The following is a 112,770-nucleotide window of genomic DNA, read 5'->3' on the forward strand; positions in this document are numbered from 1 at the left end:
TACAACTTCCGACGGCTCCTCGCCTGGCTCTGGCTTTTTATCGCCTTCATCAAAGCCGCTCTCCTGGCGCCCATCACCCCGACCGAGTCTGCCCAGGCGGCTTGATCAGCCTTCTTCACGGACGACAAATTCCCGCGTAAGCACCCAGCTCGAGTTGGCACAAGGCGCTAGCGTATTGATTTATTGAGGGAAATGGCGCACCCGACAGGATTCGAACCTGTGACCTTCGCCTTCGGAGGGCGACACTCTATCCAGCTGAGCTACGGGTGCATACCGTTCGCGAGATGCTTACGCCATGCTTACGCGATATTTTGGTCGGTCTGAAGAGCGAACCCGACATTCGCCCAAACCGTTGTTTAGTCACTTCCTTTTTCCAGCGCCACCAGCCATCGCCAAACTTGACATCCGCCTTCGGAGGGCAGCGCTCTATCCAGCTGAGCTACGGGTGCAAGACCGCTCGAATGGCTCGACGCCCCGACCGGTCCCAAACACAGAGGCCCTTGCTAGCCGATTGCCGCATGACAGGCAAGACTCGTTGTCGACGGCCTCGACACGGGATACGCTTTCTTGATCCCGTCCAACCGCTCCAAAGCGGTGCGTGGCGGGATGGGCTGCGGCGTTTCTGGCAGCCGGCCGGCCCTCTGGTTTGGACGTCGATCGGGAGTCCTTGGCGGCTGAGGGGCGCTGCCGCCTCCGTCCGGACGGTCGGATCAGCCTGCGATCGCCTGACCGTCGGCGCTGAAGATGTGGACGGCTTCGGGATCGAAGGCGAGGCCGACCCGCTCCTCGGGCCGAAGGGCCGCGTGTCCGACGATACGCACGGTGATCAGCCCCAGATCGCCGGCCTGGACATAGGCGTAGGTGTCGGAGCCAAGCCGCTCGATGACGTCGATGACTCCATCGATGGAGCCGGCGCCGGCTTCGACGAGCCGGATGTGCTCGGGGCGGACGCCGAAGTGGATGGCCTCCGGCGTGGCGCGAGCTAGGGGAAAGGACCCGCCGCCCGAAAACGACACGGCGCCCGCCGTCCCTCGGCACGGCACGACGTTCATCTTGGGCGAGCCGATGAACTGCGCGACGAACAGGTTCGCCGGCTTCTGATAGAGTTCGATCGGCGAGCCCACCTGCTCGATCCGGCCCTTTTGCAGGACGACGATCCGGTCGGCCAGGGTCATCGCCTCCACCTGGTCATGGGTGACGTAGATCATCGTCGCCTTCAGGCGCTGGTGCAGCTTGGCGATCTCCAGGCGCATCTCGACGCGAAGCGCGGCGTCGAGATTGCTGAGCGGCTCGTCGAACAGGAAGGCGCGCGGCTCGCGCACGATCGAGCGGCCGATGGCGACGCGCTGGCGTTGGCCGCCCGACAGCTCCTTGGGGCGCCGGTCCAAGAGCTCCTCGAGCTTCAGGACTGCGGCCGCACTCTGAACACGCTCGGCGATCTCAGTCTTGGGCGTCCGCGCCACCTGCAGGCCGAAGCCCATGTTCTCGCGCACCGTCTTGTGCGGATAAAGAGCGTAGGACTGGAACACCATGGACAGGCCGCGCTCGGCGGGCGGCTTGCCGGTGACGTCGTCGCCATCGATCAGGATGTGGCCGTCGGTGGCTTCCTCGAGCCCGGAAATCAAGCGCAGAAGCGTGGACTTTCCGCAGCCGGAGGGGCCGACGAAGATGACGAACTCGCCTTCCTCGACGGAAAGATCGACGCCCTTGATGATTTCCACGGCGCCGAACGATTTGCGCACGTCCTTGAGGTCGATGCGTCCCATATGCGTCCTCCCTTATTCCGCCGATGCGCTGGGCGAGGCAAAGGCGAGCCACATGGCGGCGGTCCAGGAAAAGTCCTTGCCGCCACAGAGTTCGCCCGTGGTTGCGCTGAAGTATTCGGCGAAGCCCGATTGTGCGATCAGGCGCGCGGTGTCGGCGCGCACGTCCTCGGCCAACTCGCCGTACCCGGCATCGGCCAGCCCGCGCGCGACCATGAAGTTGACGATGGCCCACACCGGCCCGCGCCAGTAGCGGACGGGGTCGAAGCGTTCGACGTTTGGATCGTAGCTCGGCACCAGATAGGCGACCTTGTCGCGCCAGTCCCGCAGGGTCGCGACCAAAGCGGCCGCGCGGCCGGGCGCGATGCCGCCGCCATAAAGCGGCAGGAACGTTCCGGCCGACAGCGTGTCGGCCTTGTCGCCATGGCGAAGGTCGAGCGAGACATAGCCGCCCAGCTCATCGTGCCACAGTGTCTCCAATCCGGCCGCCAGGCGCTCGGCGCGCTCCGTCGCCGCATCGGCGATCACGGCTTCGCCGAGCGCGGTGGCGAGGGTCGCGAGATCGCGCTCCGCCCGCAGCAGTATTGCGTTCATTCCGACATCGGCGACCCAGAACGGGTTGCCGCTGGCGATGGCCTCGGCGTTCCATCCATGGTCGCGGCCGAACTGTACGAGCGCCATGTATTTGTCGTACTCGGCCTTGAGCGGGCGCTGGGCGGCGTCGACGTGCTGGGTGTCGCGGCGCTGATAGGTGCCGACCTTCGACGTGTCGACATAAGACAGCGGCCGGTCCCAGTCCGGCAGGTTGTCGCGTCCGCTTTCCCAGGGATGGATGATGGCAACCAGGCCGCGGCCGTCCGGATCGCGTGCCTCGGCGAACCAGCGGTGCCAGCGGTCCAGCTTCACGAGAAGCCGGCGGACGCGCTCGACCTCGCCACCCATTTGGTGGAGCCGGATGAGTACGCTCGCGGCCACGGGTGGCTGAGTGATGCCCGACGTCGGTGGGCTGACCGCCGTGCCCCATTCGCCATGGCCGGGAAAATAGCCGGTGTCGTCCTGCCAGAAGACGATATGCGGCACCATTCCGTCGGCCCATTGCGCCGCGAGCAGCGTTTCGATCTCTCTCAGCGCGCGGTCCATGTCGAAGGTGGCGAAGCCGAGCGCCACCAGCGCGGAATCCCAGTTCCACTGGAAGGGATAGAGCCCCTTGGTCGGCACGGTGTAGTCGCCCTGATCGTTCTGGCGAAGGATCGCCCTCGCTTTGTCGTCGAGAGCGCCCACGTCCGCAGCATCGACGGTGTCGGAGGGATCGGTCATCAGCTCATCCTTTGACGCTGCCCGCGGTGAGCCCCTGCACCAGGAAGCGCTCGAACCACAGGAAAATCACGAGAATCGGCACCGTCGCGACCACCGCGCCGGCCATCAGGATCTGCCGCGGCACCTCCGAGGAGTTCAGCGAGACGACGCCGCGCGGCAAGGTGAAGATGTTGGGATCATCCAGGAACATGAAGGCGAAGAGGAACTCGTTCCAGGCGATCATGAAGACATAGAGCGCGACCGAGGCGAGCGCTGGCAGCGACAGCGGCAGGGTGATCTTCAGGATCACGCCGAGCCGCGACAGCCCGTCCATCAGTCCGGCTTCCTCCAGCTCGGGTGGCAGACCCTGGAAGTAGCCCTGGAGCATGTAGAGGGCGACCGGCACGGTCGTGGCCGGATAGACGATCAGCAGGCCGAGCAGGCTGTTGCGCAGTCCGAACTGGGAGAACACGGCATAGAGCGGGATCACCAGCACGATGGCCGGGACCATGTAGATCAGCAGGATCGACCGCGTCATCGTCGCCCGGCCGCGAAAGCGCAGCCGCGCCACCGCATAGGCTCCGGGGATCGAGAAGAGCAGGGTGATGACGACGGTGATGACCGAGACGATGGTCGAGACCAGCAGGAAGCGACCGAAATTGAACTGCGTGAAGAGCAGCGTGTAGCTCTCGAAGAGGCTGGTCCCCTGTGAGAGGTCGATCGACAGGTCCAGCGGGTTGAGGAGCAGGGCCTGCTGGTTCTTCAGGCTGGTCATCACCATGACGTAGAAGGGCAGGGCGACGATCACCGTGAAGAAGACGAAGCCGAAACCTTTCAGCACCCGCGACAGCATCACCTCGATGCGGTAGCGGCTGAGCCGCCCGGCGCCCAGACCCCTGAGCGTGATGCGGTTGGCCAATGAAACGGCACCGCAGACGAGAACGATGGCGACCACCTGAACCGGCAAGACCTGGCCGAGATCGATCGAGAAGGGCGCGGCGAAGGAGACGAGCAACAGCCCGGCCACGGCCGCGAAGAAGGCGCCGATCAAGGAGGCGCCGGTGCGGGTGCCCGGCTCGTAAAGAACGAGAACGACGGCGCTTGCCGCGCCCGCCACCGCGCCGGCCAGCACGACGGGCGTCGCCGCCAGACCGGTGACGAGGCTCAGGAGAATGCCGGCGATGACGATCGCCATCGTTCCCCAGAGAGCGCCGGACGCGGCGGCCAATATGAGCCCGATACCAAGTGTCATGGCTCAGCCCTCCTCCTGATGGACGAAGCGGAAATAGGCCATGGCAAAGGCCAGCAGGAATAGGAAGACGACCACGGCCACCGCCGCGCCCGCGCCGAGATTGGCGAGCGCGAAGCCCTGTTCATAGACCGACACCGTCAGCGTGCGGGTGCCCGCCGCCCCGCCGGTGAGCAGGAAGATGTCGTCGAACTTGTTGAAGGTCCAGATGAAGCGCAGCAGGAAGAGGGTCGAGAGAATCCCCAGAAGCTGCGGCAGGGAGATGTGCCAGAACACCTGGAAGGGCGAGGCCCCGTCGACCTCCGCCGCCTCGTACATCTCCGTCGAGATCGACTGCATCCGTGCCAGGATGAACAGGAAGGACAGCGGAAAATAACGCCAGGCTTCGAAGGCGATCACCGAGGACAGCGCCAGCGGAAAGTTCACAGTCAATCCGAAGAGGTTCAATTCCACGGCGCGCTGGCCGAAGAAGTTGATGCCGTGGTCGGTCAGCGCCATGCGCTGCAAAATGGCATTGAAGGTGCCCGAGAAGGGGTCGAGCAGCACCACCCAGGTGAAGGCGACGGCGATCACCGGCGCCACATAGGGAAACAGAAATAGCCCGCGCAGCCAGGAGCGCCCGAAGAATTCGGTGTTGAGGAGCTGGGCCGCGAACAGGCCGAGGACCAAGGCTCCGAGCGTGCCGATGATCGTGTAGGTCAGGGTGACCCAGAGGACGCCCCAGAATTCGGCGGAATCGAAGATGCGCGCGAAGTTCTCCAGCGTGAAGTGGAAATTGGTCAGCACGTTGGGGGCGGTGCCCGCCATCACCGGTTCGCTGTCGCGCGGCGAGACGGGGCTGGCGGCGAACGCTTCGTCGGGAACCACCTGGAGTTCGACCGTCTCGCGGAAGCCCGGCTCATAGTCGCCGAGTTCGCAGGCAATGTCGCGCCCATCCACCGCGCAGCGCTCGTCCGCCGACTGGACGGATAGGCCCTTTGGCAGGGTGTCGGTGAGGCTGACGTCGGCGATCGGGTCGTCGCGCGAGGTGTTGCGCAGCCGGTATTCGATGGTGAAGGGCCCGCCGGCGACGTCCATGTCGCCGCGCGGCCGTTCGGAGACCACGGGGGATGCGGGCCGTAGATCGTCCAGCCGGACCGGCTTCACCGAAATCCAGAAATTGGCGATGAGCGGCAGGAGCACGATGGCGAAGACGATGAAGAAGGTCGGCAGCAGCATCGCCATCGCCAGGCGCGCCTCTCCGCGCGCCATCGGTCCGAGGCGCCGCCTCTTCGCCAGCACCGCTTCGGGATCCGGCTGCGCGGGCACCATGTCGGTCGCAGTCATTGGGGTCTCTCCCTTGTTCCGGCGGGGAGGCCGGGGAGACGGGCTCCCCGGCCTCAGGCGTGGGAGGACGCCTACATGTCCGCGATCGCCGCGTTCATCGCCTCGACGGTGGCTTCGGCGTCGCGCTCGCCGTCGAGATATTCGCGCACCAGGCGGTTGATGGCGTTGGAGTTGACGATGCGCGAGGCCAGCGCCAGCTGATTTTCGGTGGCGCCCCAACGCCCGGCCGTTTCGAGGCCCGAGGTGATCTTGTCGACGACCTCCTGGGGATAGAGTTCGCCCAACGGCGCCTTGCGGTCGACGCCGACAGGGAGCGTCGCCCACAGCTTGGTGTACTTATCGGGCTCTTCCTCGGTGCCGCGGCGCACCGGGAACTTGCCTTCCGGGGCGATCGACAGGGTCTTCTCGTAGCCGTCGCTGAGCGAGAATTTCACGAACTCCGAGGCCGGATCGGTATCGGCGTCCATGGTGATGCCGAGATAGCGGATATCGGCCCAGGCCGCCCCATCGGGATTGGCCGGACCGGCCAGCGTCGTGACGACGCCGGTCTTGCCGGCAAGTTCCGTCGAAGTTGGATCGTCGTTGATCGTCGGCGGGTTGGAGTCGCGCAGGCCGGCCAGTTCATCGAGAATGAACGGCGACCAGATGATCATCGCCGCGTGGCCGGCGAAGTAGAGCTCGCGCGACTGCTGCCAGTAGAGATCGCCGGGAGGCGAGGCCTCGGCGAGCGCCTTGTAGAACTCCAGGGCCTCTACCGTCGGCTCCATCTCGAAGCCGGTCGAGCCATCCTGCTTCACCGGGCTGACGCCGTTCGCCAGGAAGATGTGCTCCAGCATCTGGCTCATATAGGTTTCGTCGACCTTGGTGGCGGCGACGAAACCGTACATCTCGGGCGGGTTGTGCAGGGCTTCGATGGCCTTGCCGACCGCCTCGTAGGTCGTCGGCGGCTCCAGCCCAGCCTCCTCGAACAGATCCGAGCGGTAGAGCACCATCTGGGTCCAGCCGTCGACCGGCACTGAGGCCGTCTCGCCCTCGAAGTCTGCGAAGGCCAGCGCGCCGGGCGCGAAGGTGTCGCGGCCGAGGTCCTCGACGATCTGGTTCGCCGCCTCCACGTCGAGAATGCCGGCTTCCGCCCAGGGCAGGGCGTGCTGCTGCGGGTGATAGATGATGTCCGGCAGGTCGCCGGCGGCGAAAGCGGCGGTAGCGCGGGTGCCCAGTTCGCTTTCTGTGACCGGGATCACCTCCACCGCGGTTCCGGTCTTCTTCTCGAACTCGGCGGCCAGTTCCTCCTGCTTGGCCAAGCGGTCGGGCTGCTCCTCGGTGGTCCACATCCGAAGCTGCGCATTGGCGAGTGCCGAGGACATCAGCAATGCGGCGAGCGAGGTCGCAAACAAGGTCTGGGTTCGTGTCATCATATTTTCCTCCCTATGATGATGTCAGGTCGGTTCTTCGGCCGGCGGGCGGGACGTCGAGGCCCGAGGCGTGAGCTTGGCTTCCCAGAGCACTCGCGGCTCCTCGAGAGTGCCGTCTTCGATGAGCGCCTTGATCATGTGCGCGACATGACGACCGGCGTCGGCGCTCGACTGGCTCATCGTGGTCAGCGGCGGTTCGGCGGCAAGGCCGATGGGCAGGCCGTCGTAACCCATCACCGAGATGTCTCGGCCGACTTTCAAGCCGGCGCGGGCAATCGCCCGCATGGCGCCCAGCGCCACCTCGTCCGTAACGCCCAGGATCGCCGTCGGAGGGTTGGGCAGCGCCAGCAGTCCGGTCGTCGCGCTGTCGGACGAGGCCGCGTCGACGACGCCGTCCACGATGTAGCCGTCCGGGATATCCAGCCCGAGTGCCGCCATGGCGGCTCGATAGCCCCGTCGGCGCAGATGGGCGTAAGTGTAGGAGAGATCGCCGGCCAGATGGGCGATGCGTCGGTGCCCCAGGCCATGAAGGTGATTGACGGCATCGACGAAGGCCTTCTCGTTGTCGACGTCGAGAAAGACGCAGTCGTCGCACGCGTCGGTGCGGCCATAGAGGACGAAGGGCACGCCCTCCTGCTTGAGATAGGCGACGCGCGAATCGCTTCGGCGCGTGCGGGTGAGCACGAAGCCGCCGACCTTGCCCGATCGGATCAGGCGCTCCACCACGTCGCGTCCTTCATGCCCCTCCGGGACGGCCGCGACGATGACGTCCCAATCGTAGAGGGCGAGTTCGCTGGCGATGCCGTCGAGAAACTCGGCGAGAAAGGGCGCGGAGACATGGCCGGCGCGCCCTGGAAGGACGAAACCGACGGTTTCGACCACGCCGCGCGCCAAACGCCGTGCCGTCGAGGACGGTCGATAGCCGAGCTCCCGCGCCACCCTGGCGACACGTTCTCGCGTGGTTCTGGAGATGTCGGGATAGTTGTTGAGGGCACGCGAAACGGTGCCTTCCGAAAGGCCGAGATGCGCCGCGAGACGGGCGATCGAGACGGTCTTCTTCGTGGGTCTCGGCTGCAACAGCTTGGCCGCCACGTCATCCTCCCTTCCGAAGCGCCGATATCCTCACCCTTGCCCTCTGACTTGTCTAAATGTCGCCAATTGGGCACCGAAAGCGCTTTCGGTAGGAAGAAGCTAGCGCTGCTCGGCAGAGCTGTCAAATCCGCTGTCGTCCGTTCTCCGGGAAAGAGATGAGGCCGGAGGAGCTCGCTCGGCTGGCCGAGCCGCCGTCGAGCACGCCGGCCGCGAGGTCTCAAGAGGGCGATCGGGTCCGGCAAAGTCGGGTGCTGAAGACGCCGATCGGCCTTCTGCTGGCTTCCGCGATCCATGGCGAAGTCAGTTCGGCCGTCGCGGCCGGTCGCATCTGGCGCGGGTATCGTCGCGCTTCCTGCCGCCCCTGAATCGAGAACGAGGCGGGCGCATGGCACGCCCGCCTCGTTTTCCGGGGAGACCGTCGTCCACGCCTCGGAAGAAACGTGGAGAGCTCGGATTCGCTGCAGGAACGAGAAGACCCGATGGCCGTCGGCGGGTCTCCTCCGCTCCTTTCCGGTCGCCTTCTCAGTAGCCGCGGTCCTTCAGCAGCGCGTCGACGTTGTCGGCGGTCACGATTGTCCACGGGATGTCGTAGCGCTTGGTCTGGCCGTCGCTCCATTCCAGGTCGCCTTTGTACTGCTCCCAGATGTCGGACATCGGCTGATAATCGTCGCCGAGCACCGCCTTGAGCGCGACGTCGATCGAGCCCTGGGCCTGGCCCCGGGCGTCCTGCAGGATCGAGGTCATCTCGCCGGCCTTGACCGCCCGCAGCGCATCGGTGACGCCGTCGATGCCGGCGATGGCGAAGTCGCTGACCTCATAGCCGGCGGCCTTGATCGCCTCGATCGCGCCGAGCGCCATCTCGTCGTTCTGACCGATGACGCCGTCGATCTGGTCGGGATACTTGCTGAGCCAGTTCTGCATCAGGTCGAGAGCTTCGGCGCGCGACCAGTTTGCGGTCTTGCGCTCCAGCACCTTGACGGCGCCTTCCGGGCATTCGGAGATGGCGCGTTCGTTGCCCTGGCCGCGCTCGATCTCGCCGGAGCCGCCGATCGGGCCTTCGATGATGACGACGTTGCCCTTGCAACCGAGCTGGCCGAGTACCGCCTTGGCTTCCAGATAGCCGCCCTCGACGTCGTCGGAGACGACCTCCGACAGCATGTCCTGGGTGTTCAGGCGGGCGTTGGTGACGACGATCGGAATACCGGCGTCGTTGGCGTTGGTCACCACGTCGATATTGGCCTCGAAGTCCATCGGGTTGATGATGATGGCGTCGTAGCCGGTGTTGATCGCCATCTGACCCTGGTCGTTCTGGACCGAGGCGTCATAGCGGCCGTCGAAGAGCGTGATGTCGGCGAGCCCGTCCTTCACGGCCGGATGCTCCTTGGCATAGCGCTCCATCAGCTGCACGAATTCTGCCTTGTTGCCGTACATCAGGAACGCGATCCGCACCTTTTGCGGATTGTCCTGGGCGAATGCCGCTCCCGACATCAACAGCGACGACAGCATCAGCGACGCAGCAAGCTTTTTCATGGTCATTCTCCTCCTGGTTTTGCATGCGTTAAGGGTCAGGCCGTCAGCCTCCTCGACGGGTCGAGGATGACGGCGAAGACGATCAGGCTTCCCTTGATGATGAGCTGGTAGAAGCTCTCGACCCCGAGGATATCGAGGCCGTTGTTCATCACGCCGATGATGAGGGCGCCGAAGAAGGTGCCGGTCAGCCGGCCGATGCCGCCCGACAGGCTGGCGCCTCCGATGACGACGGCCGCGATGGCGTCCAGTTCGTAGGACGTGCCGGCGGCGGTCTGCGCCGAGCCGGTCTTGGCCGTCAGGATCACCCCCGCCAGCCCGGCGAGAAGGCCGGACAGGACGTAGACCCAGATCAGGATGGCCTTGGTGTTGATGCCGGAGGTCCGCGCGCTCTTCTCGTTGCCGCCGACGGCGTAGACATAGCGCCCGAACACGGTCTTGTTGAGCAGGATCCACGCGACCAGGAAGACCAGGCCGAGGATCACGGCGGGCATCGGCAGCGCGTCGAACAGCTTGCCGGTGCCGAACCAGCGGAAGTCCGGCGACAGCGCTGAGATCGGGTTGCCGTCGGTGACCGCCATGGTGAAGCCGCGCGCCGCCATCAGCATGCCCAGCGTGGCGATGAAGGCCTGGATCTTGAAGCGGCTGACGATCCATCCGTTGAGCGCGCCGCAGGCCGATCCGACGACGAGGGCGACGATCAGCGGGACGATCATCCCGTATGTGCCCGCCCAGGCCGTCACCCCCGTCGAGCGGGTGGCGAACGAGGCCGCCATCATGCCGGAGAAGGCCAGCACCGAGCCGACCGACAGGTCGATGCCGCCGGAGATGACGACGAACGTCATGCCCACCGCCAGAATGCCGTTCACCGAGATCTGGTGCAGGATCAGCATCAGATTGTTGAAGGTGAGGAAGGCATTCTGCGGCCAGGCGCCCTGCACCACCTTCAACTGGCACAGCACGCCGACGAAGATGCACAGGCCGATGAAGGCGAAGACGATGCCATATTCGCGCATCGCAAGGGGATTGGTGGTGCTCCGGGTGCTGGGTTGCATTGCTCCTCCTCCGCGAACGACTGGTGCTCGGTCCATCAAAGTGCCGCCATCATCAGGGACTTCTGATCGGCCATCTCCCGTGGGAACTCCGCAATGGTGTGCCCTTGCCGGATCACCACGACGCGATCGCTCATGCCGATGATCTCGTCGAGTTCGGAGGAGACCATCAGCACCGCGCCGCCGGATCGGGCGAAGTTGGAGATGAACCGGTAGATTTCTTTCTTGGCGCCGACGTCGACGCCGCGCGTCGGCTCGTCCAGCAGCAGGATCTTCGGCCCGCCGGCAGTACAGCGTCCGAAGACGACCTTTTGCTGATTGCCGCCCGACAGGTTGCGCACGAGCTGCGACGGGCTCGGCGTCTTGATGCGCATGTTGGAGATCGCGTTCTGGATCAGGCTGCGTTCGGCGCGGCGATTGACGAAGCCGAACGACTGCAGATGCGGCAATTGCGACAACGAGAGATTGTCGCCGACCGAGGCGCTGAGCACTAGGCCGCTGCGCTTGCGATCTTCGGTGACGTAGGAAATGCCGGCGGCCAGCGCCTGCTTGACCCGGCCGGGCGGCAACAGGCTGCCGCGAACCAGCACCTCGCCGTCATCCGGCTCTTCAAGGCCGTAGATCGTATCCAGCATCTCGCTGCGGCCGGACCCGACCAGGCCATAGATACCCAGGATCTCGCCGGCATGAAGCGTCAGGCCGACATCCGCGAACCACGGCGCGCGGTTGAGGTTCCGCAGTTCGAGGACGGGTTCGGCGGTCGGCGCATTTTCCTTGACGAATTCGCCTTCGATGGCGCCGCCGATCATCATCTCGATGAGCTTCTCGCGATTGATGTCGGCCACCTGGCCCGTCGCGACCCGCGCGCCGTCCTGAAAGACCGTGTAGTCGTCGGCGATCTGGAAGATTTCGGCGAGGCGATGCGTCACGTAGACGACGGCCTTGCCCGCCGCCGCCAGGTCACGCAGCACCTCGAACAAACGCTCGGCGTCCTTTTCGCCGATCGCCGATGTCGGCTCGTCGAAGATGACGATCTGGGCGTCGTGCCGCGACAGGGCCTTGGCGATCTCGATGAGCTGCTGGGAGGCGACCGTCAGCGTGTCGAGGCGCGCTCTCGGATCGATGGCGAAGCCGAGCGAGGACAACAGTTCGCCCGCCTGTCGGTAGAGTGTCTTGAAGTCGACGAAGGCGCCTTTGCGCGGCTCTTCGCCGAGAAAGATGTTTTCGGCCACCGTCAGATGCGGAATGCCGCTCAATTCCTGCTGCACGATGGCGATGCCGGCGGACAGCGCCTGATGTGGCGAATGGAAATGCACGACGCGGCCATCGAGGCGGATCTCGCCGGCATCGGGTTCGTAGAAGCCCATCAGGATGGACAGGATCGTCGACTTTCCGGCGCCGTTGCCGCCGCACAAGGCATGAATGCGCCCGCGTTCCAGTTCGAGATTGCCGTCGACGAGCGCGTGCACGCCGCCGAAGCTCTTGCGGATGTGCGACATCGACAGGATTGGATCTGGCACGGCGTTCTCCTCCCAAGTCGGCGGAACGGGTGGGCAGAATGCAAAAGACCAAGGTCAGGCGCGTCGGATGCGACGGCCAGGTTCGTCTGCTCGGATCTTCATCGGGAACCGGACGTCTCCCGCCGGCTCCCTCGGCCTTGGTATGGGATCGAGTCGGCCTAGAGCGCGATCTGGATCTTCACGTCCTGCGGGCGGTGCTCGGCAGCCCGCTCGAAGGCTTCGATCGACCTTTCGAAGGGGTAGGTCTCGCTGATCAGCGCCTTGACGTCGATCTTGCCGCTGCCCAGGAGATTGAGCGTGCGATCCCAGACATTGGCGTAGCGGAACGTACCGGTGAGCGAGATTTCCTTGACCTCGAGCGCAACCACGTCGAAGGCGGGCATCTCGGCCGGCATGCCGACCAGCACCACCCGGCCACCCGGTGCCACCAGCTTGAACATGGTCTCGAAGGGCTTGGTGCTGCCGCTGGCCTCGAAGAAGACGTCGGCGCCGCGCCCGTTGGTGCGCTCCGCCACCACCTCAGCCAGATTGTCCGTGTTGAGATCGACGACGGTAATCTCCGGCCTGCCGGAGAGCAGCGCCAGCTTCGCGGTGGCGAAGTCGCTGACAATGATCTCCGCGCAGCCGGCGGCGAGCGCCGAAAAGACAACCATCATGCCGATCGTGCCGGCCCCGGTGACGATGGCGATGTCGCCGGGCTGGATCTGCGCCTTCTTGGAGGCGTAGACGCCGATCGCCAGCGGCTCGACGAGGGCGCCCTCGGCGAAGCTGACGCTGTCTGGCAGACGGTAGGTGAGCGCGGCCGGATGAACGATCTGCGGCGTCAGGCAGCCGTGGATCGGCGGCGTCGCCCAGAAGCGGACCGAGGGATCGAGATTGTACATGCCCTTCAGCGTCTCGACCGAAGCGAAGTCGGGAATGCCCGGCTCCATGCAGACGCGATCGCCGACACTGAGATGCTTGACCGCGGAGCCGACCTGCCGGACCGTGCCCGATGCCTCGTGCCCGAGGATCATCGGTTCCTTGACGACGAAGTCGCCGATATTGCCGAACTCGTAATAGTGGACGTCGCTGCCGCAGATGCCGACTGTATTGACGTCGATGAGGACCTCGTTCGGCCCCGGCTCGGACGGCCAAGGTACTTCGATATCCCGAATTGAAAGGCTGCGTGGCCGCTCGAGAACGACACCGGTTACTCTCATGGCGCCGACCTCCCCTTGTTTGCGCTGAAAGTTGCTTCGGAAAATGTGAATTCCGACTTCTTGTTAATTGTCTCGCGTCGGCCAAAAGGCGGCTATGCGTTTTTTGCGCAATATGATTGCAGCTTTTGACGATCGAACAGGGCCCGGGAACGCCAAAGGCCGCAACCCCGAGTGCCGTCAGAAATCCAGCAGGCACGACGCGTCAGAATAGAATTTTAAGTCGTAAAAACAGTTGTTTAGACTCTGCCGGCAGCGTGAAGGCCCTGTTGGCGGGCCGATGCCGCGTATCCTTCACGTTGCAGAGGGGAGGGGCGGCCGATGCCGTATCGTCGGATGCGTCGAAGCAAAAATCTCTTGCGGCACAAGCCGTTGAGTATCGCCGGCGACGCGGCTTTTGATGTTGGACGCCGCTTCGCTCTCCATCCGCCGGACCTTATCGCGGGCTCGTCGCCCCGTGAGAAATCGCACATTCCCCGTCGGCAGGTCATGCCGCAGGTGCGCGCAGATGCTAATCGTTTTTTTCGTGTTGGGTGGGCGCGATTAAACCGATTGAGGTGCCGCTGCGCCAGTGCGTCGCTCGCTCGCCAGCCTGGCGCCCCCGACCGTGATCGCCTCGGGCTTGAGGCCGGGGCGCGTCTCGTGGCCGAGACCGAGGCTGCGCCGTTGACGGAATTCCGACGGGGTGGCGCCGATGAAGCGCAGGAAGTTGCGGTTGAAGGTCGACAGGACGTCGTAACCCACGTCGTAACAGATCGTGGTCACCGGGTCCTTGGTTTCGGCCAGGAGCTGGCAGGCCTTATAGACCCGAAGCCGATTGATGTACTCCACGCACGGACAGTTGGCGTATTTCTCGAACGCGCGCGACAACGCCGAGGCGCTCATGCCGTGGGCCGCGGCAATCGAGGCGCAGCTCAAATCCGCGCGACTGAAGTTCTCCGCGATATAGGCGAGGATGGTGTTGAGCCGGCCGGCCATCCTGTTCGGGCCCGGCGGTGCGAAGGACAGGCAGTAGCGGCCCGTGTCGGCCTCCAGTTCGGCAAGCAGCCGGAAGAAGAGCGCCAACCGTTCGAAGCCGTGCGCCCGCAGCAGAGCCTCGAAGATCGCTCCCGCGCGCCGCGACGTTTCGGCGGAAAACAGAAGCCCGGAATGCGCCTCGTTGAGCAGCGTCTGGAACCCGCCGCAATCCTCGAAGGAATGCATGCAGGTGTCGGCGAACCGCTCGCTGAAGTGCACGACCATGTCCCGGTCGAGAATCTGCTCGTGCGCGGTGTCCCAGTCCTCGCCCACGGCGGTGCTGACCCACATGTGCGGCAGGTGCGGCCCGGTCATCACCAGATTGCCCGGCTCGAAATCGCCGGCGTAGGTCCCGACGTAATACGAGCCGGAGCTCTTCCGGATGAAATGGATCTCGTATTCGGGGTGATAGTGCCAGCCCGAATAGGGAAATGGGTAGTCGTGCGAGAAGGCCTCGAAGGAACCGTCCATCGGGGCGAGAATCTCGTGCAGAGCTTTCTGGAAGACGGCCTTCGACGAACCGTCCTGGTGTTGGCGCGATGTGGATTCACCGCCTGAGCCCGCTCCTGTCGAGTCGAAAAATGCTCGTGTGTCCTCTAGCGACATCCGTCCTCCCGATGCCGAGTCCCTGCAAAATCCTGGATGTGTTGATCCTGCGGCCAGAGCCGCGACTTGGCAAGTGAGTCAAGTCCCTCGGTCCGGCAAATTATCGTCGACCTCATGTTGGCCATGGTCGGAGACCTGTAATGGACCGGGCTATTCTTCGCATGGACTACACGATCAGAAACCTCTCGGAATTCAAGAGGATAGATACCCGGCTGCCGAAGTGAATAGCGCTGCGAAGCGAAGTTGCGATGGCCGATGGCGGGCGGTCGGGTCGTTCGGACGACGGGCCAAAGCGCCGGCAAAGCGCAAGAAACGCACAGCACTTGCCAAGGGCTGCGTAGCGCGCGCAGCGGCGGTCGTACACTGTCGTTGCTGGACCGATCCGTAGAGAACGCGCGGTCCGGGAAGGGGAGGCGGAGCATCATGTTCATCGGCATCGATTGCGGCACACAGAGCACCAAGGCTCTGGTCGTCGACGACAAGGGCGAAATCCGCGGCCGCGGCAGCGCCGCGCATCGCTTGATCCAACGCGACACCGGGGCTCGCGAACAGGAGCCGGCATGGTGGGTCGATGCGATGATCTCGGCCGTGCGCGAGGCCGTCGCGCAGGCCGGTATCGACGGAGCCGAGGTCAAGGCGATCGGCGTTTCGGGACAGCAGCACGGCCTGGTGGTGCTCGATGAGGCGGGCCGATCCATCCGCCCGGCCAAGCTCTGGAACGACACGTCCACGGCGAGCCAGAACGCCGAGCTGATCGAGACGCTGGGCGGCCGCCAGGCCTGGATCGAGGCCTACGGTATCGTGCCGCGCACCGGCTATACGCTCTCCAAGCTGCTCTGGCTCCGGCAGAACGAGCCTGAGAATTTCAAGGCGATCCGCCACATCCTGCTGCCGCACGACTATCTCAACTACTGGCTGACCGGCCGCTGCGTCGCCGAGTACGGCGATGCCTCGGGGACCGCGTTCTTCGACATCCGGCGCCGCCGCTGGGCCTTGGAGCCTCTGGCGGCGATCGACGGCGGCTCCGGCTTTCTGGCCCAGGCCTTGCCGGAACTCATCTCGTCCGCCTCCATCGTCGGACCGCTGACGCGGGAAGCCGCAGAGGCGCTGGGCCTGTCGACGGGCTGTCTGGTTTCCGCGGGTGGCGGCGACAACATGATGGCGGCGATCGGCACCGGCAACGTGCGCGAAGGCATCGTCACCATGAGCCTCGGCACTTCGGCGACGCTCTATTCCTACAGCGACACACCGGTGATCGACCCCTCCGACTGGGCGGCGCCGTTCTGCTCCAGCAGCGGTGGCTGGCTGCCGCTGATCTGCACGATGAACTGCACCAACGTGACCGGCGGTGCGGCGATTCTGTTCGGACAGGGCTACGCGTATGTCGGCAAGGCGCTTGCCGCCAGCCAGCCGGGCGCCGGCGGCCTCACGCTGCTTCCGTTCTTCAACGGCGAACGGACACCCGACCTGCCAAACGCCCGCGGCAGCCTGCTCGGCCTCACGGACACCAACATGACGGCGGAGAACTTCGTCCGCGCCGCGGTGGAGGGCACGAGCTTCGGCGTCCTCGGCGGCATGCGGCGCATTCTCGGCGACACCGATCCGCAGCGGATCTTCCTGGTCGGCGGCGGCGCCAAGAGCCCGGAATGGCGGCAGCTGATCGCCGATGCCACCGGTGCGGAAATCGTGGTTCCTGTCACCGAGGAGGCCGGTTGCCTCGGTGGCGCGGTACAGGCGATCTGGGCCTATGGCAGGGAGCGCGGCACGCCGGAGGAAATTTCGGCCATCACCGAGCGCTGCATTGCGGTGGACGAAACCAAGACGGCGCGGGCCCGCGACGAGGCACGCTCACGCTACGATGCGGCCTTCGCGCTCTACCGCCAGCGTCTTCTCGATATGCATGGCGTCGAGGCCTGAAGGGCCGGGCCAACGGAGGTCTCGGCCACGCGTCCTTCGCCTGAGCGCGCGGCCTCCCAGCCGCCCGATCCTCAATCGCCGCCATCTGCGTCGATCACCGCCATGGCTGCTACGACCGCTCTGCCGATGTCGGCGGGACGGCCGAGAGCGGCGAGGGCGCCACCCAGCGCCGCCAGCACGGCCGCCGCATGGAGCGGCTGCGCGGCCGGTCCCATATGGCCAATGCGAAACACCTTGCCGGCGAGCGGTCCGCGCCCGGTGGAGAGCACCACACCGTAGCGGTCGCGCAGTTCGGCGAGCAGCCGGGTTTCCTCGATGCCCTCCGGCACGCGGATCGTCGTCGCCGTCGGCGCGGCGAAGCGCTCGTCCGCCGGCCAGAGCTCCAGCCCCAAAGCCACGATGCCGGCCCGGCATGCCCTGGCCGTCAGCGCGTGGCGATGCCAGACCTGCTCTGGCCCCTCGGCAAGATAGAGGTCGATCGCCGCCTCCAGTCCGTTGATCTCGGCGATCGACGGGCTGAACGGAAACGGTTCGCCGGCCCGCCAGGCGTGTTCCCAGTCGAGCAGGCTGAGGATGGAGGCGCGCGGCGCCGCCGGATTCGCCTTCATCTTCTCCCAGGCGCGGCGGCTGAGGCCGAGGATGGTCAGGCCGGGCGGACAGCCGAGGCATTTGTTTGGCCCGGTCACGAAGACATCGGCCTGCGCCGTCCGCGCGTCGATCGGCATGCCCGCGAAGGACGACACCGCATCGATCAAAAACAGCGCGCCATGCGCTGCCACCACGTCCCCGATCGCTTCGATGGGATTGATCGTGCCGGACGGCGTGTCGTGATGGCAGGCCGAAACGATCGTGACGTCCGGCCGAGCGTCCAGCGCCGCCTTTACCGCCGTAGGGTCGAGCACCCGATCGTAGGCCACGGCCAGCTCGACCACCTCGGCGCCCGAGCGCGCCGCCCATGCCTCGAACCCCTTGCCATAGACGCCGGAAACGAGGTTGAGGACGACGTCGTCGGGGCCGATCAGCGAGGCCGCCGCTGCCTCGAGGCCGATCACCGGCTCGCCCTGCAGGATGACCGGCACGGTTTCGCTGGCCACGATGCCGTGCAGCTTTTCCGAAATGCGCTGATAGGTCTCCTGGAACGCAGGGTCGTAGTCGTAAAGCACCGGCGACGACAGCGCCTGGAGCACGGCCGGATAGGCATCCACCGGCCCGGTGGTCAGCGTCAGCACCGGCGACGCGCCTGTCCTGTAACGCATGGGGCTCTCCTTTGGCGGCCGCGATCCTCTATCGATCGTGTTATCCTAAGCCGACCGTGCAAAAGCAATTGCGGCGGCCAATCCTGTTGCCGTAAGTTTCCCTGTCGCGCGACGCCCCGCGCTCGTCTGGGGCCATCCGGAGCACGCCATGTCCCGTTTTCTGATCAGCCGACGCTCTGTTCTGGCCGGCGCCTCCGGCCTCCTGGCATCGACGGCCCTGCCGCGCATCTTGAAAGCGCAGGAGGTGCCGACCGGCGGCCGCCTGATCGTGGCCGCCGATTCCGAGCCGAAGAACCTCAATCCGGCCATCGTCGCCTCCAACGGCGTGTTCTTCATCGCCAGCAAGGTGGTCGAGCCGCTGGCGGAGGCCTCCTTCTCCGGCGAGAACGGACTCGAGCCGCGTCTCGCCCTGAGCTGGGAGGGCTCTGCGGACGGCAGGTCGGTCACCTTCAAGCTGCGCGACGGCGTCACCTGGCACGACGGCGAACCCTTCACCTCGGCCGACGTCGCCTTTTCCGCAATGGAGGTTTGGAAGCCGCTGCAGAATCTCGGGCGCCTGGTGTTCGCGAACCTGGAAGCCGTCGACACGCCCGACGACCTCACCGCCATCTTCCGCTTCTCCGAGCCGACGCCGCTGCAGCTCGTGCGCAACGCGCTGCCGGTCGTCACCAGCGTGCTGCCCAGGCATCTCTATGAAGGGACCGACATCGAGGCCAACCCGACCAACACCGAGCTGGTCGGCACCGGCCCCTTCAAGTTCGCCGAGTACAAGCCCGGCGAATATTATCGGCTGGAGCGCAACCCGGACTATTGGGGCGAGGGGCAGCCGAAGCTCGACGAGATCGTCTATCGCGTGCTGCCCGACCGTGCCGCGGCCGCCAACGCGCTGGAAGCCGAGGAGATCCAACTCGCCGCCTTCTCCGCCGTGCCGCTGGCCGATCTCGCCCGCATCTCTCAGGTCGACGGAATCGAGGTGATCTCCAAGGGCTACGAGGCGCTGACCTATCAGCTGATCGTCGAGATCAACCATCGCCGCCAGGAACTCGCCGACGTGAAGGTGCGCCGGGCGATCGCGCACGCCATCGACAAGGATTTCGTGGTGAAGACGGTCTTCCTCGGCTACGCCGAGACCGCGACCGGACCGGTGCCGAAGAACGCGCCGGAATTCTACGATCCCGACGTTCCGACCTATGACTTTGATCCGGACAAGGCCAATGCGCTGCTCGACGAAGCCGGCTATCCGCGCGGCGACGGCGGGGTTCGCTTCAATCTCAAGTTGCGCCCGGCTCCCTATTTCAACGAGACGCGCCAGTTCGGCGACTATCTGCGCCAAGCGCTGGCCGAGGTCGGCATCGACGCTGAAATCGTCAATGCCGATGCGCCGGCTCACATTCAGGCCGTCTACACCGACCACGATTTCGATCTGGCGGTGGCGCCGACCGTCTTCCGTGGCGATCCGGCGATCTCGACCACCATCCTGGTGCAGAGCGGCACGCCGGCCGGCGTGCCCTTCTCCAACCAGGGCGGCTACGAGAATGCCGAGCTCGATACGATTATCGAGGAGGCCAATACGACCATCGATACCGAGAAGCGGACGAAACTGTTCAACCGGTTCCAGACCCTCGTGGCCGAGGATTTGCCGCTGATCAATGTCGCCGATTGGGGCTTTATCACGGTCGCCCGCTCCGAGGTCCTGAACGTTGCCGACAATCCGCGCTGGGCGGTGTCGAACTGGGCGGATACGGGGCTGGCGCAGTAAGCCGGCTTCAGGGATGACCTCCGAGGTGACACGAGTCCTGCGCCTCGTACGAAAACGGCTGATCGGCAGCATTCCGGTGCTGCTGATTGTCATCGTCGGCACCTTCTTTCTGATGGAACTGGCGCCGGGCGACGCGGTGGATGCCTATCTGGTCACGCTCGGCAGCGGCGATCCGCAGATGGCCGAGGCGCTGCGCCAGAGCTACGGGCTGGATCAGTCGGCCCTGGCTCGGCTCTGGCTCTATCTGACTTCTCTCTCGCGCCTCGATCTCGGCTGGTCGGTCGCTTTCAGCCGCCCGGTCGGCAGCATTATTCTGGAGCGGCTGCCGAACACGCTCTGGCTGATGGGCAGCGCCATCGCGCTCTCCTTCAGCCTCGGCTCGCTGCTCGGGCTCGTTGCCGGCGCTCGCCCCGGCAGCATGCGGGATCGCACCTTGTCGATCGGTTCGCTGGCGCTCTACGCCGTCCCTAATTTCTGGCTGGGACTGGTGCTTTCCGTCGTCTTTTCCGTGCAGCTCCGTTGGCTGCCGGTGAGCGGTATCGAGACGATCGCCTCCGGCAAGCACGGCCTTGACCGGGCGCTCGATGTCGCCCGCCATCTCGTGCTGCCGGTCAGCGCGCTGGGGCTGATCTATCTGGCGCTCTACCTGCGCATGATGCGGGCCGGCATGGCCGAGGTCTGGCGCCAGGATTTCGTGCTCTCCGCCCGCGCCAAGGGCTTGTCGCGGCGCCGCATCGTCGTGCGTCACGTGGCGCGCAACGCGCTCCTGCCGCTGATCACCATGCTCGGCCTTCAGGCCGCGACCATGCTGGGCGGCAGCGTCGTCATCGAGAGCGTCTTCGCCATCCCCGGGCTCGGCCGTCTGGCGCAGGAGGCGGTAGCGGGGCGCGACGCGCCGCTCCTGATGGGCATTGTCGTCGTCAGCGCCCTAGTGGTGATCCTGGTCAACCTGGCAGTCGATATCGCCTATGCGGTGCTCGATCCGCGCGTCGGTTCGACGGAGGCAGCATGACAGCGGCGCGCCGGTTTTTCGCATCGCCGGAAGGGGCGGCGGGCTTCACGCTGCTGGTGCTGCTCGCGGCCTGTGCACTGCTTGCGCCTGTGATCTTTCCGCGCGATCCCTTGGCTATCGTCGGTTTGCCTCTGACGCCGCCCTTTGCCGATCCGGGCCTGCCGTTCGGAACGGACCGGCTGGGCCGCGACGTCCTGGCCGAGCTGATGCATGGGGCGCGAGCTTCGCTGATCGTGGGATTGGCGGCGGCCATCGTCGCCGTCGCGCTGGGCGCTCTCGTCGGCACCCTGGCGGGGTTTGCCGGAGGCCTTCTCGACGAGGCGTTGATGCGCATCGTCGACGCCTTCCAGATCGTACCGGCCTTTCTGCTGGCACTCGCCTTCGTCAGCGTCTTCGGCCCGTCGCTGACAGTGATCGTCATGGCCATCGCGCTGGGTGCCTGGACCGGCCCCGCGCGGCTCGCCCGCGCCGAAGTCCTGTCGATCCGCGAGCGCGACTATGTCGCGGCGGCGCGCGTCATCGGCATGCATCCCGCCGAGATCGCCTTTCGAGAAGTGCTGCCCAACGCGCTGCCGCCGGTGCTGGCGCTTGCCTCGGTGATCGTGGCGCAAGCCGTCCTGGTGGAGGCCGCGCTCTCGTTTCTCGGTTTCGGCGATCCCAATGTGGTCACCTGGGGTTCGATGATCGCGGAAGGACGCAATCTCCTGCGCTCGGCGCCGTCCCTTTCCATCGTGCCGGGCCTGGCTTTGGTGGCCGCGGTGCTGGGCGCCTACCTGTTCGGCGAAGGCGTCGTCGAGGCGTTGGCGCGGCGGCGCTCGCGCGCATGAACGGGATTCTGGTTCAGGCGCTCGATTTCGGCGTTCGCTACCGCTCCCGCGAGGGCGAAACCCGTGCGCTCGACGGTCTCACTCTCGACATCCGGCGGGGCGAGCGGCTGGCGATCATCGGCGAAAGCGGCTCCGGCAAGAGCACCTTCGCGCTGGCGCTGGCCGGGTTGCTGCCGACAACGGCCGAGTGCACGGGGCGGATCGACTGGCCGGGTCTGACGGTGAAGTCGCCTCGTCCCGGTCGCGACATCGGCTTCGTATTCCAGGATCCCGGATCGGTGTTGAACCCGGTTCTGACCATCGGCGAGCAGATCGCCGAGGTGCCGCGCCGCCATCTGGGCCTGTCATGGCGCGATGCCTACGCGCGTGCCAAAGAGCTGTTGGATCGGGTCCGCCTGCCGCACCCGGCGGCCCTGCTTCGGGCCCATCCGCATCAACTCTCCGGCGGCCAGCGCCAGCGCGTCGCCATCGCCACCGCGATCGCCGCCCGTCCGACACTGCTGATCGCCGACGAGGCGACCAGCGCGCTCGACGTCGTCGTTCAGGCCGAGATCGTAACCCTTCTCGACGATCTCGTGCGCGAAACGGGCATGACGCTGCTCTTCGTCACCCACGACATCGCGCTCGCCTCGGGATTGGCCGATCGCATCGCCGTGTTCCGCAACGCCGCCCTGGTCGAGGTGGGACCGGCGGCAGAGCTCGTCACGCATCCGCGGCAAGCCTATACGGCGGAGCTTCTGGCGAGCCATCTGACGCTCGACAGCCCACCCTTGCTGAAGGCACCGGCATGAGCGAGCCGCTGCTCGTCGCCACCGATCTGACGAAGACTTTCACGGGCCGCGGCCGGCGCGTGGCGGCGCTCGACGGTGTCAGCCTGTCGGTCGCGCCCGGCGAGACCCTCGGCCTCGTCGGCGCCTCGGGTAGCGGCAAGTCGACCCTGTCGCGCGTGATCATGCGGCTGGTCGAGCCGGAGGCGGGCACGCTGCGGCTGCGTGGCGCCGATCTGCTGGCGCTGAAGGGCGGTGCGCTGCGGGCGGTGCGCAAGGACATCCAGATGGTGTTTCAGGATCCTTCGGCCGCCTTCAATCCCCGGGCGACCGTGGCCGGCGTGCTGGACGACCCACTGCGCATTCACAAGCTTGCCGGACGGCGCGATCGGCCGGCCGCGATCGCGCGTCTTCTCGACCGCGTCGGCCTGCCGTCCTCCTTGGCGTCGCGTGGGATCCACGAGATCTCCGGCGGTCAGCGCCAGCGGGTGGCGATCGCCCGTGCCATTGCCACCGATCCCTCGATGATCGTGCTCGACGAGGCCGTTTCCGCGCTCGACGTCTCGGTGCGCGAGCAGATCCTGCGTCTGTTGGTCGATCTTCAGGCCGAGCGGGGGCTGAGCTACCTCTTCGTGTCGCACGATCTGGCGGTGGTGCGCGCCGTCTCCCATCGCATCGCCGTCATGCATGCCGGTAGGATCGTCGAAAGCGGTCCTGCGGCGGAGATCGTCGCCGCGCCGCGCTCGGAGGCGGGACGGGCGCTGGTGGCGGCCGTACCGCGACTGCGCACGGCCGGGCCGCTTCCAAAAGGCGTGTAGCCGTCCCGACTATGTTTGGTCACCGACCCGGATCGTCACCGTGTCAGGATAAAAGGCGAGATGCCCGGCGATCTGCCCGACCCCAGCCAGAGGAGTCTCGTAGGACCAGGCCGCGTTTTCGGCGACATGGCCTCCCGCGCCGACGGACCAATAGCGCGCCTCGCCTTTCCAGGGACAGGTGGTGCGTCGATCGGTTGGCGTGAACAGCTCCATCCGCACATCGCCGCGCGGGATATAGAGCACGGGATCATGTCCCCGCTCCTCGAGGATCAACGCCGCTGTCGTCGCCGCAATCATCGTGCCGTGGAAGTCGACTTCCACGCGTTGCGGTTGGGGATGGATGGTGATGCGGTCGCTTTCGCCGTGAAGTGAGCTCATTCTGGCTCTCCTATCCGGTCCGGTTGAACAGAACACTGGATGTGGTGACGAGCGACCACGGAGGGAATGGCTAAACCCCGCTTGCTTCGTTAAGAGGGCTGCCCATGACCAAGGTCTTCTCCGTTCTGCTCATCCTGTTGATGGCCGTCCAGCTGATCCGCCCTCTCGGCTTGCCGGGGCTTCGCAAACGGGGCGACTTCTGGAAGCTCGCGCTCCTGGCGCTGGTTCTGTTCGGCATCGTCGCACTGATCCGTCCGGAATAGGATACCCCGGCCCATCCCGCCCGACGCCTTTGAAAAGCCGCATGGTTGCGTGACAAACCGCCCACAAGACCATAAGTGGCTCGGCGGCTGCCGTGTTTGGCGCGCGGCCCGGAAGACGGCTGGAAGAGATAGATGGATCGGATCAGGATACGGGGCGGGGGTGCGTTGCGAGGTGTGCTGCCGATATCGGGAGCGAAGAACGCGGCGTTGCCTTTGATGATCGCATCGCTTCTGACGGACGACACGCTGACGCTGGAGAACGTGCCGCATCTGGCGGACGTGGAGCAGCTGATCCGCATCCTGGGCAATCACGGCGTCGACTATTCGGTGAGCGGCAAGCGCGCCGGGCAGGAGCCGAACGCCGGGCGCACCATCCATTTCTGCGCGCGCACCATCGTGGATACGACGGCGCCCTATGAGCTCGTGTCGAAGATGCGCGCCTCGTTCTGGGTGATCGGGCCGCTCTTGGCGCGCATGGGCCGGGCCAAGGTGTCGCTGCCGGGCGGCTGCGCCATCGGCACGCGGCCGGTGGACCTGTTCATCGAGGGGCTGAAGGCGCTGGGCGCGGCGATCGAGATCGAGGGCGGCTACGTGCTGGCCGAGGCCAAGGGCGGGCTCGTCGGCACCCGCTACGTGTTCCCGAAGGTGTCGGTGGGCGCCACCCACGTGCTGATGATGGCGGCGACGCTGGCCAAGGGCGAGACGGTTCTGGAGAACGCCGCGCGCGAGCCCGAAGTGGTGGACCTGGCGAACTGCCTGATCGCCATGGGGGCGAAGATCTCGGGCGCGGGCACGTCGACGATCGTGATCGAGGGCGTGGCGGGCCTGTCGGGGGCGCGCCATCCGGTTCTGCCGGACCGCATCGAGACGGGCACCTACGCGATGGCGGTGGCGATGGCGGGCGGCGACGTGGAGCTTCTGGGCACGCGGGCCGAGCTTTTGACCTCGGCGCTGACGGCGCTGGGCGAGGCGGGCGCCGAGGTGTCGGAGACGCCGAACGGGCTGCGGGTGGTCAGGAACGGCGGCGGCATCCATGCGGTGGACGTGGAGACGCGGCCGTTTCCGGGGTTTCCGACGGACCTGCAGGCGCAGTTCATGGCGCTGATGACGCGCTCGGGCGGGGTGTCGGAGATCACCGAGACGATCTTCGAGAACCGCTTCATGCACGTGCAGGAGCTGGCGCGGCTGGGCGCGCGCATTTCGCTGTCGGGGCAGACGGCGCGGGTGGAGGGCGTCGATCGGCTGAAGGGGGCGGAGGTGATGGCGACCGACCTGCGCGCCTCGGTGTCGCTGGTGATCGCCGGTCTGGTGGCCGACGGCGAGACCACGGTGCACCGGGTCTACCACCTCGACCGCGGCTTCGAGCGCCTGGAGGAAAAACTCTCCGCCTGCGGTGCCGACATCCAGCGCATCTCGGGATGAAATGGATGGAACGGGGGCGATGGCGCTCTGCGGCAACCATACGGTGCCGCAGCGTCTTGCTTTTTGCGTCGAGAAGGCCGATTTAAGGCTGACTTCCAGTTCAACGGACCGCGCTGTCACGCGGCCAGAAATTCTATGAGCTGGCGGACCGGATGTCCGTCGCCCCCAAGTGTTTGAGGTTTAAAGAGCGCATGCCGAAAGAAGAAGTTCTCGAATTTCCCGGAACGGTCACCGAGCTTCTGCCCAATGCAACGTTCCGCATCAAGCTCGAGAACGACCACGAGATCATCGCCCACACCGCCGGGCGGATGCGCAAGAACCGCATTCGTGTGCTGACCGGCGACAAGGTGCTGGTCGAGATGACCCCCTATGACCTGACCAAGGGTCGTATCACCTACCGCTTCAAGTAACGACCGGATCGTAAGGACATGGCCGCACAGCGCTCCCTTGTCCTGGCGTCGGGCTCGCCGCGACGCCTTGCCCTGCTGCAGCAGGCCGGGATCGAGCCCGAGCGCCTGTTGCCGGTGGATCTGGACGAGGCGCCCGAGCGGAGCGAGCATCCCCGCTCGCTCGCCAAGCGCCTTTCCAAGGAAAAGGCCGAGACGGCCTTTCAAACGTTACGCGAGCGCGACGAGGCCGAGGACCGCATCGTCCTGGCCGCAGACACGGTGGTTTCCGTGGGACGGCGGATCCTGCCCAAGGCCGAGATCGAGGAGGACGCGGTCGCCAATCTGCGCATCCTCTCCGGGCGCACCCACCACGTCTACACCGGCCTGTGCGTCATCGGGCCGTCCGGCCGCCAGCGTCAGCGTCTGGTCGAGACGCGGGTTCGCTTCAAGCGCCTGTCTCGCGAGGACATTCAGCACTATGTCGCGTCCGGCGAGTGGGAGGGCAAGGCCGGTGGCTACGCCATCCAGGGCCTGGCCGGCCGGTTCGTCGTGCGTCTCGTCGGCTCCTACACCAGTGTCGTCGGCCTGCCGCTCTACGAGACGATCTCGCTGATCGCCGGCGAGGGCTACGATGTGCACAATGCCCGAATTGCAGCGGAGACCGCTGGGGAGGCGGCATGACGGCAAGCAGCGCCAAGGTGGCGCCGCTGCGTCCCAAGCGGAAGTGCCCGGAATGCGGTCGTCCGTCCGCGCGCGCCACCTATCCGTTCTGTTCGCCGCGCTGCAAGGCCGTCGACCTCAATCGCTGGCTGTCCGGTCAGTACGTCATTCCCGGCGCGGAAGAGGACGGCTCAGAGGACGATCAGGATTCGCCCGCGTCCTAGTCGGCCGGATTTGGTCTGGAAATGCGAAGCCGGGTCGAAAGATCGGCGGTCCGGCGAAGCGCTACTCCCTCGGTCTGATCCCGTTGAGCACGATCGTTAGCACCGCCTGCGCCGTCTGCTCGTAGAAGCCCGGCTTGCCCACCTGGTCGCCCAGGATGGCGCGCACCTGTACGTCGAAATCGGCGTAGTGCTGGGTCACCGCCCAGATGGTGAAGATCAGGTGGAACGGGTCCACCGGGGCGAGCCGCCCCTGCGAGACCCAGCCGCGGATGACGCCGGCCTTCTCGTGTACCAGCCGTTTCAACGTCGTGTGCAGAAAACCCCTGATGGCGGGTGCGCCGTTGAGAATCTCGTTGGCGAAGAGCCGTGAGGCCTCCGGCCGCTTCGCCGAAAGCTCCAGCTTCAGCGTGATATAACGTCGCAGTTCCTGGATTGGATCGCCGTTCCTGTCGATCGCCTCCAGGGGGGCTAGCCACTCGTCGAGCGTCCGTTCCAGAACCGCGGCGTAGATCTCCTGCTTGCGGCGGAAATAGTAGAGCAGATTGGGCTTCGACATGCCCGCCTTGGCCGCGATCTGGTCCAAAGTGGAGCCCCGAAAGCCATAGGCCGAAAAGACCGCCAGCGCCGCCTCGAGAATGATCTCGCGGTTGATCGTCTGGATGCGGGTCGGCGTCCTGTCTTCGAGGGTGGCCGAGGGGGCTCGCGCGTCCATCATCTTGCCGTCCTTTCGAAGGCGCCGGATTGCCCGTTGCCCGAAATTTTTGCGGTCCAGCATGCTGCACAGAATGCAAGCGAATCCGCTTGACCGGCTTAGGATCTGCTTTTAGCGTCCGATTTGACCATTTAGTCAAGAAACGAGGTCACGGCTAGCCGGTTCGGCTCCCGTGTGGAGGACATCATGAACGAAACGCGGCCGATCGTTCCCAATAATCTCGAAGCCCACTGGATGCCGTTCACCGCCAACCGCCAGTTCAAGAAGGCTCCACGCCTTCTCGTCGGCGCCAAGGATATGCATTACCTGACGGCCGACGGCCGCCAGGTGCTGGACGGAACGGCCGGGCTCTGGTGCGTCAATGCCGGCCACTGCCGGCCGAAGATCGTGGAGGCGATCCAGCGTCAGGCGGCCGAGCTCGACTATGCGCCGGGCTTCCAGATGGGCCACCCGAAGTCGTTCGAGCTGGCTTCGCGGCTGACGACCATCAGTCCGACCGGGCTGGACCATGTGTTCTTCACCAATTCCGGCTCGGAGTCGGGCGACACGGCCCTGAAGATCGCGCTCGGCTATCACCGGATGCGGGGCGAGGCCTCCCGCACCCGGCTGATCGGCCGGGAACGGGGCTACCACGGCGTCAATTTCGGCGGCATGTCGGTCGGCGGCATCTCCGGCAATCGCAAGATGTTCGGCACGATGCTGCCCGCCGTCGACCACATCCGGCACACCCACGATCTGTCCCGCAACAGCTATACGCGTGGGCCCATGGAGAACGGCGTCGAATTCGCCGACGACCTCGCGCGTCTCGTCGCGCTGCACGATGCCTCCACCATCGCCGCCGTGATCGTCGAGCCGGTGGCCTGCTCCGGCGGCGTCCTGCCGCCGCCCAAGGGCTATCTGAAGCGGCTGCGCGAGATCTGCGACCAGCACGGCATCCTCCTGATCTTCGACGAGGTGATCACCGGCTTCGGGCGCATGGGTGCGGCCTTTGCGGCCGACTATTTCGACGTGGTGCCGGACATCATGACGACGGCCAAGGGACTGACCAACGGCGTCATCCCGATGGGGGCGGTGTTCGTCAAGAACGAGATCTACGACGCCTTCATGACCGGAGGCGAGGCGGCCATCGAGTTCGCGCACGGCTACACCTATTCCGGCAATCCCATGGCCTCGGCCGCCGGCTTGGCGACGCTCGAGACCTATCAGGAGGAAGGGCTGTTCGAGCGGGCCCATGCGCTGGAGCCGGTCTTTGCCGACGCCATTCATGCGCTCAAGGGCGAGCCGCATGTGATCGACATCCGCACCATCGGCATGATCGCGGCGATCGAGCTGGAGCCCATTGCGGGCGAGCCGACGAAGCGCGCTTTCTCCGCCTTCCTCAAGGCGCTGGAGGCGGGCGTGCTGATCCGCACCACCGGCGACATCATCGCGCTGTCGCCACCGCTGATCATCTCGGAAGATCAGATCGGCCAGATCGCCGACACGCTGCGTCAGGTCCTGAAGAGCACCGACTGACCGCGCGTCTACCGCGCTGTCCAAAATACCGAGGGGAGAAGTTTTGATGAGCCTTGCCTCCAATCTCCAGATCAACGGCGACCGGCTGTGGGATTCGATCATGGAGATGGCCAAGATCGGCCCCGGCATTGCCGGCGGCAACAATCGCCAGACGCTGACGGACGTCGACGCCGAAGGGCGTGCGCTGTTCAAGCGATGGGGCGAGGAGGCCGGCATGACCCTCGGCATCGACGAGATGGGGACGATGTTCTTCACCCGCCCCGGCACCGATCCAGACGCGCTGCCGGTCACTATGGGCAGCCATCTCGATACCCAGCCGACCGGTGGTAAATACGACGGCGTGCTCGGCGTGCTCGGCGCGCTGGAGGCGGTGCGCAGCCTCAACGACCTTGGCATCAAGACCAGGCATCCGATCGTCATCGTCAACTGGACCAACGAGGAGGGCGCCCGTTTTGCGCCTGCCATGCTTGCCTCCGGCGTATTCGCCGGTGTCCATACTCTCGATTACGCCTATGGCCGCAAGGATCTGGAGGGCAAGACCTTCGGCGAGGAGCTGCAGCGCATCGGCTGGAAGGGCGACGAGACGGTCGGCGCGCGCAAGATGCACGCTTATTACGAGCTCCACATCGAGCAGGGGCCGATCCTTGAGGCCGAGGCCAAGGAGATCGGCGTCGTCACCCACTGCCAGGGCCTCTGGTGGCTGGAGTTCACGCTGACCGGCAAGGAGGCGCACACCGGCTCGACGCCGATGGCGATGCGCGTCAATGCCGGGCTCGCCATGGCGCGCATCTTCGAGATGGTCCAGGCGGTGGCCATGGACGCCCAGCCCAACGCCGTGGGCGGCGTCGGCCAGGTGACCTTTTCGCCCAATTCGCGCAACGTGCTGCCGGGCACGGTTGTCTTCACCGTCGACATCCGCACCGTCGACCAGGCCAAGCTCGACGGCATGCGCGCCCGCATCGAGAAGGAGGCGCCGGCGATCTGCGAAGAACTCGGCGTCGGCTGCTCGATCGAGGCCGTCGGTCACTTCGACCCCGTCACCTTCACGCCGGAGCTCGTTTCGACCGTGCGCGGTGCGGCCAAGAAGCTTGGCTATTCGCACATGGACATCGTCTCGGGCGCCGGCCATGACGCCTGCTGGGCCGCCAAGGTCGCCCCGACGACCATGATCATGTGTCCCTGCGTCGACGGCCTGTCGCATAACGAGGCGGAGGACATCTCCAAGGAATGGGCGACGGCCGGGGCCAACGTTCTGTTCCACGCTGCGGTCGAGACGGCCGAAGTGGTCGAATAGGGTCGCCTATGGGACACGCTCTGCCGGAAACATCCTCTCGATGACCGAGCATCTCGGCCGCCTCGTCGATCACATCCACATTCGCGTGGCGGATGTGGATGTGAGCCGCTGCTTTTACGAGGCGGCCCTGGCGGCGCTGGGGCACGGCATCGAGAGCGACGGCACCGACTTCTGGTGCGACGAATTCTACGTCTCGAAGGCCGACGACGCGGTCTCGCGTATCCATCTCGCCTGTCAGGCCGAGAGCCCGCAGGCGGTGGAGGCCTTTCACGCCGCCGGGTTGGCGGCCGGCGGACGCGACAACGGCGCGCCGGGACCTCGGTCCTATCACCCGAACTATTTCGGAGCGTTTCTGCTCGATCCCGACGGCAACAACATCGAGGCCGTCTCCCACGGTCCGACCCGGCGCTCGGCGCCCTCGGTCACCGTCGAACGCATGTGAAGAAGGAGGATGATGCATGACCATCGTCATCAAGGGCGGCACGATCGTGACCGCCGACCTCACCTACAAGGCCGACGTCCTGATCGACGGGGAAAAGATCGCCGCCATCGGACCTGATCTTTCGGGCGACGAGATCGTCGACGCGTCGGGCGCCTATGTCATGCCGGGCGGCATCGATCCTCACACGCACCTGGAAATGCCCTTCATGGGCACGTTTTCCTCCGACGATTTCGACAGCGGCACGGCGGCCGCCTTGTCCGGCGGCACGACGATGGTGGTCGACCACTGCACGCCGGCGCCCAACCAGAGCCTGGTGGAGGCTTTGCAGCAATGGTTCCAGCGGGCCGGCAAGGCGCGCGGCGACTATTCCTTCCACATGGCGATCACCTGGTGGGACAAACAGGTGTTCGACGAGATGCCGAAGGTCGCCGAGCGCGGTATCAACACCTTCAAGCACTTCATGGCCTACAAGGGCTCGCTGATGGTGAACGACGACGAGATGTCGGCGTCCTTCAGCCGTTGTGCCGAAATCGGCGCGATGCCCTTCGTTCACGCCGAGAACGGCGACGTGGTCGCGTTCATGCAGCAGAGGCTGCTCGCCGAGGGCAATACCGGGCCGGAAGCGCATTCCTATTCGCGCCCGGCCGAAGTCGAGGGCGAGGCGACCAACCGCGCCATCATGATCGCCGACCAGATGGGCGTGCCGCTCTACGTCGTCCACGTCTCGTCCGAGCAGGCGCACGAGGCGATCCGCCGGGCGCGGCAGAAGGGCATTCGGGTCTTCGGCGAGCCGCTGATCCAGCATTTGGTTCTGGACGAAAGCGAATATCAGAATCCCGATTGGGACTATTCCGCCCGCCGCGTGATGAGCCCGCCCTTCCGCAACAAGCTGCACCAGGATTCGCTCTGGGCCGGCCTCGCGGCGGGCTCGCTGCAGGTGGTGGCGACCGACCACTGCGCCTTCACCACCGACCAGAAGCGGATGGGAATGGGCGACTTCACCAAGATCCCGAACGGCACCGGCGGCCTGGAAGACCGGATGCCGATCTTGTGGACGCGGGGCGTCGGAACCGGGCGGCTCACCATGAACGAGTTCGTGGCGGTGACCTCCACCAACATCGCCAAGATTCTCAACATCTATCCCCGCAAGGGCGCGATCCTGGTCGGGGCCGATGCCGACCTCGTCGTCTGGGATCCGGCGGCGACCAAGACCATCTCCGCCAAGACCCAGAAGTCGGCGATCGACTACAACGTCTTCGAGGGGATCGAGGTGACAGGATTGCCCGTGGTGACGTTGTCGCGCGGCAAGGTCGCCTACAGGGAAGGCGACGTGCGGGCCGAATGCGGCGATGGCCGCTTCGTCGAGCGTCCGCCGCACGGCCCGGTCAACAAGGCGCTGTCCACTTGGAAGGAGCTGACCGCGCCGCGCAAGGTCGAGCGCTCCGGCATCCCGATGAGCGGCGTCTGAGGCCGGTGAAGCCAGGAGCGGCGCGATGCTGATGTCCGATGCCACGCGCGAGCGGCGAAGCCAGGCCCGGTCGGGGATACCGGTCATCGCCGCTGGCGGCCTGTCGTTGGTGTTCCAGACCGCCGATGGCCCGGTGCACGCCCTGCAGGACATCGACCTCACCGTCGAGCGCGGCGAATTCGTCTCCTTCATCGGTCCATCGGGTTGTGGAAAGACGACACTTTTGAGGGTCATCGCCGACCTGGAGCGCCCGACATCGGGTACGATCCGGGTCAACGACATGAGTCCGCAGGCGGCGCGCGAGGCACGCTCCTACGGCTATGTCTTTCAGGCGGCAGCCCTTTATCCCTGGCGGACCATTGAGGGCAATGTAGGGCTGCCGCTTGAGATCATGGACTACGCCAGGCCCGAGCGGACGAAGCGGATCGAGGCCAATCTCGATCTGGTCGGCCTGTCGGGCTTCGGCAAGAAGTTTCCCTGGCAGCTGTCCGGTGGCATGCAGCAGCGCGCCTCGATCGCCCGGGCGCTGTCCTTCGATCCCGATCTCCTGCTGATGGACGAGCCGTTCGGCGCACTCGACGAGATCGTCCGCGATCATTTGAACGAAGAGCTGCTCAAGCTCTGGGCGAAGACCAAGAAAACCGTGATCTTCGTCACCCACTCGATTCCCGAAGCGGTCTTCCTGTCGACCAAGATCGTGGTGATGAGCCCGCGTCCCGGCCGCATCCAGGAGATCATCGACTGCGACCTCGGCACCGAGCGGCCGCTTGAGATCCGCGAAACCCCGGAATTTCTCGCCATCGCCCACCGCGTCCGCGAGGGACTTCGGGCCGGACACAGCTATGAGTGAGGCGGGCTCCACCCTCGATAGGAGCCGTTCCGCTGCGCCCTCCCTCTGGGCTGCCGGGCATCCCCCTCACCGGGAGAGAGATCCCCGGTTTCATCCGCGCGGCTATCCGGTTCCGGTCGTACCGACGGCTCCGATTGAGGCGATATCTGTCGAACAAAGTTCGATCTCCCCCCGTTGCGGGGGAGATGGGCGGCAGCCCAGAGGGGGGGCGGCGGGCTCAGCCTTCGGCGATCATCGTCAGGATGTGCGAGCAAACCCCGTCGATGTCGCGCAGCACGTCGTCGTTCCAGAAGCGGACGACACGCCAGCCGTGGGCTGCCAAACGTTCGGTGCGCCGACGATCGCGGTCCATTTCCGCCTCCCGTCCGTGCTGCGAGCCGTCGATCTCGATGATCAGCCGGTGCTCCGGGCACGTAAAGTCGACGATGAATCGGGCGATGGGCATCTGACGGCGAAAGCCGAGACCCATCAGGCGATGAGCACGAAGCGCGTTCCAGAGTTGCAACTCGGCGTCCGTCATCTTGCGCCGCATCGCGCGGGCGTTTGCGCGCAACCGCTTTGGGACAGATCGGCTCATACGGCCCCCCCTCTGCCCTGCCGGGTATCTCCCCCACGAGGGGGGAGATTGGCAGCTGCGTCGAATGGTGGATCATTGTCCACTGGGGCGCAAGCAGGGTCCGTTGTCGAACAAAGTTCGATCTCCCCTCTCGATAGGGGAGATTGGCAGCCCAGGGGAGGGGCTGACCCGGCGGTCGCAAATGGAGGCGCCAGATGACCGCCACCCCCATCGCCGAGCCCGGCGGGGCGATCGGCTATTCGCCGCTGCGTCGTGTCGCCGCCAAGCTGGTCGAAGGCCGCACGGTGCCGATCCTGGCCGTCGTCGCCGTTATCATCGTCGTCTGGTATCTCGGCGCGATCGGGATGAACTGGCAGACCGAGACCGACAAGCTGGCGCGCGCCGGCGACTACACCACGGGGCAGGCGATCGCCGCTACGTGGAGTTCCAGCCGGCCTGTGCTCCCGGTCCCGCACCAGATCGTCGCGGAACTGTGGAGATCGATCGCGCTGGTGCGCCCCACCTCGCCGCGCTCGCTGCTGTTCCACGCCTGGGTGACGCTGTCCTCGACGCTGACCGGCTTCGTCATTGGAACCGCGCTCGGCGTGCTCATCGCCATCGGCATCATCCATTCGAGGACGCTCGACAAGAGCCTGATGCCCTGGATCATCACCTCGCAGACGATCCCCATCCTGGCGATCGCGCCGATGATCATCGTCGTGCTGAACGCCGTCGGCATCACCGGTCTCCTGCCCAAGGCGATCATCTCCACCTACCTGTCGTTCTTTCCGGTGACCGTCGGCATGGTGAAGGGGCTGCGCTCGCCCGACCGCATGCATCTCGACCTGATGCGGACCTACAGCGCCAGCCGCGGCCAGATCCTCGCCAAGCTTCGGGCTCCGGCCTCGCTGCCCTTTCTCTTCACCTCGATGAAGGTGGCGGTGGCCGCCGCGCTCGTCGGCGCCATCGTTGGCGAACTTCCGACCGGCGCGGTCGCCGGCCTCGGCGCGCGCCTGCTGGCCGGCTCCTATTACGGACAGACGGTCCAGATCTGGTCGGCGCTGGTCATGGCAGCCTTCGCCGCCGCCGTGCTCGTCGGTTTGATCGCGCTCGCCGAACGGTTCGTCCTCAAGCGGCAGGGTTTGGCATGATGGCCGCGTTCGACGCCCGTTCGCCGTCCGTCGTGGCCGGTGCCGCCCTGGTGGCCTTCATTTGCGCGATCGCGGCTCTCTCCCTCCTCGCCGCGCCGCCGTCCGGCCCCGTCTTCTGGATTCTCGTTCTGGTCGTCCTGATCGGGGTCGCATGGACGACCATGGGGCTCGCGTCCTTCGAGCCGGCGAATCCTTTGCTGTGCCGCGCCCTTCAGCTTCTCGTGCCGCTCGTGTTCGGGGTCGCGCTGGTGCTCGCCTGGGAGTTCGTCGTTCGCGGCCTCCAGGTCCCCCAGGTTTTGTTGCCGGCCCCTTCGGCCATCGCCGCCGATATCGGCCGGTCCATCCCAATGCTCTGGGCCGACTTCGTACAGACCTTCGTCAAGGCGGTCGTCACCGGCTACGTCATCGGCTGCGGTCTCGGCTTCCTCGTCGCGGTGCTGATCGACCGCTCGCCCTTCCTGCAGCGCGGCCTTCTGCCGATCGGCAATCTGGTCTCGGCTCTGCCGATCGTCGCCGTCGCGCCGATCATGGTGATGTGGTTCGGCTTCGACTGGCAGTCCAAGGCCGCCGTCGTGGTGATCGTCACCTTCTTCCCGATGCTGGTGAACACGGTGGCAGGCCTCGCCGCGGCCGGCCGGATGGAGCGCGACCTGATGCACACCTACGCCGCCTCCTATGGCCAGGCGCTGGTCAAGCTGCGCCTGCCAGCGGCGCTGCCGTTCATCTTCAACGCGTTGAAGATCAATTCCACGCTGGCGCTGATCTCGGCGATCGTTGCCGAGTTCTTCGGCACGCCCATCGTCGGTATGGGTTTTCGCATCTCCGCCGAGATCGGCCGGCTGAACACGTCCATGGTGTGGGCCGAAATCACCGTGGCGGCGCTCGCCGGTTCTCTCACCTACGGCCTGCTGTCGATCGCCGAGCGGCTCTCGACGTTCTGGCACCCGTCCTACCGAGACAACTGAAGATATCCCTTCACCCCCAAAGGAGAGTACAAGGCATGAAGATTCTCGCCGCCGCCGCATTGGCCTTGGCCGCCACCACCGCATCGGCGTCTGCCGCCGATTCCGTGACCCTCCAGCTCAAATGGGTCACCGACGCCCAGTTCGCGGGCTACTATGTCGCCCTCGACAAGGGGTTCTACGAAGAGGAGGGACTCGACGTCGAAATCAAGCCCGGCGGCCCGGACACCGCGCCGGAACAGGTGATCGCCGGCGGCGGCGCCGACGTCATCGTCGACTGGATGCCGGCCGCGCTTGCTGCGCGTGAGAGGGGGTTGCCATTGGTCAATATCGCCCAACCCTTCAAGAAGTCGGGTCTGCAACTTACCTGCCGTAAGGACACCGGCATCGAGACGCCCGAGGACCTAAAGGGCAAGACCCTCGGCGTTTGGTTTTCAGGCAACGAGTATCCGTTCTACGCCTATATGGCGAAGCTTGGCCTCAACGCCCAAGAAGGCGGCGACGTCACCGTTCTGAAGCAGGCCTTCAACGTCGATCCGCTCTTGCAGAAGCAGGCCGATTGCATCTCCACCATGAGCTACAACGAGTATTGGCAGCTCATAGAGGCAGGCATGTCGCCGGACGATCTGGTCGTCTTCAACTATACCGATCAGAATGCGGCGATGCTCGAGGACGGTCTCTATGTGCTTCAGGACGACCTCAAGGATCTGGCCTTCGTTGATAAGATGGCGCGCTTCGTCAAGGCCTCGATGAAGGGTTGGGACTACGCCCAGGAGAATCCGGACGAGGCGGTTTCGATCGTCACGGATCACGATATGACCGGCGCCATCACCGAGGAGCACAATGTGCACATGATGGAGGGAGTTAACAAGCTAACGGAAGGCTCTGATGGGACGCTCGACGTTGCGGCGGCAGAGAACACTGTTGATGTTCTCTTGTCGGGCGATTCTGATCCGGTGATCACGAAGAAACCGGTGGGAGCCTGGACGGACGCCGTTACCAACAAGATGAAAGATCTCAACTGAAGATGAGATGTCGGGGAATTTGACCCCCGTTGGCCGGCGGAGCGCTCCGCCGGCCTCTTTTTCGCCGCTTCAATAGCCCCAGACGGAATGGGCGATCTCCACGCAGCGGTCGAGCTTTCGCCACTGGTCGTCCTCGGTCAGGTCGTTGGCATGAGCGGTGGAGGAGAAGCCGCATTGGTGCGACAGCGCGCACTGCTCCAGATCGACAAAACGGCCCGCCTCGTCAATGCGCTTCTTGACCTCGTCGGTCGGTTCGACCGTCGCCGTCTTCGACGACATCAGGCCGAGCACCACGGTCTTGGTCTTCGGCATGTGGCGGAGCGGCGCGAAATCGCCCGAGCGCTCGTCGTCATATTCCAGGAAGAAGCCGTCGACGCCCATCTCATTGAACAGGATCGCCGCCACGGGTTCGTATCCGCCATCGGCCACCCAGGCGCTCTTGAAGTTGCCCCGGCACAGATGCACCGACACCACCATGTCCTGCGGCCGGTCTCGGATCGTCTCGTTGACGAGCCGGCAATAGAGCTCGGTCAGCGCGTCCGGATCGTCGCCCCGTTTTGCGGTCTCGGCGCGGATGGTCGGATCGCAGAGATAGGCGAGGTTGGTGTCGTCGAACTGCAGATAGCGGCAGCCGCGATCCGCCAGATCCTGGACCTCGGCCCGATAGGCGGCGGTGAGGTCGTCATAAAACTCTTCGAGGTCGGGATAGGCCGTCTCGGAGATGACCTCGCGCCCGCCGCGAAAGTGCAGCATCGAGGGAGCGGGAATGCAGACCTTCGGCGTTTCCGATACGACCGATTTGAGGAAATCGAAGTCGTCGCCCTGGATCGAATGGTCGCGCCCGATCCTGTCTCGGACATGCATGGTCGGCGGCGCGAAGCCGACCTCCTCGCCGGACGCCTTGCGGAAGTGCGATTTGAACTCGCCAAAGGTCACCTCGACACCGTCGAACTGCTCCAGAAAATCCACGTGGAAATAGGTGCGGCGGAACTCGCCGTCCGTGATGCCTTTGAGCCCGACGGATTCCTGCCGCTTGACGAGGGCGCGGATGCATTCGTCCTCGAGTGCGCGCAGCTCCTCCTTGTCGACCTCGCCGCTCGCGAAGCGGCTCCTCAGGTCGGCGAGGCGTTGGGGCCGCAGGAAGCTGCCGACATGATCGGCTTTGAAAGGGGGCTTGGTCATCGGATTCTCCCGAGCGGAATTCGGGTCTCGCTGTAGCATAAGTTTTCAGGCCTGCATGAGTTCTCGCCACAGGCCAGTCGGCTTTCACTTCGAGATCATGGAGCGCTTGGCTATTGGCAGGCCCGCCATCGCGGCCTAGACGGATCGCCATGTCATCCATCTCGCTCAATCCCGTTCGCCGTGCCGATGCCGAGGCCTTGATCGCGGCCAACATCGCCAGTCGATCGTGTCATCATCCCTGGGTCGAACCCTTCTGCGATCAGGTCGGGTTCGAGGCGTGGTTCGACGAGATCGCCACCGGTGCGAAGGTCGGCCTGGTAGCTCGCGAACAGAACAGCGGCGCCATCGTCGGCGTGACGAACCTCAGCCAGATCTTTCGAAAGGCCTTCCAGAACGCCTATCTGAGCTATTACGGCATGGCGGGCTTCACCGGGCGAGGCCTGATGACGGAAGCGGTTCGGCTGACGGTGCGCTATGCCTTCGACGAGATCGGACTGCATCGGCTCGAAGCGAACATCCAGCCGGACAATGCGGCCTCGATTGCCCTCGTGCGACGCCTCGGCTTCCGCAAGGAAGGCTTCTCTCCCCGCTATCTGAAGATCGCCGGCGAATGGCGCGACCACGAACGCTGGGCAGTGCTGGCGGACGAATGGCCGGGCTGAACGATCGCCCGGCCCATGCGATCACTCGGCCGGCCGGGGTGAAGCCAGCGGATCGTCGAGAAGCGGGCTCGGCGCATCCTGGCCGCGCCGCCGCTTCCACCAGGCCGCGAGGCTCTCGCCCAGCATCAGCATTGCCGGCGTGAGGATCAGCGTCAGCGTCGTGGCAAAGGTCAGGCCGCCGGCAATCGCCGCCGAGAGCTCCGTCCACCACTGGGTCGAGGGCGCGCCGAACTCGATCTTACGCGCGATGAAGTCGACATTGGCGCCCATCACCATCGGAACGAGGCCGAGCACGGTCGTCACGGAGGTGAGAAACACCGGCCTGAGCCGCTGGGCCCCCGTCCGCAGCACCGCTTCCATCGGCGATTGGCCGCGCTTGCGCAGGTCGTTGTAGGTGTCGATCAGGACGATGTTGTTGTTCACGACGATGCCGGCAAGCGCGATCAGGCCGATGCCGCCCATCACCACGCCGAACGGCCGCCCGGTAATCAGCAGGCCGTAGAACACGCCGGCGCTCGAGAAGATGATCGCCGTCATCACCAGGACGGACTGGTAGATCGAGTTGAACTGCGTCACCAGGATGATGAACATCAGGAAGATGGCCGTGAGGAAGGCACCAATGAGGAAGCTGGCGGCCTCCGCCTGATCCTCGGCTTCGCCGCCGAACTCGTAGTCGACTCCCGTCGGCAACCCGGCCGCCTCGATCCGGCTGCGCAGCTTGACCACCTCGTCGTTGGCGAGCAGCCCCGGCGCGACGTCGGATTCGATGCTCATCACCCGTCGCTGGTCGATGCGGATGATCGAATCCACTTTCGGCGAGGGCGCGAAGGTGACGAAGTTGCGGATCGGCATCAGACCGTCGTTGGTCGGAATCCGCAGTTGCTCCAGCCGCTCCAGCGTCCGGTCGTCGGCCGGAAAGCGGACACGGATCGCCACCTCGTCCTCGGCGTCTTCCGGGCGGTAATCGGAAACCTCGATGCCGTTGGTGAGCAGACGCACTGCCTGGCCGAGCAGGGTGACGTCGGCACCGAAGCGCGCTGCCTCCTTGCGGTCGACCTTCACCTGCCATTCGACGCCGGGCAGCGGACGGGAGTCGGTGATGTCCTCGAAGCCGCCGATGTCGTCCATCATGGCGCGGACCTGTGCGACGGCGTCGGCCAAGGTGTCGAGATCGGGCCCCTTGAGCTTCAGGTCGATCGGCTTGCCGCTGCCCGGGCCCTGTTCCTGTGCCTGGACCTGAACCTCGATCCCCGGAATATCGGCGACGCGCTGGCGGATGTCGTCGAAGATGACGTCGGCGCGACGTCTCTGGTCCCATTCGTTGAGTTCCAGCTGGATGACGCCGATGACGTCGTCGCCGAACTGGCGCGCCTGTCCTGGCCCCAGTGTGCGCGCATAGACGCTCTGGACCTCGTCGAGGTCGAGAAGGCGGTTCTCGACACGGCGGACGAGCCCGTCCTTTTCGTAGATCGACAAATTGTCCCGCGCCCGGATTTGAACCTGGGCAAAGTCCGGTTCGATATCGGGGAAGAACTCGACGCCGCGGCCGTATTGGGCGTAGCCGTAGAAGGCCCCGACCAGCAGGCAGCAGGCGATGACGAGTGTCGCCAGCGGGGCGGCGGCCGCCGTGTGCAACACCTTCAGATAGAGGCCCGTCCAGCCGTGGATCCGCGAGAGATCGCCGTCTTCGGCCGCTTCCATCTGCTGGAATTGGTCCTCGGTCAGGGGCTGGGCCTTGCCGATCCGGCCGCCGAGCACCGGCACGAAGATCAGCGCCATGAACAGGGATGCGGTGAGCGTGATCAGGACGGTGATCGGCAGGTATTTCATGAATTCGCCGACGATGCCCTGCCAGAACAGCAGCGGCAGGAACACGGCGAGCGTGGTGGCCGTGGACGAAATGATCGGCCAGGCCATGCGCTGCGCGGCGTAGGCGTAGGCGTCCTTCGGCTTGTGGCCTTCGAGCAGCCGGCGATCGGCCAGCTCGGTCGTCACTATGGCGCCGTCGACCAGCATGCCCGCCACCAGGATCAACGAAAACAGGACGATGATGTTCATCGTGTAGCCGGACAGCCAGAGGATCGCGATGCCGGCGAGGAAGGAGCCGGGGATCGACAGTCCGACCAGGATGGATGAGCGCAGGCCCAATGCGGCCACGATGACGATCATCACCAGCACGATCGCCGAGATCACGTTGTTCTGGAGGTCGCCCAGCAGCGTTACCACCTGCTCCGATTCGTCCTGCGTGTACTGGACGTGCACCGCTTCGGGCCAGTCGGAGCGCCTCTCCGCCACCACGCGGCGCACGTCGTCGACGGTCTCGATGATGTTGGCGCCGGTGCGCTTCTTGATCTCCAGCGCCAGCGCCGGCTGACCGTCGATCCGCGCGAAACCTTCGGGGTCCTCGAAGGTGCGGCGGGCGATCGCCACGTCTCTGAAGGTGAGCACGGTCTGGCCGCTGACCTTGACCGGCAGGTTGAGCACGTCGTTGACGTCCTCGATCAGGCCCGGCACCTTGAGCACGATGCGCCCGGCCCCCGTGTCCAGGGCGCCGGCGGCGATCAGCTGGTTGTTGCGGCTGATCTGGCTCACCAGCGTGTCGAACGAGATGTTGTAGGTCTCCAGCACCGTCGGGTTGATGAGGACTTCCATCAATTCGTCGCGGTCGCCGCCGATATCGACCTCCAGCACGCCCGGCAGCGCCTCGATGTCGTCGCGCAGGTTCTTGGCGAGCGACACCAGGGTGCGTTCGGGGATCGGGCCGCTGAGCACCACGGTGAGGATCGGAAACAGCGAGATGTTGATCTCGGTCACCACCGGATCGTCGGCTTCCGCGGGAAGGTCGGTCTTGGCGCGATCGACGGCGTCCTTGACGTCGGTCAGCGCATCGTCGGAATCGAAGCCGGCGTCGAAGGTCAGCTGGACGGAGGCGAAGCCCTCGGCGGCATGCGCCTCCATCTCGTCGAGGCCGGACAGCGACGAAAGCTCGGTTTCCAGCGGCCGGATCAGGAGTCGCTCGGCATCTTCCGGCGAAATCCCCTCCAACGCCACGGAGACATACATGATGGGGATCGGGATATCGGGCGACGACTCCTTCGGAATCGCGCGATAGGCCACGGTTCCCGCCACCAGGATGAGAGCCAGGATCAAGAGGACGGTTCGTGAGCGGCTGAACGCGGCCTCGATCAGGGTGTGCATGTCAGCGCTCCGCCATCGTGGCTTTCAGCAGGGCAGCGATCAGATCGGGCGTAATCTCTCCGGTCGCGGGTTGTCCTTGCGACCGCTGGAAATTGCGGATCGCGGTGCGTGTCGATTCACCGATCACGCCATCTGCCGGCCCGGGATCGAAGCCCAGCGATTGCAGGCGTTCCTGAAGCAGACGAATGCCCGTCTCCGGCGGAACTTGGCCCGCGAGTTCGGTAAACAGCTCTTCGACATTCTGGGCCGGCCGGCCGTCGGACGTCGGGGCTTCGGCGGAGTCGCCTTGCGAGAAATTCTGCGTCTGCTTCGACGAGTGCGGGGTTTGCGGCGCAAGCTTGTCCGGATCGCCGATGCCGGCCATGGCACCGGCGGGTTCGGCCAGGCGTTCCTTCTCCTCCTCGCTTGCCGCGACCGCGCGCACCGTCTCTCCGGCCGAGACGAAGCCTTGGCCGACCGAGATGATATTCAACTGATCCGGCAGGCCGGACACCCAAATTCCTCGGGTTTCGGCACGAACGAGGTCGACGGGATAGAACTCCACCGTATCGTCGGCGTTGACCGCCTTGATGCCGAGCGTGCCCTCGGTGTCGAGCGCCAAGAGGGCGGTCGAAACGAAATGAGCCGGCACCTCTCCCACGGGAATGCGCACCTGCGCGGAAATGCCCGCCGGGATATTGCGATCCGGATTCGGCACGGCGACCTCGACGGTGAAGGTGCGGGTGGCCGACGACGCGCTGGAGGCGATGTAGCGAACCGTTCCCTGCCGGTCCTGCCCGGTGATGAAGCTGACGTCCGCGGTCTGGCCGGTGTGCAGTTCGGCGATGCTCTGCTGCGGAATCTCGATCTCGACCACCAGGGGATCGATGTCGATCTGCGTGCCGACCTCGTCGTTGGCGGAGACGACTTCGCCGAGATCGAGGTCGAACTCGTCGAGCACGCCGGTGATGGGAGCCAGGATCTGCGTCTGTCCCGCAGTTTCCTGGATTTCGGCCAGGGCTGCCTGGGCGGCCGCCAACGCGGCTCGCGCGTCGGTCAACTGCTGGCTCGTCGCATAGCCACTCTTGGCCAGACGCTCGGCCGCGTCGAGATCGCGCTGCCGTGCCTCCAGCGTCGCCTGAGCCTGGGCCAGTTGGGCGGCTCTATCGGCCAGCGCGATCTTGGCGACGACGGCGCCCTTGTTCAGATAGTCGCCCTTCTTGGCCGAAATGCTCTCGACCGTGCCGGCGACACGCGCCCGGACCGGCGTCTGCTGGTCCGGCAGCGCTTCGCCTTCGCTGGCCACGAAACGCGTGACGGCACGCGCCTGCGAGGCCAGCGTCTCGACAGCCATCGGCTGGCGCTCGCGCGAGGATTCGTGCGGCTCCTGCGGCGGCTCCTGCGAGGGCAGCACATAGCCGCTGCCCATCCAGCCGGCGAGGGCGACGACGAAGAGCGCTGCGATCCAGCCGGCCCGTGACTTGCGTTCGCGACGCTGAACCGGTGCCGGGGGGGTCTCGGACCCATTATCCATGGTCATCGAGTCCGGTCCTCTTTTGAAGGTTCCTTCAGGCAGTCGGCGATTTCAGCGAGCTTGGCGGCGACGTCGGTGAAGAAGTTGCGAATGGCACAGACTCGTCTGCGCTCCCGGGTGCCGTCTTCAAACTCCGCCAGCAGCGCGCCGAGGGCGTCAGACGTCCGGGTCATCCGCCCAACCCGGTCGTTGAGCAGATTTGCCAGGGGCTTCGTCGTGAGCTGAAAGAAATCCTGCCGTTCGCCGTCGAAAGACAGGCGCTCGATGATGCGCTTTTCTTCGAGCATGCGGGCGTTCATGCTGATCGAGCCGCGGCTGACGCCGAGCCGCTTGGCCAGGTCGCCGAAGCTGATCGGCCCGCTCTCCAGGAGCAGGAGGGACAGCAGCCGCGCCGCGATCGGCGGCATGCCCAACGTCTCGAGGGCGCTGCCGACGCGATCGACGAAGCGATCCGGGTCGTCGTTGGCAGGCGCATCGGGTACCGAGGGGGGCGGTTCGCTCAGCATGCGCCGCACATAAGAGGGGCACAACGTTCAAACAAGACTGAACGTTCATTCCATGCGAAACGATTTTTTGCCGTGCTTTCGCTGCATCAATGGCGCGGCATGCGGGTGGAGACGCCGAAGGCCGGCAGCTCGACCTGCATCGGGTTCTCGGCGTGTCGGATCGCCGCAGGTCCGGTTCCGCGACGGCCGCCAATCGTTGGGCCGGATTGCGGCCGCCTATGCGGCGACCGCCATGCTCTGCTTCAGTTTGCGGCTGAGTTCGTCGAACGGCGACTCGCCGACCGGCTCGTGCGGGCGCTGCACGAGGCTCGAATAGACGTGTGGTACCAGGTCGACCGCCTGGTCCAAGGCGCCGTCGGCCCCGCGCTGATAGCCGCCGAGCAGTCTGAGGTCGCGAGTGTCCTCGAAGCGGGAGATCATCGACTTCAGCCGCGTCACCAGTTCGCGTTCCTGCGGCTGCCAGGCGAGTTCGGCCAGGCGCGAGATCGACTTCAGCATGTCGACGGCCGGGAAGCGCCCCTGTTCGGCGATCGCACGGTCGAGCACGATATGGCCGTCGAGCGTGCCGCGAATGGCGTCGGCAATCGGGTCGTTGTGATCGTCGCCGTCGACCAGCACCGAGAAGATGCCGGTAATGGTGCCCGATCCTTCGAGGCCTGGTCCGGTCCGTTCCAGAAGCCGCGGCAGTTCGGAAAATACGCTGGGCGGATAGCCACGCGAGACCGGCGGCTCGCCGGCGGCGAGCGCCACGTCGCGGGCGGCGTGCGCCAGGCGGGTCACGCTGTCGACGATCAGAAGCACGTTCTCGCCGCGATCGCGGAAGAATTCGGCGATGGTCACTGCCGTTTTCGGCGCCAGCCGGCGCATCATCGGGCTCTCGTCGCCGGTCGCCACCACCGTGATGACGTTCGACAGCTGGCCCGCCATCGTCTCTTCGAGAAATTCGCGCACTTCGCGGCCGCGTTCGCCGACCAGCGCGACGACCACGGTGTCGAATCCCTTGGCCCGCGCGAGCATGCCCATCAAGGTGGACTTGCCGACGCCCGAGCCGGCGAAGACGCCGAGGCGCTGGCCCTTGATCAGCGGCGTGAAGATGTCGATTACCTTGACGCCGGTCTTGACCGGCTCCTTGACGCGGCCGCGCTTGAGCGCGGGCGGCGGCGAGGCGTCGGTGGCGCGCTCCTCCAGGCCCTGTTCCATCGGCTCCAGTCCGTCGCAGGCGACGCCGAAGGCATCGACCGTGCGCCCCTTCCAGCTTTCGGCGGGCGAGATGGTGAGGGGGCCGATGCGCCGGGCCTTGGCCTTGACGCCGCGGGTGAACTTGTTGGCGAACGGCTTGACCGTCAGCGTCGATTCCTCGATGCGGACGACCTCGCCGATCTCGTCGCCGCCCGCGCCGGGGCAGGCGACGCAATCGCCCAATCGAACGAAAGGGGACAGGCCTGCGACACGAAAAGCCTGGGCCGAGACGTCGACGATATGGCCGTAGATCTCGAGGCAGGGCGCGTTCAGCGCAGCGGGAGCATCATGCTCCGCAAAGTCGCTCATTATGAGGTCTCTCCCAGATCTTTCACGGCGTCATCGAGCGACCGCTCGGATTTTTCGATCAGATTGGCGGCGCTCTCGAAGGCCCGCTGCACGCTGATCAGCTTCGTGATCTCCATGACCGGATTGACGTTGGCCTGCTCGACGAAGCCCTGCATGACGCCGGCATCGGCGAAGTCGAGCAGCGGAATCGCAGCCATGTCGGGGACGACGCCCGAGGTGCCGGCGCGACTGAGGTTGGCATCCGGCGGGATCTGGAACAGCCCGACGGCCCCGATCTGGGCGCCGTTCTGGGTGATCATGCCGTCGGACGCGATGGCGATCGGCCCGGCCGCCGGATCGACCAGGAGCGGTGCCCCGCCGACATCCAGGAAGGCTTCGCCGTTGAGCGTCTGCACGTCACCCTGCTCGTTGATGCGCATGCGCCCGTCGCGGGTGTAGACCGGTCCGTTCGGGCCCTGATAGGCGAACCAGGCATCGCCGGAGACGGCCATGTCGAGCGTGTTGCCGGTCTGAACGAGTTCGCCGGCCTGTGTCGACAGGAAGGTGTCGCCTCGCGAGGCGAAGGCCACGGGGTTCGCCCCGGCTTGCGAGATGAACGTATCGAACTTCACCTCTTCGGAACGAAACCCGACGGTGCGGGAGTTCGCGACGTTGTTGGCGATGGTATCGAGTCGCTTTTCCAACGCAATCTGCGCGGACAGTGCTACCGGAAGGGCGGACTGCATAAGGAATTACCCTTTCGAGCGGAGTGTCTGGAGGGTGAGGAGCAGGCTCGAATCGAGCCCGAGAGTGGTGGCGCTGCCCGTCAGCACCTGGACAGCCGGATTGCTCGCGGCAGTACTCGATGAATCGTTCTCCATGTCGTACATGGCGAGGAACTGTTTCAGGAATTTGTCCAGTTCCTCAGGATCCTGCAGGTCCTCGATGTCGATGCGGTCGCCGTACATATCGGCAAGCTTGTCGATATCGATCGAGCCCGTGGAGGAATCGAAGCCGAGCGCCGTCTGAGCAACTTCCAGCAGCGCCTCGTCCGCCAGAATCGAGTAGGCGCTGGTGATCTCTCCCGCCTCGGCCTTGCGTTGGAAATAGAGCGCCAGCCGGGTTCCCTCGTTCTGGTCGCCGGCGTCCTCTTCCAGTGTTTGGCGCGTGTATTTGTCGACGACCGTTTGCTCCAGCGTGGAAGCGTCGAAGGTCGCGTTGCCGTCCTCGTCGAAAGTAAAGGCCGACGCCAACGCTTTATAACGACTGTCAGTCAGCTTGTTGGCGAAGCTGTCGCTGTCGGTGACACCTTCCGATACGACTTTGCGAATATAGGCTTTCGCATAGGCCATGTCCTCAAGTCCGTATGCTTTTACGGCATACTGATAGACTTCGTCGCTGGCCATAAAGTCGTCGACTGTTTTTATGCTTGAAAGGCTAGCGCGAAATTTTTCGGTCGCGGTCTCGACAGCCGGCTTTTGCGAGGTATTCTCCAGAGTCTTCTCAAGATTGCGCGAGATGATCTGGTAATTGAGTGAGGCGGTGAGCATGGCACAGTTCCAGCGTTGGCGTGCGTTGGCTGGACCATCGACAATCGAACTTGCGCCAGGCTGGCGGCCCCGCAGTCAGGTCCGCGCAAGCCGATCTTTCTAGTTCAGGGTTGCTATCAGACAGAAGAAGAGGTCCCCCTGATGGGCATCATCATCGGACTCGTCGTTACGCTCGGTTGCTTGCTTGGCGGCTACACCGCGATGGGCGGACATCTGGAAGTGCTCGTCCAGCCCTTCGAGTACGTCATCATCCTGGGATCGTCCCTGGGAACCTTCCTCGTCGCCAACCCGATGAAGGTGGTCAAGGATACCGGCAAGGCGATCATGGAGGCGTTCAAGAACGCCGCGCCCAAACAGCGTGACTATCTCGATGTCCTGGGCATCCTGCACCAGCTGATGCGTGAGATGCGCTCCAAGTCGCGCAGCGAGGTCGAGGCGCATGTCGACAGCCCTCAGGAGTCGGAGATCTTCCAGGCATTCCCGAATGTCATGAAGAACACGCTGATGACCAACTTCATCTGCGACTACTGCCGTCTCATCATCATCGGCAACGCTCGGCCGCACGAGATCGAATCGCTGATGGAGGAGGAAATTCAGACGATTTCCCGCGACACGCTGAAGCCGAAGGCGGCGCTTCAGGAAGTCGCCGACGGCCTGCCGGCGCTGGGCATCGTCGCCGCCGTGCTCGGCGTCATCAAGGCCATGGGCGCCCTCGACCAGTCTCCCGAGGTGCTCGGCCACCTGATCGGTGCCGCTCTGGTGGGCACCTTCGCGGGCATCTTCTTCTCCTATGGCGTGATCGGGCCGATCGCCGGCAAGGTGAAGTCGGTGCGCGAAAAGCGGGTGCGCATGTACGTCATCATCAAGTCGACGTTGATCGCCTACATGAACGGCGCCATGCCGCAGGTCGCGCTCGAATATGGTCGCAAGACCATCTCGGCCAACGATCGTCCGACCATCGACCAGGTCGAAACCGAAACCATCGGCGGCGGCAGCGCTGCCCAGGCTGCGTAAGTCTCGATCATGGCTGCTCCCGCGAAAGACATCATCACCTCCGGCAACATCGGCGCGCGGCTTCGTTCGGCCAACGAAGTGGAGCCCGGCCGTCTGCCCCGACTGAAGGCCATCGCCGAAGAATGGGCCGAAGACGCGCTCACGGCGATGAGGAAGCTCTGCGTCTCGCCTCTCCAGGTGGAACTCGTCAGCATGTCGACGACGACCTTTTTGAAGTCGTCGAAGGACTATGCCCAGGCCGCGCAGGCCGAAATCGTGCGCTCGCCGGTGTGGAACGAGGCCGGGTTCGTCCTGGCCGACGCCAGCTTCGTCGATCTCCTGAGCGAGGCGCTGTTCGGTGGCGAGGGGGCCGGCAAGGAACCCTCCGGCAGAACGCTGACGGACATCGACCGCAATCTCGTGCAACTGGTCTTCAAGACCTTCAGCCGCAGCGCCACGCACGCCTTTTCCAAGCTTGCCAACATGCAGCTGGCGCTCGGCGGTCATCTGATCGAGCACGATATCGGAGACGCGCTGGCCAACGCGCTGCCGCCCGACAAGGTCCGCTATGTGATCGTTTCCTTCGAATTGCGATTCGGGGCGATGAAGAGCGTCCTGCGCTATGCGATTCCGGAAAGCTTCCTCGGCTTCCACCGCCGCAAGCTGACGAGCGTGCCGAAGGTCGAGACCTCGACGCCGGACGAAACCTGGAGCCGCGAGATCCAGGCGGGCCTCGGCAAGGCCGACATGCAGATCCGCGCGCTGCTCGGTGAGAAGTCGATCTCGCTGGAGACGGTGGCCAACTTCAAGGTCGGCCAGACCATCCTGCTCGACGAGACGATGCAGAGCCTGATCCCGATCGAATGCGAGGATCAGCGCCTGTTCCGCGGTCGCGTCGGCCGCTCGCGCGAGTTCTACGTCGTGCGCATCGAGGAAAAGATCGACCCGACGGAGGAGTTCATCGATGATATCCTATCTCATTGATGTCGTGCTGCTCGGCGCGCTGACGTTCACCAGCTGGCGCACGGTGACCATGTCGCGCGAGCTGCGCAAGCTGCGCGATGCGGGCAGCGATCTGAAGCGGGCGCTCGACGAGACGGACCGCACCATCAACAAGGCAGCTCACACGGTGGTGAGCCTCAAGCACGAGGGGCTCCAGGCCCTGCGGGCGCTGGAGACGCGCGGCGCCGAAGCGGTGGTCCTCGCCGACCGGCTGGAAGATCTGATCGAGCGGGCCGACTGGCACTGCGCCGGACAATCCGGCGGTCCGCGTCCGACGGTCGTGCCCGGACCTTGGGCGACGCGCGAGACGACGCGGTCCGTTCCGGTTTCGCACCAGCCCCGGATCGTAGACCAGAACGCATAAGCCGCCCCGAGGGGCTTCCAACATCAACCAAATCACAGGGATAAACCGGTGGAAGAAGACGATCTGCCCATGGGCACGCCCGAATTCGATATGGACGATGCCTCGGTCGAGGAGATGGATGATGCTCCCGAGGCCGTCGCAGAGACCGACGGCAAGCCGGACATCGGCATCATCATGAACATCCCCGTGACGATGCAGGTGGTTCTCGGCAAGGCCGTGATGCCGGTCGCCGATCTGGTCAAGCTGGGTCGTGGCGCGGTGGTCAAGCTGGACTCCAAGGTCGGCGAGCCGGTCGACATCATCGTCAACGGGCGCACCGTCGCGCGCGGCGAGATCGTAGTGCTGGAGAAGGAGGAATCGCGCTTCGGCATCACCCTGACCGAGATCGTCACCCCCACGGCGCAGAATCGCGCCAAAGGCGTTGCGGCCTAATTGAAGATGGCCACCACCTACGTCACTCAAAGTCGGATGGCGCCGGCCCCGCAGGGGGCGGCTCGCGCCGCCATTCTGCTCCTGACGCTCGGCGCCCCGGGTGCGGCGAAGCTGTTGAAACATCTGACGCCGGACGAGATCCGCGCGGTCCGCGAAAGCGCCGTCGATCTGGAGCCGGTATCGAGAGCGCAGCTCGACGAATTGGTGGAGGAGTTCCAGGAGGCGCTGAAGACCGGCCCCGGCCTTTCGGGACCGGGACAGCAGATGAAGGAACTGCTGAAGTCGGCGCTGTCGCCCGAGGAGCTTGCGACCATCCTCGACGACGATGCCGAGGACGACGAGACCCCGGCATTCGATCCCAATGCGGCGTCGGTCTGGAGCGAGTTGGAAAAGCTCGACAAGGAGGCCCTGGTTGCGACGCTCAAGCGGGAGCATCCGCAGGTCGTCGCGGTGATCCTGGCTAAGCTCGACGCCGATATCGCGACCGCGCTCGTGGTGAAGTTCGAGCCGGTGTTCCGGCACGAGGTCATGCGCCGCATGCTCTCGGTCAAGCAGCTCGCGGTGCCGGTGCGCATGGCGCTGGAAACCCAGCTCCGGCTCAACCTGCTCTCCTCCCAGGATCAGGGCGGCGGCGGCAAGTACACGGTGCTCGCCGAAATCGCCAACCGCATGGAGAAGCGTCAGGCGGACGAGCTCCTGGAGGCAATCGCCGCCACCCAGCCGAAGGACGCGGCCTCGCTCAAGAACCTGCTGTTCGCGTTCGAGGACATTCCGAACCTGCCGCTCAAGTCGCGGTTCGTGTTGTTCGACGGCATTCCGACGGAGACCGTCATCTTCGCCCTCGCCGGCGCGAACGAGGACATCAAGACGGCGGTGCTCGAGGCGCTCGGCGCCCGTGCCCGGCGCATGGTCGAGGCCGAACTCGGGCAGAACAACGACATGGCGGCCAACGACGTGTCGGCAGCCCGCCGCACGATTTCCAGGACCGCACTGAACCTGGCCGCCGAGGGCAAGCTGATCCTGCGCATGCCGGAAGAGAGCGAAGAATAGCCTGATCCTCGGGGGGGGGGGCGGCCGTCCGGGGATGCGGGAAACGCGGCCGCACGACGGGACGGTTCGATCCGTCCGCAGGCCGTCGGTCGCAAATGACGGCGGCTGCGGCGACATGATCCTCCGCGGGTCCTGGGCGAAGAAACGAATCGCCCGAGAGCGACAGGATCGAAAGTTCAAACCGGCCCCATCGATCCTGACGGCGGTTCGCAAGCCCGGTCCGGCCAGCACGCCGAGAGAGGGCAGGTCTTGGAGGTCAGCCGTCCGGTCAGCCGTGTGGAGCAATGGGGCTGAACGCCCGGAGGGATCGAAAACCTGCGATTGTCATTATTCCGAAGTCCGCAACCGCCGCCCGCGGACTTCGGAATGACGGCACCAAAAGCACTGGACCATCGGCCGCAGAATCGAGACGGCCGGAGCCAAAGCGCCAAATATCGGACGATAAGTCGGGATATAGCGAACAAAGTGCCGAAATGTTAACCGGGAACGAGGCAGGCTGAGCTTGGCGGAGGCTGAGGACAAGGACAGCAAAACAGAGCAACCGACAGAGAAGAAGATCCGCGACACTGTCGAGAAGGGCAATCTGCCGTTCTCAAAGGAAGCGCCGATCCTCGCCTCGCTCGTCGCTGCGATGGCGTTCATCGTGTTTCAGGCGCGGCCAGGTAGCGGCCGGTTGCTCCTTGGCCTGGAGACCACTTTTGAAAACCCCACGCAGTGGGATCTCGACACCGGGATCGATGCGCTTCATCTGCTTCACGTGCTCGGCCTCGAAATGGCCCGCTTCGTCCTGCCCGCTGCCGCCTTGTTCCTGGCCGGCGGTATCATCGCTTCGGTCTCCCAGAACGCACCGCAGATCAATTTCGAGCGAATCCGGCCGAAGGTTTCGAACATTTCGCCGAAGTCGGGCTGGAGCCGGATTTTCGGGGTGCGCGGCCTCACCGAATTCGGCAAGTCGGTGTTCAAGTTCGTCACCATTGGCGTGGTCGTCGGGATGCTCTTGTCTTCCGACCTCGTCACGATGCTGAACGCCATGTTTTCCGACCCGCTCCTCCTGCCGGAAACGATTCTCACGCTTGCCATGCGGCTGTTGGCCGGCGTGTCGATCGCGACGATTCTGCTGGTCGCGGCCGATCTTCTTCTGTCGCGCCTGCACTGGCGGCGCGACCTGAAGATGAGCAAGCAGGAGATCAAGGACGAATTGAAGCAGGCCGAGGGCGACCCGATGGTCAAGGCGCGCCAGCGCCAGATCGCCCGCGAGCGCACCCGCAAGCGGATGATGGCGGCGGTGCCGCAGGCCACGCTCGTCATCGCCAACCCGACGCACTACGCCATTGCGTTGCGCTATCGTCGCGAAGAGGGTGGCGCGCCGGTCGTCGTTGCCAAGGGCACCGACCTGGTGGCGCTGAAGATTCGCGAAATCGCCGAGCAGAATGACGTTCCGGTGATCGAAGACAAGCTGTTGGCAAGGTCCATGTACGACCATGTCCAGATCGACCAGATGATTCCGCCGCAGTTCTTCAAAGCTGTCGCCGAAATCATATACTATCTCTACTCACGCACCGGAGCGCCGGTGGGAGCGACAGCGAGCTAGCGGTATGCTTGATATCCGAAACCGACATACGGCAGCGCGCGAACGCATTCTGGCCGATGGCATCCAGGAGATCGTCGCCGAATTGCGGCTCGTGGAGGTGGTGGACTACATCGCCTTTCTGCGCATGAACCAGTATGGCAACATCGCCGACATCGTACGCTCGTCGAGCGAGCTTCATATGAAGCCGGGTGCCCTGCGTTTTGCCGATGGCGGCGATGTCGAAATCTCCTGGGGTTCGGTTCCCGTCATCATGCTCGATCTGACTTTCCGGCACGAGCCGGTGACGGTGCATTTCCGCCTGGAACTCGGGGCGGTGAACGCCGCGGTCGACATCAGCTATATCGAGGCGGCGCCCGATCTCGACGAGGAACAGACGACCGACCATCTGCGCCAGGCGATCGCGGCAGCCAAGCTGAAGCCGCGCACCTTCGTCGACGTCGTCTGAGATCGCGGCCGCGTCGCGCGAGCGGCTGTGAGAATGCGGGTCTGGCCGCGTGATCTTTGGCGGCCGGGGTGTCAGCCTGGGGCATGGAACCCGAACGGCACCGCACGATCGTCATGCCGGCGCCCCTGCGTCGAGGGGATCTCATCCGGTTTGTCTCGCCGGCGAACTCGCCGCGCCGCAAGGACGTGGAAGCCGCGGCAGAGCGTCTGAGAGGCTGGGGATTCGGCGTCGATTTCAGCGCCACTGTCTTCGCAAGCGGCATGATCGGACCGGCACCGACGACAAGCGTCCATCCGATTTCGACTCGGCCCTGCGCGATCTGGACGTTCGGGCCATCTTCGCCACGCGCGGCGGCAAGGGGGCCTATCGGATCGCGACCGCCTGGACTTCGCCGCAGCGAAGCGGGATCCGAAGCTTGTCGTCGGGTTCAGCGACATTTCCATCCCCCACATGGCGATTTGGAAAAATGGTGTCGGTGGCGGCCTGCTTGGCGCGCTTCGTGACGAGGATTGGACCCCCGAATCGCCGCTACGCGACCTTTTGACAACGCGAAACCGGGGCGTCATTGGTCGAACAGTTCACCGACTTCGCTCTGATCGGCTCGCTCACCCTTCTCGATCGTCTGCATGAACACCTGGCGCCTCCCGGCGACCCGGTCCTGGGCGAATTGCCGCTCGGGCACGGCGAAGAGGCCAAGGCGGTGCCGCTGGGTCCGCCCACCATCCTCGACTGCGCCCGCCGCGAGCTGATCCGTCGAATACACGGTCGGCTGAAAGTCCGCTGCGGCACTTACAGTGCTCGGATGCTGTCTTGCTCAAGTTTCAGACAAGCGCCTGCCGTTAGTTCTTGCCTCGTTACGACAAGAACGGCGGAGGCGTCGATGGATCAAATGTACCTCATGGGTGTCGCGTCCCGCCGGGCGGAGTGGCTTTCCAACCGCCAGACGGTGATTGCGGAAAACGTCGCGAACGCGAACACGCCCGGCTACACGTCGAAGGATATCAAGCCCTTCTCCGACGTCATGGAGACGACCCGGCTCGAAATGAGCGGCTCGAGCCCGCTGCACCTGGTCAGCGCGGGCGGGCGCAGCGTGGACGTCGAAGAAACCGGCGAGGATGCCTGGGATGTGCTGCATTCCGGCAACTCCGTCACGCTGGAGCAGGAAATGCTCAAGGCGGGCGAGGTGTCGCGCGACTTCGCGCTCAACACCTCCATCGTGAAAGCCTTCCACAGCATGTTCATGTCGACCGTCAAGGGCTGATTCCGCCATGTCCGATCCGATCATTTCGTCACTGAAGATCGCCTCGAGTGGTCTCGAAGCACAGTCGACGCGCCTGCGCGTGGTGTCCGAGAACATCGCCAACGTTCAGTCGACGGGCGAAACGCCCGGCTCCGATCCCTATCGCCGCAAGACGGTGACCTTCGAGAGCGAGCTCGACGCGCTGTCCGGCAGCGAAATGGTCAAGATCGGCGACATCGGCAACGACCTGACGCCGTTTCAGACCGAATACGATCCCGGCAATCCCGCCGCGAACGCCGACGGCTACGTGAAGCTGCCGAACGTGAACATGCTCGTGGAAATGGCCGACATGCGCGAGGCCAACCGATCCTATGAGGCCAACCTGCAGGTCATCAAGCAGGCTCGCGAGCTCATCAACATGACCATCGATCTCCTGAGGAGCTGATTCCATGATTTCAGCCATTGGTGCCGCGCTTCCGCGTCTCGATACCACCCGCATCGATACCAACATGGGGGCCAGCGGCGTTTCCACGCCGACTGCCGAGCAACTGGGGCAGCCGGCCAGTTTCTCGGAGATCATGTCCCAGGTCGCCTCCGATGCGGTCGGCTCGCTCAAGCAGGCCGAAGCGGTCTCGATCCAGGGCGTCAAGGGCGAGGCCTCGACCCAGGCCGTCGTGGATGCCGTGATGGAGGCCGAGCGCACACTGCAGACGGCCGTCGCGCTGCGCGAAAAGGTGATCGCCGCCTATCAGGAAGTCTCGCGGATGGCGATCTGACGCCTCTGCCGCGTCAGGGTCGCCTCCGATCCAATGTCGATAGCTGGCGGCCGTCAGGTCCGGCGCTTCGGCGAGCCCAACTCGTAAAGGACCCGTTCGCGGGAAGGAATAGTCGATGAGAGCACTTGCCATCGCCGCCACCGGCATGAGCGCCCAACAGACCAATGTCGAGGTGATCGCGAACAACATCGCGAACGTCAACACGACGGGTTTCAAGCGCTCGCGCGCCGAGTTCACCGATCTTCTCTATCAGGTGGAACGTTTGGCGGGCGTGCCGGCCCGCGGCGGCGAGGCTGTCGTTCCCGAAGGCGCGCAGATCGGCCTCGGCGTGCGCACGGCCGCCATTCGCTCGGTCAATATCCAGGGCACCTTCACCCAGACCGGCAACCAGCTGGATCTCGCAGTCAGCGGCCAGGGTTGGTTCCAGATCCAGGGTTCGGGCGGCGATATCCTCTATACCCGCGACGGTGCCTTCAACACCAACGATCAGGGACAACTCGTGACGGTCGATGGCCTGGCAGTCGAGCCCGCGATCAATATTCCCCTCGAGTCGACCGCCGTCAGCGTCAATTCGTCGGGTCAGGTTTACGCCACGGTCGACGGAGTCGAACAGGAACTGGGTCAGTTGACGCTCGTCACCTTCGCCAATGAGGCCGGCCTCGCGGCACAGGGTGGCAACCTGTTCAAGGAGACCGCGGCGTCCGGCGCGCCGGTGGCCGGCATTGCCGGCGACCCCGGCTTCGGCACGATCAACCAGGGCTATCTGGAAGATTCCAACGTCGATCCGGTGCAGGAAATCACCGAGCTGATCTCGGCCCAGCGCGCCTACGAGATGAACTCCAAGGTGATCCAGGCGGCCGACGACATGTCCGGCGTCGTCTCCACGGGTATTCGCTGATCATGAACCGTCCGCTCGCCTCGTCCGGAACGAAGCTGCAGATCGTCTACGCCTGCGCGGTCGCGGTCCTGGCGCTGCTGCTTCTCCTGGTGCCGTTGCGCGCCTTCGCGGCCGACATCGACCTGCCGGTCCCGAACGCCGTGGTCTATCCGGGCCAGGTCGTTCTCGACAAGGTGATGGACCACAGGCGATTCCGGGTGCCCGGCGACCGGCTGTCGGCTTACGCGATCGAGGAGGAGATGCTGGAAGGCAAGATCGCCCGGCGTACGCTTCTGCCCAACAAGCCGATCATGCTCGCCGATCTGACGACGCCGGATGTGGTCAAGGCCGGGGTGCCGACGACCATCGTCTATCGCGACGGCGGTTTGATGATCACGAGCCTCGGCGTGCCGTTGCAGTCTGCGGCCGAGGGTGAGGTCATCCGCGTGCGCAATGCCGACACCGGCGTCGTGATCGTCGGCATGGCCGCCAGCGATGGATCCATCGAGGTGAGCGCACGATGAAAGCGACGTCCTTCGGCCTGTCCCTGGCCTTTCTGGCCCTTCTGAACGTCCCCTCCCAGGGCGCGGACCTGGCGGGATCCTCCTACCGCGCCGGATCGAGTGCCACTTCGGCCTGCGCGGCGTCCTACATGCCGGCCAGCACCGGCGGCGTGCGGATCAAGGACGTCACTTCGGTCAAGGGCGTGCGCGAAAACCAGCTCGTCGGCTACGGTCTGGTCATCGGCCTCCAGGGGACCGGCGACAGCTTGCGCAACTCGCCCTTCACCGAGCAGTCGATCCAGTCGATGCTCGACCGCATGGGCGTCAACGTCCGCTCGAATTCTCCGCGCAGCCGCAACGTCGCGGCGGTCATCGTCACGGCCGAACTGCCGGCCTTCGCCGGGGCCGGTTCGCGGATCGACGTGACCGTCTCGTCGATGGGCGATTCGTCCTCTCTGATGGGCGGCACCCTCGTCATGACGCCTCTCTATGGCGCCGACGGCGAAATCTACGCGGTCGCCCAGGGCTCGCTGGCCGTGACGGGCTTCACCAGCGAGGGCGAGTCGGAGCGCTTGACCCAGGGTGTGCCGACCACCGGCCGGGTGGCCAACGGCGCATTGGTGGAGCGTGAGGTGCCGGGTACCTTCGACGACTCGATGCTCACCATGCAGCTGCTCAATCCCGACTATGCCACGACGATCCGCATGGTCGACACGATCAACGCCTTCGCCGCCCGATGCTATGGCGGGCCGGTGGCGCGCGAGCAGGATCTGCGGACGATCCAGCTGACCCGCCCGGCGCGCATCTCCAGCACGCGGTTCATCGCCGAGATCGGCCAACTCACGGTGACGCCGGATCAGGCAGCGAGAGTGGTGATCGACGAACGCACCGGCACGGTGGTGATCGGCCAGGAGGTGCAGATTTCGCCGGTCGCCGTCACCCACGGCAATCTGACGGTGCGCGTCACCGAACTGCCGGCTGTTTCGCAGCCCGCGTCGTTCTCCGACGGCCAGACCACGGTGACCGCCGAAACCGTCATCGATGCGCAGCAGGACGGCGGCAACTTCGCCATTGTCGAGGGCTCCAACCTCGACACGGTCGTCCGCGGCCTGAACCGGATCGGCCTGAAGCCGACGGGCATCATCGCGATCCTCTCGGCGATCAAGACTGCCGGCGCGCTGCAGGCCGATCTCGTGGTGGAATGATGCATCAGGACATGAGATCAATGATGAAGCCGATCCACATTCTCACCCGGCCCGTGCGGCCAGCCGCCGCCGCCTCGGCACTGCTGATCGCGATGGCCGTCCCGCTCATGCTGGGCTCGACGACAGTCATGGCCCAGGAGACGGAAAACCCGGCCCAGGCCGACGAGGCCGCCGTGGTGCCGGTGCAGCAGGTTCGCCGGATCGGTGCGGACGGAACGGTCGAAACCGCGCGCCAGGACGGCAGCGAGGTCGAGCGCTACTGCCTCAACATCGCCGACAAGGCCCAGGACGCCCGCTACGTCATCCAGGCGGAACGGCTGAAGGAGCTGGAAAAGCAGATCGAGACGCGGATCGCCGACCTCGAGGCCAAGCGCCAGGAGTATCAGGACTGGCTGCAGAAGCGTCAGCAGTTCATCGACAGCGCCAGCCCGGTCGTTATTGATATCTACGCCAAAATGCCGGCCGATGCCGCTGCGGCGCAGCTGACCAGCATCGACCGCAAGAGCGCGGCCGCGATCCTGGTCAAGTTGAAGTCGCGCACGGCCAGCGACATCATGAGCGAGATGCCGGCGCAGACGGCCGCCGAACTGGCCAATCTGATCATTCAGACCACCATGGACCCCGACGCGCCGTCGCTCACCACGGAGAAGCAGTCGTGATCAAGGCGAAAGGCGCCCTGGCGCTGACCGCGGTCGCCCTTCTGGCCGGCTGCTCGACGCCACCGAAAGATTTCATGCGCGAACCGAGCATGTCGCCGGTCGGCTCCGGCGTCGTCACGCCGCCGATCACCCAGCAGGTCGCCTATCCTGCGCCCGCGCCGATCGTCGGCCGCTCGCTTTGGAACGATCGTGGCGCCGCTCTCTACAGCGATCCGCGGGCGCTCAATGTCGGCGACATCGTCACCGTCAAGATCGTGATCAACGACAAGGCGTCGCTCGACAACAACACCAAGCGATCCCGCGAATCGGACATATCGAACGGCTTGGGCGCCGAGGGGTCGTATGAAGATATGAGCTTCGGGCCGCTCAGCTTCGATCTGGCGGCCGACAACAGCTCGGACATGGAAGGCAAGGGCAACATCAGCCGCAAGGAGAACATCAACCTGTCGGTCGCCGCTGTCGTGACCCAGGTGCTGCCGAACGGCAATCTGTTCATCAGCGGCCAGCAGGAGGTACGGGTCAACTACGAGGTGCGCGTGCTGTCGATCGCCGGCATCATCCGGCCGCGCGACATCCTGCCCGACAACACGATCTTCTACGACAAGATCGCCGAAGCCCGGATCTCCTATGGCGGCCGTGGCCGGATTACCGACGTCCAGCAGCCCGGCTGGGGACAGCAGATCTACGACGCCATCGCGCCTTACTGATCGCCGGCTCGACCGGACTGGGAAAAGCCCGCGCCGGCACCCGCCGCGCGGGCTTGTCGTTGCCGGGCGCCGCTCGCCGACTGTCGCGTGGCTGACCCCTGGGTGCCGTAACGATCGTCAGGCACCGGTAACGCTTTGTTAAGCAAGTCTCGGAACAGCCTGACCGGCTATCGCTTCAGGGGCCGGATCGTGCGCCCAGCTGTGCCGAGCCGGCCGAGCAATCGCTCTTCGCCTTGTCCAGCACAAGAAGGTTCGGCTGATGACCGATACGAGTGCCGACGGCCTTGAGGCCCTCAACGCGATCCTGGAAGAGAACAAGCCGAAGAAAAGCGGCAGTCTCATGCCCATGATCCTGACGGTGGTGGCGTTGACGGCCGTGGCCGTCGCCGGCGGGGCGGGTATCGGCTTCCTGATCGGCGGCAGCGAGCCGCCGGCGCCGCCCGCGGCCGAGGGAACCGCCGAAGCGGGCGCGAGCGAAGGCCATGTCGCCGCGCCGGGCAGCCTCTATGGCGGCGATCCCGAGGCCGGGCCGATCCTGCTGGTGCCGCTGGAGCCGATCGTCACCAACCTCTATTCGCCGAGTTCCGTCCTGCTGCGCATGCAGGCCTCGATCGTGGTGCGCGAGAACGAGGTGGAGGACCCGGACGTCCTGGCGGCGCGGATCGGCGGTGACATGCTCGCCTATCTGCGCACCGTCCAGCTGCCGCAGCTGCAGGGCGCGCGGGGCCTGCTGCACCTTCGCGAAGACCTGACCGAGCGCGCCAAGCTGCGCTCGCCCGCCGTGCTCGACTTCATCATCGAGACGATGGTCGCCGAATGAACAGGGCTTCGCTCCTCCTCGGGTGCCTGCTGAGCCTGCTGGTGCCAAGCCTCGCGCTGGCGCAGGACGCCGCCTCGACAGCGAACAGCCTGGCCTCGCTCATTCCGGCCGGCGATGCTGCCGCTTCGGGTCGTATCGTCCAGCTCTTCGGCATCGTCTCGGTGCTGTCGATCGCGCCCGGCCTTCTGGTGATGGTGACCTCGTTCACCCGTATCGTCATCGCCCTGTCGATCCTGCGGAGCGGCCTCGGGCTGCAGACGACGCCCGCCAACCTGATCCTGATCTCGCTGTCACTGTTCATGACCTTCTTCGTCATGGCGCCGACCTTCGATCGCGCCTGGAACAACGGTCTGAAGCCGATGCTGGACAATCAGATCACGGAGCAGGAGGCGTTCGAGCAGATTTCCGATCCCTTCCGCGATTTCATGCTGAGCCAGGTGCGCGCCGAAGATCTGGCGCTGTTCGACGACATCGCCGAGGCGACCAGCCGCAGCCGCGTCGAGCCGGTGCAGCAGGGCGACGGCGAGGGCGAGGTGGTGGACTTCCGCGTGCTGATCCCCGCCTTCATGATCTCCGAACTGCGCCGCGGTTTCGAAATCGGCTTCCTGATCGTCCTGCCGTTTCTGGTCATCGACATGATCGTGGCGACGCTCACCATGTCGATGGGCATGATGATGCTGCCGCCGACCATCATCTCTCTGCCGTTCAAGATCCTGTTCTTCATCCTGATCGACGGCTGGAACATGCTTGTCGGCTCGCTGGTCAGATCCTTCTTCTGAAGGCACTCCTGCTCGACCAAAATAAAAGGCCGGCGATCCTCGAAGAGGGCGCCGGCCTTGTTGTTTCTCCAGTTGTTTCGTCCCCGTTTTTTATCGAAACAGCTCGAGAACGGCTTCCGCCGAGGGGCTCGGTGACGGCAACAGCAGAGTGAGCTTTGCCGGGTCGAGAGCTGAGCGGCGCCCCTGGCGGGGAGTGGGTCGCATGATCTGCGTCATGGTCGTCATCGTTGTCGCCTTTCCCTGTGGTCGGCCCTGTTGGGCTCTTATGGGACGGACAATACCCGCCAGATCTGAATATCCTGCTGAAAACTATTACAAATTTTTTCCAAACTCCGCCCGGGACAGTAAGTTCTCGTAAAGCAAGAACACCCCCGGCGGGGATCGCCGAGGGTGTGCTTCCGTAGGCTGTTGCGGGAAATGCGCAACGGGGAAGTGCGGATTCCCGAGAAGCCTACTGGAAGAGCGCGAGGATGTTCTGGCTCGAAGAATTGGCGATCGAGAGCGCCGTGATCGCAAGCTCCTGCTGCACTTCGAGAGCCGACAGCTTTGCCGATTCCTCGTCCAGATCCGCATCGACGAGAGTGGAAAGCGCACTCTCCTTGATATCGTAGATCGACTGCAGGAAGGTCTGGTGGGAGTCGATCCGGTCCGCCATGGCGCCGAGACCGGTGGCGATCGACGAGGCGTTCGAAAGGGCGGATTCGATGGCATCCTCGATGTCGTCGATCTTGTCCGACGAACTCATGTCCGATTCCGTGAAGGTGGTGATGAAGGTCGTCAGTCCTTCGTCGCCGCCGATCGCCGTGTTGGTCAGGACCTCGTCGAGATCGACGCCGGGCGTGTAGCCATCGGTCAGAAAATCGCCGTTGCCGTCGACACCGATATTGAATGAAATCGCACTGGTCGAATTGAGCCAGTCGATGTTGTCGGTCGTGGACGCCGCCAGAGCCGAGATGATCGTCGACTGTGCGGCCTCGATCTCGTCCACATAGGCCGCCTGCTCGTCGGCGTCGGAGGTATTTTGATAGTTCGTCAGCGCCGATTGGATGTCGGCGAGCGCGTCGTAGATGCTCTCGGCCGCGGTATAGGCGGTTTCGGCGGCTGCGCTGTAGAGATCGAGATCGTCGATCAGCGTCTCGTAGGTCGACATCTCCGAGCTGATCGCCTTGCCGGCAGCCCAAGCCGTCGGGTCGTCCTTGGCCGAATTCACCTTCAGTCCGCTGGAGATACGGGTCTCCGTCGTTTCGAGGTCGCTGTTGATCGACTGCAGATTACGAAGTGCAGAATTGGCGGCGTAGTTAGAAGAAATGCCGTACATCTAATTTTCCCCGTTCCGATTTGTCGTTATCGACGGGAAACTACTAGGTCATATTTATTCAAAACCTAGCTTATCATAATGTTATAATTTTATATAATCAGTCGTATTGGCTTGGTGCCCAGATTTATATTTAGGAAAGCGCAAAGAGATTCGCGAAAATCGCGCGTGTGCCAGTCAGGAACAATCAACCATGGCCGAGCGGCTCCACGGGCCGCCAAACGCTGGCCACCCTCGGCGAAGATCGCCGAGGGTGCGTTCCAGTAAGTGGTCCCCGGGTAGCGCGCCACGGGGAAGGCGTGTCCCGGTGGGCTTACTGGAATAGAGCGAGGATGTTCTGCGAAGACGAATTGGAGATCTGCAGGGCGGTGATCGCCAACTGCTGCTGAACCTCCAAGGCCGAGAGCTTGGCCGATTCCTCTTCCATGTCCGCGTCGACCAGAGTGGACAGTGCGCTCTCCTTGATGTCGTAGATCGCCTGCAGGAAGGTCTCGTGGGAGTCGATGCGATCGGCCATGGCGCCAAGCCCGGTGGCGATCGACGTGGCGTTGGTGATGGCCGTGTCGATGGCGTCCTCGATGTCGTCGATCTTGCTCGAGGAGCTCATGTCGGACGACGTAAAGGTCGTGATGAAGGTGGTCAGCGAATTGGTGCCGCCGATCGCCGTGTTGGTCAGCACGTCGTCAAGGTCGACGCCGGGCGTGTAGCCGTCGGTCAGGAGTCCGCCTGAGCTGTCGACGCCGGTGTTGAAGGAGATGGCGGTGGTGTTGGAGAGCCAGTCGACGCTGTCGGTCGTGGAGGCGGCCAAGGCCGCTATGATCGTGTCTTGCGCAGCCTCGATCTCGTCGACGTAGGCGTCCTGTTCATCCGTGTCCGACGTGTTCTGATAGTTGGTCAGCGCCGTTTTGATGTCGTTCAGCGCGTCGACGATGCTCTCGGCGGCCGTCGCAGCGGTATCGGCTGCCGCGCTGTAGTAATCCAGATCATCGATCAAAGTACCGTAGGTCGAGATTTCCGAACGGATGGCCGTGGCGGCCGACCAGGCGGCGGCGCCGTCCTTGGCGGAGGCGACTTTCAGGCCGCTGGCAATCCGGCCCTGCGTGGTCTCAAGCGACTTGTTGATCGACTGCAGGTTGCGCAGAGCGGCGGTCGAAGCATAGTTGGTGGTAATTCCGTACATTTTGTTTTCCCCGTATGTCTTGTCGTTGCTGACGGGGATATTGATACTCAAAACTATTCGTAAAACTCAGAATAAAACAGATACAATTTTAATTACCGACGATTTTTATTTAAATAACAATTGAAGGTATGAAATAACTCTTGATAAACTTCATGTCAGTTATATTTTTATAAGCTACACAAACAATCTGTATGCGATGAACATATGTAGACATAAATAAATATAGAGCGATAGTAATTATATGAAGCTTATTTTATATATTTGTATGCGTAATATAATCTAAGTTAATGGAATAATAGTTAATTTAATTACGATTTGCGTTGTGGTTTTTTACTTATGATTAACTAGAGAAATCTAGTGTTTCGGTCATGGCGGATTGACCGAAAACTTCCGGTCGAAGGCATGATGCCGTCTCGTCATCCCGGCTCGACCCGGAATGTCCCCCAAGATCAACAGTTTTTCGGGACAACCAAATCCATGACCAGCGTTCTCTACAACGCCGCGGCGACGACCGCTCTGCGCGTTCTCCAGAGCACCAACGACCAGCTCGACAAGGTCGAAAACCGCATCTCGACCGGTCTCAAGATCGGCGAGGCCAAGGACAATGCAGCCTACTGGTCGATCTCGACCACGCTGAAGTCCGACAATGCCGCCATGTCGAGCGTCTCCGACGCCCTCGGCCTGGGTGCGGCGACCGTCGACACCGCCTATACCGGCCTGAACAACGCCCTCGACGTTCTCAACTCCATCAAGGAAAAGCTGACCTCCGCCACGCAGGACGGCGTCGACGCCCAGGCCGTGCAGGACGAGATCAGCGCCCTCCAGGATCAGCTTGAGTCGATCGCCACCTCCTCGAGCTTCTCGGGCGAGAACTGGCTGTCGGTCAATTCGGGCGTTTCGGGCTACAGCGCGACCAAGAGCGTCGTGTCGTCGTTCACCCGCGATGCCAACAACTCGGTTTCGATCGGCACCATCACGATCGACACCTCGGACATCGTCCTGTACGACTCCTACTCCAGCTCGGGTATCCTCGACAGCGCCGTTCAGCTCACCGATTCGGACGGCAACGCATTGTCCGTCGGCGGCACCGACGCCACGGGTTCGGCCCCGGGCACGCAGGGTCTCGACACGGCCACTTCGACGGCTGGTGAAGTGACGGCGACGGCAACCGCTGCGGTCGCTTCGCTCGGCACCCTCAACATGGCCGGCTTCGACACCAACGACACGATCACCTTCAACATCGCTGTCGATGGCGCCGCGGCTCAGTACGTCGAGTTCACCCTCGGCTCGGTCGCGTCCGACGGCAGCGACTTCGCCACCAACATGCAGAGCGCGATTGACGGCGTCATCGGCTCGGGCAAGGTGACGGTCGCCGTCGATGGCACGACCAGCGAGATAACCATCACCTCGGCCACCACCGGCGCCTCGTCGTCGGTTGCCGTCACGTCCGTGACCGCGGTCGACGGCGACGGCGATGCCACGGACGCTCTCGGCCTGTCCAACAGCACCGTTGCGACCTTCGGAACGGGTACGGCAGCGAGCTCGAGCTTCTCGTTCTCCGGTACGTCGGACGCGGGCGACACTCTCGACTTCCGCTTCCAGTACAATGGCGACGTCTATCAGGCGCAGACGGTCACGCTGACCGCCGGTATCTCTGAGTCGGACTTCGCGACTGCCCTGCAGACCGCGATCGACAACGCCACGAAGATCAGCGACGGCTCGACCTTCGGCGGCGGCTTGAGCGTGTCCGGCAACGGCTCCGGTACCATCACGTTCGAGACCGACGACACGGGGGCGGACCAGAACTTCGCCATCGTCCAGGTGACGACGGACGACGTCGACAGCGACGGCACCACGGCGGCCAACATCAACATGGGCCTGGCCGTGACCGCGACGGTCAGCGGCACGGGCACGGCGGCGGCCTACGACCTCGGTGCCTTCGACGCCACGAACTACGATGCGGGTGACCAGGTCCAGTTCGACGTCACGGTCTACACCGACAGCTCGGGCTCGATCTCGGCCGACCGTCAAACTCTGTCGGTTGCCGCGGCGAGCACCATCGGCGACATGACCACCAACCTGCAGGCGGCCTTCAACGAGGCCTATGGCGCCGGTGTGGTCACCGTCAGCAACGACGGCACCAACATCACCGTCACCACCGTCGGCACGGGCGAGAACTACGGTCTGGCCTTCGACAACTTCGCGGGGGTCGACGGCGATGGCGCCACGACTTCGGTCCTCGGCTTGACCGCCGGCTCCGATACGGGCACTGCCGCCACGACGGCCGCCGCCGCCTATGCCACTCTCGGCTCGACGTTCTCCTCGTCCGTCACCTTCGACGACGGCGACAGCCTGAGCTTCGACGTGGCGATCGACGGCGGCACGGCAACCACCGTGACGATCACCAAGGACACCATCGACGAGGCGCTGTCCACGACCGATGGCATCATCGCCGACGGCGACGACTTCGCCGCCGTCATCAACCAGGCCCTGTCCGACGCCAGCGTCACCGGCCTGACGGCGTCCAACAGCTCGGGCACCATCACGATCGCCAAGTCGTCGACCGGTTCGGGCAGCGTCGCCATCTCCAACGTGGAGTCGTCCACGGGCGCCGACACCATCTCGGTGGCCGACATCGACATCTCCGACTCGGCCCTGGCCGCGCTCGGCGTCGATGACACGACCCGCGCGGACGTGCTGTCTGCCTACATCTCGGTCGTCAACCAGGCGATCACCAACGTCACGGCGGCGGCCTCGTCGCTGGGCGCGGTGGCCAGCCGCATCGAGCTGCAGCAGACCTTCGTCACCGACCTCATGGACACCATCGACGAGGGTGTCTCCGGTCTGGTCGATGCCGATATGAATGCCGAGTCGACGCGCCTGCAGGCCTTGCAGGTCCAGCAGCAGCTGGGCGTCCAGGCTCTGTCGATCGCAAACTCGACGGCGCAGAACGTCCTGGCCCTTTTCCAGTAGGCCGTTAGTGCCGGACGACGAGCCGGCCTAACCGACAATGCTGCACTGAGTACCTAGAGTCGGTGCGGCCATGACTTGGAGCCCCCCGGACCCTTCGTGGTCCGGGGGTTTTTTGTGTTCGGCCTCGGCTCCCTGCCGCAGACAAAGCGGCCCCGCTTTGCTTCGTCGGGAGGACGTTATGTTTAGCATTCAATAAAATCGAACACGACGAATTTTCATAGGCCATTAATATGTGCTGACTAGATTACCGGCATGACGAATTGATCGGGCAGGACCGGTCGAAGGCATGAAGCCGGCTCGTCATCCCGGCAGCGACCCGGAATGTCCCCAAGATCAACAATTTTTCGGGACAGCACATTCAATGACCAGCGTTCTTTACAACGCCGCCGCGACCCAGGCCCTCCGCGTCCTCCAGAGCACCAATTCCTCGCTCGAAGAGACCGAGAACCGGATCTCCACCGGCCAGAAGATCAATTCCGCCTCCGATAACGCCGCCTATTGGTCGATCTCGACCACGCTGAATTCCGACAATTCGGCGTTGTCCGCGGTCAGCGACGCTCTTTCCATCGGTTCCTCGACGGTCGATACGGCCTATCAGGGACTGGAGAGCACGCTCGACGTTCTCGATTCGATCAAGGAGAAGCTGACTTCGGCCTCTTCGGAAGGTGCCGATCTCGACGCTCTGCAGGACGAGATTTCGCAACTTCAGGATCAGCTCGTGTCGATCGCCTCCGCCTCGTCCTTCTCCGGCGAGAACTGGCTGTCGGTGAACTCCGATCTGAGCAGCTACGAAGACACCAAGTCGATCGTCTCCTCCTTCACCCGCGACAGCTCCGGCAATGTGACGGTCGGCTCGATCTCCATCGACGTCAGCGACATGGCGCTGGTCGACGGCTCGAGCTCGGGCGAAGGCATCCTCGACGCCGGCAAGTCGGGCAACACCGAAGTCGGCGGCCTGGCCGGCGCGACGGCCGATGTCGCCAGCGCCTCGCTGACCCTGACGATCCCGACCATCACGGACGGCGATACCAGCGACACGCTGCAGTTCGTCATCGAGGTCGACGGCACTCAGTACACGCTCGATGCCGCAGAAGTCGATTTCAACGACTTCGACGAGGAGTCGGAAATCAGCGCCTTGATCGGAAGTGCCGAAGATGCTGACGACAATGCCCTGAGCGGCGTGACGGGCGTCACCATCACCGCCAATGGTGACGGCACGATCACCATCACCTCCGCGAATGGCGTCGACAGCTCCGTCTCGCTCGTCAGCTCCACCTACACCGCCGGCAGCACCGGCACCATGGAGGGTTTCGACTCCAGCACGGCGACGAGCTCCACGACCTATGCGTCGACGGCGACGATGACGACCGCCTTCGATGACACGATCACGCTGGATGCCAACGACTCGATCTCGTTCGACGTGACCATCAACGGTGGCGATGCCGTCACCGTCACCATTGACCAGGACACCATCAACACGGCCCTGGGCGATGACGCGGATGGCGAGATCACCAGCGCCGACGACTATGCGACGGTGATCAACCAGGCGTTGGAAGACGCCGGGATCAGCGATGTGACGGCTTCCGTCGACGATTCGGGCGCGATCGTCTTCACGAACAGTGCGGCGTCCGACACCAGCACGTCGGAAATCACGATCAGCTCGGTGGAATCCAGCCAGGGCGTCAGCATCCTGGATATGGACGTCACCGCCTCGGATGCGGACATCACCTCCTACCTGAACGCGATCAACGACGCGATCTCCAAGGTGACCAGCGCCGCTGCGACCTTGGGCGCCGTGTCGAGCCGCCTGGACCTCCAGAGCGACTTCGTCACCAGCCTGATGGACACGATCGACGAGGGCGTCTCCGATCTGGTCGATGCCGACATGAACGAGGAATCGACCCGGCTTCAGGCCTTGCAGGTCCAGCAGCAGCTGGGTGTCGAGGCACTGTCGATCGCCAACTCATCGGCTCAGAACATCCTGTCGCTTTTTCAGTAAGGCGCTGATGCCGGACGACGAGTCGTCCACGCCGACGCTGCACTGATGCATTGACGTCGATGCTGTTAAACTTGAGCCCCCGGATCCCACGCGGTTCGGGGGCTTTTTGTGCGCTGAATCCCCGATGGACGGAGGTGCCGCAGCTTCACTGAGAACGTTAATTCTTCGAGCTGCCAGACCCCTTGCCGCCCTGACGCTGCGGATCGTCGGACCGTCGGCGCGTTAATCTTCGTTAGCCGTAGCTTAATCCCCGCGCAAGCTTGTCCCGCGATAGTCCGTCTGCAAGTGCAGCTCATGGCATCGAGGGGGCGTTCATGGCGTTCGTCGGACGCGAACAGATCGAGCAGGTGATGGCGAATCTCGGGGCCCTGGGGCCTCGGAGATTGGGCGCGTTGGCCATTGTCGGCGCGCTGATTGTCGCGATCGTCGGCATCGGCGCATACTATCTCAGTCGTCCCGACATGGAGACGCTGTATTCCGGGCTCGACCGAGCCGACGTCACACGCGTCACCGCCGCACTTGCCGACGCGGGCATCCCGTTCGACGTCAACACCGCCGGCGATACGGTCATGACGCCGTTCTCGCAGACCGGGCCGGCACGCGCGCTTCTCGCCGAGAACGGCCTGCCGCGCTCCGAAAGCGCCGGCTACGAACTGTTCGATGAACTCGGTTCGATGGGGTTGACCTCCTTCATGCAGGAGGTGACGCGGGTTCGCGCCCTGGAAGGCGAGATCGCGCGAACGATCCAGACCCTGAAGGGCGTGCGCGCCGCGCGCGTGCATATCGTCCTGCCCGACGAAGGTTCCTTCCGGCGCGAGAGCCAGAAGCCTTCGGCCAGCGTCGTCATTCGCACCGACAATGACGAGGCGTTCAGCGAAGCGCAGGCGATTCGCCATCTCGTCGCGGCGGCGGTGCCGTCGATGACGGTCGACGAGGTCACGATTCTGAACGCCGACGGCACGCTGCTGGCCTCCGGCGACGACGGTGTGTCGGCCGCGCCGACCAAGCTGTTCGGCATCGAGAAGGTGGTTTCGCAGGGAATCGAGGATTCGATTCGCCGCACCCTGGCGCCGTATCTCGGCATCGGCAATTTCCAGTCCAGCGTGGTTGCGCGCCTCAACACCGACCGCAAGCAGATCGACGAGCGCATCTTCGATCCGGACGGCCGGGTCGAGCGGTCCGTACGTTCGGTGCGCGAGACCTCGAATTCCAACGACACGACTCAGGACCAGCCGGCGACGGTGGACCAGAACATCCCGCAGGATCAGGCGGCCGGCGGCAGTGGCAATCAGTCCATATCTGAGACCGAACGGCGCGAGGAGCTGTCCAACTACGAGATCAACGAGAAGCGCGTCTCCACCGTCAGCGACGGCTATTCGGTCGACCGCCTGTCCATCGCCGTGGTCGTCAACCGGGGTCGCCTGGCCGAGACGATCGGCGAGAACGCCACGCCCGAACAGGTCGACGCGGCGCTCCAGGACGTGCGTGGGCTGATCGCTTCGGCGTCGGGCTATTCGGAGGAGCGTGGCGACCAGATCACCGTCACCGCCGTCGATTTCGTGGCATCCAACGAGGCCCTGGAGCCCGTGCCGTCGCCTGGCTTCGGTGAGATGTTCATGCGCCAGTCCGGCACGCTCATCAACGCCTTGACGGCTCTCGTGGTCGCGGTCCTGCTCATCTGGTTCGGCCTCAAGCCTGCCATTCGTGCCATCACTGCCGCTCCGTCCACCGCCGTGGCCGCCGACGAGGGCATGCTCGACCTGGAGAATGCGGGGCTCGCCGACTTCGCCGGAGGCGACGTCATGGCCGGCCTGGGCGACGGCGGCGAGCTGACCAACGAGATGGCGGAGAACCTGCTGGCCGGCATCGACTTCGGCGGCGGCGGTGCGATCGGTGGCAGCGACGACATGGACGCCGATCTGCTCGAGGATCTGAACCGCAGCAAGCACAACTCGCCGCAGGCACGTCTCTCCAAGCTTGTCGACTTCGACGAAGTCCAGGCCGCTGAGATCTTGAAACAGTGGATTCATCAGAAGGAGGCCGCATGAACGCGATCCCTCTTGCCCAGTATCTTTCCGAATTCGAACAACGCAGCACTGCCCCTTTCCGACCGGCGAAGTCCGATCGCCGCAGCCGCCCCGAGCAGCCGATCTTCGAGCATCTCTCGGTGGTCGACGACGAGAGCGGCGGAGCCGAGCTGGAGTCGGTAATCTCGTTCGACACCGACGAGGCGCCCCAGCTGATCGTCGAGGATGCGGCCGATCACGAGCCCGCCGATCTGGAACCGGAGCCGGCTTTCGACATCGAGGCGGCCAAGGAGAAGGCCTTCTGCGACGGGCGCGAATCGATGCGCGTCGAAATGGAGGCGGTCTTCGCCGAGACCCTGGCCGAGGAGCGCCAGCGCGCGGCCGAGGCTCAGGAGTCCGCGATCGCCGAGGCGCGGCGCGAATGGATCGAGGAGGAGGCGACTCGCATGGCCGAGCGCTTCACGCTCGGTCTGGAGCGCCTGGAAAGTGCCGTCAAATCCTCGCTCAGTGCCGTTCTGCGTCCCGTTGCGACGGAGGCGCGCCAGCAGCGTACGGTGGAGGAACTGATCGGCGCCATTCGCACGATGGCGCTCGACGGCAAGCCTTTCCAGATCGTCGCCTCGGGACCCGAGGACCTGCTTGCGAGCCTCTCCGAGAGGCTTGGCGAGCACAGGAAGCTGGTGACCTTCGAAAAAGGCGAGGACACCGAAGAGGTTCGCGTGCTCGCCGATACGACCATAATCGAGACGCGCCTGTCGGCATGGCGGCGGGCTCTGGATGAGGCGTTGTCGTGAGCCCGAGAGCGGAACCGCACGAACATCAGGAAATCATCATCGTCAAGCGTGGCCATGACGAACATGATGAGCATCACGGCGGCGTCTGGAAGATCGCGTTCGCGGACTTCATGACCGCCATGATGGCGTTCTTCCTGGTCATGTGGCTGACGAACGCGACCGACGATGCCACGAAGACCCAGATCGCGCAGTACTTCAATCCGATCAAGCTGAACGATTCGACGCCGTCGGCGCGCGGATTGGACGAGGGCAACAAGGGGCAGGACGAACCCATTCCGGACTATGGCCCGGGCAATCAGGAATCGGAAGGCGAGGCGTCCGGCAAGCCGATCGGCGGCCCCGAAAAGGGTGGCGAGGAGAAGGCGCTGTTCGCCGACCCGTATGCCGTTCTGGCGGAGATCGCCGCCGAGGGCGGCCCTGGAACCGGCGAGCGCTTCGAGGACGAGAACACGCCCGATGGCAGCGGCATGCCGGGACTGAACGGCGGCGACGCCTATCGTGATCCCTTCGATCCGACCTCATGGCAGCTGGAGCCGAATGCGGTGAAGGCCACGAAAAAGGCGGCCGAAGCATTGCCGGAGTTCAAGACCACCGTGGTGGTCAAGGAGCCGAAATCGGACGAAGCCGATGGTGGTGCGGCGTCGAAGGACGAGAAGGACACCGAGATCGCCGAGGCGAAGGAAGCGACCAAGCCGACCAAGACGCAGGAGCTGAAGCAGGAGATCGAGCGGCAGTTGGCGGCACTCGCGCCCGGCGCGCAGACCAAGGTCGAAGTCAGCGAAGGCGAAGGCGGCGTGACCATCTCGTTGGCCGACGACGTCAAGGGCGGCATGTTCGAGATCGGCTCCGCCAAGCCCAAGGCCGAAACCATCCAGATGATGGAGCAGATCGCTCGCATCCTGTCGACGCGCAAGGGCTCGATTTCCATCCGCGGCCACACTGACGGCCGCCAGTACAAGGACGGCGGCACCTACGACAACTGGCGCCTGTCCACCGACCGCGCTCAGATGGCCTACTACATGCTGGTTCGCGGCGGATTGGACGAAAATCGGGTGAAGTCGATCGAAGGCATGGCTGACCGGAATCTGAAGACGCCCAACGACCCGGATGCCGCGGCCAACAGGCGAATCGAGATCTTCCTGACCGAGGCGGCGGCATGAGACGGCGCGGCTTGTCCTGGCTGGCGCTGGGTGCTGCGCTCGCGCTGACGGGGGCCGGCATGCGCCTGGCCCTTGCCGAGGAAACGGATGGACATGGCGACCCGCATGCCGCAACGGCCGAGGCGTCCGCCGACGAGACCTCGGAGGGCGAGAGCTCCGACCGGGGACCGTGGAAACTGACCCGTCCGCCGATGCCCTTCGAGATCGTCCGGTCGCTGCAGTTTCTGCAGGATCAGGTGGCGAGAGGCAACAACCGGGCGATCGCGGTGCAGGCACGCCTGCTGCGTCGGTTCGAACCGGTCTTTCGCGACTCCGACCCGGAGTTCTGGAGCGATCCGCGCAATCTTCGCGCCGCCGCTCTGTTCATTCTGAGCGGCGGTCCGCCGACGGTGGCGCGCAGTATTCTCGGCCGGACCTCCCTGACGGGCGACGACAAGGCCTTGCTCGAGGGGGCGCTCGCCTATGTCGAGAACCGGCAGGACGAGGCCCGCGAAAAGCTGGGCAGCCTGGACTTCCGGGCGATGGACCCCGCGCTGGCCGGGCATATCAGCTTGGCGCTGGGGCAGATCGACCAACTGGAGGATTCAGCCAAGGCGATCGCCCATCTCGACCGGGCCAGACTGCTGACGCCAGGCGGGCTGATCGAGGAAGCGGCGCTGCGGCTGGAAGTGCTCTTGGCCGACGAAGCCGGAGACCACGAGAAGGCCGATCACCTGGCACGCCAGTATTTCGATCGTTTCGCTCGCTCGTCCTATGCGGCCAACTTCCAGGCGCGCTTCGCGGCGGCCTATGCCGCCCGCAGCGGCGACGAGGTGGCGACCGTGGCAAGCATCGATGATGCGACGGCCCGTCTCGACCCGGAAGCGCGGTTGTCGATCTTCCTGGCGGTCGGTCGTCGGGCGCTCGTGGAAGGCAATCTGAAGCTGGCAGCCGAAGCGTCCCGCGTGGCCTTGAACCAGGATACCGGATCGCGCGAGGAGCGCCAGAGAGCCACGCTCTATTCGATCGCGTCATCGCTGGCCGACGTCGACTATGGCGAAGCGGCGGCCACGTTGAATGCGCTCGATCCGGCATTGTTGCGTCCAGCCGACCAGGATCTGCGCGAGGCCGCCTATACGGTGCTCGAACAGATCCGCCAGGCTTCCACTCCGAAGTTCGTCGCCGATACGAAGATCGAAGAGGAGGCCACCGACGTGGCCTCCGTAGCCGAGCGCGCTCAGCGTCTCTTGCAAGAAGTCTCCCAGGACCTCCAGGCAGAATAACCATGACGATTGCACTCACTCCCGCCTTGATCGAGGCGGAGGTTCCCGTCCAGGGCGCCAAGGGACGGGGTTCGCACGCCGACAAGAAGACGGCGGGAGAGGAATTTCACCGCGCTCTGGACGAGTCCGTCAAGGATGCGGTCAAGGAAGCCGCCAAGCCATCCGATACGGAAGCGGCCTCGCAGGCCGCCCAGGACGAAGCCGACGTCGTCGACGATGATACCGGTTTGCCGGGCGATGCCAAAAAGCCGGACCGGGACCAGGCCGGAGAGGTCGCCCGGACGTTCGGCGCGCGTCTGGCCGAAGTGCTCTGCGCCAGCTATGCCGGCCGCTCGGAGGGCATGGGTCAAGATGTCGTGCGGGCGGCGCCCGACCAGGTGACAATTGACCACGTTACGGCCGATCAAATGGCGCCTGACCAAGTGGCGATCACTGGGATCGCGCAAGCCATGCAGTATCCGGCGATCATCGTGGCCGACAGTCCGGCGGCGGAGGGCGATTCGGCCGTCGGATCGGCAAGCATCCAGAACATGCCGGGCGACTTGATCGACTTGCTTAAGCTGGATGACTCGGATGCCGTCGCGCTGGCGTCGCCGGACCTTGCCGAGACGGATTCCTTGGAGTCCCTATCGTCCTCGCTCGGTCTCAAGATGCGGGCCGCGCTGGGGCAGGGCGACGGCAGCATGCCGCGTCTCAAGGTCGACGTGGTCCATATGGAAACGCATTTCGAGCCGAACGCGGATCAGGCCGTGGTGTTGGAGAACGCCTCTTCGGCCCGCAATCTGTCCGTTCGCGCCGGTGATGCACAGCAGGCCGGCGCGCTCGCCGGCGCTATGACCGACGAGACCGAAAGCGACGATGCGCCGAGCGACATCACCAAGACGCTCGCCACTCTCGGCCGGTCCGAGGAAGCGGCCGTCGACGGCGATCAGCCGGCCAGAGCGCGCACCGTCGAGGGTGCCGCTGTCAGGACCGCCGAGGTTGATCAGTCGGCGAAGACGAGAGCGCGAAACACAACCGAGGCAAGCGCCCAGCTTTCGGACAAGCCGGCCGTGAAGCCCGATACCGTCGTGCAGAATGGAGCGACGGGCGGCGGGGCACAGCCCGAAACCGGCAGCGGCAACGAAGAGGCGAGCGAAGGCTCGCTGCGGGAGAAGGCTCCCGTGTCCGATACCCCTCGCACGGCCGGGCAGGCGAAGGACGGGGCCTCGACGACTTCCACGTCCACGAGCACCACGAAAGCGGTCAACGCGAGCCTGGAAACCGTGGTCTCCGGCGACAACGCGCTCACCACCCAGGTGGCCAACCGCATCATTTCCGCACTCAATCCCACTGGGCGCGCCGAGGTAGCCCAGCGGCCTCAGTCGGAAACCGGGCTGGCGCTGAAGGCCGGCGGCGCGGCACTGAAGACCATGCTCATCCAGCTGCAGCCTGAACATCTCGGCCAGCTCGAAGTCTCCATGCGCTTGGTGGACGGCGAGCTGTCGGTCGAACTGGCCGCCAGCGAACCGGAAACGGCGCAGCATCTCGCCAACGATCGCGACAGCCTGCGCAAGCTCCTGCAGGGCGCCGGCTTCTCTCTCGACGACGCGTCGATCAAGATCGTGGCACGCGACAACCTGGCCGCACGAAGCGATGCAGGCTCTGCGACCGGCGGCCAGTCGAACGGCAACGGTGCGACCGACAATTCCCGTGGAGAGCAGTCGGCCGATTCGCAGAGCTCGCGCCAGCAGCAGAGCCGCGGTGGAGAAAGGCAGCCCAGCCATGATGACGAGGCGTCTGCGCCGCACCGCGCTCGCGGTTCTTCTGTCTATCTCTAGCTCCGGCGTCGCGCATTCGGAGCCGATCGCCGCAGAGGCGGCAACCTGTGAGCGGGCGATGGAAAAGGCCGCTCGCTCCCTCCACGTGCCGCTGGCGATCCTTTATGCCGTCGGCCTTGCCGAAACCGGCCGGAAGGGCACGATGTCGCCCTTCGCTCTCAACGTCGCCGGCAAGCCGATCTTTCCCCACGACAAAGGCGGCGCCGTCGCCGCCTTCGAGGCAGCCCGCAAAAAGGGCACGAAGCTCATCGACGTCGGATGCATGCAGATCAACCACCGCTATCACGGTGAGGCGTTCGGCAGCGTTTCCGACATGCTCGATCCCGAGCGCAATGTGCGCTACGCCGCCGAATTCCTGGCGCGTCTGCGTCAACGCGAAGGCAACTGGACCATGGCCGTCGCCCGCTACCACGCGGGCCCCAACAACGACCCGGCGCAGAAGCGCTACGTCTGCCGGGTCATTGAAAATATGATCGCTGTCGGCGCCGGCCGATGGACGACGGAATCCCAAAGATTTTGTAAAGGCTAACGCCTCGTTAACCCTGTCCGGTAAGGAAATTTAACAATCTACTAAAATTTGAGGATAGGAAGGAACTCCGCTCCAGCGTACCCCTAGAGCATAAGCAAAAACAAGCGATTCGAGGGGTGTGTGATGATCGTTGTTGTGGACGACCGCGAACTGGTGACCGACGGATATCAGTCCCTGTTCGGACGTGAGGGGATCTCTGCTGCGGGCTTTCGCCCGGACGAGTTCCGCGAGTGGGTTGAGACGGCGCCGGAGACGGATCTGTCGGCCGTCGAGGCGTTCCTGTTGGGGGACTTCAGTGATCGCCCCACCTGCCCGCGCCTGATTCGGAGCCGCTCCAAGGCCCCGATGATCGCCCTGGCCGAGGCCCGCAGCCTGGATGGCACGCTCGATCTCTTCGCCGCCGGTGTCGACGACGTCGTCGCCAAGCCCGTCCATGTCAAGGAAATCCTGGCTCGTGTCGGCGCCATTCGTCGCCGCGAGAGCACCGACAGCGGACGCACCGCTGTCGGCGAGATCGCGGTCTACTCCGACGGTCGGGACGCCGAGGTCGCCGGAGAGTCCATCGCACTACCCCGCCGCGAACGCCGCATTCTGGAGTATCTGGTCGCCAATCGGGGGCGCCGCGTGTCCAAGCAGCAGCTCTTCTCTGCGATCTACGGCATCTTCGACGAGAACGTGGAAGAGAACGTCATCGAAAGCCACATCTCGAAGCTCCGCAAGAAGCTGAAGATGCGCCTGGGCTACGATCCGGTTTCGTCCAAGCGCTATCTCGGCTACGGCATCGGGATCGACTGAAAAGCCTCTTGGTCTAGTCGTTTATAGTTAATTTTAAGTTAAATCCCTGCTCGATTTTTATCGGGCGGGGATTTTTATTTTTCAGACTGGCATTGCGCAAGATTTCATCGGCTTCGGAGCGGTCGGCAACAGCTACGCGCAAGGCTCCGTGCTTACTCCTTGGTTCCATGGATTTCCTGAGTGAAAGAGGGATCGGGGAATGAGCATCTACGGAATCATGAGTACCAGCGTCTCCGGCATGAATGCACAGGCCAACCGCCTGAGCGCCGTGTCCGAGAATATCGCGAATTCGAACACGAACGGCTACAAGCGGGCTCAGACGGATTTCTCGACCCTCGTTTCGTCGTCCGGATCGACGACCGTGTACAATTCCGGTGTGGTCTCGACGACGACCCGCAATCTCGTGAGCCAGCAGGGCAGCCTGTCCTACACCACTTCCACGACCGACCTTGCCATTTCAGGCGACGGCTTCATGGTGGTCAGCGACGCCAGCGGCAACAACTACCTCACCCGTGCCGGCTCCTTTGTCCTCGACTCCGACGGCAATCTCGTCAATTCGGCCGGCTACACGCTGATGGGCTATCCGCTTCCCTACGGCGATACGGTCGGGGTGGCGAATGGCTATGCCGGCTTGGAGGCGGTGAACCTGAGCGTTTCGTCTCTGATTGCAACGCCGACAACCGAAGGCACCCTCGCGGTGAACCTGGACGTCGATTCCGATAATGGTGGCACTGCCGCCACGATCGACGCCGGAGTGTTCAGCACGACCGGGTACAACGTGGGCGATACGATCAGCTTCGACATCTCGGTCGACGGCGCAACTGCCAAGACGGTATCCTTCGTCGTCACATCCAGCAACATTGCCAGCACCAGCGCCTTCGAAGACGCCTTGCAGGACGCGCTGGACGATACCTTCGGTTCGGGTGAGGTCGTCGCCAGCGTGGATTCAAGCACGAAGGTCATCTCTTTTTCGACGGCGGAGACCGGTGCTTCATCGACTTTGAAGTTGGAAAATATCCAGCTGACCGACGGTGACGGGATCACCACCAGCACGCTCGGCCTCAGTGCTGCGACCGGCAGTACGGCGGCAAGCGGCAGCTATGCCAGCGTTGCCCTCGGAACCTACGATTCGACGGATAAGAATGTCGGCGACACGCTGACCTACTCGATTTCGGTCGATGGCGGCACGGCCGTCGATGTCGACCTGGTCCTGACCTCCACAAACACGGCGTCGGCTTCCGCCTTCAAATCGGCCCTCCAGAGCGCCATCACCGCCGCCGGACTGACGGATGTGACGGTCAGCCTGTCCGGCACCGACATCAGCCTGAGCCTCGGCACGGCATCGGATGGCGCGACCAACACCAGCATCTCCTTGGACAGCATTACCGCTGTCGACGGGGACGGCACCACGACCACGCAGCTCGGGCTGGCGACGGCTTCCCTTGCGAGCGGCGCCGACCGGGTGCTGCCCTCCGAAAACAGTTCCGAATCCACCTATACCAACAAGACGTCTCTGGTCGCCTATGACAGCGTCGGCAATGAGGTGACGCTTGACATCTATATGACGAAGGTCTCCGACAACACCTGGGAGATCACCGTCTATGACCGTGCCGACGCCGACGCCGACACCGGAGAATTCCCCTATTCGAGCTCCGCGCTGACCACTCAGACGCTGACCTTCGACGACGACGGCCAGCTCACCTCGACCGACGAGCTCAACTTCACCATTCCCAATGGCGAAGAGATGACCATGGACATCTCGTCCATCACCCAGCTCGGCGCCGACTATCAGCTCCTGGAAGGCACGACCAACGGCAATGCACCGAGCGACGTGAGCAACGTCGAGATCAGCGCTGACGGTATCGTCAGTGCCGTCTTCGACAACGGCACCACGCTCAACCTTTACCAGATCCCGCTCGCCACGGTGGAAAGCCCGGACAACCTCGCCAATGTCGCAGGCAACGCCTATGCGACGACCACGGAGTCGGGCGCCATCACCCTTGGCTTCGGCGGCGACAGCGGCTTCGGCAGCCTCGTCTCCGGCGCCGTGGAGCTCTCCACCGTGGATCTGGCGACCGAGCTCACCGACATGATCGCGGCGCAGCGCGGCTACACCGCCAACTCCAAGGCCTTCCAGACCGGGGCCGACATTCTGGACGTGCTGGTCAACCTGGTGCGGTAAGGCCGCCGCCCCTCTCCCGCTCATGGCGCAACGGGAGAGGGGTACCGGCCAATCCGCCGGCCCCCTCGCAATAGAAGCGTGGGAAGGACGCGGCATCGTGATCCATGCGCGTCCTTACTTCGTGAAACCAGAGGCCCTCAATGTCGCTCACCTCCGCCCTCGACAGCGCAAAATCCTCTATCGCCACGAATTCGACTCTGACGTCGATCGTGTCGCGCAACATCGCCAACGTCAATTCGACGACGGCCACGCGCAAATACGCGAATGTTTCCACCGGAGCGGACGGCACCGTCACGGTGATGTCCGTCGCTCAGTCGACGAACATCGCGCTGTTTCGAAACAAGTTGGACGCGACCTCGGAGAGCGCCTCTCTGACGGCCTTGACCGACGGTCTGGAACAGCTTTCCAGCCTGACCGTCGGGGATACCGAGGACGAGATTTCTCCAGCCGCTTTGATTGGCGCGCTGGAGGATGCGCTGACCAGCTATTCCGCCAGCCCCGACAGTGCCGACCTTGCCCGGTCGGCGATGCAGGCCGCCGAAAACCTCGTCCAGGGTTTGAACGACGCCAGCGACGTCATTGAGACGGTCCGGCAGGATGCCGATGACGCGATTGCCACCGCCGCCGACGAGATGAACGATCTGCTGGCGCAGTTCCAGGCGCTCAACGACAAGATCGTCAAGGGCACCACCACCGGCGCCGACGTCACGGACTACATCGATCAGCGCGACCAGATCGTCTCGCAACTGTCCGAATATGTCGGCATCACCGTCAAGACGCGTGCCAACAACGACATGGTGCTCTACACCGATTCCGGCGTCACGTTGTTCGAGACGACGGCTCGCACGGTCAGCTATTCCGCCACGGTTCCGCTGACGGCGGGTGAAGCGGGCAACAGCCTCTATATCGACGGCGTCGCCGTGACCGGCGAGAACGCCACGATGCCGATCCAGAGCGGCTCGATCTACGGCCTCACGCAGCTGCGTGATGAGGTCTGCCTGACCTATCAGAACCAGCTCGATCAGATTGCGCAGCAACTCGTGCTCGCCTTCTCGGAAAGCGATTCGGGCGATGAAGTTTTCGGCGTCTTCACCGATAGCGAGGCCGACAACCCCGACAGCATGGACGTCAATGGCCTGGCGGGTCGCATTTCGATTTCCGACGACATGGGCGACTATCCGTTCCGCGATGGCGCCAGCGTCGACTACAACACCGACGACGCCTCCGGCTACACCGATCGCATCAACGAACTGATCGACAATCTGAACGCGACGGTCACGTTCGATTCCTCCGCCGGCATCGAAACCAGCGCGACCCTTGTCGATTTCGCTGCCTCGTCGGTCGGATGGCTGGAGGGCGAGCGCTCCAACGCCACGGACGAGGCGGACTACGCGACCACCATTCTCGAGCGCACGACGGAAGCCCTGTCGGACGCGACGGGCATCAATCTGGACGACGAACTGACCCGGCTGCTGGAATACGAGCAGTCCTACCAGGCTTCGGCGAAGTTGATTTCGACCATCGACGAGATGCTCGATATCCTCCTCAACGGCATCTAAGATCGGGGACCCTCGATGAGCATATCCACTCTTTCTCTGATCTCGGCGCAACGAACCACCATCCTGCGTACGCAGGAACAGTTGGCGAAAGCCGAGACCGAGGTCACCACAGGGCGCTACGCCGACGTCGGCGCCACGCTCGGCGCCACGACCGGCCAATCGGTCACTCTGCGCGTCGAGCTTTCGAGTGTGGAAAATCAGCTCACCAGCAACACGCTGATCGGTCTACGTCTCGACTCCATGCAGGACGTCCTGTCCGGCCTGCAGACGACCGCGGACGACATGGCCTCCGTCCTGATCACCGGTCAGGCCGATCAGGTGGACATCTCCACGCTCGTTACCCAGGCGCAAGCCAGCCTGGAGCAGTTGTTCGGCGCGCTCAATACGACGAGCAACGGTCAATATCTGTTTGCCGGAACCAACGGTTCCGAGCAGCCGATCAAGTATAGCGACCTCGAAGACTACGAAGGATCGGCGGCGAGTTCGGCGTTCTCCGACGCCATCACGAACTACAAACTGACCAATCCCGATTTCGATCTGTCGACGGCGACGGCCGAAGAGATGCAGGACTTCCTCGATACGGCGGTCAGCACGCTGTTTTCCGACGACTCGTCCTGGTCGGATCTCTGGTCGAACGCGAACAGCGAGACCGTCACCAACAAGATTACGTCCAGCGAGTCCATCGACGTCTCCGCCAACGCCAATCTCGACGTCTTCCGCAACCTCGTGCAGGGCTATGCCATGCTCAGCGAGCTCGGCTCGATGGATCTGAGCGACGAGGCGCGCGCAACCCTGATCACCGAAGCGTCAAGCCTCGTGAACTCAGGCGTTTCCGGTCTGACCGAGCTGCAAGCGGATATCGGTCTCCGGCAGGAACGGCTCGAAGCGGCCAACGGCAGGCTCGAAAGCAAGCAGACCGTCATCGAGGCCTCCATCTCGAATTTGGAGGATGTCGACGTCTACGAGGCCTCCACGCGGGTCACCATGCTGACCACGCAGCTCGAGGCGGCTTACTCGCTGACTGCCAAGCTCCAGGATCTGAGCCTGCTGAACTACCTCTGAGGTCGTTCGGTGTTCGCCAGCAACGCACGCCAAAAAGAAGGGTGGACATGTACCAATTCTCTTACGCAGAGGTGACACAGGACGTTTGCGTGGATGCGCGCGAACGCGAGCGGCAGGCCCTCGACCGCTGTGTCGAGCTGCTGCAGCGGGCGGAAAAGAACGGTCCGCGCTCGCGCGATGCCGTCGAAGCGCTCTATGTGACGCGCAGCCTCTGGGCCATCCTGATCGAGGACTTGGCCAGTTCCGATAACGACCTGCCGCAGCAGCTCCGAGGCGATCTGATCTCCATCGGTCTGTGGATCATGCGCGAAGCCGAGGCGATCCGCGCCGGCAAGTCGGAGAATTTCAAGGGTCTTATCCAGATTTCCGAGACCATCCGCGACGGACTGAACTAATGTCGGTGCTGCGAATTTCCCTGCGCTCTGGCGAAAAGATCTTCGTCAACGGCGCCGTGATGCGAGTCGATCGCAAGACCTCCATCGAGTTCCTGAACGACGTGAGCTTCCTTCTCGAAGGTCACGTCCTCCAGGCCGAGCAGGCAACGACCGCGCTGCGTCAACTCTATTTCATCGTTCAGATGATCCTGATCGATCCGGCCAACGCCGACCAGGCGCGCCAGATGTTTTCACGCTCGTACCAGCTTCTGCTGGGCTCTTTCGACAACGTCGAGATTCGATCCGGCCTCGACGATATCGCCGACATGGTTCAGCGCAACCGGCCTTTCGACGCTCTGAAGCGGCTGCGTGGCCTGATCCCGATCGAAGACGCCATTCTTGCGGGAGGATCGGTCCCGCATATCACCAACGACCGCTTCGCTCGTCCGGCGAAGATTGCACAGGGAGCCCGCTCATGACCTCCGTCAGCAGCGTTACGAGCACCACGGCAACGACCTCCACCAGCTCGACGTCCGACTCGTCCTCGGCGAGCTTGGACTACGACGCCTTCCTGCAGTTGCTGGTTGCCGAGCTGGAGAATCAGGATCCGCTGGAGCCCATGGATTCGTCCGAGTACATGGCTCAGTTTGCCACCTTCTCGCAGGTGGAGCAGACGATCAAGACGAACACCAAGCTCGATTCCCTGCTGGCGGTCTCCACCCTGACCCAGGCTGGTTCGATCATTGGCTTCACCGCGACGTCCGCCGATGGCGAGACTTCCGGCACCGTGACCGCCGTCGAAATCACCTCCGATGGATCCTACGCGATCCTGGAAGACGGCTCCTCGATCAGTCTCGAAGAAGGCGTAGAAATCTCCTACGACCTGTCGGAATGAACGAGGCGGACGCGATAGACATCGTTCAGTCCGCGATCTGGACGATCATTGCGGCCGCCGGACCCGCCGTCGGGGCCGCGATGCTGGTCGGTGTCCTCATCGCCCTGTTCCAGGCCCTGACGCAAATTCAGGAAGTGACGCTGACGTTCATCCCGAAGATCCTGGCGATCTTCGTGGTGATCGCGCTCACCGCCTCCTTCACCGGGTCGCAGGTCTTCGCATTCACCCAGCAGGCCTATTCGCGCATCGAGAACGGCTTCTGAAAACAGCCGTATCGGCCATCGAAAAGGCATCCCTGGCCGATCCGCCCGGGATGCCTTTTTTCTTGGAGCGCCGGCAGGCTCCTGTTGGGCGATTTTGCCAGAGCCGCGATTGGTCGCTCAACTGCTCAGCGAAAAGATCAGTCTCATCAGCCACTCGTCGATCGGACCCGACGGTGTCGGTATATAGAAGACGGTGGTGAAGAGAACGGCCAGAAGGAAGCAGAAGACGACGACACCGATCGTTCCGGCGACGATTCGGTTGAACCGAAGCAGCCAGAGCGACAGGGCCAGGACCACCGTCGTCGCGACGATAAAGCCGAAGTGGGACAGAAGAGAGGGATAGGCGAGCCAAAGCAGGAGGAAGGCGAGAAATCGCCAGAGCTGACTTCCCGATATCTGCGTGAGCCGGGCGATCTGCGGGTGGAGGGCGACGCCTCGCTGCTTGAGCGCAACCTCCCGCGCGGTCATGACGATCATGCCGGCGACGACGGCGACCGCGAGGCCGAGCGGATAGACGCTCGCCATTCCCTGGAAGCGGGTGGCCTGATAGCCCAGAACCACTCCGAACAGGGCCATGATCAGGAACGAAGACAATCGAAAGATCAGCATGGCGGCCGACCTTCCCATCGATTGCAAACGGGAATCAGGTAAAGGGGATTGATTGCTCGGCATGGGTGGGCGGCTCCGTGCTTCACTCGGCGTCGGCGTTGGCGACGACGGGGCGCCGGGCGCCCTTGATCAGTCGGAAGGCGACCATGGCGATGGCCACGGAAAGAAATCCTGCCGCGACCGGTCGCTGCAAAGCGTCCCACAACGAGCCGTAGGAGGTCGTGAGAATAACGATCTGCTGTTCGAACTGGGAGCCGAGGATGACGGCCATCACGACCGGCAGGATGGGAAAGCGCAGAGCCTGAAACCAAAGTGCGAAGATCGTCGCACCGAACATGACGGTCACGTCGAAGAGGCTGTTCTGGATGGCGTAGGAGCCGAGGATCGAAAAGACCGCGACGAAGGTTGCCAGGGCGCTTTTCGGGATCTTGAGGACCACGGCGCAATAGCGGGCCGCGAACAGTCCGAAGAACAGCATGAAGATGTTCAGCGCGATGAAGCCCCAGAAGAACGTGTAAATCAGCGCCGGCTGATTGGAAAACAGTGTTGGACCAGGCTGCAGGCCATGCAGCGTCAACGAGCCGATGAAAACCGCCGCCGCGCCGCTTCCCGGAATGCCGAGCGAGATCAACGGGATCAGTGAACCGCCCACATTGGCGCTGATCGAGGTTTCGGAGGCGATCAACCCCGAGATCGAGCCCTGGCCGAAATTCTCGCCGCGCCGATTGAAACGCCGTTCGATGGCATGCGAGATGAAGGGCGTTTCGACTGGCCCCAGTGCCGGCAGAATCCCGAGAAACACGCCGATCACCGAGGAGCGGATATAGGTGTCGACGCGGCTCGCTGCGGTTCGAAGCAACTCGCCGTAGGGGTTGTGCCTGCTGAACTCGATGGTCTGACCCGAACTGGCCTCCAGGCTGTCGAGCGCCAGGAAAACGGCCTGTGTCATGCAGAAGAAGCCGATGAGAACGGCAACGAGGTTGAAGCCGGACATCAGGTCGACGACACCGAAGGTAAAGCGGGGCGTGCCCATGACCGGATCGATGCCGATGGTCACGATCAAAAGACCGATCAGGCAACTCAGAAGATTGCTCATCAGCGGCGTTTCCAGCATGACGATGACGATCGTGAAACTGAAGATCAGGAGGGCGCAATATTCCGGCGCTCCAAACGTCAGCGCGAATGCCGAGAGGACAGGCGTCAGGAACAGCATCGCGACACCGGAGACGATGCCGCCGATGCCCGAACTGAGAGCGGCCAGACCCAAAGCGAAGGGCGCGCGCCCCTGCTTGGCGAGAGCGAAACCTTCCCACCCTGTCACGATGGAGGCGGGGGTGCCGGGAACGTTGATCAGGATGGCGGAGATGCTGCCGCCGAAGATGCCGCCGGAATAGATCCCGCCGAGCATGATCATGCCGTGCTCGGGCGTCAGCAGAAAGGTGACCGGCACGAAAAGCGCGATGCCCAGGGTTGCCGTCAGGCCGGGGATCGCGCCGAAGATGATGCCGATGACTACGCCGATGATTTCGACGGAGAGGCTTGCAGGCGAGAGTGCGCTGATAAAGCCTTCAAGCATGGGTGGTTACCGCCTTGGCTGGAAGATCGATTGCATCGGAGCGAAAAGTGAAAGCCGGCTTTCTAAAATCCGATGCCAAACCGCAAGTTCGGTGCGTCCTGGCGAGACCGGTTTGGCGTCCCACATTGCAAGGCGCCGCGGTCCGGCTGGGACGCTGATGGTGCCGCGGCCCGGCACGGGGCGGATCGGATGACGGCCCGCTGCGGCATCGAGCTAATCGGTGAGCCTCGGCTCGGGCCGCCGCGACCCTGCGACCGCAAGGCCCAGGTGGCGCGGGCGCCGTGTCCGCCACTCGGCAGAAAAGCTGCCCGGCGCTCCCGATTTTCGGCGAAAGGGGCCCGGTTGTGCCGACCGAACCCCAATTTTAGGCGCTCCGGGAAATATCCCCGCTAAGGTTGAGCATCCTTGAAGTACTCTTTCACGGCTTCGTAGGAGTCGTCGTAGAACTGCTGTTCCTGCTCCGCGGTCTTTGGCATCAATTCGATGCCGACTTTCGCGAAGGCTTCCTCGGTTTCGGGATCCTTCAAGGTTTCCTCGATCAGCGAGGTGAGAAAGGCCTTGATGTCGTCGGGAACCTTCGAGTTGATCGCCACAAAGCGGTCGGCACCCCAGGTGTCGGGCTGCATTTTCACCCCGACGTCCTTCATCGTTATGACGTCGGGAAGCTGCGAGAGCGGCTCGTTGTTGCTGATCGCCAGGGGCTTCAGGTCGCCCGAGTCGATATACTGCGCCACTTCGTCATAATAGTTGGCGGCTATGTCGAGATTGCCGCCGAGAAGAGCCACGGCCGCTGGTTTGCCGCCTTGGAATGGTACAATGGAGAAATCGGCACCCAGCTGTTTCGCGACGATACGGGTTGCGATATCGAACGCCCCGTTGGGAATGACGCCGACTTTCAACTCGCCAGGATGCGCCTTGGCGTATTCGACGACTTGTTTGAAGTCCATATCGCCGATCTTGGAATCGGTGCGCGAAAGCCAGAGCACCGGTGCGAAGGTGATCCCAGCAATCGGCACGAGGTCTTCCTTGGCAAAAGGAGCGCTCGCCCCGGCAATCGAGATGGCCATCGTCGGATTAGAAAGAACGTCGACCGTATAGCCGTCGGGCTTGGCCTGCTTGGCGACATAAGTATTGCCGATGACGCTGCCGCCGCCGGCCCTGTTCTCGACACGAAACTGATAACCGGTTACGCGCTCCATCTGAGTCGCAAGCGTTCTGGCCGTCAGATCGACGCCGCCGCCTGGCGGGTACGGAACGACAAAGTTGATGGGCCGGTTAGGAAAGTCCTCCGGCTTCTGGGCGGAGTCGGCAGTTGCGGTGCTTGTCGTGACGATGAGCACAGCACTCGCCGCGACGACAGATAGTAGTCCGAATTTCATAGGGTCCCCCCGACTGTTAAGTATTCGCGAAAGCGACGCCAAATCTAATGTAGCGTCGGTTCCGAATACTACCTCATTCGCGCAAAGCGCGTATATTTTTCAGGATAACAACTTTAAAGAGATCTCTGACGTCCCCCGATCTCTTCATGTGTTAGCCTTCAGGTAAGATTCATGAGCGGCTCTTACAGTCAAATTCGAATTTCGACGTTCCTATAAGCTAGAGCTATTCCTCCGTTGAACCTCGTGATACCCGCGGTGCGGTAGATCGCGAGTGATTGGCCAGAATTTTTCCGGAATGCGAGGAGACTGGAGGCATGCGCCTCCCACCGTGTGGCCAGTTTCGTCAGCGATCGTGTGGCACGAAGCCGAAGGGGCGGGTCGTCGGGTTTGTCGGCCGCGTCTCACAAGGACAGCCAGACGCAATCTTCGTTTGCGAAGGAACGGACAAAGGCTGCCGTCCATGCGGGTGGTGCGCCTCCCTTTAGGCATGAAGCCCAAGGAGCTGCTTGATGGCTGTCGACACGCTGAAGCCCATTTCTGGACCAGCTGACGCCCAGTCCAAGGGCCGTCGCGACATCGGATTCGCGCTCGGTGTCGTCTTCATCCTGACGGTGCTGTTCGTGCCGATCCCGCCCATGTTCATCGACATGGGGCTGGCGCTGTCGATCGCGCTGTCGGTGCTGATCCTGATGGTGTCGCTGTGGATCGAGAAGCCGCTGGACTTTTCGGCCTTTCCGACCGTGCTCCTGCTCGCCACCATGCTGCGATTGTCGCTCAACATCGCGACGACCCGCGTCATCCTGCAGAACGGCAACGAGGGCTACAACGCCGCCGGACACGTGATCGGCGGCTTTTCGCAGTTCGTCATGGGTGGCGACTTCGTCATCGGTCTCGTCGTCTTCGTCATCCTGATCACCGTCAATTTCCTCGTCATCACCAAGGGCGCGACCCGTATCGCCGAGGTCGGCGCCCGCTTCACCTTGGACGCCATCCCCGGCAAGCAGATGGCGATCGATGCGGATCTGTCGGCCGGCCTCATCGACGAAAAGCAGGCGCAGCTGCGCCGGCGCGAACTGGAGGAGGAATCCTCCTTCTTCGGTTCGATGGACGGTGCGTCGAAATTCGTTCGCGGCGATGCCATCGCGGGCCTCATCATCACCGGCGTCAACATCTTCGGCGGCATCATCATCGGCGTCACCCGCCACGACATGGATGCCGGGGCGGCCGCCGACGTGTTCACCAAGCTGTCGGTCGGCGACGGCCTGGTCTCGCAGATCCCGGCGCTGATCGTTTCCCTCGCCGCCGGCCTGCTGGTGTCGAAGGGCGGCACGCGCGGCGCTGCGCAGAGCGCGGTCCTCGGCCAGCTCGGCTATTATCCCCGCGCCCTCTGGGTGGCGTCCGGCCTGATGGTCGTGCTGGCGCTGATGCCCGGCCTGCCGATGTTGCCCTTCCTGCTGCTTGCCGGTCTGATGGCGTTCACCGCCTATACCGTGCCGCGCCAGCGCGCCGAGGTCGAGCGCCAGGCCGAGGTCAAGAAGACCGAAGAGGAGGCCAAGGCCAAGGAGGCCGAGCGGGTCTCGGTTAAGGAGTCGCTGAGGATCGTCGAGATCGAACTGGTTCTCGGCAAGCAGCTCTCGGCGCACCTGATGCTGTCGCGTGACGAACTCGCCCACCGCGTCCAGAAGATGCGCCGCCGCTTCGCCTCGCGCTACGGCTTCGTCGTCCCGGAAATCAAGCTTTCGGACGACCTTTCGATCGATCCGAAGTCCTACGAGATCAAGATTCACGGCACCAGCGTCGTCAATCAGGCGCTGCGGCTCGGCGCCTTCCTGGTGGTTCTCGGCGATGCGCCGCCGCCGGACGTGCCGCACGACATGACCAAGGAGCCCGCCTTCGGCCTGCGGGCCGCCTGGGTGGCCGAGAGTTTCGCCTCGGAGGTTCGACGCAGCGGCTACGAGCCCGTCGACACGCTGTCGGTGCTCCTGACCCATCTCTCCGAGGTCATTCGCAACAACCTGTCGCAGCTCCTCTCCTACAAGGACATGCGTACCCTGATCGACCGCCTGGAGCCCGAATACAAGCGGCTGATCGAGGAGGTCATCCCGGCGCACATGTCCTATTCGGGGCTGCAGGCGGTGCTGAAGCTGCTGCTGGCCGAACGCGTCTCGATCCGCAATCTCAACCTCATCCTGGAGGCCATCGCCGAGATCGCGCCGCATGTGCGCCGCTCGGAGCCGATCGTGGAGCATGTCCGCATGCGCATGGCCCAGCAGATCTGCGGCGATCTGCTGCACAATGGCCAGCTCTCGGTGCTGCGTCTCGGCAATCGCTGGGATCTCGCCTTCCACCAGGCGCTCAAGCGCGACCCGAAAGGCGACGTCGTCGAGTTCGACATCGACCCGCGGCTGGTCGAGGAATTCGCGGCCGAAGCGAGCAAGGTCATCCGGGCCAAGATGGACCAGGGCGAAACCTTCGCGCTGGTCGCGGCCCCCGACGCGCGACCCTATGTGCGCATGATGATCGAGCGCATTTTCGTCAATCTGCCGGTGCTCTCGCATCTCGAGATCGCCCGCGGCGTCGAGATCAAGGCGCTGGGATCCATTTCGTGACGCTCGAGCTGTCGACCTATGTCCTGGCTCTGTTCGTGATCTTCTGCCGGATCGGCAGCTGCCTGATGCTGCTGCCCGGCTTCTCGTCCTCGCGTGTGCCGGTGAACGTCCGGCTGTTTCTCGCCGTCGCCGTCTCGCTGGCGCTGTCTCCGGTGCTGTTGCCCGAGTTGACGCCAGTGGTCGCCGCCGGAACCGATGCCGACCGGCTGTCGCTGATGATGACGGAGATCATCAATGGCGGCATGATCGGCCTGCTGGGGCGCACCTTCATGATCGCTCTTGAGTTCGGCAGCACCTTCGTCGCCAATGCCATGGGGCTCGGCCATTCCCTGTCGCCCGGCATTGAGGACGGCGAGCAGGGCGCGGCCCTCGTCACGCTGGTGACCATGACGGCGACGACCCTCATCTTCGCCACCAATCTCCACGCCGAGATCGCCAAGGCGCTGGTCGCCTCCTATTCGGCGATGCCGGTGACCAACGGCTTTTCGGTGCGCGCCGGCCTGGTGTCGCTCACCGACAATCTCGATGACACCTTCATGCTGTGTCTGAGGATCGCCAGCCCCTTCGTGCTCTATGCGGTCATCGTCAACTTTGCCGTCGGCCTGGCGAACAAGCTGACGCCGCAGATTCCGATCTACTTCATCTCGCTGCCTTTCGTGCTGGCCGGCGGGCTGGTCATCTTCGGTTATTCGATCGGTGATTTCCTGGTGCTCTTCATCCAGGGATTCGGACGGTGGGTGGTGATGGGATGAGCGACGGCGACAAGCGGTCGAAGCGTCTGGAGCGTCTGCTCAGGGTGCAGCGGCAGAAGCGCGAACTGGAGGAATGGCGTCTCGCCCACCTCAAGCGGGAGCGCACCGACCTCGACGGCAAGGAGCGGCAGATCGTCGAGAGTCTTGGAGTCGAGACCCAACTGCACGGCCTGTTCCTCGATTCGAAGGTGCGCTCGCTTCGGCGCAACGACCGCGCCAAGGCTCGCAACACCGCCCAGCAGACGGCCGCGACACAGCGCTTGGAGGTCGAGCGCCGCAAGGAAAAGCAGACCGAGCGCGCGCGCGAGCAGGCGATGCGGCAGGAGGCGAGCCAGACCGAGCGCTCGCAGCTCGAAAATGTACTGGAAAGCGTGCTGATGCGCGCCGATGCAAGCTTCGAATAAGTCCGAACGCTTAAGACACGAAGTCGAAGATGAACAGGGTCTGACGATGGCGATTTCGCCCCCTTCCGATCTCGTCCTGGACGTGCTGCGCGCTGCCGGGCCCGACGCCGACAACCGGCTGGCCGCGACCTTGCGCCAGAAGGCTGTCACGGGACCGGACAGCTCGGCGCTGGCCTTTGCCGACACGATGCGCGGCGAGGCCCTGCGCGTCGGCGGCACGGGAGCGGATTTGGAGATCGCACCGACCTCGTCGGCCGACACAAAGCTGGTCCAGACCGCCCACCATGAAAGCAGCCAGGCCGGGCCTTACGAGAAATTCGAGGCGTTCGTGCTGCGCAGCTTCGTGGAATCGATGCTGCCGAGCGAGAATTCGTCCTTCTTCGGCGAAGGCACGGCCGGCGGCATCTGGCGCTCCATGATGGCCGAGCAAATCGGCGACGAGTTGGCCAAGGGCGGCGGCATCGGCATTGCCGACATGCTCGAAGAGAGCCGTTCTGCGGATCACCTGCAAAGCGTATCCATGACATCGGATTCCACGGCGAACGACGTGGCCGACAAACTCACGATGGCCGAGGGCGAGGCAGCGGCCTTGACCGGCCTCAACAAGCTCTAGGAGGCGACGTTGGAACCCGTATTGCTTCAAGCCATCGGCCGGCTCGAAACCGTTTTGGCCCGGGAAACCGCAGCGCTCAACGCCGGCTCCGTCAAGGATCTCGCCGAGTTCAGCGCGCGCAAGAATCAGAGCCTTCTGGAGCTCACGCGCATGTCGCGCGGGCTCAAGCCCGAGGTGGTCTCCTCCGACGTGCGCATCCGCCTGTCGAATCTGAAAAAGGGCCTCGACGCCAATCAGCGGGCCTTGCGGCTGCATGTACAGGCGAGCGAGGAGATCGCGGGCCTGATCGCGCGCGCCATCGAACACGCCGAATCCGACGGCACCTATGAGGCGCCCGTCAAGGGAGCGCAGCGGGCGAAATGATCAAGATCTTCGCCATCGGACTCTGGGTATGCGTGGCCTCGCTCGGATCGAGCTATCTCGTGGCGTCCATGAGCCGCGACAGCCAGGCCGCCACGACCGAGGGGGAGGAGCCGACCTATTTCGCCGGTCTCGACTATCGCAAGACCGACCCGATCACGGTCCCGATCATCGACGGCAACGAGATCAGGGGCTATGTGCTGGCGCGCTTCGTCTACACCATCGACGGCACCGTCGTGGAAGGACTTGCCGTCCCGCCCGATCCGTTCCTGGTCGACGAAGCCTTCCGGACGATCTATTCGCTGGACGATTTCGACGTCTCGCGGCCGGAGCGTTACGACCTGAAGGCGCTGACCGAAAAGATGCGCGATGCGGCCAATGCCCGCTTCGGCGACAAGCTGGTGGAAGAGGTCCTCGTCGAGCAGTTCGACTATATCGACAAGCGCGACGTCCGGCGGGGCTGAGAAAGCCCTTCCGCGACCCGGCGCCTTCGCTAAAGCATCATCCGAAATCCGTAGCTCGCTCGGACATGATCGTCCGATACGGTGACGCGACCGGGCGAAGCTGCGGTTTCTGCTGTTCGATCCCGGTTCGTGCCCCACGCTAGTCCTGAACGGCGTAGTAGCGGCCGGCAATCCGTTCCCGCTCTGCCGCATCGACGATCTCGGCAGGGCCTTCGAACCGGACACCCGCCTCCGCGCCGGCCGACCAGATCGTCCGGACAGGACGGCGGCTCGCATCCCGTTCCTCGTAAAGCACGAACCGCTCCGGCAGCTCGGTCGGCTCGAAGAACCGCAGCCGGGCCCCGCGCCCGGTTCTGTCCGTGACGGCGCAATCGCGAACGAAGCGTCCCGTCTCGGTCAGCATCTTCGCCGGCCGGAGGCGGGTCCGCAGCCGCGTCATACGCCGACAGTCCATCCTGTCCGTCTCCATCCAGCCGTTTTGGGCGCGCCCGATGATCGCCGATCCGACGGGCTGTTGCCCACGGCGGCATTCGAAATGCGTCGCCGCACCATAGCCGGAAAGCATGAATAAGTTGCTTGGCTCACGCTTCAGGCCGGCTCTCCGGCCTTTTCGTCGCGCCAGGGTTAAAAATCATGGTTAACCGATGGTGGAGATATACTTAAAATTAATGGTTTTTCTTTTGTAAAAGAATCGACATTGAGACGCTCTGTTAAGAGCCGCTGCGATACAGTTCATTCACCGGAAGGGGATGGACAATGTTGCGTTCGAGTATTGCCCGAATATCCGAATTGCTGGAGCCGCGTCAGTCGCTGCTTCGCTCCAATGCCGACGTCGAAGCTGGGATCTCGGTGATCCGGCCGGCGGCGACGGTCGAGGCCGAGCCGTCCGATCCGGTGTTGAAGTTCGCCGGCGGTCTCCTCGTCGTCGCCTCTCTCGCCTTCTTCTTTACGGTTCTGCAGATCGCGCGCGTCGATCCCGACTATTTCGACCAGCGCTATATCATCCAGGCCGAGAAGAAGCAGGAGCTCGATCCCATCGTGACGGGAGCGACGGAGCGCCTGGACGCCGGCGTCATGCCCGTTCCCGAGGTGGTCCGGGTCCGCGAGCCGCAGCCGCAGGACTTTGCCGTGGTGATGGTCTTCGAGGACGAGGCGCTTCTTGCCACCAGCCGCGAGCTTTGGCGGGTGAAGGTCGGGTCCGTCGTGCCCGGACTCGGCAAGGTCGAGAAGATCGAGGCCAACGGCACCGGCGGCACCATCGTCACCGAGCGGGCAGTGCTGGCGCTGGAGATCGACGACAAGAAGCCGCAGGCGAGCGCCAACGCGGACTGACGTCGCCACCGCAGCCTTAGTACCGGGTTTCGCGATTACTTCTTTTCGAGCAGCAGCTGGCCTTCGCGCTGGATGGTTCCCTTGATCTTCTGGGCGATGGCCGCCAGGAAGCCGGGCAGGTCGACCTCCAGATGGACGGTATCGTCGAGAACGTCGAGACGGCCGAGGACCGACTGGCCCATCATGCCGGCGCGAAAATCCAGGTGATCGCCGTTCCAGTTGTCCTCGAACTTGACGAAGCCGCCGACGGCATCCTGCCGGACGCGGCCGAAGCCCTGCTCGATACGCGCGCGCGCTTCCTCGCGCGTGAGCTTGTGCGGGATGTCGATCTTGATGGTCTCGGCCATGCGGGCTGCCTCCGTTCTCAGCCCTGCATATGGCGACGCGGCTTGCTTGCCGCAACGGATCGTTTGCCGGAACGAAAAAGGCCGGAGCATCGCCCCGGCCTTTCCGCATGGTATTCGATCGCAGTACGCGGATCTTAGGCGTAGGCGGCCTGCTGCGAGGCGCCGCCGCGTCCGCGCGAGCGTTGACGCCGCCGTCCGCCGCCGGGCTTCTGCGCCTTCTGCGCACGATCGGGTTGGCCCGTCTCGGCCTTGGCGGCTGCACGAGGCGGCCGTTTGGCTCCGGCGGCCGGCCGTCTCGGGCGGTTTCGCCGATTTTGGCGAGGCTCGTCCTCGCCCGAGGCGGCCGGCATGGCCGTGGCGAACGACGTGGTCTCCAGCGTGAAGCGCTGGCCGGTGAGCTTTTCGATCGCCTTCAGCTTGGCTCGCTCGGACGGATCGACAAGGGCGATCGCCGCTCCGCCCTTGCCGGCGCGCGCGGTGCGTCCGATCCGATGGACGTAGCTCTCGGCTTCTTCCGGCAGGTCGAAATTGATCACGTGGGAGATGTCGTCGACGTGGATGCCGCGCGCCACGATGTCGGTGGCCACCAGCACCCGTGTCCGGCCGCCGTGGAACTGGGCGAGCGCCTTCTGGCGCGCGCCCTGGCTCTTGTTGCCATGAATCGCGAGTGCGTCGATGCCGGCTTTTTCCAGATCTCCGGACAGTCGGTTGGCGCCGTGCTTGGTGCGGGTGAACACCACCACCTTGTCCATCGCAGGATCGGCGAGCCGCTCGATCAGCCAATGCTTCTTGGCCTTCTGCGGCACCAGGAAGGCGCTCTGGTCGATCTTCTCGACGGTGACCACCTGTGGCGTCACCTCGACGCGCGTCGGGTTGCGCAGGATGTCGGCGGCGAGCGAGGCGATGCTCTCCGGCATGGTGGCGGAAAAAAGCAGCGACTGGCGCTCCTTGGGCAGCGCCTTCACGACGCGGCGGATGTCGCGGATGAAGCCCATGTCGAGCATCCGGTCCGCCTCGTCGAGGACGAGATGGCGGACCTCGGACAGCGAGACGGCGTTCTGCTCCATCAGATCGAGCAGCCGGCCAGGCGTCGCGATGACGATGTCGAGGCCACGGCTGAGCGTCTGGATCTGCGGACGGATCGAGACACCGCCGAACACCACCGCGTGGCGGATCTGCGTCTTGGCGGTGAGCGCCTTGACGGTGTCGCCGATCTGGCTGGCGAGCTCGCGCGTCGGCGCCAGGACGAGCGCCTTCATGGTCTTGGGCTGGGGGCGTCCGCCCTTTTCAAGCAGAGCGTGCAGCACGGGAAGCGAGAAGGCGGCCGTCTTGCCGGTGCCGGTCTGGGCGATGCCGAGCACGTCGCGACCGGCCAGCACGGTCGGAATGGCCTGCGCCTGGATCGGCGTGGGCGTGACGAGTTCCATGCGGTCAAGCGCGGAAAGAAGCGCGTCGGCAAGGCCGAGCGCCTGGAAATTCGAAGAGGTCAAAATGTACCTTTGAGATGCGGCGGGCTGGTTTCGCCCGCAAAAGGGCCGACCGCCGCCTGCGCAGGCGGACGAAACGGCGGGCCGTGTCCGGAAATTTTTCCGGCTGCGCTCCAGATGATCCTGCAAATCGCGGGAAAAGGGCGCACGCGCGATCACGGCGTGACCCGCCCCATATCGGCGCTCTGGAGCGCCGCGTCAAGAGCGTTTTGAGGCTGATGGTTTGTGCGGGGATTCTCGGGCCGGCGTTCCATGGTCGTCGGGCAACCGATTTTCGGACCTCGTTGCCGGCGTCATCTCGCCATGGTTTGGCCCAGGCATTGCTTCAGAGCCGCGCGAGCAACCGCATCAGATCCGATTGCCGGTGCACTCCGGTCTTGTCGAAGATCGAGAGCAGTTGGCTGCGCACGGTCGAAGCCGCGACGCCATAGTGGGCCGCGGCCTGGTTCAGTGTCGCGCCGGCGAGCAGGGTTCCGACCAGCCGGGCCTCGGCTGGCGACAGATCGAACAGGCCGCTCAGGATGGCCGGGTCGGGCGGAGCGATGCGGTCCAGCGGCGATACGAACAGGAGCGTGGCGCCGCCCATCAGAATGTCGTGGGCAGCGCCTGCGACGGGGATCAAATGGATGAGCAAAGGGGCGGTCATGCGGTCCCCGGACAAGGCGATCGTTGTCGTTGCCTGGTGGTCGCTGGCTTCCGACAGCGCCTTCACGAAACGCCGATTGGCCGTGGCATTGACGAGGGCGATGCCTCCGAAGGCGTTCGGCTGGAAGATCGACCGGAAGCTTTCCAGAATGGCGTTGGCGGCGAGAACCCGGCCCTTCAGGTCGATCACGGCGCCTGGAAGCCCAAGCTTGTCCAGCGTTTCCACCATCGTCTGGATGCGCTCCATGGCGAGCCGGGCCGTGATGATCCCGGCGCGTGAGAGATGCGGCAGCAGCCCGTTCAGCGCTGCGATCTCCCGATCGCGATAGCGTCCGTTCTTCTCGAGCCGTTCGAAGGTGGCCGTCAGCATTTCTCCGCCCGGAAGCGGCAGGGTCGCGAAGATCTGATAGGTGAGATCGAACTGCCTCAAGGTCACCGCCACCGGATCCGCCAAGGCCTCGTCTTCCGGCTGGATATCTTCGATACGGATGAAAGACGGCCGCCCCGCAGCCATCGCCCGTTTCACACGCGCCGATCGGCTGAGATCGCCGCGTTGCAGGCCCATCGCCATGACGCCGAGCATATTGCGCGAGACGATGTTGCCGGTGATACGCCCGTCTTTGGAGACGAAGATCGCGCCGCTGAACGATCCCGCGAGCGCACTCATGGCCTCGATCGCATCCGGCCAGCGATCGGACATGAGGGCGGCTTCATAAATCAGATCCACGGCATCAGGTCGAATGAGGCTGTCCTCCCACGGACCTTCAGGAGCCAAGCGCCAACCGTAAGGCTCGTGGATCATTGTTCGCGAAAACGGCGAAAAGAAGCGCTGGTTTCCACCAGATGGTGGATTTGGGCGTTGTCGGACGCTGCTAGGCAGGACGAACGGTCTGAGAACCCGACTGTCGGTCAGACCACCGCCCCTCCCAGCAGCAGGAATGAGCCATGCCTGAGACACTGAGCGACGTGCCTGCCAGCAACAGCGCCTCGGACGGCAAGACAATGCGCCGTCGTCCCGACTTTACGCCGACGTCCCGTCGCTCGTTGGTCTTGGAGCGTCAGCCGGACTTCCGTACAGTTCCGATATCGACTGCGTCGGGCGCGATTTATTCGCGGCGGTTTGTTCTATTGCGGGTCAATGCGCCGGTCGCCGTCGCCTATGCCCACGAACTCGGTGAGCGCGCTGCCGGGATCGGGTCGCGGATCCGCTCGACGACCATCCGGCGGATGAAGGACGAGAAGGTCGAAAAGACCCTTGCGAATTTTCAGGCCGCACTCTTCATCAGTTTAATGAACAGCACGCCGTTGGAACGGGTGCTATTGCTCGATCACGTCTGCACATCGATCGAGCATCGAGGCAGCGCCATCGGCCTGGAATTCCTGTTCTCGTCGTTGATCGAAAGCTCATGGGCGTTCTGTGACCACGCCCTGGGGCAACGGGCCGTCGCATTATGGTCCCGGTATGTCGCGGTCTCGCCGTTGCTCCGAAAATGGCCTCTGACCGTCTTCAATGCCAACACGATGGTCGTGGAAGTCTTCAAGCCGGAGGATATCCGGGAGTTCGATCTCGACCGCAAGGCGCGGGAGCGTCCCCATGGAACAGGCGGTTATGGCCCGGTCGGTATGGGCAGCTACGGTCCCGGATCCGGCGGCATGGGCGGGTATGGCCAAGGTCGTGGCGGCATGGGTGGGTATGGTCCCGGCGGCGGAACGGGTGGCTTTGGCCCGGGCGGCGGCATGGGCGGCTTTGGTCCGGGCGGTAGCGGCATGGGCGGCTACGGTCCCGGTGGTGGAACGGGCGGCTTCGGCCCGGGCAGCGGCGGCATGGGTGGCTACGGTTCCGGCGGTGGAACGGGCGGCTTCGGCCAGGGCGGTAGCGGCATGGGCGGCTACGGTCCCGGTGGTGGAACGGGCGGCTTCGGCCCGGGCGGCGGTGGCATGGGTGGCTACGGTCCCGGCGGTGGAACGGGCGGCTTCGGCCCGGGCAGCGGTGGCATGGGCGGCTACGGTTTCGGTGGCGGGACGGGAGGCTATGGACCCGGCGGCGGCATGGGCGGCTACGGTCCCGGATCCGTTGGCATGGGCGGCTTCGGCCCCGGCAGCAGTGGCATGGGCGGTTTTGGCGCCGGCGGTATAGGTGGCTTCGGCCCCGGCGGCGGGTTGACCGGCCCGTTCGGCCGTGGGCGCAGTCCAGCCGAGCAGCGCACCGATTCTCATGATCAGGTCTCCATCGGCAACGCCCTCACGACAAGCGGTGCCACGATGATGGCCGCAGGCGGAGCTGCGGCCGTCGCCGGATCGTTATCCCCATCACCAGCCGGTGGGGTCATCGCAGCGGGTGGTTTTGCAGCTATGGCGGTAGGAGCGATCATGTTCGGCATCGGCCTCGGCCTGTCGACGTCGGCGGCCGAGAAAACCCAGGACGAGCCCGCGCAAGATCAACCGACGGGGTCTCTTGGCGAAGGCACGGAAGATATTCCCTTGATCGACGACGAGGGCGACGAAGACGTCGTCGCGTCGACCGATACCGAAGGCGAGGCCGGAAAACCGGATCCGAACGGCACCGCCGGCAAGCCCGATCCGAATGCATGGTATCCCGCCCCCGACGACGTCGGCGGCAGTCCGAACAGTTTGGCGGCCGATTTTCCGAGTTCGCGCGATTTCTATCCAGACCCGAGCGGCGACGGGACCGTCGGGCCCCGCGCAGCCGGTGCGCATCTGGTTTCGGTCGCCATCGGTGTCGGGCCGGGCGTCGTCGCGACCGTCCGGGCTTTCGGCCCCCAAAGCTTCAAGTTCGTCGGCTGAGGAAGCTCGTCACCTTCCCCTGGACACCATCGGCGGCAAGGGAAGGCTCGGCCGCGTTGCGGTCGATACCGGGACGGTCGTCCCGAAACCAGCTTTATTCGGCTGCCGCCGGCAAGGCTCGGACCTTCGGTCTTCAGCTTCCCGTCAGCAGGGCTTCGCGTTCCTTGCGGGACGCGGCCAGTTTGGTGCGGACCTTCTGCAGGATGGCGGCCGGCGCGGTTTCCGGCGTCCCGGCATCGAATGGCGGGGCGGGGGCGTACTCCAGCGAGAGCTGGATCAATTCGGCTTCCTCACGCCCCATCAGTTCGGCGACGACGGCAAGGCCGAAATCAATGCCCGAAGTGACGCCGCCGGCGGTGATCACCGGTCCGTCGTGAACCACGCGCTCGTTCACCGGGATGGCGCCGAACCGCTCCAGAAAATCATGGGCGTTCCAGTGGGTCGTCGCCCGGCGTCCGTCCAGCAATCCGGCCCGGCCGAGCACCAGCGAGCCGGTGCACACGGAGGTGACGAAGCGGGCCGTCGCCGCTTTTTGCCGGATGAAGGAGAGCGTCTCCTCGTCCTGAAGCAGCGCGTTCACGCCGGCGCCGCCGGGCACGCACAGAACGTCGAAATCGGGGGCGTCGGCGAATGTCGTATCCGGCGTCAGCCAGAGGCCGGTCGCCGAGCGGATCGGTTCGCGATCCTTCCACACGAGATGAACGGTGGCGCCCGTGGTGGAGGCGAAGACCTCGTAAGGGCCCGTGAGGTCGAGCTGCTGGACCTTGGGAAAGCAGAGGATGCCGAAGCTGAGGGTCATGATGCGCCTCCTGTCTGATGGGTCGTTCCTGACTTGACGGGCCGACCTTAGCGGCAGACAATTTGGCGTGTTTGCCAATGATCGCTCGTTTCATGCCAATCGTCCCTCATCGCGTCGAGATCCTGGCCTTTGCCAAGGCCCAGCTTCTGGACGTCACCGGCCCGGCCCAGGTGTTCGCCTCTACCAACGACTTGGCACCACGCGGCGAAGCACGGCCTTATGCGATCGAGATCGTGGCGGAGACGGAGGAGGTCGTCACCTCGTCCGGTATCGGCCTGAGGGCAAAGGTGCTGCCGCGGGGTGCGCGAGCGCCGGATACGCTGATCGTCGCCGGCGGTTACGGGGTGGGCGCGGCGTGTGAGCGGGCCGAACTCGTCGATTGGGTGAGGCGGCGCTGCGCCGATGCGGCGCGCGTGGCGTCGGTCTGCAGCGGGGCGTTCCTTCTGGCCGAGACCGGGCTTCTCGACGGGCGGCGCGCGGTGACCCACTGGCAGCGCTGCGAGGAGTTCGCGGCGCGCTTTCCAGCCGTTCGGCTCGAACCCGACCCGATCTTCGTTCGCGACGGGGCGATCTGGACCTCCGCCGGCATCACCGCGGGCATCGATCTGGCGCTTGCCATGGTCGAGGAGGACAGGGGCCGAGAGCTGGCGCTGGCCGTGGCTCGCCAGCTCGTCGTCTTTCTGAAGCGGCCGGGCGGACAGGCGCAGTTCAGCACGGCCCTGTCCCTGCAGGCGGCCGACAGCCGCTTCGAGCACCTGCACGGCTGGATTGCCGATCATCTCGATGGCGATGTCTCCCTCGCCGCCATGGCCGATCAAGCGGGCATGAGCCTGCGCAGCTTTTGCCGGCACTATCGCCAGACCACCGGGCGCACCCCGGCGCAAAGCGTCGAGCTGATCCGCATCGAGACGGCGCGGCAGCTTCTCGAGGACGGGGCGAGCGTGACGCGCACCCTGCGGCGCTGCGGCTTCGGCTCGCCGGAGACCATGCGCCGCGCCTTCCTGAAACATTTGGGTATCGGCCCGCAGGCCTATCGCGAACGTTTTTCGCGACAGGAGGCCCGAACCCGCTGACCTCAGATCGTGGCGGGCTGGATTTCGCCCGCCGCCGAGGGATCGCGCAGGCGCTCCACATCCCGTACCGGCGGCAGTCCGAACATGCGGGCATATTCGCGGCTGAACTGCGACGAGCTTTGATAGCCGACGCGAAACGCCGTGTGTTGGGCGTCGGTCTCGCTCAAGAGCAGGCGCCGGGCTTCCTGAAGCCGCAGGGATTTCTGGAACTGCAATGGGCTCATCGCCGTCGCCGCCTTGAAATGGCGATGGAACGAGGCGCGGCTCATGCCGGCAAGCGCCGCCAGATGGTCGATTTCCAGCGGCGCATCGAAATGGGCGCGGATCCAGCCGATGGCACGGTGGATGCGCGACAGCCGGCTGTCGGACCGCGCGATCTGGCGCAACAGCCCGCCCTCGTCGTTCTGCAGAAGGCGGAACAGGATCTCGCGTTTGATCAGTGGCGCTAGCACCGGCACGTCGTCGGGCGTATCGAGAAGCCCGAGAAGCCGGCCCATTGCGCCGAGGAGACCGGGCGTAACGGCATTGACGCCGAAGCCCGCCGTTCCGCCGCTCTCGGCCCGTGCGAGAGAGGGCGTATCGCAGAGAAGGTCCGACAGGACGGTTCGGTCCAGAGTCATGCTGACGGCAAGATACGGGTGTTCGGGGCTCGCCTCGCTGATACAGCCGCGCGCCGGCAACTCCACCGAGGCGACGAAATAGGAGGCCGGATCGTAGCGCATCGTCCGGTCGCCGATCGATACCAGCTTGGCGCCTTGCAGCACCAGGCACATGGCCGGTTGATAGAGACCGCGAGAGGGCGCGGTCGGGCGAGTGGCCCCATGGAGTGCCAGGCCCGGGATGACGGTGTCGAGCCGTGGGCCGGTGAGGTGGCGCTGAAGGATGCCGCGCAGGACGCTGAGGTCTTCGTGCATTCTCTCAAGATGGCGGTGTCCGGCGGGCGCGGCAAGAGGCACAGCCGCTCGATCGGCTGCCTGAGACGATCAGGCAAGCATCGGAGGCGATCGGACGAGGGATCGCGCCCCTTGCCGACCATGTGTGGGGAGAAGCCTTCGCTTCTCACACGAAAGGATATCGACATGTTCGGAGAATTCTCCACCACCGACGACGTGCTGGACGGCATCGATCTCAAAGGTCGGCGCTTCCTGGTGACGGGCGTCTCCGCCGGGCTCGGCGTCGAGACCGCTCGGGCACTCGTCGCCCATGGCGCCGACGTCGTCGGCGCGGCGCGCAATCTCGACAAGGCGCAGCAGGCGACCGAAGAGGTGCGGAACGCCGCGGCCTCGGGCGGCGGCAGCTTCGAATTGGTCGCGCTCGATCTCGCTTCGCTGAAGAGCGTCCGTGTCTGCGCCGATGCGCTGCTTGCCGACGGCCGCCCGTTCGACGTGATCATCGCCAATGCCGGTGTCATGGCCTGTCCCTTCGGCAAGACCGAGGACGGCTTCGAGACGCAGTTCGGAACGAACCACCTTGGGCACTTTGTGCTGATCAATCGCATCGCTTCGCTGATCAGGCCGGGCGGGCGGCTGGTCAATCTGTCCTCGGCGGGCCATCGCTATTCCGATGTCGATCTCGAAGACCCGAACTTCGATCATACGCCCTACGATCCCTCGATCGCCTACGGACGTTCGAAGACCGCGAACGTCCTCTTCGTGGTCGAATTCGATCGGCGCTATCGCGACAAGGACATTCGCGCCACCGCCGTGCACCCCGGGGCCGTCAACACCGAACTCGGGCGGTATCGGGATGAGCAGGATCTCCAAGCCTTGATCGACAAGGTCAACATGAGCCTGGCCGAACAGGGCCAGCCGCCGCTTCGCTACAAGACGATTCCGCAGGGCGCGGCGACATCGGTCTGGGCGGCTGTCGTTGCGCCCGCGGAGGATGTCGGCGGGCGGTACTGCGCCGACTGCCAGACGTCGGACGTGGTCAAGGCTGCGACGGTGCGCGGCGGTGTCGAAGCGCACGCCGTCGATCCCGAGCGCGCGAAGGCTCTGTGGGCAAAGAGCGAGGAAATGGTCGGCGAGCAATTCTGATCGTCGGTTCCCCACTTGAGCGCCGCAGAGTCGCCAAGGCACCGTGCGGTCATCGCCGGCCGCACGGTGCCTTATCCCTCCAGTTCGGTCCGCAACAGCTCGAGCTCGAGCCATTCGTCCTCGCAGGACTGGAGCGCCGCGCGCTTGGCATCCAGCTCCTGGCTCGCCGCCGCAAAACGTTTGGCGTCGCGGTTGAAGAAGGTGGGATCGCCCAGTTCGGCTTCGAGTTCGGTGATGGCCTTCTCCAACTCGGTGATCCTGCCGGGCAGGGTCTCCAGCGCATATTTCTGCTTGTAGGAGAGCTTGGTGTTGGTCGTCGAAGGTTTTTGCGCCCGGACTGGCGAGGACGACGGAACCGATGACGCGGAAACCGGCTTGGTGGCCTTTGCCGCGTCGCGGCGCTGCGCCTGCATGTCGGTATAGCCGCCGGCATATTCGATCCACCGTCCGCTGCCGTCCGGCGCGATGGTCGAGGTCACGGTGCGGTCGAGAAAGTCGCGATCGTGGCTGACCAGGAGCACGGTGCCCGGATAGTTGGCGATCAGCTCCTGCAGGAGGTCCAGTGTCTCCATGTCGAGATCGTTGGTCGGCTCGTCGAGCACCAGCAGGTTGGCGGGCGAGGCGAGCGTCTTGGCGATGAGCAGCCGCGCCCGCTCGCCGCCCGAGAGGTTGCCGACCGGCGTGCGGATCTGCTCCGGCTGGAACAGGAAGTCCTTGAGATAGCCCGCGACGTGGCGCGCCTCGCCGTTGACGATCACCTGGTCGCCGCGCCCGTCGGTCAGCGCCTCGGCGACCGACACCTCGTCCTTCAGCGCGGCGCGCTTCTGGTCGAGGAAGGCGAGCTCGACATTGGCGCCGATGCGCACCGTGCCCTCGTCGGGATCGAGCGCGCCGATCAGCATCTTCAGGAGCGTCGTCTTGCCGGCGCCGTTCGGTCCGACTAGGCCGACGCGATCGCCGCGCAGGATGCGCGTGGAGAAGCCCCTGATCAGCGTGCGCTCGCCATAGGCCTTGGCGAGGCCCTTGGCCTCGATCACCAGCTTGCCGGACTGCGCCGTCTCGCCGGCCGCCATCTCGACCGTGCCGACGGCGCGGCGCGCGTTGCGGCGTTCGGCGCGCATGGCGTTGAGCTCTCCCAGGCGCCGCTGGTTGCGGGTGCGCCGGGCGGTGACGCCGTAGCGCAGCCAGTGCTCCTCGCGCACGATTTTGCGGTCGAGCTTCTGGAGGTCGCGCTCCTCCTCCTCGAGCAGCTTGTCGCGCCACTCCTCGAAGGCCGAAAAGCCCTGGTCGAGACGGCGCGCGGTGCCGCGGTCGAGCCAGACCGTGGCGCCGGTGGTGTTGTCGAGGAAACGGCGGTCGTGGCTGATCACCACCAGCGCGCTCTTCAGGCCGCGGATCTCGTCCTCCAGCCACTCGATCGTCGGCAGGTCGAGATGGTTGGTCGGCTCGTCGAGGAGCAGGATGTCGGGCTCCGGCGCCAGCACGCGGGCCAGCGCCGCGCGGCGCGCCTCGCCGCCGGAGAGATCGCCGGTTCGCGCGTGCGGGTCGAGCCCCAGCGCCTCGATGGTGAAGGCGACCCGGTAGGGATCGTCGGCCGGGCCGAGCCCGCCGCCGACGTAGCTCTCCACCGTTTCCGCCGCACCGAAGTCCGGCTCCTGGGCGAGATAGCGGATCGTCGCCTGCGGCTGGCGAAACACCTCGCCGCCGTCCGGCTCGACCAGGCCGGCGGCGATCTTCAGGAGCGTCGACTTGCCGGAGCCGTTGCGGCCGACCAGCGCGATGCGATCGCCGGGGAGGACGTTGAGCTCGACGCCAGCCAGAAGAGGCGTGCCGCCGAAGGTGAGACGAACCGCGTCGAGGCGCAGCAGGGGAGGGGGTGCCATCGCGCCTATGTAGGGGAAACGGCGGTCAGATTGAAGCCGGCGTCGCACCCTCGGCTGCGGCGGTGCGCGCCGCCTCGTCCTCTTCCTCCTCCTCGTCGATGACGTGCTCGGCCTCGGCCAGCTCGCGGTCGAGGCGGGCCTGCTTTTCGGCGTGCGGGCTGGAGAAGCGCGCCAGCGCCAGATAGGCGACCGGCGTCAGGAACAGGGTGGCGATGGTGGCGAGACCCAGGCCGCCGACCATGACGTAGCCGAGCGCGATGCGCGCCTCGGCGCCGGCTCCGGCGGCGAGCACCAGCGGCAAGCCGCCGAGCACGGTGGAGATCATCGTCATCATCACCGGCCTCAGCCGGATCATCGAGGCCTGCTCGACCGCCTCGCGCACGCTGGCGCCGCGATCGCGCAGCTGGTTGGCGAACTCGACGATCAGGATGCCGTTCTTGGCCATGATGCCGACCAGCAGGACCAGGCCGATCTGGCTGTAGAGGTTGAGGCTCTGGCCGGTGAGCTGCAGCGCGAACACCGCGCAGGCGAGGCCGAAGGGCACCGTCGCCATGATGATGAAGGCGGAGACGAAGCTTTCGAACTGTGCGGCGAGCACGAGCAGGATGATGACCACGGCAAAGCCGAAGGTGACGGCGAGCCCGTTCGACGTCGCGTTGAGCGTCGCCGCCTCGGCGAGCGGCACCAGCCGCATGCCCGGCGGCAGCGTCTGCGCGGCGAACGCCTGGAGCTCCGTCCAGGCATCCTGGATCGCCGTGCCGGCCGGCAGGTCGGCCGACAGCGACACGGCGCGCGACTGGTTCTCGCGCGTCAGCGTCGGCGCGATGGCGCGCTCCTCGGTCGTCGCGATGGTCGACATCGGTACGATGCGCCCGTCGCTCGCCTTCAGGAAGATGTTGGCGAGATCGCCCGGATCGTTGATCGGGTCGCTGGTGGAGACGAGGCGGATCGGCACCGAATCGTCGTCGATATAGGTCGTGCCGATCTCTCGGCCGTCGAGCAGCGCCTGCATGGCGGTGGCGAGGCCGTCGATGGCGATGCCGAGGTCGGAGGCGCGCTCGCGGTCGATGACGATGGAAAGCTGCGGCTGGCTCGCGTCGTTGGACAGGCGCACGCTGCCCCAGCGACCGTCGGCCTCCATCGCCTCCTTCAGCTTTTCGGCCGCGGCCGAAATCTCGTCGTAGTTGGTGCCGGCGACGGCGAACTGCAGGCCGTTGCCGCCGCCGCGGATGCCGAGCGAGTTGGGCTGCATGGCGAAGGTGCGCACTCCGGGTACCTGGCCCATCTTGGTGTTGATCTCGGAGACGATCTCCTGCTGGCTGCGGGCCCGCACCTCCCAGTCGGCCAGCGTCAGCACCACGAAAGCGGAGTTCGAACTGCCGCCCATGCCGGAGATGGCGAAGATGCTGGTGGCTTCACCGCTGTCGACATAGGGCAGGAGAATCCGCTCCACCTTGCGCACCTGCATGTTGGTGTAGTCGAGGCTGGCGCTCTGCGGCGCGCTGATGCGCATCAGCGCGACCGCCCGATCCTCCGGCGGCGTCAGCTCGCGTGGCAGGGCCTGGAAGCCGATCCAGGCGACGAAGGCGACGATGCCGGCCACGATCACGACGAGCAGCGGAAAGGCAAGGCAAAAGCGGAGAATCCCGCCATAGATGTCGGCCAGTCGCCCGCCGGCCCATCCCATGCCGCGCGCGAACGGCCCCGGTTTGCGCTCGTGCTCGTGCTCCTTCAGGAGCTTGGAGGCGAGCATCGGGCACAGAGTCAGCGCGATGAAGGAGGAGATGGTGACGGCGATCGCCAGGACGAAACCGAATTCGCGGAACAGGCCGCCGGCCTGTCCCGGCAGGAAGGAGATCGGCACGAAGACGGCGGCGAGCGTCGCGGTGGTCGAGATCACCGCGAAAAACACCTCCCGAGTGCCGATCACGGCGGCCGCCTGCGGCTTGGCGCCCATGTTGCGGCGCCGGACGATGTTTTCGAGCACCACGATGGCGTCGTCCACCACCATGCCGGTCGCCAGCACGATCGCGAGCAGCGTCAGGATGTTGATCGAAAAGCCGGCGAGATAGATGAAGGCGACCACGCCGATCAGCGCGACCGGCATCGTGACTGCCGGGATCAGCGTCGCCCTTACGTTCAGCAGGAAGACGTAGATGATGACGACGACGATGATCACCGCCAGGATCAGCGAGCGCACGACCTCGCTGATCGCCCCGTTGATGAAAGTCGCGTCGTCGCTGGTCACCTGTACGTTGACGCCGTCCGGCAGGCTTTGATTGAGTTCGGCCACGGCGGCGCGCACACCCTCGGAGATGTCGAGCGTCGATGAGCCGGCCTGGCGCACGATGCCGAGGCCGATGCCGGTCTTGCCGTTGACCCGAAGTTGCGAGGCCGCCTCGTCGGGGCCGAAGCGCACACTGGCGACGTCGCCCAGCCGGGTGCGCGCATTGAGGGCGATCGCCTCGAAATCGGCCGGTTCGGTGACATAGGCATTGGCCCGCACCACCAGATCCTGGGTCGGCGAGGCGAGCGAGCCCGCCGGCACGTCCATCGCCACCGTCGACAGGGCATCCGAGACGTCGGCGAGGGTCAGTCCGCGCGTCGCCAGCCGATCCGGGTCGATGTCGACATAGATCAGCTTTTCGCGGTCGCCGTAGACCTGGACGTCGGCCACCCCCTCCACCGCAGCGAGGCGGTCTGTGATCCGGTCGTCGACCAGGGTCGTCAGGTCCTCGACCCGCATGTCGGGCGCGAACACCGCCAGGCGCATGATGGCGTCGGCGTCGGCGTCGGCCTTGACGATGCGCGGTTCTTCGGCGCCGTCGGGAAGCTGGTTGCGCACCCGACCGACGGCGTCGCGAATGTCGCTCGCCGCAACGTTGAGGTCGGTCGAATCGGTGAATTCGGCCGTGACGCGGCTGTCGCCGAAGCGCGATCGCGAAGAAATCGACGAGATCCCGGTGACGCGGGCGACGGCGCTCTCGATGACGCTCGTGACCTGGCGGTCGATGGCTTCCGGTGCGGCGCCGTCGAGATCGGTCGAAATCGAGATAACGGGCCGATCCACATTGGGCAGCTCGCGTACTTCCACGGCATTCAGCGCCGCCAGGCCCGCCACGACGATCAGCATGTTGACCACGATGGTCAGCACCGGCCTGCGGATGAACAGGCTCGTGAAGGCAGTCAGCGCCGAGGGCTTCGAATGGCTGCTCATCGAGCGGCCGCAGCCGGGTGTCCGCTGCTGGGTCGGCGGCCGGCTGCCGGCGTGTCGCCGAAGGAGGCGGGCACAGCGGCATGGGCGCTGGATATGATGGCGGCGCGGCGGCCGTCGTCGGCGGACGAGGCCTCGGCAGGAGACGAGCCGGCCTCTGCCGGTGGAGAGGCATCAGTGGGAGCCTCTCCCGGCGCGGTGTGCTGGACGGTGACCTTGGCGCCGGGCCGGATCGACTGCTGGCCCTCGATGACCACGAGATCGCCGAGGGCAATCTCGTCGGCCGAAATCAGCACCCGGTCGACGTTGCGTTCAATGATGCGGACCGGTGATTTGACGGGTTCGTCTCCAGCGATCTTCCAGATGAACGGCCCGGCCCGCTCCCACTGGATCGCCAGCGGGTCGACGGACAGATAGTCGGCGCCGGGAAACAGCAGCGTCAGCGCGAACGACATGCCGGGGCGCAACTCGTCATTGGGATTGTCGATGGTCGCCTGAACCCGCATGGTGCGGCTTGCCTGGTCGAGGCGACTGTCGATGGCACTCACCTCGCCGTGGTAGACCGAGGCCGGGTTGGCGACGCTGACGGCCTGGACCTCCTGGCCGATCGCGAGCCCGGGCACGAACCCCTCGGGCACGTAGAAGACGACCTTTAGCTTGGAGCGGTCGTCGATCGTGGCAATCAGCGTCTGGCTGCTCACCAGATCACCCGTATCGATGTCGGCAATACCGACCCGGCCAGCGATGGGCGCGCGGACGCTGCGCTTCTCCAGCGCGATTTCCGCCGCGCGTAGATCGAGCTTGGCGTTTTCCAGTTCGCGTTCGACGTCGGCCACCTCGACGGTCGTGGTGGCGCGGCTCGCTTCCAGCCGGCGGTAGCGCGTCAGCTTGCCCTCGGCGGCATCGACGGCGATCCGTGCCCGATCGAGCGCCAACGCCTCGGTGTCGTTTTCCAGGGAGGCGAGGATGTCTCCTGCTTCCACCTCGTCACCCGACGAGAACAGAACCTCCCGCACGAACCCGCTGACGTCGGGATAGACGGAAACCGACCGTTGCGCCTCGCCGGATCCGATCGCCCGCAAGCGATTGCGCGTCGTGGCCTGCGTCACCTGGTCGACGACGACAAGGACGGGACCACCGCCGCCGAAGCGACCACCGCCGCCAGAGCCTCGCGGAGCACGGGACGCGGTCTTTTCGCTGCCGGCGTCCGAGGGTCGGGATGCCTGTTCGGGCTCGTCGTCAGGAGAAATCGAGGCGATCAGATCACGTAGCGCCGACGGCAGGCCGGGATTGTGATCGAGAATGTATTGTCCAGGTCGAGCGTCGAGACGCAGCCAGATCGCGCCAGCGATCAAAAGCACCACGAAGGTGACGGCGAGTTGCTTCACAAAAGCCATAGGTGCTCATCTGATCGGGCCTCCGCGCGAGGGGCCGGAGGCTGCACTCTATCCAAGATCAGTCTGCAAAAGTGTATTAATTTGTACGCTCGTCAGAGTGCCCCGAAAAGATGGCTTAAAATACGGAAAAGGCCCGCCGAAGCGGGCCTTTTCGCAAAGTTTTGACCGGTTAAGCGCAGTATTATTTGGTCGTGGTGGTCGACTGCTCGCCAGCCGACTGGACCCGCATGCTGTCGCGGCTCTCGGCGTAGGTATCCTGGTTGTACTCCGGCGCGTTCTCGAGCTGATCCTCGGTGAACTGCGTGTAGAGATACAGCGAGCCGCTGTCGTCGCGCATGAACTGGATGTTGTCCATGGCGAGGGCAACCGGCTTCGCACCGATGCCGAGGAAGCCGCCAACATCGACGATGATCGCGTCGACCCCGCCTTCGGCCGTCAGAGCGATATCGCCGACCGAACCGATGCTTTCGTCATTGGGACCGTAGACCGTGGTGCCCATCAGATCGTCGGCGGACAGCTGCGATCCGGTGACCGGGCTCAGCGAAGGCTGCATGGAGCCGCCCGTCGAGGCGGTGTCCATCTCGGCATTGTCGTCAGTAGCCGGAACGGCTGCAACCTCGGTGCCGGCGGCGTTGGTGCTGTCGGCGGCGTTGCCCGTCGCCGTGCCAGCCGGAGCGGCGGCCATCTGCTGATCATCCGTCGAGCCGGCTGCATTGTCCGCAGGCGCGGCGGCCATCTGCTGGTCGTCGGTCTGAGCCGTTCCCGCCGCGTTGTCGGCCGGAGCGGCAGCCATCTGCTGGTCGTTGGTGTCGGTCGTCTCGGTGTCCGCGGGAGCGGTCGCCGCCACATCCTGGTTCTGCAGATCCTGATCGGCGCCGGTATCGTCCGAGGCCATCATGTCGCCGTTGTCCGGACGCGAGGAATCGAACTCCGGCGCGGCCTCGAGGTCTTCCTTGCTGGCCTGAAGGACAGCGGTCACCTCATTGTCCTCGTTGCGCGAGAAGTCGAACTGGCCAAACGGCACCGCGACGTCCTTCTCACCGATGCCCAGGAAGCCGCCGACGCCCAGGACCGCAGCGTCCACCTTGCCGGAGGAAGCGACCACGAGGTCATTGATGTCACCGATCGAATCGGCATCCTCGGACGGGCCCGAATGCACGTCCGTACCGATCACGTTCTTGCTCAACCACTGATTCGAGCCGACGGTCGCCGGATATTCGTCGTTGGAGGCCATTTCGGTTTCGGTGCCGGTCTCAGCCGCGGTGTCCGAGCTGCCGGTGGCAGCGGCCATATCGGTCGACGTGCCCTCGGCGGCAGTGTCGTCGGAGGCCGGGGCCGCCGCCATGTCGGTGGAGGTGTTCGCGCCGGACGCATCGGTGGCCGGAGCCGGCGCCGCAGCCATGTCGGTGCCCGTACCGGCGGTGCCCATGCCCGTGCCGGCCGTGCCCGTGGCCGTCTGCTGCTCCATCGCAGCCTGCTGCTCGGGCGTGGTGAACGCCGGAGCCTGCTTCAGATCATCGGCGCTGGCGCTCAGAACGGCGCGCACGTCGTTGTCTTCGTCGAGGCTCCACGAAATCTGATCGAACGGAATGGCGATCACCCGGGACTCGTCGCCGAGAGCGTCGTCCGTCTGCACGATGGCGGCGACGACCTGACCCTGGTCATCGAGGAGAAGGTTCTGGATCTCACCGGCGCTCTCGGCGTCCTCGGCGTCGCTCATATAGAGCGTCTGATCGCTCAGATTGCTGGCGAGATACTGGTCCTGCGACAGGTTCTGGAGATAGTCACCACTCATCGCAGCCTGTTGCTGATCAGCCTGCATGGTACCCTGAGCGCCTGCTGCGGGCGCAGCGGCAACCGGCTCCTGTTTCTGGGTGGTGTTGGATGTTGCGTCCTGCGCAAAGGCACCCGTTGCGATGACGGTGGCCATAGCAGTCGTGGCCATAAGCGTACGGATCATAGTCCAAATTCCCTTGTTGTTCGTTCTCGCCGTGCGAAACGCAGACGGCAAATAGTGGCTTCGGGGTGTTTAACTCCCATTCGGCGCGATCGGTTCCGAGTAACGAGGCGGCTTCGCCAAATCATTCCGGTTCCGTCGGTCACTCACGCCCGACAAGGGAGGCGACGAATTCGCGAGCTAGGCAAAGACCAACATGCCGAAAACCAGCATCAGCAGCAGTCCCACGAGCACAATGAAGATCAGAATCTTGGCGAGATTGGCTGAGGCGCTCGCCACGCCGCCGAACCCGAGCAGGCTGGCGATGGCCGCGACGATGAGCAAAATGACGATCCACTTGATCAAGGTTAGATCTCCTTCGTTGACGCAAGAACTGCCGCCGGCAGCGGCCTCGGCTTTGCTTCAACGGCAAGGCTGCGGGCTGGTTCCTCGGCATATGTCCGTCCGCATGCGACCGATCGACCGTTAGCCGCACCGTTAAGGCGACCTTTCCTTGACGCCGCGCGCCATAGATTATCCGGGGCACGGTCCGCCGATCCACAATCGAGAGCCTTCATGCAGATTCACGTTATCCTCAATCGCCACGGCGGAACCCTCAAGACGACGGATCTCGATTGGCTGGCGGATTTCGTCAAAGCCGAATTCGCGCTCCATGGCCACGAGGTGAGCGTCGAGGTTCTCGACGGCGCCGCGCTGGCCGAGGCGATCGAGGCCGCCGCACGGCGCGAAGCCGTCGACGTGCTGATCGTCGGCGGCGGCGACGGAACGGTTTCCTCGGCAGCCGCAGCTCTGGAAGGGCGGCGAACGGCGCTCGGAATTCTGCCTGCGGGGACGATGAATCTGTTCGCCCGGTCGCTGCAGATCCCGCTGGACCTGAATGCCGCCGTGGCCGCGCTGGCGGCCGGCCGAGTGGTCGACGTCGATATCGGCATGGCCAACGGCCAGCCCTTCGTTCATCAGTTCGCCGTGGGACTGCACGCGCGTCTGGTGCGGATCCGCGAGCGGATCAACTACGGCTCGCGGTACGGCAAGATTCTCGCCTCGATCCGCGCGACCTTGATGGTCCTGCAGAGGCTTCCGGCCATCGAACTGGAGATCGAAATCGATGGTGTGTCGCAGCGGATCAAGACCCCGGCGGTCGCGGTCTCGAATAACCTTTACGGCGACGGCCACATGCCGTTTGCCGACAATCCGCAAGGCGGGGCGCTCGGCGTCTATATCTGCAAGTCGCGCAATCCGCCGACGGTCGCCAAGCTCGCCATGGACATTCTCCTCGGCACTTGGCGGCGCAACCCGGCGCTGGAGGTCCATACCGCCCAGAGCGTGACGGTTCATTTTTCCGGCCGGACCCGACACAAGCGGGCGGTGCTCGATGGCGAACTCTGCGATCTCGAGCCGCGCACGGTGGTGAAGACGCTGCCGCGCCAGCTTCGCGTCCTGGTCCCTTCTGACGCGGATTACCACGCCCCGGTTCCCCCGACGGCGGAAGAGCCGCCGTCTAAGGGCTGATTCTTGCCTGGGCGCTAGGCGGCAATCGTCGGCATAGCGAAGCGGCCACCGGTGCCGATGACTGGGACAGGCTGCGGCGGCCGGCGCCGGTCAGCTGCCTAGGTCGTCTTTCGAGGGGTCGCCCTCCAAGGCGAAGGGATCGGCGTTGTCGTAGGCGTGGCCTCCTTCGGCCACCAGCGCCAACGCCTCGCGGATCTGCAATTCGAGCAGGCTCAACTCGCTGTCTTCGATGTGAGGTTCGCGCTGCTCGGCGGCGACGCGCGCCATCGCTTCGAGCCTCGCGCGACGGTCGGCCGGCGCGACGCCGGGTTCGGCGACTGCGGCGCGAACATGCTCTTCGGTCAGCGGGCGATCGATGTTCAGAGGGTCGATCGCCATCTGCGGCGCGACAGCACCCCCAGGGCGCTCGCCAGTTTCTTTGTTTGCCATTGAAGCTCCTTCCTATGCCGCTTCGGGCCGCATCGCCCGACCAGCCCTTTTTAGTTCGCCGTTTCGGGCGCGGCGCCCGGTGTTTCGCGAGATTCCGCGGGCGTCACCTCTGTCTCGCCATCGCTGCTCGTGGCGGCCGGTGCGGTGTCGGCGTCCGACGTCACGCCTGTGCCCAAATCCTCGTCCGGCATGACCCAGCCATAGATGCCCATGCCGATGAAGCCCAGCGCCATCAGCGCCAATGCGACGACCAGGATGATGAGGATCGGCGTTCCCTTTTTGCCCTGGCGGGCTTCTTCTGGATTGAGCCGTGACATGGTGAATCCTCTCGTATCGATTTGGTGCAAGCCCAAAGGCTCGGCTCAGGACAGCAACCGCTCGATCCGGTCCATCGGTTGATTGGTGAGCGTCTTCGGCACTTCGGCCTGAAGAACGGCCTGCACTTCCTTGTGCATATCCTTGCGCAACGCCCCGAGAACCTGCGGCGGCGCGACGATGACGAGCTTTTCGAAGCGCTTGGCGTGCACCATCTTGTAGAGGATGCCCGCCAGATCCTTGGCGAAGCGTTCCTTTTCGATCAGATGCCAGTCCGTCT

At 64.6% G+C, this 112,770-nt stretch carries 105 protein-coding genes, 1 tRNA gene and 1 pseudogene (1 of these 107 only partly in view); 65 read left to right on the top strand and 42 right to left on the bottom strand.

Translation table 11 applies throughout. The annotated features are described in order from the left end of the window. Positions 1-193: 193 nt before the first annotated feature. The 12 genes from SMD10_RS08355 to SMD10_RS08410 all read right to left on the bottom strand — a co-directional run bounded on the left by SMD10_RS08355 (position 194) and on the right by SMD10_RS08410 (position 14,924). Positions 194-270: transfer RNA gene (locus tag SMD10_RS08355), tRNA-Arg, on the bottom strand. A 440-nt stretch (positions 271-710) separates the two neighbouring features. Then, positions 711-1,766: an ABC transporter ATP-binding protein gene (locus tag SMD10_RS08360; RefSeq protein ID WP_331685222.1), complete on the bottom strand. Its 1,056-nt coding sequence runs from the start codon at positions 1,764-1,766 to the stop codon at positions 711-713. Between the two features lie 12 nt (positions 1,767-1,778). Next, positions 1,779-3,080, bottom strand: coding sequence for an MGH1-like glycoside hydrolase domain-containing protein (locus tag SMD10_RS08365; protein WP_331685223.1), 1,302 nt, complete (start codon positions 3,078-3,080; stop codon positions 1,779-1,781). Between the two features lie 4 nt (positions 3,081-3,084). Next, the gene (locus SMD10_RS08370) at positions 3,085-4,311 is read right to left on the bottom strand and encodes a carbohydrate ABC transporter permease (RefSeq protein WP_331685224.1); all 1,227 of its coding nucleotides are present in this window, start codon (positions 4,309-4,311) and stop codon (positions 3,085-3,087) included. A 3-nt stretch (positions 4,312-4,314) separates the two neighbouring features. Next, positions 4,315-5,634 carry a carbohydrate ABC transporter permease gene (locus SMD10_RS08375; RefSeq protein WP_331685225.1) on the bottom strand — a complete coding sequence of 440 codons (1,320 nt, stop codon included), beginning with the start codon at positions 5,632-5,634 and terminating at the stop codon, positions 4,315-4,317. Positions 5,635-5,705: 71 nt separating this feature from the next. Beyond that, a complete protein-coding gene (locus tag SMD10_RS08380) occupies positions 5,706-7,049 on the bottom strand; it encodes an ABC transporter substrate-binding protein (RefSeq protein ID WP_331685226.1) in 1,344 nt (447 codons plus the stop codon). Positions 7,050-7,070: 21 nt separating this feature from the next. Beyond that, on the bottom strand, positions 7,071-8,138 hold the full coding sequence (locus SMD10_RS08385; RefSeq protein ID WP_331685227.1) for a LacI family DNA-binding transcriptional regulator: 1,068 nt from the start codon (positions 8,136-8,138) through the stop codon (positions 7,071-7,073). Between the two features lie 522 nt (positions 8,139-8,660). Continuing rightward, a complete protein-coding gene (locus tag SMD10_RS08390; RefSeq protein WP_331685228.1) occupies positions 8,661-9,668 on the bottom strand; it encodes a substrate-binding domain-containing protein in 1,008 nt (335 codons plus the stop codon). A gap of 35 nt (positions 9,669-9,703) precedes the next feature. After that, positions 9,704-10,720 (bottom strand): ABC transporter permease, encoded by a 1,017-nt coding sequence (locus SMD10_RS08395; RefSeq protein ID WP_331685229.1) that lies wholly within the window; start codon positions 10,718-10,720, stop codon positions 9,704-9,706. Positions 10,721-10,755: 35 nt separating this feature from the next. Next, positions 10,756-12,216 (bottom strand): sugar ABC transporter ATP-binding protein, encoded by a 1,461-nt coding sequence (locus tag SMD10_RS08400; protein WP_331685348.1) that lies wholly within the window; start codon positions 12,214-12,216, stop codon positions 10,756-10,758. A 179-nt stretch (positions 12,217-12,395) separates the two neighbouring features. Then, positions 12,396-13,439 (bottom strand): NAD(P)-dependent alcohol dehydrogenase, encoded by a 1,044-nt coding sequence (locus SMD10_RS08405; protein WP_331685230.1) that lies wholly within the window; start codon positions 13,437-13,439, stop codon positions 12,396-12,398. A gap of 540 nt (positions 13,440-13,979) precedes the next feature. Next, the gene (locus SMD10_RS08410) at positions 13,980-14,924 is read right to left on the bottom strand and encodes a helix-turn-helix domain-containing protein (protein WP_331685231.1); all 945 of its coding nucleotides are present in this window, start codon (positions 14,922-14,924) and stop codon (positions 13,980-13,982) included. A 558-nt stretch (positions 14,925-15,482) separates the two neighbouring features. Between SMD10_RS08410 and xylB the strand changes: the two genes are divergently transcribed. Further along, a complete protein-coding gene (gene xylB, locus SMD10_RS08415) occupies positions 15,483-16,976 on the top strand; it encodes a xylulokinase (protein WP_331685232.1) in 1,494 nt (497 codons plus the stop codon). 71 nt (positions 16,977-17,047) lie between these two features. Here xylB and ppaT read toward each other — a convergent pair whose 3' ends face one another. Further along, the gene (gene ppaT / locus SMD10_RS08420) at positions 17,048-18,232 is read right to left on the bottom strand and encodes a pyridoxamine--pyruvate transaminase (RefSeq protein WP_331685233.1); all 1,185 of its coding nucleotides are present in this window, start codon (positions 18,230-18,232) and stop codon (positions 17,048-17,050) included. A 148-nt stretch (positions 18,233-18,380) separates the two neighbouring features. Here ppaT and SMD10_RS08425 point away from each other — a divergent pair, with 148 nt between their 5' ends. Genes SMD10_RS08425 through SMD10_RS08445 form a run of 5 tightly spaced genes read left to right on the top strand, consistent with a single transcriptional unit; the run spans position 18,381 to position 23,415 of the window. Then, positions 18,381-19,991 carry an ABC transporter substrate-binding protein gene (locus SMD10_RS08425; RefSeq protein WP_331685234.1) on the top strand — a complete coding sequence of 537 codons (1,611 nt, stop codon included), beginning with the start codon at positions 18,381-18,383 and terminating at the stop codon, positions 19,989-19,991. A gap of 25 nt (positions 19,992-20,016) precedes the next feature. Beyond that, positions 20,017-21,003, top strand: coding sequence for an ABC transporter permease (locus tag SMD10_RS08430; RefSeq protein WP_331685235.1), 987 nt, complete (start codon positions 20,017-20,019; stop codon positions 21,001-21,003). Next, positions 21,000-21,830 (top strand): ABC transporter permease, encoded by an 831-nt coding sequence (locus SMD10_RS08435; RefSeq protein WP_331685236.1) that lies wholly within the window; start codon positions 21,000-21,002, stop codon positions 21,828-21,830. Before SMD10_RS08430 ends, SMD10_RS08435 begins: the two co-directional genes overlap by 4 nt. Beyond that, positions 21,827-22,621, top strand: coding sequence for an ABC transporter ATP-binding protein (locus SMD10_RS08440; RefSeq protein ID WP_331685237.1), 795 nt, complete (start codon positions 21,827-21,829; stop codon positions 22,619-22,621). The genes SMD10_RS08435 and SMD10_RS08440 overlap by 4 nt, the downstream gene beginning before the upstream one ends. Continuing rightward, a complete protein-coding gene (locus SMD10_RS08445) occupies positions 22,618-23,415 on the top strand; it encodes an ATP-binding cassette domain-containing protein (protein ID WP_331685238.1) in 798 nt (265 codons plus the stop codon). Before SMD10_RS08440 ends, SMD10_RS08445 begins: the two co-directional genes overlap by 4 nt. Before the next feature lie 9 nt (positions 23,416-23,424). On the opposite strand, the gene SMD10_RS08450 is transcribed toward SMD10_RS08445, so the two are convergent. Beyond that, a complete protein-coding gene (locus SMD10_RS08450) occupies positions 23,425-23,793 on the bottom strand; it encodes a DUF427 domain-containing protein (protein WP_331685239.1) in 369 nt (122 codons plus the stop codon). A 104-nt stretch (positions 23,794-23,897) separates the two neighbouring features. Here SMD10_RS08450 and SMD10_RS08455 point away from each other — a divergent pair, with 104 nt between their 5' ends. The 5 genes from SMD10_RS08455 (at position 23,898) to yacG (ending at position 26,751) form a co-directional block, all read left to right on the top strand. After that, the gene (locus tag SMD10_RS08455; RefSeq protein ID WP_331685240.1) at positions 23,898-24,056 is read left to right on the top strand and encodes a hypothetical protein; all 159 of its coding nucleotides are present in this window, start codon (positions 23,898-23,900) and stop codon (positions 24,054-24,056) included. A gap of 132 nt (positions 24,057-24,188) precedes the next feature. Beyond that, positions 24,189-25,478 carry a UDP-N-acetylglucosamine 1-carboxyvinyltransferase gene (gene murA / locus SMD10_RS08460; RefSeq protein ID WP_331685241.1) on the top strand — a complete coding sequence of 430 codons (1,290 nt, stop codon included), beginning with the start codon at positions 24,189-24,191 and terminating at the stop codon, positions 25,476-25,478. A gap of 191 nt (positions 25,479-25,669) precedes the next feature. Continuing rightward, positions 25,670-25,888, top strand: coding sequence for a translation initiation factor IF-1 (gene infA, locus SMD10_RS08465; RefSeq protein ID WP_150971899.1), 219 nt, complete (start codon positions 25,670-25,672; stop codon positions 25,886-25,888). 18 nt (positions 25,889-25,906) lie between these two features. Further along, entirely contained in the window at positions 25,907-26,548 is a 642-nt protein-coding gene (locus SMD10_RS08470) for a Maf-like protein (RefSeq protein WP_331685242.1), read from the top strand. Then, positions 26,545-26,751: a DNA gyrase inhibitor YacG gene (gene yacG, locus SMD10_RS08475; RefSeq protein WP_331685243.1), complete on the top strand. Its 207-nt coding sequence runs from the start codon at positions 26,545-26,547 to the stop codon at positions 26,749-26,751. The genes SMD10_RS08470 and yacG overlap by 4 nt, the downstream gene beginning before the upstream one ends. A 61-nt stretch (positions 26,752-26,812) precedes the next feature. Here the strand turns inward: yacG and SMD10_RS08480 are convergent, their stop codons facing one another. After that, positions 26,813-27,466 (bottom strand): TetR family transcriptional regulator C-terminal domain-containing protein, encoded by a 654-nt coding sequence (locus SMD10_RS08480; RefSeq protein ID WP_331685244.1) that lies wholly within the window; start codon positions 27,464-27,466, stop codon positions 26,813-26,815. 183 nt (positions 27,467-27,649) lie between these two features. Here SMD10_RS08480 and aptA point away from each other — a divergent pair, with 183 nt between their 5' ends. The 5 genes from aptA to SMD10_RS08505 are packed head-to-tail and all read left to right on the top strand — an operon-like array spanning position 27,650 to position 33,032. Continuing rightward, positions 27,650-28,978, top strand: a complete 1,329-nt coding sequence (aptA, locus tag SMD10_RS08485) for an omega-aminotransferase AptA (RefSeq protein ID WP_331685245.1) — start codon at positions 27,650-27,652, stop codon at positions 28,976-28,978. 46 nt (positions 28,979-29,024) lie between these two features. Beyond that, on the top strand, positions 29,025-30,272 hold the full coding sequence (locus tag SMD10_RS08490; protein WP_331685246.1) for a Zn-dependent hydrolase: 1,248 nt from the start codon (positions 29,025-29,027) through the stop codon (positions 30,270-30,272). Positions 30,273-30,312: 40 nt separating this feature from the next. Next, positions 30,313-30,714 (top strand): VOC family protein, encoded by a 402-nt coding sequence (locus SMD10_RS08495; protein ID WP_331685247.1) that lies wholly within the window; start codon positions 30,313-30,315, stop codon positions 30,712-30,714. A gap of 16 nt (positions 30,715-30,730) precedes the next feature. After that, positions 30,731-32,182, top strand: a complete 1,452-nt coding sequence (gene hydA, locus SMD10_RS08500; RefSeq protein ID WP_331685248.1) for a dihydropyrimidinase — start codon at positions 30,731-30,733, stop codon at positions 32,180-32,182. Positions 32,183-32,213: 31 nt separating this feature from the next. Continuing rightward, a complete protein-coding gene (locus tag SMD10_RS08505; RefSeq protein WP_432757212.1) occupies positions 32,214-33,032 on the top strand; it encodes an ABC transporter ATP-binding protein in 819 nt (272 codons plus the stop codon). A gap of 217 nt (positions 33,033-33,249) precedes the next feature. On the opposite strand, the gene SMD10_RS08510 is transcribed toward SMD10_RS08505, so the two are convergent. After that, complete coding sequence (locus SMD10_RS08510; protein ID WP_331685250.1) at positions 33,250-33,609, bottom strand: endonuclease domain-containing protein; 360 nt, start codon at positions 33,607-33,609, stop codon at positions 33,250-33,252. Between the two features lie 194 nt (positions 33,610-33,803). On the opposite strand from SMD10_RS08510, the gene SMD10_RS08515 reads away from it, so the two are divergent. The 3 genes from SMD10_RS08515 to SMD10_RS08525 are packed head-to-tail and all read left to right on the top strand — an operon-like array spanning position 33,804 to position 36,726. Continuing rightward, positions 33,804-34,739, top strand: coding sequence for an ABC transporter permease (locus SMD10_RS08515; RefSeq protein WP_331685251.1), 936 nt, complete (start codon positions 33,804-33,806; stop codon positions 34,737-34,739). Next, on the top strand, positions 34,736-35,704 hold the full coding sequence (locus SMD10_RS08520; RefSeq protein WP_331685252.1) for an ABC transporter permease: 969 nt from the start codon (positions 34,736-34,738) through the stop codon (positions 35,702-35,704). The genes SMD10_RS08515 and SMD10_RS08520 overlap by 4 nt, the downstream gene beginning before the upstream one ends. A gap of 35 nt (positions 35,705-35,739) precedes the next feature. Further along, positions 35,740-36,726, top strand: coding sequence for an ABC transporter substrate-binding protein (locus SMD10_RS08525; RefSeq protein ID WP_331685253.1), 987 nt, complete (start codon positions 35,740-35,742; stop codon positions 36,724-36,726). A gap of 69 nt (positions 36,727-36,795) precedes the next feature. Here SMD10_RS08525 and SMD10_RS08530 read toward each other — a convergent pair whose 3' ends face one another. Next, the gene (locus SMD10_RS08530; RefSeq protein WP_331685254.1) at positions 36,796-37,908 is read right to left on the bottom strand and encodes a 5-methyltetrahydropteroyltriglutamate--homocysteine S-methyltransferase; all 1,113 of its coding nucleotides are present in this window, start codon (positions 37,906-37,908) and stop codon (positions 36,796-36,798) included. 149 nt (positions 37,909-38,057) lie between these two features. Here SMD10_RS08530 and SMD10_RS08535 point away from each other — a divergent pair, with 149 nt between their 5' ends. Continuing rightward, the gene (locus SMD10_RS08535) at positions 38,058-38,570 is read left to right on the top strand and encodes a GNAT family N-acetyltransferase (protein ID WP_331685255.1); all 513 of its coding nucleotides are present in this window, start codon (positions 38,058-38,060) and stop codon (positions 38,568-38,570) included. Between the two features lie 21 nt (positions 38,571-38,591). Here the strand turns inward: SMD10_RS08535 and SMD10_RS08540 are convergent, their stop codons facing one another. The 6 genes from SMD10_RS08540 to SMD10_RS08565 all read right to left on the bottom strand — a co-directional run bounded on the left by SMD10_RS08540 (position 38,592) and on the right by SMD10_RS08565 (position 46,864). Continuing rightward, positions 38,592-41,768, bottom strand: a complete 3,177-nt coding sequence (locus SMD10_RS08540) for an efflux RND transporter permease subunit (protein ID WP_331685256.1) — start codon at positions 41,766-41,768, stop codon at positions 38,592-38,594. 1 nt (position 41,769) lies between these two features. Next, positions 41,770-43,287, bottom strand: a complete 1,518-nt coding sequence (locus SMD10_RS08545; protein WP_331685257.1) for an efflux RND transporter periplasmic adaptor subunit — start codon at positions 43,285-43,287, stop codon at positions 41,770-41,772. Continuing rightward, positions 43,284-43,787: a GbsR/MarR family transcriptional regulator gene (locus SMD10_RS08550; protein WP_331685258.1), complete on the bottom strand. Its 504-nt coding sequence runs from the start codon at positions 43,785-43,787 to the stop codon at positions 43,284-43,286. Before SMD10_RS08550 ends, SMD10_RS08545 begins: the two co-directional genes overlap by 4 nt. A gap of 216 nt (positions 43,788-44,003) precedes the next feature. After that, positions 44,004-45,335 carry a flagellar protein export ATPase FliI gene (fliI, locus tag SMD10_RS08555; protein ID WP_331685259.1) on the bottom strand — a complete coding sequence of 444 codons (1,332 nt, stop codon included), beginning with the start codon at positions 45,333-45,335 and terminating at the stop codon, positions 44,004-44,006. Beyond that, positions 45,335-46,060 carry a flagellar basal-body rod protein FlgF gene (gene flgF, locus SMD10_RS08560; RefSeq protein ID WP_331685260.1) on the bottom strand — a complete coding sequence of 242 codons (726 nt, stop codon included), beginning with the start codon at positions 46,058-46,060 and terminating at the stop codon, positions 45,335-45,337. The genes fliI and flgF overlap by 1 nt, the downstream gene beginning before the upstream one ends. A 6-nt stretch (positions 46,061-46,066) precedes the next feature. Then, complete coding sequence (locus tag SMD10_RS08565) at positions 46,067-46,864, bottom strand: DUF1217 domain-containing protein (protein WP_331685261.1); 798 nt, start codon at positions 46,862-46,864, stop codon at positions 46,067-46,069. Positions 46,865-47,005: 141 nt separating this feature from the next. Between SMD10_RS08565 and motA the strand changes: the two genes are divergently transcribed. The 18 genes and pseudogenes from motA (at position 47,006) to fliP (ending at position 60,307) form a co-directional block, all read left to right on the top strand. Next, entirely contained in the window at positions 47,006-47,878 is an 873-nt protein-coding gene (gene motA / locus SMD10_RS08570) for a flagellar motor stator protein MotA (RefSeq protein ID WP_331685262.1), read from the top strand. A gap of 9 nt (positions 47,879-47,887) precedes the next feature. After that, positions 47,888-48,841, top strand: a complete 954-nt coding sequence (locus SMD10_RS08575; RefSeq protein ID WP_331685263.1) for a FliM/FliN family flagellar motor switch protein — start codon at positions 47,888-47,890, stop codon at positions 48,839-48,841. After that, positions 48,822-49,223 (top strand): hypothetical protein, encoded by a 402-nt coding sequence (locus tag SMD10_RS08580; protein ID WP_331685264.1) that lies wholly within the window; start codon positions 48,822-48,824, stop codon positions 49,221-49,223. Before SMD10_RS08575 ends, SMD10_RS08580 begins: the two co-directional genes overlap by 20 nt. Positions 49,224-49,337: 114 nt before the next feature. Continuing rightward, positions 49,338-49,655, top strand: a complete 318-nt coding sequence (fliN, locus tag SMD10_RS08585) for a flagellar motor switch protein FliN (RefSeq protein WP_331685349.1) — start codon at positions 49,338-49,340, stop codon at positions 49,653-49,655. A 6-nt stretch (positions 49,656-49,661) separates the two neighbouring features. Next, a complete protein-coding gene (locus SMD10_RS08590; protein ID WP_331685350.1) occupies positions 49,662-50,705 on the top strand; it encodes a FliG C-terminal domain-containing protein in 1,044 nt (347 codons plus the stop codon). Between the two features lie 502 nt (positions 50,706-51,207). Then, positions 51,208-52,296, top strand: a complete 1,089-nt coding sequence (flhB, locus tag SMD10_RS08595; RefSeq protein ID WP_331685265.1) for a flagellar biosynthesis protein FlhB — start codon at positions 51,208-51,210, stop codon at positions 52,294-52,296. A 4-nt stretch (positions 52,297-52,300) separates the two neighbouring features. Continuing rightward, entirely contained in the window at positions 52,301-52,741 is a 441-nt protein-coding gene (locus SMD10_RS08600; RefSeq protein WP_331685266.1) for a BspJ family T4SS effector nucleomodulin, read from the top strand. 49 nt (positions 52,742-52,790) lie between these two features. Continuing rightward, positions 52,791-53,371: pseudogene (locus SMD10_RS25575) on the top strand (LD-carboxypeptidase). Beyond that, on the top strand, positions 53,307-54,002 hold the full coding sequence (gene flgB / locus SMD10_RS08605) for a flagellar basal body rod protein FlgB (protein ID WP_331685267.1): 696 nt from the start codon (positions 53,307-53,309) through the stop codon (positions 54,000-54,002). The pseudogene SMD10_RS25575 and the gene flgB overlap by 65 nt, the downstream one beginning before the upstream one ends. 7 nt (positions 54,003-54,009) lie before the next feature. After that, positions 54,010-54,426 (top strand): flagellar basal body rod protein FlgC, encoded by a 417-nt coding sequence (flgC, locus tag SMD10_RS08610; RefSeq protein ID WP_331685268.1) that lies wholly within the window; start codon positions 54,010-54,012, stop codon positions 54,424-54,426. A gap of 4 nt (positions 54,427-54,430) precedes the next feature. After that, on the top strand, positions 54,431-54,757 hold the full coding sequence (gene fliE / locus SMD10_RS08615; RefSeq protein WP_331685269.1) for a flagellar hook-basal body complex protein FliE: 327 nt from the start codon (positions 54,431-54,433) through the stop codon (positions 54,755-54,757). Positions 54,758-54,872: 115 nt separating this feature from the next. Beyond that, entirely contained in the window at positions 54,873-55,655 is a 783-nt protein-coding gene (gene flgG, locus SMD10_RS08620; protein WP_331685270.1) for a flagellar basal-body rod protein FlgG, read from the top strand. Between the two features lie 2 nt (positions 55,656-55,657). Next, positions 55,658-56,158, top strand: a complete 501-nt coding sequence (flgA, locus tag SMD10_RS08625; RefSeq protein ID WP_331685271.1) for a flagellar basal body P-ring formation chaperone FlgA — start codon at positions 55,658-55,660, stop codon at positions 56,156-56,158. Then, positions 56,155-57,342, top strand: a complete 1,188-nt coding sequence (locus SMD10_RS08630) for a flagellar basal body P-ring protein FlgI (protein ID WP_432757211.1) — start codon at positions 56,155-56,157, stop codon at positions 57,340-57,342. The genes flgA and SMD10_RS08630 overlap by 4 nt, the downstream gene beginning before the upstream one ends. A 20-nt stretch (positions 57,343-57,362) precedes the next feature. Beyond that, on the top strand, positions 57,363-58,001 hold the full coding sequence (locus SMD10_RS08635; protein WP_331685272.1) for a MotE family protein: 639 nt from the start codon (positions 57,363-57,365) through the stop codon (positions 57,999-58,001). After that, on the top strand, positions 58,001-58,708 hold the full coding sequence (flgH, locus tag SMD10_RS08640) for a flagellar basal body L-ring protein FlgH (RefSeq protein WP_432757213.1): 708 nt from the start codon (positions 58,001-58,003) through the stop codon (positions 58,706-58,708). Before SMD10_RS08635 ends, flgH begins: the two co-directional genes overlap by 1 nt. A gap of 259 nt (positions 58,709-58,967) precedes the next feature. Then, a complete protein-coding gene (locus tag SMD10_RS08645) occupies positions 58,968-59,528 on the top strand; it encodes a flagellar basal body-associated FliL family protein (RefSeq protein ID WP_331685274.1) in 561 nt (186 codons plus the stop codon). Then, positions 59,525-60,307, top strand: a complete 783-nt coding sequence (gene fliP, locus SMD10_RS08650; protein ID WP_331685275.1) for a flagellar type III secretion system pore protein FliP — start codon at positions 59,525-59,527, stop codon at positions 60,305-60,307. Before SMD10_RS08645 ends, fliP begins: the two co-directional genes overlap by 4 nt. Positions 60,308-60,758: 451 nt before the next feature. Here the strand turns inward: fliP and SMD10_RS08655 are convergent, their stop codons facing one another. Then, positions 60,759-61,625: a flagellin gene (locus SMD10_RS08655; protein WP_331685276.1), complete on the bottom strand. Its 867-nt coding sequence runs from the start codon at positions 61,623-61,625 to the stop codon at positions 60,759-60,761. Positions 61,626-61,935: 310 nt separating this feature from the next. Continuing rightward, on the bottom strand, positions 61,936-62,802 hold the full coding sequence (locus SMD10_RS08660) for a flagellin (RefSeq protein WP_331685277.1): 867 nt from the start codon (positions 62,800-62,802) through the stop codon (positions 61,936-61,938). Positions 62,803-63,279: 477 nt separating this feature from the next. On the opposite strand from SMD10_RS08660, the gene SMD10_RS08665 reads away from it, so the two are divergent. The 16 genes from SMD10_RS08665 (at position 63,280) to fliQ (ending at position 82,496) form a co-directional block, all read left to right on the top strand. Beyond that, entirely contained in the window at positions 63,280-65,775 is a 2,496-nt protein-coding gene (locus SMD10_RS08665) for a flagellin N-terminal helical domain-containing protein (protein WP_331685278.1), read from the top strand. A gap of 361 nt (positions 65,776-66,136) precedes the next feature. Next, positions 66,137-67,774, top strand: coding sequence for a flagellin N-terminal helical domain-containing protein (locus SMD10_RS08670; RefSeq protein ID WP_331685279.1), 1,638 nt, complete (start codon positions 66,137-66,139; stop codon positions 67,772-67,774). Between the two features lie 314 nt (positions 67,775-68,088). Then, entirely contained in the window at positions 68,089-69,822 is a 1,734-nt protein-coding gene (gene fliF, locus SMD10_RS08675; RefSeq protein ID WP_331685280.1) for a flagellar basal-body MS-ring/collar protein FliF, read from the top strand. Continuing rightward, on the top strand, positions 69,819-70,595 hold the full coding sequence (locus SMD10_RS08680) for a hypothetical protein (RefSeq protein WP_331685281.1): 777 nt from the start codon (positions 69,819-69,821) through the stop codon (positions 70,593-70,595). Before fliF ends, SMD10_RS08680 begins: the two co-directional genes overlap by 4 nt. After that, positions 70,592-71,755 (top strand): flagellar motor protein MotB, encoded by a 1,164-nt coding sequence (locus SMD10_RS08685; RefSeq protein ID WP_331685282.1) that lies wholly within the window; start codon positions 70,592-70,594, stop codon positions 71,753-71,755. The genes SMD10_RS08680 and SMD10_RS08685 overlap by 4 nt, the downstream gene beginning before the upstream one ends. Then, entirely contained in the window at positions 71,752-73,017 is a 1,266-nt protein-coding gene (locus SMD10_RS08690; protein WP_331685283.1) for a hypothetical protein, read from the top strand. Before SMD10_RS08685 ends, SMD10_RS08690 begins: the two co-directional genes overlap by 4 nt. Before the next feature lie 2 nt (positions 73,018-73,019). Continuing rightward, complete coding sequence (locus tag SMD10_RS08695; protein WP_331685284.1) at positions 73,020-74,837, top strand: flagellar hook-length control protein FliK; 1,818 nt, start codon at positions 73,020-73,022, stop codon at positions 74,835-74,837. Further along, a complete protein-coding gene (locus SMD10_RS08700) occupies positions 74,782-75,366 on the top strand; it encodes a lytic transglycosylase domain-containing protein (RefSeq protein ID WP_331685285.1) in 585 nt (194 codons plus the stop codon). The genes SMD10_RS08695 and SMD10_RS08700 overlap by 56 nt, the downstream gene beginning before the upstream one ends. Positions 75,367-75,489: 123 nt before the next feature. Beyond that, positions 75,490-76,161 (top strand): response regulator transcription factor, encoded by a 672-nt coding sequence (locus SMD10_RS08705; protein WP_331685286.1) that lies wholly within the window; start codon positions 75,490-75,492, stop codon positions 76,159-76,161. A 199-nt stretch (positions 76,162-76,360) separates the two neighbouring features. Continuing rightward, positions 76,361-78,343, top strand: a complete 1,983-nt coding sequence (locus tag SMD10_RS08710; protein WP_331685287.1) for a flagellar hook-basal body complex protein — start codon at positions 76,361-76,363, stop codon at positions 78,341-78,343. Positions 78,344-78,483: 140 nt separating this feature from the next. Next, the gene (gene flgK / locus SMD10_RS08715) at positions 78,484-79,902 is read left to right on the top strand and encodes a flagellar hook-associated protein FlgK (RefSeq protein ID WP_331685288.1); all 1,419 of its coding nucleotides are present in this window, start codon (positions 78,484-78,486) and stop codon (positions 79,900-79,902) included. A 15-nt stretch (positions 79,903-79,917) separates the two neighbouring features. Further along, positions 79,918-80,964, top strand: coding sequence for a flagellar hook-associated family protein (locus SMD10_RS08720; protein ID WP_331685289.1), 1,047 nt, complete (start codon positions 79,918-79,920; stop codon positions 80,962-80,964). Between the two features lie 47 nt (positions 80,965-81,011). Beyond that, complete coding sequence (gene flaF, locus SMD10_RS08725) at positions 81,012-81,359, top strand: flagellar biosynthesis regulator FlaF (RefSeq protein WP_331685290.1); 348 nt, start codon at positions 81,012-81,014, stop codon at positions 81,357-81,359. Next, complete coding sequence (gene flbT, locus SMD10_RS08730) at positions 81,359-81,817, top strand: flagellar biosynthesis repressor FlbT (RefSeq protein WP_331685291.1); 459 nt, start codon at positions 81,359-81,361, stop codon at positions 81,815-81,817. Before flaF ends, flbT begins: the two co-directional genes overlap by 1 nt. Then, positions 81,814-82,233, top strand: coding sequence for a flagellar hook assembly protein FlgD (gene flgD, locus SMD10_RS08735; protein WP_331685292.1), 420 nt, complete (start codon positions 81,814-81,816; stop codon positions 82,231-82,233). The genes flbT and flgD overlap by 4 nt, the downstream gene beginning before the upstream one ends. Then, entirely contained in the window at positions 82,230-82,496 is a 267-nt protein-coding gene (gene fliQ / locus SMD10_RS08740) for a flagellar biosynthesis protein FliQ (RefSeq protein WP_331685293.1), read from the top strand. The genes flgD and fliQ overlap by 4 nt, the downstream gene beginning before the upstream one ends. A 117-nt stretch (positions 82,497-82,613) precedes the next feature. On the opposite strand, the gene SMD10_RS08745 is transcribed toward fliQ, so the two are convergent. From SMD10_RS08745 to SMD10_RS08755, 3 genes are all read right to left on the bottom strand, one after another. After that, positions 82,614-83,105, bottom strand: a complete 492-nt coding sequence (locus SMD10_RS08745) for a tripartite tricarboxylate transporter TctB family protein (RefSeq protein WP_331685294.1) — start codon at positions 83,103-83,105, stop codon at positions 82,614-82,616. An 82-nt stretch (positions 83,106-83,187) separates the two neighbouring features. Further along, the gene (locus SMD10_RS08750; RefSeq protein ID WP_331685295.1) at positions 83,188-84,681 is read right to left on the bottom strand and encodes a tripartite tricarboxylate transporter permease; all 1,494 of its coding nucleotides are present in this window, start codon (positions 84,679-84,681) and stop codon (positions 83,188-83,190) included. Positions 84,682-85,070: 389 nt separating this feature from the next. Beyond that, a complete protein-coding gene (locus SMD10_RS08755) occupies positions 85,071-86,060 on the bottom strand; it encodes a Bug family tripartite tricarboxylate transporter substrate binding protein (RefSeq protein ID WP_331685296.1) in 990 nt (329 codons plus the stop codon). A gap of 509 nt (positions 86,061-86,569) precedes the next feature. Between SMD10_RS08755 and flhA the strand changes: the two genes are divergently transcribed. From flhA to SMD10_RS08785, 6 genes are read left to right on the top strand one after another with little or no spacing between them, the layout of a single operon-like run. After that, positions 86,570-88,669, top strand: a complete 2,100-nt coding sequence (flhA, locus tag SMD10_RS08760; protein WP_331685297.1) for a flagellar biosynthesis protein FlhA — start codon at positions 86,570-86,572, stop codon at positions 88,667-88,669. Then, positions 88,666-89,421: a flagellar biosynthetic protein FliR gene (locus SMD10_RS08765; protein ID WP_331685298.1), complete on the top strand. Its 756-nt coding sequence runs from the start codon at positions 88,666-88,668 to the stop codon at positions 89,419-89,421. The genes flhA and SMD10_RS08765 overlap by 4 nt, the downstream gene beginning before the upstream one ends. Continuing rightward, entirely contained in the window at positions 89,418-89,825 is a 408-nt protein-coding gene (locus SMD10_RS08770) for a hypothetical protein (RefSeq protein WP_331685299.1), read from the top strand. The genes SMD10_RS08765 and SMD10_RS08770 overlap by 4 nt, the downstream gene beginning before the upstream one ends. Positions 89,826-89,871: 46 nt before the next feature. Further along, complete coding sequence (locus SMD10_RS08775; protein ID WP_331685300.1) at positions 89,872-90,438, top strand: rod-binding protein; 567 nt, start codon at positions 89,872-89,874, stop codon at positions 90,436-90,438. A gap of 9 nt (positions 90,439-90,447) precedes the next feature. Further along, positions 90,448-90,801 (top strand): flagellar protein FlgN, encoded by a 354-nt coding sequence (locus tag SMD10_RS08780; protein ID WP_331685301.1) that lies wholly within the window; start codon positions 90,448-90,450, stop codon positions 90,799-90,801. Then, positions 90,798-91,262: a hypothetical protein gene (locus tag SMD10_RS08785; RefSeq protein ID WP_331685302.1), complete on the top strand. Its 465-nt coding sequence runs from the start codon at positions 90,798-90,800 to the stop codon at positions 91,260-91,262. Before SMD10_RS08780 ends, SMD10_RS08785 begins: the two co-directional genes overlap by 4 nt. A 139-nt stretch (positions 91,263-91,401) precedes the next feature. Here SMD10_RS08785 and SMD10_RS08790 read toward each other — a convergent pair whose 3' ends face one another. Then, positions 91,402-91,701, bottom strand: coding sequence for a hypothetical protein (locus SMD10_RS08790; protein WP_331685303.1), 300 nt, complete (start codon positions 91,699-91,701; stop codon positions 91,402-91,404). 317 nt (positions 91,702-92,018) lie between these two features. Here SMD10_RS08790 and SMD10_RS08795 point away from each other — a divergent pair, with 317 nt between their 5' ends. Beyond that, complete coding sequence (locus SMD10_RS08795; protein WP_331685304.1) at positions 92,019-92,594, top strand: hypothetical protein; 576 nt, start codon at positions 92,019-92,021, stop codon at positions 92,592-92,594. Between the two features lie 35 nt (positions 92,595-92,629). Here the strand turns inward: SMD10_RS08795 and SMD10_RS08800 are convergent, their stop codons facing one another. From SMD10_RS08800 to SMD10_RS08810, 3 genes are all read right to left on the bottom strand, one after another. Beyond that, positions 92,630-92,941, bottom strand: coding sequence for a polyhydroxyalkanoic acid system family protein (locus SMD10_RS08800; RefSeq protein ID WP_331685305.1), 312 nt, complete (start codon positions 92,939-92,941; stop codon positions 92,630-92,632). Positions 92,942-93,075: 134 nt separating this feature from the next. After that, complete coding sequence (locus SMD10_RS08805; protein WP_331685306.1) at positions 93,076-94,431, bottom strand: DEAD/DEAH box helicase; 1,356 nt, start codon at positions 94,429-94,431, stop codon at positions 93,076-93,078. Between the two features lie 322 nt (positions 94,432-94,753). Beyond that, positions 94,754-95,773: a helix-turn-helix transcriptional regulator gene (locus SMD10_RS08810; RefSeq protein ID WP_331685307.1), complete on the bottom strand. Its 1,020-nt coding sequence runs from the start codon at positions 95,771-95,773 to the stop codon at positions 94,754-94,756. A gap of 245 nt (positions 95,774-96,018) precedes the next feature. Between SMD10_RS08810 and SMD10_RS08815 the strand changes: the two genes are divergently transcribed. Next, positions 96,019-97,878 (top strand): hypothetical protein, encoded by a 1,860-nt coding sequence (locus tag SMD10_RS08815; protein WP_331685308.1) that lies wholly within the window; start codon positions 96,019-96,021, stop codon positions 97,876-97,878. A gap of 133 nt (positions 97,879-98,011) precedes the next feature. Here SMD10_RS08815 and SMD10_RS08820 read toward each other — a convergent pair whose 3' ends face one another. Continuing rightward, a complete protein-coding gene (locus tag SMD10_RS08820; protein WP_331685309.1) occupies positions 98,012-98,677 on the bottom strand; it encodes a DJ-1/PfpI family protein in 666 nt (221 codons plus the stop codon). A gap of 92 nt (positions 98,678-98,769) precedes the next feature. On the opposite strand from SMD10_RS08820, the gene SMD10_RS08825 reads away from it, so the two are divergent. Next, positions 98,770-99,750, top strand: a complete 981-nt coding sequence (locus SMD10_RS08825) for a GlxA family transcriptional regulator (protein ID WP_331685310.1) — start codon at positions 98,770-98,772, stop codon at positions 99,748-99,750. 2 nt (positions 99,751-99,752) lie between these two features. Here SMD10_RS08825 and SMD10_RS08830 read toward each other — a convergent pair whose 3' ends face one another. Next, the gene (locus SMD10_RS08830; RefSeq protein ID WP_331685311.1) at positions 99,753-100,664 is read right to left on the bottom strand and encodes an AraC family transcriptional regulator; all 912 of its coding nucleotides are present in this window, start codon (positions 100,662-100,664) and stop codon (positions 99,753-99,755) included. 165 nt (positions 100,665-100,829) lie between these two features. Between SMD10_RS08830 and SMD10_RS08835 the strand changes: the two genes are divergently transcribed. Continuing rightward, on the top strand, positions 100,830-101,786 hold the full coding sequence (locus SMD10_RS08835) for an SDR family NAD(P)-dependent oxidoreductase (protein WP_331685312.1): 957 nt from the start codon (positions 100,830-100,832) through the stop codon (positions 101,784-101,786). A 71-nt stretch (positions 101,787-101,857) separates the two neighbouring features. On the opposite strand, the gene SMD10_RS08840 is transcribed toward SMD10_RS08835, so the two are convergent. The 5 genes from SMD10_RS08840 to SMD10_RS08860 form a co-directional block, all read right to left on the bottom strand. Then, the gene (locus SMD10_RS08840; RefSeq protein ID WP_331685313.1) at positions 101,858-103,669 is read right to left on the bottom strand and encodes an ABC-F family ATP-binding cassette domain-containing protein; all 1,812 of its coding nucleotides are present in this window, start codon (positions 103,667-103,669) and stop codon (positions 101,858-101,860) included. A gap of 25 nt (positions 103,670-103,694) precedes the next feature. Further along, positions 103,695-106,886, bottom strand: a complete 3,192-nt coding sequence (locus SMD10_RS08845; protein ID WP_331685314.1) for an efflux RND transporter permease subunit — start codon at positions 106,884-106,886, stop codon at positions 103,695-103,697. Further along, positions 106,883-108,280 (bottom strand): efflux RND transporter periplasmic adaptor subunit, encoded by a 1,398-nt coding sequence (locus SMD10_RS08850; protein ID WP_331685315.1) that lies wholly within the window; start codon positions 108,278-108,280, stop codon positions 106,883-106,885. The genes SMD10_RS08845 and SMD10_RS08850 overlap by 4 nt, the downstream gene beginning before the upstream one ends. A gap of 181 nt (positions 108,281-108,461) precedes the next feature. Next, entirely contained in the window at positions 108,462-110,240 is a 1,779-nt protein-coding gene (locus tag SMD10_RS08855; protein ID WP_331685316.1) for a PRC-barrel domain-containing protein, read from the bottom strand. A 177-nt stretch (positions 110,241-110,417) separates the two neighbouring features. Continuing rightward, on the bottom strand, positions 110,418-110,582 hold the full coding sequence (locus tag SMD10_RS08860; protein WP_331685317.1) for a DUF1328 domain-containing protein: 165 nt from the start codon (positions 110,580-110,582) through the stop codon (positions 110,418-110,420). Between the two features lie 210 nt (positions 110,583-110,792). Here SMD10_RS08860 and SMD10_RS08865 point away from each other — a divergent pair, with 210 nt between their 5' ends. Next, a complete protein-coding gene (locus SMD10_RS08865) occupies positions 110,793-111,746 on the top strand; it encodes a diacylglycerol/lipid kinase family protein (RefSeq protein ID WP_331685318.1) in 954 nt (317 codons plus the stop codon). A 90-nt stretch (positions 111,747-111,836) separates the two neighbouring features. Here the strand turns inward: SMD10_RS08865 and SMD10_RS08870 are convergent, their stop codons facing one another. The 3 genes in view from SMD10_RS08870 to SMD10_RS08880 are tightly spaced (at most 50 nt apart) and all read right to left on the bottom strand, a layout consistent with a single transcriptional unit that may run on beyond the window. Then, complete coding sequence (locus SMD10_RS08870; protein ID WP_331685319.1) at positions 111,837-112,175, bottom strand: hypothetical protein; 339 nt, start codon at positions 112,173-112,175, stop codon at positions 111,837-111,839. A 50-nt stretch (positions 112,176-112,225) separates the two neighbouring features. After that, the gene (locus SMD10_RS08875) at positions 112,226-112,492 is read right to left on the bottom strand and encodes a hypothetical protein (protein ID WP_331685320.1); all 267 of its coding nucleotides are present in this window, start codon (positions 112,490-112,492) and stop codon (positions 112,226-112,228) included. Between the two features lie 45 nt (positions 112,493-112,537). Further along, positions 112,538-112,770, bottom strand: partial view of a host attachment family protein gene (locus SMD10_RS08880; RefSeq protein WP_331685321.1) — the 3' portion only. 205 nt of this gene lie beyond the right edge of the window; the window shows 233 of its 438 coding nt (coding positions 206-438); its start codon lies off the right edge, out of view — the gene reads right to left on this strand; the stop codon is at positions 112,538-112,540.

It is taken from the genome of Consotaella aegiceratis, assembly GCF_036541425.1.
GTDB lineage: Bacteria > Pseudomonadota > Alphaproteobacteria > Rhizobiales > Rhizobiaceae > Consotaella > Consotaella aegiceratis.

Excerpts from the sequence above, each read along its gene's own strand:
- SMD10_RS08590 (WP_331685350.1), top strand. The coding sequence starts at position 49,662 with ATGGCCACCACCTACGTCACTCAAAGTCGGATGGCGCCGGCCCCGCAG.
- SMD10_RS08515 (WP_331685251.1), top strand. The coding sequence starts at position 33,804 with ATGACCGCCACCCCCATCGCCGAGCCCGGCGGGGCGATCGGCTATTCG.
- SMD10_RS08720 (WP_331685289.1), top strand. The coding sequence starts at position 79,918 with ATGAGCATATCCACTCTTTCTCTGATCTCGGCGCAACGAACCACCATC.
- SMD10_RS08450 (WP_331685239.1), bottom strand. The coding sequence starts at position 23,793 with ATGAGCTCACTTCACGGCGAAAGCGACCGCATCACCATCCATCCCCAA.
- SMD10_RS08380 (WP_331685226.1), bottom strand. The coding sequence starts at position 7,049 with ATGATGACACGAACCCAGACCTTGTTTGCGACCTCGCTCGCCGCATTG.
- SMD10_RS08370 (WP_331685224.1), bottom strand. The coding sequence starts at position 4,311 with ATGACACTTGGTATCGGGCTCATATTGGCCGCCGCGTCCGGCGCTCTC.
- SMD10_RS08400 (WP_331685348.1), bottom strand. The coding sequence starts at position 12,216 with ATGTCGCACATCCGCAAGAGCTTCGGCGGCGTGCACGCGCTCGTCGAC.
- SMD10_RS08775 (WP_331685300.1), top strand. The coding sequence starts at position 89,872 with ATGGCGATTTCGCCCCCTTCCGATCTCGTCCTGGACGTGCTGCGCGCT.
- SMD10_RS08630 (WP_432757211.1), top strand. The coding sequence starts at position 56,155 with ATGAAAGCGACGTCCTTCGGCCTGTCCCTGGCCTTTCTGGCCCTTCTG.
- SMD10_RS08695 (WP_331685284.1), top strand. The coding sequence starts at position 73,020 with ATGACGATTGCACTCACTCCCGCCTTGATCGAGGCGGAGGTTCCCGTC.
- motA (WP_331685262.1), top strand. The coding sequence starts at position 47,006 with ATGGGCATCATCATCGGACTCGTCGTTACGCTCGGTTGCTTGCTTGGC.
- fliN (WP_331685349.1), top strand. The coding sequence starts at position 49,338 with ATGGATGATGCTCCCGAGGCCGTCGCAGAGACCGACGGCAAGCCGGAC.
- SMD10_RS08520 (WP_331685252.1), top strand. The coding sequence starts at position 34,736 with ATGATGGCCGCGTTCGACGCCCGTTCGCCGTCCGTCGTGGCCGGTGCC.
- SMD10_RS08425 (WP_331685234.1), top strand. The coding sequence starts at position 18,381 with ATGTCCCGTTTTCTGATCAGCCGACGCTCTGTTCTGGCCGGCGCCTCC.
- SMD10_RS08565 (WP_331685261.1), bottom strand. The coding sequence starts at position 46,864 with ATGCTCACCGCCTCACTCAATTACCAGATCATCTCGCGCAATCTTGAG.
- SMD10_RS08870 (WP_331685319.1), bottom strand. The coding sequence starts at position 112,175 with ATGGCAAACAAAGAAACTGGCGAGCGCCCTGGGGGTGCTGTCGCGCCG.
- SMD10_RS08470 (WP_331685242.1), top strand. The coding sequence starts at position 25,907 with ATGGCCGCACAGCGCTCCCTTGTCCTGGCGTCGGGCTCGCCGCGACGC.
- SMD10_RS08755 (WP_331685296.1), bottom strand. The coding sequence starts at position 86,060 with ATGAAATTCGGACTACTATCTGTCGTCGCGGCGAGTGCTGTGCTCATC.
- SMD10_RS08495 (WP_331685247.1), top strand. The coding sequence starts at position 30,313 with ATGACCGAGCATCTCGGCCGCCTCGTCGATCACATCCACATTCGCGTG.
- SMD10_RS08490 (WP_331685246.1), top strand. The coding sequence starts at position 29,025 with ATGAGCCTTGCCTCCAATCTCCAGATCAACGGCGACCGGCTGTGGGAT.
- SMD10_RS08525 (WP_331685253.1), top strand. The coding sequence starts at position 35,740 with ATGAAGATTCTCGCCGCCGCCGCATTGGCCTTGGCCGCCACCACCGCA.
- SMD10_RS08395 (WP_331685229.1), bottom strand. The coding sequence starts at position 10,720 with ATGCAACCCAGCACCCGGAGCACCACCAATCCCCTTGCGATGCGCGAA.
- SMD10_RS08365 (WP_331685223.1), bottom strand. The coding sequence starts at position 3,080 with ATGACCGATCCCTCCGACACCGTCGATGCTGCGGACGTGGGCGCTCTC.
- SMD10_RS08480 (WP_331685244.1), bottom strand. The coding sequence starts at position 27,466 with ATGATGGACGCGCGAGCCCCCTCGGCCACCCTCGAAGACAGGACGCCG.
- SMD10_RS08785 (WP_331685302.1), top strand. The coding sequence starts at position 90,798 with ATGATCAAGATCTTCGCCATCGGACTCTGGGTATGCGTGGCCTCGCTC.
- SMD10_RS08815 (WP_331685308.1), top strand. The coding sequence starts at position 96,019 with ATGCCTGAGACACTGAGCGACGTGCCTGCCAGCAACAGCGCCTCGGAC.
- SMD10_RS08600 (WP_331685266.1), top strand. The coding sequence starts at position 52,301 with ATGCTTGATATCCGAAACCGACATACGGCAGCGCGCGAACGCATTCTG.
- SMD10_RS08750 (WP_331685295.1), bottom strand. The coding sequence starts at position 84,681 with ATGCTTGAAGGCTTTATCAGCGCACTCTCGCCTGCAAGCCTCTCCGTC.
- hydA (WP_331685248.1), top strand. The coding sequence starts at position 30,731 with ATGACCATCGTCATCAAGGGCGGCACGATCGTGACCGCCGACCTCACC.
- SMD10_RS08820 (WP_331685309.1), bottom strand. The coding sequence starts at position 98,677 with ATGACCCTCAGCTTCGGCATCCTCTGCTTTCCCAAGGTCCAGCAGCTC.
- SMD10_RS08375 (WP_331685225.1), bottom strand. The coding sequence starts at position 5,634 with ATGACTGCGACCGACATGGTGCCCGCGCAGCCGGATCCCGAAGCGGTG.
- flgC (WP_331685268.1), top strand. The coding sequence starts at position 54,010 with ATGTCCGATCCGATCATTTCGTCACTGAAGATCGCCTCGAGTGGTCTC.
- SMD10_RS08865 (WP_331685318.1), top strand. The coding sequence starts at position 110,793 with ATGCAGATTCACGTTATCCTCAATCGCCACGGCGGAACCCTCAAGACG.
- SMD10_RS08655 (WP_331685276.1), bottom strand. The coding sequence starts at position 61,625 with ATGTACGGCATTTCTTCTAACTACGCCGCCAATTCTGCACTTCGTAAT.
- SMD10_RS08850 (WP_331685315.1), bottom strand. The coding sequence starts at position 108,280 with ATGGCTTTTGTGAAGCAACTCGCCGTCACCTTCGTGGTGCTTTTGATC.
- SMD10_RS08665 (WP_331685278.1), top strand. The coding sequence starts at position 63,280 with ATGACCAGCGTTCTCTACAACGCCGCGGCGACGACCGCTCTGCGCGTT.
- SMD10_RS08745 (WP_331685294.1), bottom strand. The coding sequence starts at position 83,105 with ATGCTGATCTTTCGATTGTCTTCGTTCCTGATCATGGCCCTGTTCGGA.
- ppaT (WP_331685233.1), bottom strand. The coding sequence starts at position 18,232 with ATGCGTTACAGGACAGGCGCGTCGCCGGTGCTGACGCTGACCACCGGG.
- SMD10_RS08690 (WP_331685283.1), top strand. The coding sequence starts at position 71,752 with ATGAGACGGCGCGGCTTGTCCTGGCTGGCGCTGGGTGCTGCGCTCGCG.
- fliQ (WP_331685293.1), top strand. The coding sequence starts at position 82,230 with ATGAACGAGGCGGACGCGATAGACATCGTTCAGTCCGCGATCTGGACG.
- flgG (WP_331685270.1), top strand. The coding sequence starts at position 54,873 with ATGAGAGCACTTGCCATCGCCGCCACCGGCATGAGCGCCCAACAGACC.
- SMD10_RS08535 (WP_331685255.1), top strand. The coding sequence starts at position 38,058 with ATGTCATCCATCTCGCTCAATCCCGTTCGCCGTGCCGATGCCGAGGCC.
- fliF (WP_331685280.1), top strand. The coding sequence starts at position 68,089 with ATGGCGTTCGTCGGACGCGAACAGATCGAGCAGGTGATGGCGAATCTC.
- SMD10_RS08455 (WP_331685240.1), top strand. The coding sequence starts at position 23,898 with ATGACCAAGGTCTTCTCCGTTCTGCTCATCCTGTTGATGGCCGTCCAG.
- SMD10_RS08635 (WP_331685272.1), top strand. The coding sequence starts at position 57,363 with ATGATGAAGCCGATCCACATTCTCACCCGGCCCGTGCGGCCAGCCGCC.
- infA (WP_150971899.1), top strand. The coding sequence starts at position 25,670 with ATGCCGAAAGAAGAAGTTCTCGAATTTCCCGGAACGGTCACCGAGCTT.
- SMD10_RS08390 (WP_331685228.1), bottom strand. The coding sequence starts at position 9,668 with ATGAAAAAGCTTGCTGCGTCGCTGATGCTGTCGTCGCTGTTGATGTCG.
- SMD10_RS08660 (WP_331685277.1), bottom strand. The coding sequence starts at position 62,802 with ATGTACGGAATTACCACCAACTATGCTTCGACCGCCGCTCTGCGCAAC.
- flgF (WP_331685260.1), bottom strand. The coding sequence starts at position 46,060 with ATGCAGTCCGCCCTTCCGGTAGCACTGTCCGCGCAGATTGCGTTGGAA.
- flhA (WP_331685297.1), top strand. The coding sequence starts at position 86,570 with ATGGCTGTCGACACGCTGAAGCCCATTTCTGGACCAGCTGACGCCCAG.
- SMD10_RS08405 (WP_331685230.1), bottom strand. The coding sequence starts at position 13,439 with ATGAGAGTAACCGGTGTCGTTCTCGAGCGGCCACGCAGCCTTTCAATT.
- SMD10_RS08580 (WP_331685264.1), top strand. The coding sequence starts at position 48,822 with ATGATATCCTATCTCATTGATGTCGTGCTGCTCGGCGCGCTGACGTTC.
- fliE (WP_331685269.1), top strand. The coding sequence starts at position 54,431 with ATGATTTCAGCCATTGGTGCCGCGCTTCCGCGTCTCGATACCACCCGC.
- murA (WP_331685241.1), top strand. The coding sequence starts at position 24,189 with ATGGATCGGATCAGGATACGGGGCGGGGGTGCGTTGCGAGGTGTGCTG.
- SMD10_RS08540 (WP_331685256.1), bottom strand. The coding sequence starts at position 41,768 with ATGCACACCCTGATCGAGGCCGCGTTCAGCCGCTCACGAACCGTCCTC.
- SMD10_RS08875 (WP_331685320.1), bottom strand. The coding sequence starts at position 112,492 with ATGTCACGGCTCAATCCAGAAGAAGCCCGCCAGGGCAAAAAGGGAACG.
- SMD10_RS08710 (WP_331685287.1), top strand. The coding sequence starts at position 76,361 with ATGAGCATCTACGGAATCATGAGTACCAGCGTCTCCGGCATGAATGCA.
- SMD10_RS08795 (WP_331685304.1), top strand. The coding sequence starts at position 92,019 with ATGTTGCGTTCGAGTATTGCCCGAATATCCGAATTGCTGGAGCCGCGT.
- SMD10_RS08510 (WP_331685250.1), bottom strand. The coding sequence starts at position 33,609 with ATGAGCCGATCTGTCCCAAAGCGGTTGCGCGCAAACGCCCGCGCGATG.
- flgA (WP_331685271.1), top strand. The coding sequence starts at position 55,658 with ATGAACCGTCCGCTCGCCTCGTCCGGAACGAAGCTGCAGATCGTCTAC.
- aptA (WP_331685245.1), top strand. The coding sequence starts at position 27,650 with ATGAACGAAACGCGGCCGATCGTTCCCAATAATCTCGAAGCCCACTGG.
- SMD10_RS08410 (WP_331685231.1), bottom strand. The coding sequence starts at position 14,924 with ATGGACGGTTCCTTCGAGGCCTTCTCGCACGACTACCCATTTCCCTAT.
- SMD10_RS08790 (WP_331685303.1), bottom strand. The coding sequence starts at position 91,701 with ATGACGCGGCTGCGGACCCGCCTCCGGCCGGCGAAGATGCTGACCGAG.
- xylB (WP_331685232.1), top strand. The coding sequence starts at position 15,483 with ATGTTCATCGGCATCGATTGCGGCACACAGAGCACCAAGGCTCTGGTC.
- SMD10_RS08840 (WP_331685313.1), bottom strand. The coding sequence starts at position 103,669 with ATGGCACCCCCTCCCCTGCTGCGCCTCGACGCGGTTCGTCTCACCTTC.
- flgK (WP_331685288.1), top strand. The coding sequence starts at position 78,484 with ATGTCGCTCACCTCCGCCCTCGACAGCGCAAAATCCTCTATCGCCACG.
- SMD10_RS08810 (WP_331685307.1), bottom strand. The coding sequence starts at position 95,773 with ATGTCCGATCGCTGGCCGGATGCGATCGAGGCCATGAGTGCGCTCGCG.
- SMD10_RS08545 (WP_331685257.1), bottom strand. The coding sequence starts at position 43,287 with ATGACCATGGATAATGGGTCCGAGACCCCCCCGGCACCGGTTCAGCGT.
- SMD10_RS08700 (WP_331685285.1), top strand. The coding sequence starts at position 74,782 with ATGATGACGAGGCGTCTGCGCCGCACCGCGCTCGCGGTTCTTCTGTCT.
- SMD10_RS08830 (WP_331685311.1), bottom strand. The coding sequence starts at position 100,664 with ATGCACGAAGACCTCAGCGTCCTGCGCGGCATCCTTCAGCGCCACCTC.
- flgD (WP_331685292.1), top strand. The coding sequence starts at position 81,814 with ATGACCTCCGTCAGCAGCGTTACGAGCACCACGGCAACGACCTCCACC.
- fliI (WP_331685259.1), bottom strand. The coding sequence starts at position 45,335 with ATGAGCGACTTTGCGGAGCATGATGCTCCCGCTGCGCTGAACGCGCCC.
- SMD10_RS08360 (WP_331685222.1), bottom strand. The coding sequence starts at position 1,766 with ATGGGACGCATCGACCTCAAGGACGTGCGCAAATCGTTCGGCGCCGTG.
- SMD10_RS08670 (WP_331685279.1), top strand. The coding sequence starts at position 66,137 with ATGACCAGCGTTCTTTACAACGCCGCCGCGACCCAGGCCCTCCGCGTC.
- SMD10_RS08645 (WP_331685274.1), top strand. The coding sequence starts at position 58,968 with ATGACCGATACGAGTGCCGACGGCCTTGAGGCCCTCAACGCGATCCTG.
- SMD10_RS08705 (WP_331685286.1), top strand. The coding sequence starts at position 75,490 with ATGATCGTTGTTGTGGACGACCGCGAACTGGTGACCGACGGATATCAG.
- SMD10_RS08530 (WP_331685254.1), bottom strand. The coding sequence starts at position 37,908 with ATGACCAAGCCCCCTTTCAAAGCCGATCATGTCGGCAGCTTCCTGCGG.
- SMD10_RS08435 (WP_331685236.1), top strand. The coding sequence starts at position 21,000 with ATGACAGCGGCGCGCCGGTTTTTCGCATCGCCGGAAGGGGCGGCGGGC.
- SMD10_RS08845 (WP_331685314.1), bottom strand. The coding sequence starts at position 106,886 with ATGAGCAGCCATTCGAAGCCCTCGGCGCTGACTGCCTTCACGAGCCTG.
- SMD10_RS08770 (WP_331685299.1), top strand. The coding sequence starts at position 89,418 with ATGAGCGACGGCGACAAGCGGTCGAAGCGTCTGGAGCGTCTGCTCAGG.
- yacG (WP_331685243.1), top strand. The coding sequence starts at position 26,545 with ATGACGGCAAGCAGCGCCAAGGTGGCGCCGCTGCGTCCCAAGCGGAAG.
- SMD10_RS08855 (WP_331685316.1), bottom strand. The coding sequence starts at position 110,240 with ATGATCCGTACGCTTATGGCCACGACTGCTATGGCCACCGTCATCGCA.
- SMD10_RS08550 (WP_331685258.1), bottom strand. The coding sequence starts at position 43,787 with ATGCTGAGCGAACCGCCCCCCTCGGTACCCGATGCGCCTGCCAACGAC.
- SMD10_RS08440 (WP_331685237.1), top strand. The coding sequence starts at position 21,827 with ATGAACGGGATTCTGGTTCAGGCGCTCGATTTCGGCGTTCGCTACCGC.
- SMD10_RS08825 (WP_331685310.1), top strand. The coding sequence starts at position 98,770 with ATGCCAATCGTCCCTCATCGCGTCGAGATCCTGGCCTTTGCCAAGGCC.
- SMD10_RS08445 (WP_331685238.1), top strand. The coding sequence starts at position 22,618 with ATGAGCGAGCCGCTGCTCGTCGCCACCGATCTGACGAAGACTTTCACG.
- flaF (WP_331685290.1), top strand. The coding sequence starts at position 81,012 with ATGTACCAATTCTCTTACGCAGAGGTGACACAGGACGTTTGCGTGGAT.
- SMD10_RS08505 (WP_432757212.1), top strand. The coding sequence starts at position 32,214 with ATGTCCGATGCCACGCGCGAGCGGCGAAGCCAGGCCCGGTCGGGGATA.
- flbT (WP_331685291.1), top strand. The coding sequence starts at position 81,359 with ATGTCGGTGCTGCGAATTTCCCTGCGCTCTGGCGAAAAGATCTTCGTC.
- SMD10_RS08680 (WP_331685281.1), top strand. The coding sequence starts at position 69,819 with ATGAACGCGATCCCTCTTGCCCAGTATCTTTCCGAATTCGAACAACGC.
- SMD10_RS08575 (WP_331685263.1), top strand. The coding sequence starts at position 47,888 with ATGGCTGCTCCCGCGAAAGACATCATCACCTCCGGCAACATCGGCGCG.
- SMD10_RS08835 (WP_331685312.1), top strand. The coding sequence starts at position 100,830 with ATGTTCGGAGAATTCTCCACCACCGACGACGTGCTGGACGGCATCGAT.
- fliP (WP_331685275.1), top strand. The coding sequence starts at position 59,525 with ATGAACAGGGCTTCGCTCCTCCTCGGGTGCCTGCTGAGCCTGCTGGTG.
- SMD10_RS08800 (WP_331685305.1), bottom strand. The coding sequence starts at position 92,941 with ATGGCCGAGACCATCAAGATCGACATCCCGCACAAGCTCACGCGCGAG.